Origin of the sequence: Novosphingobium barchaimii LL02, assembly GCF_001046635.1 — a bacterium.
In the GTDB taxonomy this organism is placed as follows: Bacteria; Pseudomonadota; Alphaproteobacteria; order Sphingomonadales; family Sphingomonadaceae; genus Novosphingobium; species Novosphingobium barchaimii.
On record NZ_KQ130452.1, the window covers coordinates 1,258,327 to 1,356,352 of the forward strand.

Here is a 98,026-nt window from a genome sequence, read left to right on the forward strand (position 1 = left end):
GCACGATCTCGTTCGGCAGGATCTGGAAGTGGCCACGCCCACCTTCCCGGGGCAGCAAACGTGCTAGGCGACTGCCAGGCGCCATAGACAGACGACAGCCGCTGTGAATGTACACTCCCTCATCACGGGCCGCGACCAGTGTGATGCAGAGCAATTCTGGCTCAGTGACAGTAAAATCGAACTCCAGGCAGATGATGTCCGCGTCGGCCTCCTTCGCCATCAAGGCGATGTTGGTGGCAGTGGTCGCCGTCAGCGGGTCGGCGGCGACGATAGAGAGACGGCTGTCGATCTTCTTGTTTCCAAGCAGCAGCTTGCTGACGGCCTCGACGTGACGGCGAGCGATATCGATGGCGGTAGCGGCGGTGTTCATTCTGGTCTTCCTTCAGTTTCATCCCCACCATGGGGATCGACTTTTCACCTCCCTTCCATTCCAACCGGCAGCGGCCCCGCCGCAGCCGCGTGATTCACAAAAAACCCGGACATGGTCGAAGCCATGCCCGGGGTTGATGGTGTCCACTGTAGGGCACATGATGCTTACGCGGGATCGCTCGCGATGTGTCGTCGCCACATGGCCTCAATGACCGCCTGCCCCTGATCGCAGGTCAATTCGTCATCATAGACACCGAACCGGAGACCGAGGCGGGTCGTCCTCGGAACCACCAGCAGGTGGCAATGCGGCGGGTGTGGCGCGCCCACGGCACCCGGCGAATGGAGAATCAGAACCGTGGCAAGGCCACGCTCCCGCGCAATCTGACGGGCAAAATCGCGGCATCGCTCCCACCCTTCGTGCAGCCGGTCGTCATCTTGGAAAGGCAGAGTAAGATAGACCAGCAACGCCTTCTCATGCGCGAGAGCATGTTCATCCATGCCAGTCAGGATCGACTCCGCATCGGCAAGGCCATCATCGGTACCCGACGGAAGGACAACATCAATGCGCTCTGCGGTGGTGCGCCAAGGCGAGGACAGCGGATCACCATCGGGCACGATCGGCTGCATCTTGCGGCGACCAAACTCGGCGGCGCTATTCAGCCGATCGCCATAGTTTCGCCTGAGAACCCCGAAGACCAGGCCAGTCTGGCTGCTGCCCTGAGGATTGGTGTAAAGCCAGGTCAGGGGATCGCCGGGATCGGTCACGATTGCTTTCGCGGTGACCGGAACCAATGCCTGCTTTGCCACGATGCGTCCGGGCTTTGCGCGAGCAGCCATCAGCAAGACCTCCCGCGGGCGACGATCCGTACAATTTCCGACGCGGCGCGGCTGGTACCATCGCATCGCTGGTCCCAGTCTGAAAACGGCGCAGTAGTTGTGAGCCTCAGTCCGTCTGTTCGAATTTCGATGAATGGCCCATGGAGCGGCGGCACGAGCCACAGGCTTTGATCGACGTGACGCATGAACGCCAAGTTAGGGATTATCATCGGGCTCGCGGCCTGGGCGAATGCCACGTCGACAGAGACGGCAGATAAGGTTTCGGGAAAGAGTCCCGTACGGACCAACATGATGTCCCGGCCAGTCCTTCGACTTGCCTGGCCGATGGCGGGCAAAAAAAGCGGCCCATCGCATGGAGTAGCAGCCATGATGAGGTTTGCAGACGGGACGTCAAACGCGCCAGCGGGCAGACCGTCGCCGGCATGGACTTCGCCAATATCGCCAATCGCGTGGGCCGGAAGCGCGAGCACGCGCACAGATGGATCGAACGTCGAACCGCTGGGGTAGTAGGTGAGCATCGAGGTAAAGCCTTCTTGGCAGGAGGATCACCGGACGAGCAGGGTCCGGATCAGGCTGCCGACCTTCCATTTCTTCACGGCCGACAGCTTCAAAGGCTCGTGCGATTTCTTACGGTGAGCGCCCTTGCGTTCACCATCTTCGCGAGGAGGGGCGATCGAGGCCGTCAGGCCAACGATCATCAGTCCCTGCGAGCTCGCGCCGGAGGCGCGATTTATCCGGGCTTGCCCGGCCCGCCTTTTTTTTCGTCACCTTGGGGGTGTGAAAAAAAGAATAGCGGGTTATCTTTTTCTCCGTACCTTCGAAAAAGAGTTTTACCCGTGTCTCTCTACTCCATGGCCCGCATTAGCCGCCAAACGCTTCTTGAGCTTGAAATAGCGGAAAGGCACGCTCGGCGCGGCGATGAACGGTCGCAAGCACGACGCGTACGTGAGGCACCTCCCTTGACGTGGTTACCGACTGGGGTGAGCGAGGATCCGCTGGCGTACCGTGTGTTGTATGCCTCCCATGTCGATGGCGCGTTCATTCCAGCCGGCAAAGGCAAGGCGCTACACCTTTTGGTCAAATTCCCTGAAAGTGTGCCAGTGGAAACCACAGCCGACGCCGAAGCCGCTCTGAAGCTTGCGGTCGACTTCGCTCAGCGTCTTTTCGGCGGGGACGCCGTGTTTGCCGCGCGCATGGACCGCGATGAGAAATCACTGACCAACGCCGATCTGTTTTTGGCGCCGCGCTATATCAAGAAGACCAAGCACACGGAGAAAATGGCGATCAGCCTGTCCAGACATTTGAAGCTGATGGCAAAAGAGCAACTCGGTCCGATTAAGGAAGACAAGGATATCCTCCGACAGCAAGGGCGCGCCTTGCAGGATGCGTTCGCGCAATTCTTGCGCGAGCGGGGGTTTCAGGCAATCCGTGGCCAGGCAAAGGCTGCCCCGGAACCGGATTGGAGTTCACCAGAAGCTTATGCTGCTGCCACAGATCGCAAGATCGCGGCAGCGGATCGGGAAATTGCCGCGCAGGATCGAGCGGAAATCGAGGGCCGCCTTGCCGACCAAGAGCATGGTCTGGCCGATAAAGCCGCTGGCCTTGTTAAAGGGCTCGAAAATGCCCGTCAGATCGGTGGCGACATGATCGCCGATAGTATCGCCGAAGCTGCTCGGATCGGTGATGCGGCCCGAGAAGAGGCTGATATGATCCGAAAACAGGCGGAGGCAGAAAAAGAGCAGCTGGTGGATGCTGCCAGAAAACAGAGTGAGCAATTAGCCCAAGCGATGCGCGACCAGGCCCAAGCTGACGCCGATGCAATGGCACTGAAAGCGGATCGCGCGCGCGAGGAAGCAAAGGCAGCATCGCTCGCGGTCAGACTGGCGAATGATGAGATAGAAGAAGCACAACGCAAACGCGATAAAGCCATTGCCGAAGAACGCGCGGCACAAGCTGCTACCGCAGCAGCGCGGTCTGATGCGGAAATCGCGTCGCGCCAGCTTGCTCTCGTTGACCGGGCACTGGACGACAACACCTTGGAACTGCGGCCAGACGATGGTGAGCGCGGCATCTGGATGAATGAAGCGGCCATGAACAGGGGCGAACGTGAAGCTTATCGAGCGCGATGGGCTTCTTGGGTGCGCGCCGCCGCTCGATCGGCCGCCATGGCTTTGGCGAAGACCCGCGAGATGGTCGCGGCGGCAAAAACCAAAGCGGAGCGTATGGTCGCTGCCATGAAAGCGAAGCTGGCAGAAGATAGCACAAAACTGGCAGCAGAGCGGACAGCACTAAGCGCCAAGCAGGTCCAGATGGCGCTCGATCAGAAGGCGATGAAAAAGCAGCAGGCGCTGGTGACGTCATACCTTCAGGTTTGGGAAGCCATTCCGCCAGATCGGCGATCGCCGGAAGTCAACGCCGCGGTAAAACGTACCAGCGGCCTGAAGCAGCAGGCAATGAGTCTGTCGCCTGAAACCGCCGCCCAGTCCAAGGGGCGCTCTTCGGACCTCGACGCTCCGATGCAGCCCACAAGGTATCGTGATCACGATGGGCGACCCTAAGAACCGATCACGACCGAGGCTGTGTAAAAACGTCATCCTGTGGTAGAGTTTGTCTGTAATTCGGGAGGCTTCTCAATGGGCCGTTTCGTAGAAGAACAGAACCGCAGGCAAGACTTTTTGCTGCCGGCATCATTGGATGATTATGTAGCTGGCGATAACCCGGTGCGAGTTGTCGAGGCGTTTATTGACGAACTGGATCTGGTGGCAGTTGGGTTTGCCAGCGCGACCCCGGCACATACAGGGCGCCCAGCGTACCACCCTTCTACTATGCTCAAGATCTACCTTTGAAGCATCCGATTCACGATCCTGAGACCAATAAGAAAGTTCTCGCAGATCACGTCTATCTCATTGCTGGAGGCACGATAACGCAACCATCACGACACTTTATAATCGAAGAACTAGATCGGGAAAGCCGTCGGCACATCATTTTTATGGACCGCGCTGAAGTACTCGACCAGTTCGCCACCACCACGATACCGATGCCGGAAGAGGCACTTCCCAAGCCCACTGGTTTCGGCGACTGGGCTGATGGAATAGACGTGCCATTTTGAATTGCTACCCTGTTTGGCATCTATGGAAGGGGTAGTCGCGAAGGCCGCTTTGCCACTTGGACCTTCGAAAGTGGACAGGCAGCAAGCGACCCTTCCCGGCCGTTCAGCTGCCAATTTCTACTCCCTAGGAGCGGAACTGCCGCTTTCCCTTTCCGTGCCGTCAGGAAACCGTGATTGACGAAGGGCAACAATCCCATGGCTTTGGCAAACAGCCCTCAGGTGACATCATTCGTTGCCGGAGATATGTCGGGTTGATAAGATCGGCGGGGGCTGCGTTGGACATATCTTACGAGAGGATCAGCGGGGCGTTGGGATCGCTATTGCTGGTTTGGGCCTCGGTCGAGAAGGCTGTGCGCCACGAAGTCGTTCGCGGCCATGGGCACCTTCCGCCAAGGGCGCATGGCATTGCTGCGGCATTCCGAACCTGGGAAAGCTCGGTCATCCAATCTCAACCGGCAAATTCATTGGGGCCGCTACTCGCCACGGCGTTACGCAGCCAACTGCAAATGCCGCTCAATGTTCGGAATGGCCTGTGCCACGGTCTGGTTGGCATTTCGGCGGCAAATGAAAATATGCAAGCCACGTTGCGGTGGGAAATGAATGACGAGAGGCATGCGATTTCTTGGGATGATCTGCAGGAGCAGTTGAGGTGGCTTTCAAGACTACCCCAGGCTGTCTCGGTTATCTCGAATCCGTCGCTGGAGAGGCCAGGAAACAGAGCCACAAACACTGCGGAAAACCGGGCGTGGTGGCGTTCGGAGTTCTCACTCGATATTTCCGAACCATGAGGGTGCTGCCATAAATACATGGTGGGAAGAGGCGACCCTTTGCGGACTCTCAGCAGCCAATTTTTGATCCCCAGCTGCTGACGGTCTGCTATTCCGGCAGGTGTCGATCGAATTGCGTCGTTCGCCGGACGGGCTTTGAATGGCGACTTCCAATCAACCCAGCTGTTGTCCCAGCGTAAAGCCGTTTGGCAGCGATGCGCCCCACCCCAAACCTTCATAACTAGCCAGCCTGATCTTGAAACCTGCCACTGGCCATAAACGATGCATCAGGGCGAAGCACATTCTTCACTGTTGCAATAGGAAATGCAAACCCACAATAGCGCAATGCGCCTGATGGTACTGTTCGAAGCTGAAAGGCCAACGCGATGGGGGGATGCATGAAGAAGTCGGTAAGAGTAGCGCTAAACAAGTTTCCGGCCGTACCCACCTCACTCGAAGATCCAAAGAAACCGGGAAGTCCTGTGGAGGCAATCACGGTCGATCTAGCCGATTTGTACCACCATTATTATCTGCAAAGTTATGACAAAGCGCCGCCGAACCCAGACCCCGCTCAGTTTGAGCACGTTCGATATCTGGAGTCATGTACCGCTTTTCGGTTTCAGCCCAACGGCCTCGGCGCTAACAAGACGAAGAAGCAAAACAACTCAAACGAGTTGGGGGAGGCCTTTTGTCGCTGGTTCCTAGCTGAGCACCTTGACATCAGGTACGTCGCCCGGATCGATGATGTGCGTAATCACGGCGCGCTTACTTGGGCGCAAGGGGTATCAGTCGAATGCAATCCCTGCACCGAAGGAGATGCGCCCGACTACTTTTGCGTGGAGCCAACAGGCCAAGTGACGCTTGCGGAGGCGAAAGGCACGATCGAGGCGGTCGGTTTCGGGACGAAGAAATTCGCAACTTGGCGCAAGCAGTTCAACGTAACCGCTGATCCTGTCCCACGCATTGGTGGTGGCGGGATTTATATCAGGCTGCTGGCGTCATGCGCGCGAAGGCGCACTGGTCATTGATCAGCGAGATGATTTGCGGGACCATGCGCCACGTATCGACTAGTGCCAGATTGGCGCTCGGATCACCCAGTTGTTCGATCCATGACGGGCCACCTGTAATGGTGCTGTGGCCAAGCAGTGCCGCGAGCGGGTAGCCGAACTGCGGGTCGGCGATGAAGGGCTTCCACGCCTCCATGTCGAGATGCATGGCTGTGAAGAACCCGTTGGCGAAGTCCTCGAGCAGTACCTCGCCTTCCTCGGTGCGCATGTAGATCGGCGCGTACGCCTCGGGCTTCTCGGCAAGCTCGATGCAGATGCGGTTATACCGCTTGAGGATCGTTCGGCGCGCAGGCGCCGAGCGCGCGTTGAGAGCGTGCTCGCGCAGGATGCTCTTAATCCATACGTCGGGGTCAATGACGCTGGGGCCTGCGGCGACTGCGGCCAGGAAGCCGTCGATCGATGAGACGCCAGCTACGGGGGGATCAAGCTCGTCGAGCCATATCTCGAGCTGTTCGAGCGAGAGGGTCCGGCCCTGCGATGTGCGAGGTTTGAAGTTCATGCCGCCAGCGCTTTTACCGGTTCTGCCGCCGGCCGCCAGTTCCATGGGAGCAAGATGTCCAGTTCGTTGATCTTCACAGCGCCCGTGACGATACGCTCCAGCACGTCATTCAGCCAGGTGTAGGGATCCAGGCCCCCCAGGCGAGCCGTCTGGAGAAGCGATGCCATGACGGCCCAGGTCTGAGCTCCTTCCTCGCTACCAGCGAAGAGGCTGGACTTGCGGCCCTGGGCCACATTTCTCATGCCGCGCTCGACGGTGTTGGTATCGACCTCGATCCGGCCGTCTTCCAGGAACAGGGTTAGCCCCTTCCAGTGGTTGAGCGTGTAGCGCATCGCCTTGGCCAGGTCGGACTTGGGCGACAGACCTGGAAGCATGATGTCGATCTGCGCCTTGATCTTCGCCATGACGTCGGCGGTTTCGGCGAGACGAGCCTGGAGGCGCTGTGCGGCGGTGCCTTTGCGCACACGCGCCTCGATCGCGTAGACCTCACCGATCAGGGTAAGGATCGCCGCTGCCACCGGCGATGGCGATTTGCGGAAGGCATCGACGAACTTGCGCCGGGCGTGGGCAAGACAGAAGGCGAGTGTGATCTTGCCTCGGCCCGGACCACCGCGCACAAGCGCCTTGTAGGCACCATAGCCGTCGACCTGGATAACGCCCTGGTAGCGGGCGAGTTGTTCGAACGCCTCGGCATGCCGCCGTCCGCGAGCATGGATATACACCACTGCCGGATGGGCCGGGCCTGACCACGGTCCGTCATCACAAGCGTGCGCCCAGAACTGTGTCGTGCGGGTTCGTCTTCGCCCTTTCTCGAGGACCGGCATGCGGGTCTCATCGCAGAAGATCCGGGACTGGCTGTGGATGTAGGCAAGCAGGCGATCATAGAGCGCCTTCACCCACCATGCGATCTTACGCATCCAGCGGCTCGGTAACGCCCGATCGAGGATGACGCCCTGGCCTGCGAGCATCTGCAACTGCCGATTGAGCGGGATCGACCAGGCGTAGCGCGCCGTCGCCATCCAGGCCAGCGTCGAGGTAGTGACCATCGAGCCTGGGATCGCGCGGCGCGGCGCCGGCGCTTGAACGACGCCCTCCCGGCATTCCCGGCAGGCGTAACGAGGGCGCACTGTGCGGATGACGCGAACGATGGCCGGCACCCAGTCGAGTGCCTCACTGGCATCTTCGCCGATCCTGTGGAGCTTGCCGGCGCAGCAGGGGCAATCCAGCGTGTCGGGATCAATCACGCGCTCCACGCGCTCGATATGGGCCGGCAGTGCCATCAGGCCGCGCTTGCGGCGTGGGCGACCGACGGCAGGCTTGTCTTCGGCGTCGCCATCGTCGTTGGCTGCGGTAGCCGGCGTGGTTACGAGGTCGCCGAGATCAAGGAGACCTTGATCACCCAGGATGACGCTGGCGCGTTCTGAACGGCTGCCGAAGGCCTGGTGGGCCATGCCTTTGAGCAGTGCGCGCAGTTGGGCGTTTTCTGCCTGCAGTTCACGCACCAGAGCCGCCATTTGCTCCATATCTTCAGGGAGATCGTCGGCTTGGGCGGGCATGCCTGACTATACCACACCGACTCCTCGTCGCCACAGAAAACCGCAGATATCAGCCAAAAATCAGGGGTCTGCGCACCTCGGGTGCGGGCAGTTTCTTCCAATCCAGACCCGACAGCAATGCCGTGCATTGCGGTCCGCTCAGGACCATCGTGCCGCCTTGCACGGCAGGCCAGTAAAACCTTCCTCGGTCGAGCCATTTCGTCGCCATAACCGCGCCTGACCCGTCATGACGGAGCAACTTCACCTTATCCGCGCCCTTGTTGCGGAACACGAAGACATCGCCCGCGCAGGCATCATGCCCCAGCACGTGCGTCACCAGCCCCATCAATCGGTTAATCCCGGCTCTGAAGTCGACCGGCTGTGTCGCCACGAAGATCCGTACGCTTCCGTCGATCGGGATCATTCCCGGATCGCCGCCAGTACCGCGCGCAGGTGGTCCATCTCGACCGCGCCCATGATCCGAACCGTCACGTCTCGTACCACCAACTCCAAGCCGCCAGGTTCGAGTTGCTTCTCCTGAGCCAGCGTGACGGGTACGAACCGCAATTCCTCGACGGCTCCTGCTGCTCGCGCTTGCCGACGCCAATAGTGCAAAAGGCCAAGGCCGACGCCGTTATCGCGGGCGACCTGCGCCACAGTCATTCCTGGCACAAAGCTCTCAGCCAGAATGCGGTCGCGTACGTCATCCGGCCAACGCTCGTAGCGCCGACGTCCGGGCGGCAAACTGACGGTCAAACGCGCAGTTGTACTGTGCGACGCACACGTCAAACCGCCGTTTGACCCTGCATCAATTTCATCCGACATTGCCCGATCTCCTCCTCGTCTCGGGCGAGCCTAACCATCAGCAAGCTCTCGGAATACGTGGGGCGGGTGCAGCGGTTACAGTTCAACCGGGTACGTGTCCTTGATCGGTCCGGAAATGCGATGAGCGTTAAAGGCTATATCATCGCGATGCGATGGGCAGTCCACACACATAGCCCCACCATCTTCACGACCCTTTCGGCAGAGGATCCGCAGACCCCCGGCGAGCGTCCATTTTTTGATGAAAGCGGCGGGTTCGCGGCTGCTGTCCGCTCCCTACATTACGCACCTAGCCTTGCGAAAATCCGCCAGCCTATTCTCTCCGCCGCGCTCGCGACAGGTACGACGGTCGCTGAAGACTTGAGCTTCCAGATCATTATATGGGAATGTCTGCTGCCAACGCTGCAGGGATTGCGGTTTGTCGGAGGCTATTTTCCGACTGATCCCGAGGGCGTTCTGCCCTTCAAGTTCGAATACGGCAAGGTGGTTGCCGTGCCGAACGATCCTTTCAGGCTCGATCAAGGTTCAGGCACTTTCATCGGCATCGAGGAGAAGACCTTTCGAAGCCTTGTCGGTGCCGCGCGAAATGGGCCTATGACGATCAACGATCTCCCGCGCATCGAACGCCGGAGCACTGGATTTAGTGGTGCAAGCTACCTCCCGGACGGCCATGTTCTGGGCCCGATAGAATTGTTCCGCCCGCTCGCCGCCGATCTAATCTAATCGCGGCCGAGCCTTGAAATTCCGGTCAGGACATCACTGAACCGGCGTCAGCCAGTCTTTTCGCCTTGCCGCTTCCCAAGGATATGTGCTCCCGCCATTCGTATTTTAGGAGTGCGTTTCAGGCTTTACTTAGGCGTTGACCCATGGTGACGTCATTCCCGATGGGACTGAGCAAAATGAGTGTGACAGAAGAAGCAAAATGGCCGCAGTTCGGCCTTGAACGGCACATCAAATACGGTACGAGCTTTATCCATCTGAACATCAATCTTGGCAGTGCCGATGCATGCACGCAATATTTCAGCACTTGGATTGGCAGATATAGAAAGCTGATATGCGGCTGGGACCAACACGAGACAACAGCTTGGTCGGTGCGGCTACGGCAATCCCTCAAGTCGGCATTTGTCTCAACTCATTTTGCGCTCGCCGCCGAGGAAGCGAGCAAGGCCGGATCGCGCGTTACGTTTTATTACCTTTCCTATTACGCCGTACTACATGCGGTTTGGGGTGTGCTCTACCTACACCCCGATGAGAAAACGTCAGCCATCGCGAAACCGACGCACAGCAAGCTACCCAACGTTTTCCACTCTGCGTTCTGTGGACCGAAAGGCATAATCCGGTATCAGATCAAAGATACGATGGAAGACCTCCGTCTCCGGCGGGAGTACTATTCCTACCGCATGCCGCTCAATTCGCCGTTTGACGACGACCGCGACGCCAAGGGATACACGTCGAGCGTCGGCGGCATCGTCAAGCAGTGCATCCAACTTTCCAACCTCCACTCGCACCTAATCGTGGAAGCAGCCGATCGAGAGGGCGTCGGTCCCTTAGAAATACAGTCCGAGGGGCGCCAAGCTTTCACGGATGTCTTCAGGGCTATAAACAGCCAGCGCCATCCCACGCGGGACGGTTGGTTTCTGGAACCCGCCGACGAGCGGGCGCTAAGCGAGTTCCTGACGCAGGGGGTGGATCTGCAAGGGCACTCCGTCATGTTAGACCACATGTTCGACGAGTACATGACCTACATGCGTGGCGCAGAGGCAGAGGCAAAGGCAGATGTAGCGAAGACGGAGCAGGTGAGATCGCTTATTTTCCACGCAATGTACTGACTCACCGGTCGCATCTTTGCACGCCCCGCGGCACAGGTGACCGGATGATGGTCGCCAGTAATTGCTCGGCTCGCAACCGGCATCTCGGCAAGCGGCTAGGGCTCCTCGTTCTGCGGGCGATTACGCGGAAGCTCGAACGTCGGCTGCTAACGGTGTGTTTGTCCCAAGCCTCGCCCATCGCAGTCAACCCATGCACAAACCCGCTTGCGCGGGAGGGGCGCGCGTGGCGTCGTCGCGCGTGTTATAAATAGGCCTTTAGCGAGGTGAGGCTGCCAGTTCCTTCAACGGAGAGGAACTTGCCATGAATGTCTCGATAAATACTGCCTCGATCAACCCGCTGCGTCAGCGCATGCAGCACGACATGATGATGAGGGTGTTCGGAACGCTGGCCCCTGCCGGTCCGCCCGACTATGATACGACCCTGGCTATCGCCTTTCGTTGAACGGCGTGTCTTGTACGCCGAACTACAGCAGGTTTGGATATCGCAGATGCAACTATACGAGGATTTAATTGATCGGAATTTGTACCATCGATCGGTAGAAACCCTGTGCCCTATAATCGTTAAGGGTGAAAAGTCTTATCAGAATTGGACTGAGATCGATGCCGTCATCAATGTCATCGTTCCGATTCTAACATTACTTGACTTTGGTCAATATGTACTGGTTGGAAAGAAGGCGAAATTCTCCCAGCCATCGCCGACATCCCATCGTCCTGATTTTGAAGTCCGGAGCTTTTTCGAGACACTCGCGATCCTGGAGACCAAGCCTTATGGGACGGTGCTGGCGGGACGAAACTCATCGACCGGCTATGTTACCCCGCTTGATCAGATACTGACCTACCTCGATCATTACTTGCCGGTGTTCGGGATACTGACAAATGGCCGGCACTGGTGCCTGCTAAAAAAGCTCGGCCGTGGTTTTGGAGAAAACTCTGCTGCAGGCGCGGACTACATCGGCGTGAGTTTCGATCTTGTGGGGTTTTTCGGCTCTATAATAGATCATAATAACGTCGAAGCCTTTCTCGGAATGTGCCACGCCCAACGGCTATTCCGCCGGGACTGGCCGGATGATCGATCGACCGACTATCGTTTGCAATCTGTCGTACGGAAGGGCGGCCACTCGACCCTTCTTCTGAAGGATTTCTCGGCCGGTAGAGTCTGGACGACTTCGTAACTCTCACTGCAACGCCGGCGAAGCGATATCCCCATCAACGGCACGCTTGTACGACAATTGAGTAGGCCTTCATCCAACGGATGGTTACAGCCACTGTTCAAAAACTTCGTGGCTTCAGAGAGGAACAGGGGTGAGCACGGGTTACTTCACGGACCGCGAATATGGCGTGCGGCCAGCAGTATCGGAAGCGGTTGACGAGCGCGTCTGGGGTGCCCTCCACGCGCTGATCGACATGCGCATTGGAAGCGGCGCTTTTGGTTTTCGATTCACCGACCAATGTCCTGACGGAAACGGGCCCTGCGGTTGCGATCGGCAGGCCTTCGCGCAATTCCTGCAAGCCGAAGTCCCTTGGATCGACTGGCCACTGCGACGGAGCGAACTACCCGAAACGCCGGTCGTGCTCGACCTGCTGGAGTTTTGTGCCAAGGCGGTCGGCGAACCTATCCTCGGCAGTTACCATTCCTATCATGGCCACTATCACATGACATGGGACCGAGCCGCCGGCCTCGCCTCGTTCATCGCGGACGTGAATCTCCTATTCCAGCGCAACGGCATCGCTTTCAAGCTCGATCCCGACGGACGCGCGCAGCGGATACTTCCGCAGCCTGTCGCACAGGCGCTTGGCTGGCAAATGTTCGATACCGGCGAAGCGGAGCTCGATCGCCTGCTGGAATATGCTCGCTCCCGCTTCCTATCGCCGAAGCTCGATGATCGCCGAGACGCGACCGAAAAGCTGTGGGATGCCTTCGAGCGTATGAAGACCGTCGAGCCCGGGGCAGATAAGCGCGCCCAGGCCGATGCTCTGCTGGATCGCGCCGCCGCTCCCGGCACGAGAATGCGTGACGCGCTCGCGGAGGAGGCGAAGACGCTCACTTCTATCGGCAACACCCTGCGCATTCGCCATTCGGAGGTGACGCAGGAAATGATCGACTGCTCGGAGCAGTTGGATTGGCTCTTCGTGCGCATGTTCGGCTTCGTACGGCTGCTTTTGCTGGCGTCAGGGAGGAGTGCCCATCCGCCCGCCGGGGCAGGGAGCAATTAGCGCATGAGCATCGATGTCTCGAAGGCCGATATTGGCATGGCGGTCGGAACCGTCACCGCCATCGCCGGTGTCCTTGCGCACCTGAAGTTCGACAGTTCGGTCACGACGGTGCTAACCGCGAGCGGTGTCATCGCAACCGCATTAGCGAGCTACTTCAAGTCGCGCAGTGCGGCCAGGAGCGCGCAGGAGTCCGAAACGAGCGCGAGGAACAGCGCGCGCGACGTGGCCAACATCGCGGCTGCAACCGCGGCCGACAACACTGCCAAAACCGTGCTGGTGCAAACGGTCACCGCGGAGCGAGCGAAATGGCGGGCCGAGATGCGCGATCAGGTCGAGCGGCTCGCGGCACAGCTGCGGGCCGATCAGCGGGGCGGACCCAGCGCCGACTGGGAGCAGGTCGACCGGCTGCGGACCGGGATCCGGCTGCGCCTCAATCCGGCCGGTCGCACACCGCCGCCTGCCGGTGGTGACGCGCATGATCCGGATCGCGCGGTCCACCACGTGCTCGACGCCCTCGCGACTGCGGGCGAGTCAGGAACGACGCCTCATGCCGCGCTGGCGGATCAGCTCGAGGAGCATATGGCAGTCCTCCTCAAGGGCGAGTGGGACAAATCGAAGCTTGAAGCTGTATCAGGCAAGCTTGGCGTCCCGTGATGTGATGCCGTCAAGCTTGCCATGTTTGGATTTACTGTGGTGCTCAACGCGCGGGCACATGCGATCCGGCAAAAGGAAGGCCATCGAGACGTGGAAAAGACAGAAGACACCTCCTATCGCGCATGCTCCGCGCCGATGGCCTACTACATTGATGAAAGTGGCAATACGGGCGACCTGACCCGGGCCAAGACCGAGAGCTATGGCCAGGAGCAGCGCATGTTCACGCTTGCCGCAGTGGGCTGCGACCTCGAACAACCGTTCAAGACCAAGTTCGAGGCTCTGAAGGCGGCCCATCGTTTCCAGTCCGTCGAGGTGAAGTCCAAACAGGCCTATGAACGGCCACAATTCGTTTCCGACCTTCTCGACCTGCTCGAGGAGGCCGGTTGCCCGATCTTCATCGAGGCGGTGGACAAGCACTATTTCGTCGTCACGAACATCATCGAGCGGATCGTCGTGCCCTATGTCGGACCATGCGACGTTCAACCGGACACGCTTTGGATGAAGGGGGTGATGACGGATCATATGGCGCTTTACGGGCCGCCCGAGATAGCCAAGGCCTTCATCGCCTGCTGCCAGAGCCGAGATTACGTCGAAGTCCGCGATTTCTATAAGCAGGTCATCCGCTGGGCCCAGACAACCCGGCTTCCCACCGAAGGAGTAGCCGAGGCCTTCGTCCTCTTCACCCGCGACAGCCTCAAGGATTTTCGCAAACTCCCGAAGGCAAAGGCGGTAGAACGCGCGCTGCCTGTTCCGGACATCTCACCCAAGGGTAAGACCCTCTGGGTCCTGCCGAACCTGTCATCCTTCACCCACATCTATGCCCGGATCAACCGCTTCCTCGATAAGCAGGTGTCGGGTGTGACGCTGTTTCATGACGAGCAGCTTCAATTCGGGGACATCCTGCTTCAAAACAAGATGGTGATGGAGGCGTTTACCAACGAGGACGTGATACCGTCGCTTAAAACCGCAGATTTCAGGTTCTCGGAATCCGCGAAATTGGAGTTCCTGCGTTCACACGAGTCCATCGGCATCCAGATCGCTGATGTTCTTGCGGGTTTCGTTGCGCGATACATCCAGGATGCAGTCTGGGGCGAGATGACCATGGATCGTGAGAGGATGACGATTTTTAGCCGCCTTGTAGCCTCTGGCGAACGCGAGCGAGGAACCGGACTGAACATCGTGGCTCCAGACGGTCTAGTCCACCTTCTTGGCATAATACCGCGAGCAAATTATTTATAACCATCTAACTCAAATAGAATATCTGTCTTGCCAGCGAAGAGAGCATTGGCCCCAGAAGGAAGCGGAAATGGTAGAGATTGGCGATCTGGAACGGGAAAAGCAACTCCGAAAGGCACCCGCAGATCTACCAGCCAGCCTCAGCAATGTCGTGGAATACCGGAAATCTGGGCTCAGCCTGAACCACGTCGTCGGGTGCCCACTCGATTGCGGCTACTGCGTGCGCCACCTGTTCGACAACTTCGAGATGAAGCGCCCCCACCTTGTAATGAGCGATGAACAGGCCGTGGCCGCGTTGATTGCGAATTGGGCATTTGTCCCCCACGTCACCCCCGTCCAGATCTTCAATCGGGCAACCGATCCGTTTCTGCCTCTCGTGAAGCAGCATATGCTACACTCCCTTGAACTGCTTGATGGACATGGGCTCCGAAACCACGTTCTGGTCATTACCCGCTGGAAGGTCGCGCCAGAGGATGTCGAGCGCCTCGAGCGCCTGCGGCATCTCAAGGTCACGGTCTTGGTGACATGGTCTGGCATCACGGACCCCCGTCTCGAACCGGTTGACAGCGTGATCGCGGAAAGGTCGCTCGAAGTGCTGGCGCAGCACGCCCGCCGGACAAAGAGGATTCTCTACTGGCGTCCAATCATAGCTGGCGTGAACGACACCGACGAGTGCATCGACAGCGCCAGTGCACTCTCGCACTTCGCGGACGCCACCGTCTTCACCGGCCTGTTCCATCGCGACCAGATCCGCGAACACTTCCGCTCGGCAGGCGTCGAGGATCTCTATCAGGACGTGCCGAGGCGCAAGATTCTCCCGCGCGAGGTCGAGCAGCGCATCCTGAACCGCTATTGCGGCACGCCGATTTTCCGCAAGACCTCTTGTGGTATCGCCTACGCCTACGGCGAAGCCGATTACAACGGTCATTACGGCATTCGGGAGATATGCGACATCTGCCCGTCGAACCAGATCGAGCTCTGCGCAGCGGGGCATAGTACGCCGTCGCCGAACCGGCTGTCATCGCTCGCCCAGAGAGTCGGTTTGGATCCTGCGGGTATTGAAATCGCTGCAGAAAAGGTGATTGTTGAGGACAGCTGCGAACAGCAGCGCTACTTCATTCAGCATTCACTGGGCTTCCAGGTGCATGATCGTGCTGAGCCGCATCTGCCGGAACGCCACGGCCGCGCCGAGGAGGGCTGGAATTGAGCGAGATAATGTGGGCCATCGACGTCGAGGGCAGCGGAAAGTCGCCCCCCGAGATCGTGGAACTGGCAATCGCCGAGATGGACGGGCTGTCTCTGACCGGGCGCAGTAAGCATTGGCGGTTCAGGCCGAAGAACGGAATCTCCCCGATAGCGGCTCGCATTCACGGGATTTGGGATGAGGACGTGGTCGACGCGCCCGATCTCGAGGATGTGGTCGATGACGTGCTGCTATGGCTCGAGGACAAGGCCATCGTTGGCCATAACGTCAAGGTAGAGTTGGACATCCTCAGCCCGGCGCTTGAAGGGTGGGAGCCCGCAGCGGCCTATGACACGTTGAAGATCGCGCGGCGCCTCCTTTCCGCCGAGGACAAGCATGGGCTGGGGTACCTCGGATCCAAGCTGGACCTGAGCCCTCGGGCTGAGAAGATTACCGGCGGGAAGGCGCACTCGGCTCCCTTCGATGCGGTGTTGTCAGCTCTCCTTCTGGACCACATGCTGCGTGATCGCACAGAGGAAGACCAACGCGCGATCCTGGCAGATGCGGACATTCTCGGCGGCGCACAAGGCTTGCTCCTGTGAGGCGATCACCATTCCGGATTGCGGTCGCAGGAACCCACTCCACCGGCAAGACCACCTTCCTCACAAGGCTGAAGGCGGTGTTCGAACAGCGCGGGCTTGCGGTGGCCTACGTCCACGATAGCGCGGTCAACGCCCAGGATCGAGGCTTCCCAATCCTTGCGCACCATACCTTCGAAAGCACGGCCTGGCTGATGGCGAGGGCCATCGAGCTGGAAACCGAGGCAACCCTCTCGGCAGACGTCGTCCTCGTGGACCGTCCCGTCGCTGATGCTCTGGGATACCTTCAGGCGGCGCTCCTGCACACCTCCAGGTCGATCCCGCCCGCCCGCATACAGGCGTTGGAGCGGATATGCGAGGCCTGGGCGCCCGAATATGACCTCGCCTTTGTGACGGTCCTTGATCCATCCGTCGAGCTCGGTGAAGGCCGGGACGGGGACGCGCTTTTCCGGGCGAGGGCCGCCGAGGCGGTCACCCGCGTAGTCGACAGGGTCATGCCCGACCGCCACCTTCTTCGCCATGGCGGCGCGGATGCAGCTCTGACGTTCGCCATTGCCGCTTTCGACGACCAAGACCGCGGCGCCTGAAGTTGGCCCTCGATCAGAATGATCCCGTAAGGATCGCCGAAGACCGGGCGATTACCCTGGCAGGAGAGCGCCGCATCGGGCTGGGCTGCATGGCACTGACCGGGATTTATGGCGCCGTTAGCCGTGAGCAAGCCGTCGCGACGCTCGCCGCAGCCCTAGATAATGGCGTGACGCTTTTCGACACGGCCCCGCTGTATGGCAATGGCGCAAACGAAACGTTGCTGGGCGATGTGCTGTGCGACCTCCCCAATGCAGCCATTGTCACCAAGTTTGGTCTCTATGCCGATGCTGGGGGCAAGCTATACCGCGACAGTCGGCCCGAAACGATCAAAAAGTCCGTCGAGGCCTCGCTCACGCGCTTGAGGCGTGATCGCATCGACTTGCTGCTCCAGCACCGCGCCGATCCCGAAACGTCGGACGACGACGTTCAGGCCTGCATCGAGGATCTGATCTCCGCGGGCAAAGTGGGCGAGTTCGGGATCGCCGGCGTTTCTGCCGATCAAATTACACGGCGTCCGACGACACGCGCCTTCGGCGCTGTTCAGAACGAGCTTTCCCTGGTGACCGGCCAGAAGATTGAGGAAGTCGCTGCCGCTATGGCGCGGGGAGCTTGTTTCATGGCCTTCTCCCCACTGGGGCGGGGCGTTTTGACAGGCTCAAAGTCGGGACAGCCAGATGATCTCAGGACATCAATGGCTGCTTTCGCTCAGTGCTCCACGAGCGAACGCCCCCATGATGGTGGTTCTGGTGCCGATATGGGAGCAGAGGTGGAGGCTTCCGTGCGCCGGTCGCTGGCTTGGGTTCTTGCTCAGGGGGCCAATGTCGTTGCGATTCCTGGCTGTCGATCCCCGGGCCACGTCTCCGTGATTTTTGATGATGGCGATCGCTTTGCCAGCTCTTGCGGCCCTATGATCCGAGGCAAGATCGCCCGGAACGCTTCGGACTGAAGGTACTGGCATGCTTTGGACGGTAGTGGCTTCGATCGTGGTCTGGCTCTGCAGAACTAGCGATGCTGCTACATCGTCGGGGACCTTTGCCTTAGGAAGCGTCAGGCGTCGACCTCTTCTGAAAGTAGGCTTTCGGCTCGGGTGGAGGTCTCAATCGGCTCGCAATGTCAGGCCGCGCGTCGGCCAAGGAGAGAGAACAACGTCGGGCTTTCCACCAATTCGATTCGATCGTCCCAACCCATCTGCATCGCGGAACGGCGAACGGCGCCGTCCGGGGTGATGATCCGAATATCCTTGGCTTCCCGCAACGTGGCGAGGGATGCGTCGACGATGCTGCTGATGACGGGCGTGTCGTTGCAATTGGCGAGGAACAGCTGCTTCTTGGTCAGCGGGGCCTCCCCGGCAGCCACGCGCGCATGCAGCATCTTCGCAAGCTGATCGACGACCGCCGCCTCGGACCGCGTGCGGGCATTGTCGTTAAACCCGAACTCCAGCATGTCCTCTCGCACGTCCACGCCCGGCATGAACCCGAGCGAATTGAAGCCGGCACGCCCGAAATGCTCGAACGTGTTCTCATGCTGCCAGTGAATCTTGCCCATCTCCTCTCGGGCCTGGTGGTGACGTGAAAGGTGAAGCAGCCAATAATCGCGGTTCGATCCGCCCTCGGGATGGATGAAGAACGGGGTGTAGTAGGTTGCGCCCGTATTCTGCTGAATGTGCTCGTACAGCGTGTTCTGGATCAGCCGCTTCCAGCCGCGCTGCTCCTTCATCTGCAGCATGTCTTGTACGTCTTCGCGGCGCAGGTCGATTGCGCTCAGCCCCGGCGTATCGATCATCTTGTCGGTTAGCAGGTTGACCAGATGGTCCACCATGAACGTCAGGACGACTTCTGGATTTTGGAGCGACGCCATTATCTGGCGTATGGTGGCGAAGGTGACCGCGCTCCAGCCGTACTGGTCCAAGAAAAACAGGGACCGATGGGCGCGCCCCTTGGCCTGGATCCTTCGGATGATCTCGTCGCTGACGTCCTCGAACTTGGACGTGTAGATATGGATGTCCTTGCCGATCCGAGATTCATATCCGCGCTGGCGCAGGACCTCCCGCAGGAAGTCCACGTGCTTGGGGTTGGCATCGACGAAGACGAATTCGGCGTCGATCTCGAGGCCGCGGGCCCGGGCGGCGTCCAGTTCGGCCTGGGCTCTTTCCACGGAAGCGAGCATGCGCAGCGGCGATCCATCGACCTCGTTGGCGCCCATGGCGTACATCCCGCCCCCGCAGAATCCATCGACGAGGGTCAGCTTGAGCTTGCGGGTCAGATGACTCTTCGTCAGCGTCCGAATGTACGCGGTGATATACGCGTCGAAAATCTGATGTTTCGCGAAGCTATGCAGCCCCAATTCTGGCAATGGTTCGCCGATGTTCCAGTCGTAATGCCGCTTCTTCGCCATGCGCCACCCCTGTCGGCACTTGTGCCCGACGAGCAATATGTCTGGCATTGCAGGCGCTTGTCTAGCATTCTGTCGTTGACATCGACTGTAGCAATGGTCGAACGGCCACGCTTCTTTCGTTGCAACGCGACTCCGCCTGTGGCAGATTCACGTTTCGTTCCTGGGGGCGCATGAAATGGCTGACGGCAGTGCAATCGAATGGACGGATGCGACGTGGAACCCGGTGACGGGCTGCACGAAGATCACGGCCGGTTGCGACAACTGCTATGCAGAACGCTTTTCGGAACGCTGGCGCGGCATCCCTGGCCACCCTTTCGAGCATGGTTTCGATCTGACTCTGCGACCTGAGCGCCTCGCTCAGCCACTAGCATGGAAGCGACCACGGATGATCTTCGTGAACTCCATGTCGGACCTGTTCCACAAGAAGGTTCCCGGCACGTTCATCGATCAGGTCTTCGACACGATGGAGCAGGCCGACTGGCATGTCTTCCAGGTGCTGACCAAGCGCAGTTCGCTCATGCGCGACTATCTCAACCGCCGCTATCGCGACCGGACGCCGCCCGCCCACATCTGGCTGGGCGTGTCTGTCGAGGACGCGAACTCCAGCGCGCGCATCGAGCACCTGCGCCAGGCACCCGCCGGCGTACGGTTCCTATCGGTCGAGCCGCTTATCGGCGCCGTAGGACAAGTCGATCTGACCGGCATCCACTGGGTGATCGCGGGCGGCGAAAGCGGACCTGGCGCCCGTCCCATGGCGATCGAATGGGCACGGGAGATTCGTGATCAGTGCGCCGCGCAGAACGTCGCCTTCTTCTTCAAGCAGTGGGGTGGCATCAGACCGAAGTCCGGTGGCCGCGAGCTGGATGGACGGGAATGGAACGAGCTTCCGGCCTCCCTGCCATCAAGAGCAGCGGCCTGAGCGTGGCGCTGGCGCCAGAGCATTACACCGGGCGGGAGCAGGCGCTGGTCAAACACCATTTCCTGAAGCACTACCTTGAACGCCTGATCCACAAGATCGCCAGCAAGTATGGCGAGGTAGTCTACGTCGATGGATTTTCCGGCCCATGGAAGAACCAGTCGGAGCAGTTCGAGGATACATCGTTCGGCATTGCCCTGCAGGCTTTGACTGACGCCAAGCGCTCATGGGCAGGAATAGCCCACAACCCGCGCCAGGTTAAGATGACCGCCCACCTGGTGGAGAAAAGCCCCCACGCCTATGCCCGGCTCGCTGAATTGCAGGCGATGTTCCCAGAAGTGGAAATCCACACCCACAAGGGTGACTTCACCGAGATTGCGCCGGCTATTGCCCGATGCATCCCGAGCCAGGCATTTTCCTTCATTTTGATCGACCCCAAGGGCTTTTCGCTCGATTTGCAGGCGCTGAAGCCCCTAATCGGAAGGCCACGATGCGAAGTCGTCTTTAATTTCATGTTCGACTTCGTGAACCGGTTCGCGCTTTTCGAAGACGACAAGGTGGCGCCAGTCCTCGACAAGCTGATCCCTACCGAGGATTGGCGCAATCAATTGCGCGCCTTGGAACAGAATCCTGCCGCTACCCCGGAAATGCGCAAACGTGCGATCGTGGAGGCATTCGAATGCGCAGTATCCAAGGTCGCAGGATACAAATATGTTGCCGACGTCGATGTGAAACGGCCGGATCGCGATCGCACCCTCTACTTTCTTGTCTATGGAACGCGGCAGCCGCCGGGCATCGAGGTATTCCGGGACTGCCAGATCAAGTCGCTGGGAGTACAGGCCGACATCATCGGCCGAAAGAAAGTCGAGAAGCTGGCTGAAAAGTCGAGCCAGCTCGAACTGCTCGGATCCATGCAGGAAATGGCACCGGACCCTAACGCAGTGTTTCTCATCGACGAGATGGAGAAGGCGCGACACCTACTGTTGGACATTGTCCCCACATCCGGCACCGGTAGGGCATGGGGTGACATATGGACCCATGTGCTGGCGAACCACGTCATCCGCCTGACCGAGCTGAATAGGATCGCCAACGATTTGCGAAAGAGCGGTCACCTTCTCTTTCCTTCATGGCCACCAAGCCCAAAAAGGGTGCCGAAAGACGAATTTCCTGTGCTTCTCGGGACGGTAACTCCATCGGTAAGCGAGCCGGTGCCTTGAAACGGAAGAAGCGTCCTCCAGAGCAAAAGCCCCTGAGCCAGGCGGAAATCGAGCGACGGCGCAAGATCAATGCCGCGTTCCGTCATGCAGAGCAGACAGTTTCGCAGACGGGCGTCTACGAACCGGTCGTCTATCGTCCTTCGCCTCCTCCAGCTGCGGTTAAGTCGCGGTCCCCACGCAACGGCGGCAACGCGACGACCGCCCCATCGCTAAACAACTCCGCGCTGGAAGACGCCCTTCGCGAGGTATTCCGTCTGCCAACCGCCACGCCTAGTTCCGCGATCGCGCGGCAACCAGCGAAGGCGCCGAAGACCCCGCCGAAGCAGAAAGGCAAGATGCCCGCCATAGCCAAGGAAGCGGGGACGACACCCCCATCCGCACGACGGACCGATCTGCCAGCTGGTTCGAAGGTCGATACAACCGACAAGCCCCAGATCGTCATCTCACGCCACAAAAAGCGCAGGACTCTAGGCCCGGAGGATTTCTACACTTCTGCGAAATTAAAGAAGGCTAAGCGCAGCGCGGAGGCAAATCGACAACAAGCCACCGATCAAGCCCCCGCAAAACCGAAGAAGAAATTGAAGGCCGAAAAAGCCGTAGCGAGAGATGCTGCCCGAAAACAGTCCGCACTGCAGGCTTTGCTGGCCAAAGCCGAACGGCAGAAAGCCGCAAAGGACTCTGCCAGGAAAGGCAAGCAGTCGAACGACGCCAGCCGAATTGCGTTCAATGCCCGCCTTCGTGAACAGCGGGACGCAGAGGCAAAAGTTGCCGCAGCGCCGTCGCCATTCGAAAAACTGCAGCGCGACTGGAACGCCGCATTCACGATCCTGCTCCGATATGAAGATGAGAATCCCAACGCTCGGAATGTGGTCGAAGCCAAACAACGTCTGAACCTGATCGAAGCCGAATGGGATCGGCGCCGCAGCCTGAAACCTGGTGAGCCAGACTACTTCCCGTGGCCATCGACCGAAATCGGCGCGGCAGCAGCGGTGACCAAGTCGAGTGTGATCAACCTTTACGAAAGGGGCATGCTGGGGTGCCTCGGGTATCAGGTAGGCGCCAGCAGCCCCCTAACGGCAGTGCAGCGCGCGCGCCTGCTCGGACAAGTATTCGTGATGCGGCTGCCACCCTTGAACGATCTGGAATACATGGCATCTTGGGGCCAGCCGGTCACCGGACCACGCCTTCATAAAATCGCTGAATGCCTTGCGGCCTTCGTGAAAAATGCAAAACGCCGGAGCGGTGTTTCTTTCCATACAGCGATCGCCCATTGGGAGGCTGACCTAGTCCACATGCGCCGCCACTACTACGATGGCCGCTTCGATTTCACCTGGCCACGAGCTTAAAGAATAGTTCGAGAATGGCTAGAGATCTGCAGCTAAAAGTGTCGGTACAGTTGGCCATGCGGACGGCTCGTTTGGTCATTACGTCCGGAATCAGCGCTCCGGCGCTCAGGACCCGACAGTCAGGTTAGTCCCAACGTCGGACCGTCCTGCTGGCTCATGCCGAAATGAACGAAAGGCAATTTAGGCGGAGACGCCGCCCAAAAGGAGCCTGTCCGGATCGTCCCAGTAGTAGAAATAGTGTTGTCATGTTCCGCGCGGCTCGGATGGCTGGAAAGCGATAAAACCGGGTTGTCGATTGTGCCAACACGCTGTACCAAGTGGCTGTGCAGCCGCGGGCTGTATGCCAGTATTTTCAAAGCCTTGTAGGGCGTGAAAATTTGACTGGGGCTCCTGCCGCCCCAGCCAGGGATCTGGCTCTGTTGCCACAGAAAACCCACAAGTTATGCACAGGGTTATCCGACCAAGCATTAATCTGACTGGCTGCGCAGATATGCGATCAGATCGGCCCGGTCGAGCGGATCGGGAACGCCTGCGAACTGCATGTTCGTGCCCGGAACCACTTTTCGGGGATCGGCAAGCCAGGCGTCCAACCTGCGCGCATCCCATATACCGCCCGCGCCGCGTAGGGCCGCCGTGTAGCCATAGCGTCGGCTATTTTGACCAGGGATTTGGCCGAACACACCGTAAAGGTTCGGGCCGCCCCGATCCGATGCGCCGGGGGTGATCGTGTGACAGGCTGCGCAAGTGCGAAACTTGCGGGCGCCGGCATTGGCGTCAGCCACCTTCAGCAGCGCCTCCACGCTTCGATCCGGTCCGGCGGCGAGCAGGCGTTCGTCATGCCTGTCGTCCGAGCAGGCCCACAAGGCGAGCGGCAGCCACAGGCAAGCATAAACCGAAATCCGCAAGACAGGCCTCCTCCAGGAAGGTGTTCTCATAATAAGGCTGGAAGCGGCTGCCTATCGGGCGGTATGTCCTATCCGGCCGAAGCCCTTTCAGGGGCTCGGGCCAGATCGGTCGTCAGAACAGCACGAGCAGTCCGCGCGAGGGGTCCACAAGGCCCTCCCAGATCATCTTGCCCGCGACATAGAGAATCACCAGCAGGCCGACGTAGGCAAGCCAGCGGTAACGCTCGATCACGCGCGCCAGGACGTTGGCGGCGAGACCCATCAGGGCGACGGACAGGACCAGACCGATGGCAAGGATGCCGGGATGATCGCGCGCGGCGCCGGCCACCGCCAGCACGTTGTCAAGGCTCATGCTGACATCGGCCACGGCCACGGCCCAGGCGGCAGCGGCAAAGCTGCGCGGGGCCGACTTGGTGATGGCGTCGGTATCGCCTTCACCATCATTTGCATCCTGAAGTTCGCGCCACATCTTCCATGCGACCCAGATAAGCAGCAAGCCGCCCGCGAAGACGAGGCCGACGAGCTGAAGCAACTGGCTTACCACCAACGCGAAGATCACGCGCAATACCAGCGCGGCCAGCACGCCGATCAGGATGACCTTGCGGCGCATTTGCGCGGGCAGGCCCGCTGCGAGAGCGCCCACGACGATAGCGTTATCCGCTGCCAGCATGATGTCGATCAGCACCACCTGCCCGAACGCAGCCAATGCGGCGGGGGAGCCAATGTTAGAGAAATCGGCAACGATGTGCTGCCACAGGTCGTTCATGCGGGGTCTTCCTTGTTGGTCCATGCGGCGCGGAGCGCGGCGACGAGAAAGTCGGAGTAGCGCCAGCCTGAGGCGGCAGCGGCGAGGGTGGACAGGCTGTCCTCGTCGGCGCGGCCCGGCCGGCCGGCGCCGGTCAGGTTGGGCTTGGCGTTGACGTCGAACAGAACGAACTGGCCGTCCGCATCGGCGCGGCAGTCGATGCGCATAGTGGCGCGGATTTCGAGCAGCGCGGCGGCGGCCTCGCAGGCTGCCGTTACGGCGGCGATGGCGGGCGCGGCCCACTCGGCGGCTGTCATCGCCGCGCTGTTGTGGCTGACGGGAACGTCGCCATTGTAGGGCGCAACGTCGTCCACCTGATCGAAGCGGTGCACCGGCGGCAGCGCGAAGGGCGCGGTTTCGCCGGGCCGCGCGGCGGCGGGCATGACGGTGATGGTAATTTCCGCACCGGGCAGGAACTGCTCCAGCATGATTGCGGGGCCGAAGCGGCGGCTGGCGGCCAGCGCGGCGACCTGGCTCGCCAGCTGGTCGAAATCGCGGGCCACGCCCACGCCCTGACTGCCGCGTCCGCGCAGGGGCTTGACCACCAGCGGCAGGCTGGACGCAAACGCTGCGATTTCGGCATCAAGGTCTACCGCATCCCCATCGATCAGCCACGAACGCGCCACCGGCAGGCCCGCTGCAAGAAGTTTGGCATTGGTCGCCGCCTTGTTGTCGATGGCCTGCATCGCCTGCGGGTCGGGGCCGACGATCCATGCCTGACGGCTGGCGGCCTCAATGGGGTGGCCGGCGAAGACAACGGTATTGGCCCAGAGCACCGTGGCCCCGGCCGCCAGCGCGGCGGCGATGCCCTCTGCCGTGTCGGGCCATACCCAATCAAAGACCTGCGTGGGATCGGGATTAGCCACCGGTGTCGCTAGCGTGCAGCCGGCGGAGCGTAGCGCGACGCCGATGTCGGCGCCGCTGTCGGAATAGCCGCCGGGCTTGGCTTCCTTGCGGGCGCCGTCGATCACCGGGGGCTCTATCGCCTGATAGAGGATGGCGATGGTCTGGAGCAAAGGATCAGGCAGGGTCATCGGCTGGGGCTCCCATGATGCGAAAGGCGAGCGGCGCGGCAACGATGACCAGCATCACGCGAACGAGGTGGTGAACGATCACAAAGCCCGCCTCGAGCGAGAGGCTGAGCGCGACCATGCTCATTTCCGCCACCCCGCCCGGCGAATAGGCCAGCGCGACGAGCGCGGGGTTTAGCCCCGTAGCCCAGCCAATGGCGAAGGCCCAGCAGAACGTCACCGCCAGCAGGATCGCGGTGGAGCCTGCCGCCAGCACCAGCGTGCGCATCAACGTGGCGAGGTCGAGGCCGACGAAGCGGCAACCGATCGTGGCGCCCAGCCCCACCTGCGCGGCGGCGATGGCCCAGGGCGGAATGTGAAAATCGCTCAGGCCCGAAAGGTGGACCACGGCGCTGACGAACAGCGGGCCCATCAGGTGCCATGCGGGGAAACGCAGCGCTCGGCCCACCAGTGCGCCCGCCACGGCGCAGCCCAGCGCCCACGGGAGCAGCGACCAGCCGGCCGCGCCCGCAACCTGCGGTGCGGCCAGGACCGGGGCGTGGACCTCTGCCTCGAAGGCGCGGATCAGGAACGGCAGGATGAATACGACGAGGAAGATGCGCGCGCCGTGGATCAGGCCCACCATGCGCTCGTCCGCGCCGCGTTCGGAGCCGAGAACCACCATTTCGGCGATGCCTCCCGGCACGCCCGAGAAATAGGCGGTCGGCGCATCGAACCCGGCGACGCGGCGAAAATAGAGGATACAGGCGAACGCCGCGATGCCCAGGAACACCGGCAGCAGCGCGATCGGCACGATCCACTCGGCCGCCTGGGTGAACAGGCCGGGATGGAACGCGCTGCCCAGCACGACGCCGATCACCGCCGCCATCGGCCTGCGGGTGGCGGCAGACGCCTCGATCGGCAGGCGCGCGATGCTGCCCGCCGCGCAGGCGAACATCGAGCCGAGTACCCACGGCAGCGGCGCCCCGATGAACCAGAACAGCGCCCCGCCAGCCGCGCCCAGAGCGAGCGCGGCGAGGAAGCGGGCAATCATACCGGTCGGGAACGCCGCCATTTTCATCCCACGAACGGGAATGCCAGTACCAGCATGCCCACCACGGTCATGACCAGGCAGCACAGCGCCGCCGGAACCAGCGCGAAGCGCTGGTGGTCGGCAAGGTCAACGCCCGCGAGGCTGACGAGCAGGTAGGTCGACGGCACCAGCGGGCTGAGCAAGTGGACAGGCTGGCCCATCAGCGAAGCGCGGGCGATCGCCATCGGCTCGACGCCGTAGTGGGCGCCCGCCTCGGCCAGGATCGGCAGCATGCCGAAGTAGAACGCATCGTTGGAGATGAAGAACGTACCCGGCAGGCTAAGCAGTGCGGTGATCGGGGCCATGTAGGGGCCGAGGAACGGCGGGATCACGCCGACCACTTCCTTGCTCATCGCTTCCACCATGCCCGTGCCCGACAGGATGCCGGTGAAGATACCCGCTGCGAAGATCAGGCCGACCACCGCCAGCACGTTGCCGGCGTGGGCGGCGATGCGCTCCTTCTGCGACTTGGTATCAGGATAGTTGGCGATCATGGCGATGGCGAAAGCCAGCATCATCAGGATCGGCAGCGGCAGCACGCCCCACACCAGCAGCACCAGCAGCGCGATGACCAGCACGGCGTTGAACCAGATCAGCTTCGGGCGGCGCGCCTCGGGCCACTGCGACACCGCGAGGTCGGCAGCGTCGAGAACGGCGGGAAGTTCCACCTTGCCGATGCGGCGGCGTTCCTTGCGACCGAAGTGGATCGCCAGCAGGATCAAAAACGCAAGGCCCGCGATCATGCCGGGGATCAGCGGCACGAACAGCGTGGCCGGATCGAGCTTGAGGGCGCTGGCAGCGCGGGCGGTGGGGCCGCCCCACGGCGTCAGATTCATCACGCCGCTGGTCACCATCAGCAGGCAGACCAGATGCAGCCGGTTCATGTCGAACCGCTTGTAGAGCGGCAGCATCGCCGCCATCGTGATGATGTAGGTTGTCGAACCGTCACCATCGAGGCTGACCAGCGCGCACAGCACGACCGAGCCGATGAGGATACGCATCGGATCGCCGTGGACCAGCCGGATCAGCTTGCCAACTAGCGGGTCGAACAGGCCGGTGTCGGTCATCGTGCTGAAGAACAGGATGGCGAACAGCAGCATGACGCCCGTAGGGGCCAGCTTCTTCAGGCCGTCGATCATCATGTCGCCAAGGCCCGCGTGAAAGCCGGCGAGCAGCGCGAAAAGCGTGGGCACGACGATCAGCGCAACCAGCGGTGTCATCCGCTTGGTCATGATAAGCGTCATGAATGTGGCCACCATCAGGAAGCCGATCAGAGCAAGGCTCATGATTGTCCTTTACGTATCTGTAAGAGGGATCAGAACGTCACGCCGACACGCGCGGAAAGCGTCTCGCCGTCGTCCTTGCCGGTGTAGACACCGGCGGTATTGTTGGTGTTCCAGTGGATCGCGTTGACCTGGAAGCGCGTGAAGCTGTTGAGATACCAGTTCACGCCCAGCGTCGCCGCCCAGCCATCCGCCGGGGTGACGATGTCGTCGAAGGCAAGGTTTTCGTAGCGCGCCGTGATCTCGATGGCGCCTGGGCCACCCTCGAAGATCGACTGCTTGACCTTGGGCTGGCCGAAGCTGCCAAGGCGCGGGTTGTAGGGCGGAAGGTCGCCGGTGATGAACCAGCCGCCGCTCACGCTCCAGGCCTTGGTCACGAAGTCGGGGCGGCCATTGTCGAGCCGCGCATGGCGCTCACCCGCCTCGCCCATGACCCAGACCGGTCCGGAATAGCCGCCCAGTTCGACGCCGTAGCCGGTGGTGCCGGTGCCGCCGATAAGGTTGCCGGTCGACAGGCGCAGTGCGCCGTTGAAGCGGCCGCCGATCACGGTGTTGCGCGTCAGGGTGTTCTTGCCGGGGTGCAGCATTTCGTCGAAGCCCCAGATGCCGACATGCAGCACCTGACGGTCAGACTTGATCGGATTCCAGTGTGCGCGGCCGAGCACGGTACGGTTGTCGGACGATGACTGGTCGCCATCAATGCGGTCGCCGGTCAGGGTGAGCGAGGCGTGGCCGGTCTTCCAGAACAGGCGCGGCATGATGCCGAGGCCATAGAAGGCGCGCTGCGGGATGATCGCGGTGGCGACCACGGTGCGTTCGAGGAACGGCGTCGAATCCGAGCCGGTCGAGCCTTCGAAGCTGCGGTCGTTGAACAGGTGGCCGATGCGCACATCGTAATCGAGGCCCGGCGAGATACGATTGCGCCAGCCCATGAAGGCGGTGACGACGTCCACTTCGTTCTCCGAGAAATCGCTCTCGAACTGGTAGAAGAAGTGCGTGCCCACGGTGCCTTCGAGGCCCATCCGCAGGGCGCGCATGCCGGTGGTGGTGATGTTGCGGCCATCCGACTTCGAACCGAACGAGGTGCTGACGTCGGTAATGATGCGCCCGCGCGGCTTGAAGGTGAACATGCCGTCGGCAGAGTGGAATACGGGCAGGCCCTGCCCCCATTCTGTGCTGCCGCCCGCCGCCGCAACCGCTGCGGCGCGGATACGCTCGACGTTGCGCTCAGCTGGACCGGGGGGGAGGAGCTGTGCGGCGTAAGGCTGCGTCACGATCGGCTCGGGCAGCGTGGCAGGCTCGGCGGCTGCCAGTACCGGCGCAGGCAGCTGCGGGGTTGCCGCGGCCACCGTGCGCTCGGCCTCAAGGCGGTCCACACGTTGGCGCAGCGAGGCGATCTCAGCAGCCTGCGCGCGCACGAGATCGGCAAGATCGTCACGGCTGGGGGCCTGTGCAAGAGCCGGGGTGGCGGCGATCAGTGCGGCAAATGCAGCGCCGGCCTTCAGGTATCCTGTCATGGCTTATTTTTTCCGGAGGCAAGGATCGTATTCCATTCGCGCAGGAAGCGCTCGCGGGTCAGGCGATCAAGGTTGACGAGAAGCTGGGGGCCGACGCGAACCGTGCGCGCCTGTCCAGCAGGGAGGCGGCGCGCCTGAATATCGCTGCGCACCGGCCAGAGACTATGCCGGGCGAGTTGCCCCTGCCCGGCGCGGGAAAGCAGAAAGTCGAGGAACAGGCGTGCGGCCGCCGGATGGCGCGCCTCGCGCGAGATGAAGGCGATGCGCGATGTCACCAGCGTGTAATCGCGCGGAAAAACGACGCCGAGATCGGGGTGCCAGCGCGCCTGCTCCAGCGCGTAAGACCCGATCACGTTGTAGGCGATCGCGAGCTTGCCCGAAGCGACGCCGGCCAGCATCGGCCCGGTATTGGTCGCCAGGACCGGCCCGGTATCGGCGATCGCCTTCATCAGGCTGCGGGTGTCGCGCGTAGTCTGGAAGTCCTGCGAAAGATAAAGATAGCCGGTGTTCGAGCGGGCCGGATCGAATGTCGCCACTTTGCCGGTAAAGTCGGCGCGGCGCGTGCGCAGCAGGTTTTCGAGATCCTGATGGCTGCGCGGCACTTGTGCGGGCGGCACCAGCTTGCGGTTGTAGACGATGCCGATCGGCTCGGCAGTGACGCCGTAACCCATGTTCTTCCACACCGCCGTCTCGGGCAACGCGGGCTTTTCGGGACTGGCGTATTGCTGCGCGTAGCCGTCGTTGATGAGCTTGATCTGCTGGTCCATCGCCGAGGACCAGACGATGTCCGCCGAATACTGACGGCGGCGCGTCTCGCTCACGAAGCGGCGGTACATTTCGGTGGAGCCAAGGTCAGCATAAAACACCTTGATGCCCGGGTAGGCGCGCTTGAACGCCTCGACCACCGGCACCAGCTCGGCGCGGTCGGCATTGGCGTAGATACGCACGCGCCCTTCGGTGCGGGCATCGGCGATGGTGGTGTCATAGGAGCGCGGATAGCCTGCCGGACGCTGGACGGCGGTGCTGGGCTTGGGCGCGGAGTTCGCGCCAGCCGGCTTCTGCGCAGCCGCAGGCACCGCTAGAAGCGCCGCTATTGCCAGAAGGGGTGTAAGAATGCGCAATGCCAGTTCCTCTCGCTTTCCGCCTCGAATGTCGGATAAGCACTGCCGATGTCTTACGCCCGCAAGCTGTCATTCACCTTTCACGGTGTACCCAGGTACGAATCCCGCTCATGCGCATTCTGATCGTCGAGGATGATGCCGCGCTTGCGCGGGCCATCATTGCGCTGCTGCGCGTGGCGGGCCATGCCGTCGATCACGTGTGCTGCGGGGAGGATGCCCTGTCGGTCCTCGGCAGCGAGCCTTATTCGCTGGTCATCCTTGACGTCGGCCTGCCTGATATCGACGGCTTCGAGGTTCTCGCCCGCATACGTGCCCGGGGCGATCAGGCGCAGGTCCTGATGCTGACCGCCCGCGACGGCCTGGACGACCGCGTGCGCGGGCTTGACCTTGGAGCCGACGATTACTTGCGCAAACCTTTCGAGGTGGAGGAACTGGAAGCCCGCGTGCGTGCGCTGGGCCGCAGGCGCGGCGGCGATGCCGCGCCCGAAGTGCGGATCGGCACGATGACCATCAACCGCTCCACCGGGCGGGTGGAAGTGGACGGGCGCCTTGTCGAACTGCGCCGCCGCGAATGGTCGGTGCTGGAAGCGCTGTCGGCGCGCGCCGGCCAGATCGTCTCCCGCGAGACGTTGCAAGCCGAAGTGTTCGGCTTCGACGATCCGGTCGGCTCCAACGCGCTGGAAGTGAACGTGACGCGCCTGCGCAGCAAGCTGGCCCCGGACGGCCCGGCGATCCGCACGGTGCGCGGGGTCGGGTACATGCTCGACCGCACCTAGGCGATGAGTGAAACCGCGAAACTACGGCGCGCGGTCTCTCTGCGCCACCGGCTCCTGGCGGCAATGATGGGTCCGCTGGTGATCCCGGCGCTGGCGCTGGGCCTGATCGGCTGGGTGCTGATCGCCGACGTCGTTCGCCGCACCAACGACCGTGTGCTGGGCGGCGCGCTCGGCGCGATCGCGGAGACGGTGCAAGTGGAAAACGGCGAAGTCACGCTGGACCTGCCGCCCGCCGCCTTCGGGATGCTGGAAAACAGCGAGCGCGATAACGTCTACTATCGCATCGCTGTCGCCGGGCGCGTGGTGACCGGGTATGCCGACCTGCCCGCACCCACTATCCGGGGCCTGCCCTCGGACCAGCCCCGCTTCCGCTTTGCGACATATCGCGGCCAGTCGATCCGCATCGCCGAAATCCGGCGCGACCTGCCGCGAATCGCCGGCCCGGTAGTCGTGCAGGTGGCTGAAACCCTCGAAAACCGCCGCGCGCTTGAACGGGGGCTGATGACTGCACTGCTGATCGGTGAATTCGTACTGATGGGCATCGTCCTGCTGCTGATTCGCCCGGCGCTGCAATGGAGCCTGCGCCCGCTGGCCGAACTGCGCACCGTGATCGAGGCGCGCGACACCCGCGCCGCGCCCGACCTGTCGCCGCTCCAGACCGGGCCCCTGCCCGCCGAACTGCAGCCGCTGTCGCGCTCGTTCGACCGCCTGCTGGCACGGCTCGACTATGCCACGACGGGGATGCGGCGCTTCACCGCCGATGCCTCGCACCAGATGCGCACGCCGCTTTCGGTGCTCAAGGTACAGGTTGCGCTGGCCCGGCGCGGCTCGCACGAAGCGCTGCGCGAGATCGAGGAAGCAACTGACCGCCTGGAACGCCTGCTGACCCAGCTCCTCGCCCTTGCCCGCGCCGATGAGGCGGGCAAGCAGCCTCCCTTCGAACGTATCGACCTGCGTGAAGTAAGCCAGGCGGTCATCTCCCGTCGCATCCGGCAGGCCATCGATGCCGACGTGGAACTGCGCCTGGATTGCGAAGGCGACGGACCGTTCTGCATCGACGGGCACCGCACACTGGTGTTCGAAATGCTCTCCAACCTCGTCGACAACGCCATCCGCTACAACCGGCGCGGCGGCGAGGCGACGATTGGCCTTGAGATGCGGGAAGACCATGCCTGGCTGTCCGTCAGCGACACCGGCCCCGGTATCCCGGCCGCCTCGCGCGATCATGCACTGGACCGTTTCGCCCGCCTGCAGGGCGAACAGGGACCGGCGGGCAGCGGGCTGGGCCTGGCAATCGTCAAGGCGGTAGTCGAACGGCTGGGCGCCCGGCTGGAACTGCACGATGCTGCGCCGGGCCTGCGTGTAACGGTCACGTTTATGGCATCCGAGGGCTGATCCCCCCCGCCCGAGCGATGCTTGCAGCAGGCTGGCATCCCGTTTTCGACATACGCCGGGGGACTGCGCTAGCCACACTTGCATATGATTCGAATGGCTCAGGGAAAGCAGCAGCAATGAAGATCGACGACAGCCTGGCCGCGATCGTCACCGGCGGCGCTTCGGGGCTTGGCCGCGCCAGCGCGCAGGCGCTGGCCGATGCCGGGATCAAGGTTGCAATCTTCGATATCAGCGAGGATGCGGGCGAGGCCTTCGCCGCGCAAATCGGCGGCGTGTTCTGCAACGTCAACATCATGGACGAGGACAGCGTCGAAGCGGGCTTCGCCAAAGCCCGCGCCGCCCACGGACAGGAACGCATCATCGTCCATTGTGCGCTCGTCGCGGGCGGCGGCAAGACCGTCTCGTTCGACAAGAAGTCCGGCGCCTACAAACGCACCGCCACCGAACAGATTGCCAAATCGGCGGAAGGCATCTTCACCGCCTCGTACCGCGTCGCTTCGATCGCGGCGCTGGGCATGGCGAACGCCGACCCGCTGAACGAGGACGGGGAGCGCGGAACGATCATCCTGACGTCCTCCGCCGCCGCGCAGGACGGGCAGGTCGGGCAGGTCGCCTATGGCGGCGGCAAGGGCGCGGTGAACGCCATGGTCCTGCCCATGGCGCGCGACCTGATGGACCTGGGCATCCGGGTCAACGCGATCATGCCGGGCACCTTTGCCACCCCGCCGATGCTGCGCGTGAAGGAACATGCGCCCGAGGTTTACGAGAACCTCGGCAAGGCCGTGCCCTTCCCCCGCCGCCTCGGCCACCCTGAGGAATTCGGCTCCTTGGTGCTGGAACTGGTGCGTAACATCTATTTCAACGGCCAGTGCATTCGCCTCGACGGCGCGATCAGGATGCCGCCGAAGTAAAGCCTTCTGCTTCGCCCAGCCGCGAGGTGCTTGACAGCACCTTGCGGCTGGGCCCAATCGGCCCGATGCGACGCGCGGGCACAAATGCATTAAAAGCCTTGTTCGTCCGCCAGCGGCGGCGCCTGCGTGAAAGTGAAATGGCTTTCATCGTGCTCGCCTTGCTTGCAGGACTGGCGGCAGGGTGGATGACCAACCTGCAGGCGTGGCTGGCTCACAGCATGCAGGAAGTGTTCTACGGCGTGACCGTGAACCGCCTCAGCGCGCTGGGCGAGATCAAGCATCCTTGGCGCCTGCTGGCCTTGCCGTCGGGCGGCCTTGCCCTGGTGGCGATGAGCTACATGCTGCGCCGCCGCCGCCGCGCGCCGATCGACGTCGTGGAAGCCAATGCCCTGCACAGCGGGCAGATACCCTTTGTCGACAACCTTGTCATTTCTGCCCAGACCCTGATCTCGAATGGCGTCGGCGCTTCTGTCGGGCTGGAGGCGGCCTATGCGCAAATGGGCGGCGGCGTCGCCTCAGTACTGGGACAGTGGTTCAAACTGCGCCGAGCCGACATGCGCACCCTGGTGGGCGCAGGCGCCGGCGCTGCGGTTGGCGCAGCCTTCGGCGCGCCGTTGGCAGGCGCCTTCTATGCCTTCGAGATCGTCATCGGCAGCTACACGCCCGCTGCCGTCGCCCCAGTGGTTGCGGCCGCACTGGGCGCCGCCTTCATCACCCGCGCCCTCGGCGTGGAGCCGTATCTCATCGCTTCCAGCGCAGACCGCGTGCTGACCACCGGCGACTATTTCGTCTACGTGGTCCTCGGCCTTGCCTGCGCGCTGGTGGGGATCGCCCTGATGCGGCTGGTGACCTTTGCGGAAATGCAGGTCCAGAAAGTCGGCCGGATTTCCCGCTGGAAGCCGGTGATCGGCGGGCTGCTGCTGATGCCGCTGGCGATGGTGACCCCGCAGACGCTTTCCGCCGGCCACGGTGCGATGCACCTCAATCTGGCGATGCAGCCGGCGTTGCAGTTCCTGCTGGTGGTGCTGGTGGTGAAGATCGCGGCTTCGGTGATTTCGCTTAGCTTCGGATTTCGCGGCGGACTGTTCTTCGCCTCGCTTTTCCTGGGATCGCTGGTCGGACTGATCTTCGCGGCGCTGGTCGCAATGCTGCCGTTGAACATCAATCTGGACGTGAACGACGCCGCGCTGGTCGGCATGGCGGCGCTGGCGGTATCCGTCGTGGGCGGGCCGATGACGCTGGCAATCCTGATGCTGGAGACCACGCACGATTTCGCCCTGATGGGCGTGGTGCTGACCGCATCGCTGGTATCGAGCGCGCTGACGCGCGAAACCTTCGGTTATTCTTTCTCCACCTGGCGTCTCCATGTGCGCGGCTCAATCGTGCGCAGCCCGCGCGATATCGGCTGGATGCTCAGTCTCACGGCCGGGCGAATCATGCGCACGGACTGGGTCAGCGTGCCCGCCGACCTTTCCATCGCCGACTTTCGTGCGCGCGTGGCGCTGGGCTCCACGAGCAAGGCTGTCCTGCTGGACGGAGACGAGCACTACGTTGGCATCGTGACGACCGCATCCGCATACAATCCGGAAACCGTGCCGGAAACGCAGGTCGGCATATTGGCGACGCTGGCGGACAACACGCTGTCACCTGCCACCGACATCCGCGCCATGCTGAAAGCCTTCGACCTTGCGGCGGCGGACGAACTGGCGGTGGTCGACGGCGTAGGCAACGTGGTCGGCGTGGTGACCGAACGCCACGCACGCCGCCGGTACTTCGAGGAAATCGAAGCGTCGCAGCGGGCCCTTTTCGGCGAAACCTGATCCTTGGGTCTCGCCGAAAAGCCTCTTCAGTCCTTCGCCACCGGCAGCCAGACGGCGCTTGCCGCATCGCCGCCCCAGTGGATCGTCTCAGTTGCCTTCACGTAGTCCGAAGGCTTGGCCTCCATGATCGAAGGCACCCAGCTCTGCGGGTTGCGATCGTAAAGCGGGAACAGGCTGGACTGCACCTGCACCATGATCCGGTGCCCCGGGAGGAACACGTGATCGACATTGGGCAGCGACCACTTGAAGCCATAGGTCTTACCCGGCTCCAGCGCCTTGGGGGCCGAAAATCCGTCGACGTAGCGGCCGCGGAATATCTCGATGCCGATGGCCAACTGATAGCCCGCCATCGCCGGATTGGCGGTGTTTTCCTGCGGATAGACGTCGATCAGCTTGACCACGAAATCACTGTCGCGCCCGCTGGTCGCCGCGCGCAGATCCACCTTGGGCGCGCCCTTGATGTGGAGCGGCTTGTCCAGCACGCCGGTGGAATAACTGAGCACGTCGGTTCGCCCGTCGACGAACCGCTGGTCGTGGACCAGCCAGGTCTTCCACTCGTCTCCCGACATGGTGATCGGACGCGGCAGCATCGGCACCGGCTTGGCGGGGTCGGAGACGTAGCTGTCGCTGCCGGCCTGCGATTTAGCCCATGACAGCCCCGCATTCGCGGCAAGGTACAGCGGGGTGTAATCGCCCGCAGGCCACTGCGGAGACACTTCCCAGCGGTTCTCGCCGGTGGCGTATGTCAGCACCGGCGGCGTTTCGCAGGCAGGCGCGTTGGTCTTCAGGTGGCAGTCGAAGAACGGCTTCATGTAGCGCGTACGAAACTGCAGACCGGTATCGCCTTCCCATTTCAGCGCGCCGAGTTCGCGCGCCTCGTAGTTGACCTGCGAATGACGCCAGGGCCCGATCACCAGGCTGACCATGTCGCTGGGCGTGCCGTTCGCCTTCAGCGCCTGGTAGACCGCCGGCGCGCCGTAGCTGTCCTCCTGATCCCACTGCCCGACTACGAGCATGGTCGGCACGGTCAGCTTGCGCGCGCCCAGCAGCTTGTCGACCGCCTGCCCCTGCCACCACGCATCATAGCTGGGATGTTCGAGAACCTTGCGCGTCACCGGAAGGTCTGTGAGGCCGTATGCCTTGGCATAGTCCATCGCCGAGCCTGCCTGAAGGTAAGCGGTGTAATCGTCGCCGGTCCCGCGCGGCACCGCACCGCCGCCCTTCTTGACCGTCTGGCCCAGATCGTAGTCGAAACCGAAAGTGCGGAAGGCACCGTTGTGGAACCAGTCGTCGCCCATCCAGCCGTCGACCATCGGGCTCTGCGGGACGGCCGCCTTCAGCGCCGGATGCGGATCGATGAGCGCCATCAGCGACGTGAAGCCAAGGTAGGACGAGCCGGTGATGCCGACCCTGCCATTGCTCTCCTTCACGTTCTTCACCAGCCAGTCGATGGTGTCGTAGGCGTCGGTGGCGTGATCGACTTTGGTCTTGTTTAGCGGCCCGCGCAGGGGCCGGTTCATCACATAGTCGCCTTCCGAACCGTCCAGACCGCGCACGTCCTGGTAGACGCGGATATAGCCGTCGTTGACGAATTCGGCGTCGGAGACGGGAAGGATTTCCTCGATCTTCTGGCTACGATTGCGACTGGTGGACTTGTCCGCGTTATAAGGCGTACGGCTGAGCAGGATCGGCCCTTCGGTTGTGCCCTTGCGGAAGACGATGACGGTATAGAGCTTGGTCCCGTCACGCATAGGCACCATGACCACACGGCGCACGTAATCGGCCTGGGGGCGCACCCAGTCGTACGACTTCACCTGTTCGTTCATCATGGTGTCAGTGGGCGCCTGCCCCTGCGCGGCGGCGAGGGGGGCGGCGATGGCGGATGCGAGCGAGGTCAGTGCCAGGCCCGCGGCTATCCCGGTCAGTTTGATCATGGGCCATGGGTGCCGCGCCGGGCAGGCGCGGTCAAGGGGTGAGGCGTTCACGACGCAGGGCGAACCGCTCCGCGCCCGTTAGCGCTCAGATTTCCAGCTGGCTACCCAGTTCCACCACGCGGTTCGTAGGCAGGCGGAAGAACTCCATCGCGCTGGCCGCATTACGCATCATCCAAGCGAACAGCTTTTCGCGCCAGATCATCATGCCAGGTTTCTCCGAAGGCACCAGCGTCTGGCGCGAGAGGAAGAAACTCGTCTTCATCATCTCGAACGGGCCGCCACACATCGGTGCGTGGGCAAGCGCTGCGGGAATGTCGGTTTCCTCCATGAAACCGTAGCGCAGCGTCATGCGGTAGAAGCCCTGCCCCAGTTCGACCACCGTGAAGCGCTCCGGCGGCTCTACGTAAGGCACGTCCTGAACCTCTACCGTGAGCACCACCACGCGTTCATGCAGCACCTTGTTGTGCTTGATGTTGTGCAGCAGCGCCGAAGGCACGCCCATGTTGCTGGATGCCATGAAGATCGCCGTGCCGGGCACGCGCGTGGCGCTGCCGTGGGCGCTTTTCGCGAAGACGTTGAGGGGCAGCGCCGCCTCGGTCATCCGGTCGCGCATGAGGCGGCGGCCCTTGTTCCAGGTCGTCAGCAGGGTGAAGGCGATGCCGCCGATCATCAGCGGGAACCAGCCGCCGTCCGGCACCTTGGTGGCGTTGGCGGCGAAGTAGGCACCGTCGACCACAAAGAAGGTCACGATCACCGGGATCGCCAGCCACAGCTTCCACTTCCACAGCACGATCAGCAGCACCGCCATCAGGCAGGTGTCGATGAGCATCGCGCCGGTCACCGCGATGCCATAGGCCGAGGCGAGGTTGGACGAGTTCTGGAACACCAGCACCAGCACGATCACGCCGGTCATCAGCGCCCAGTTGACGAAGGGGATGTAGATCTGCCCCACTTCGTGTTCGCTGGTGTGGCGGGTGGAAAGGCGCGGGATAAAGCCCAGTTGCATCGCCTGATGGGTGATCGAGAACGCACCGGAGATCACCGCCTGGCTGGCAATGAAGGCGGCGCAGCTTGCCAGGATCACCAGCGGCAGGCGCAGCGATTCGGGCGCAAGGTTGAAGAACGGGTTCTCCATGGCGACAGCCGCCTGCGCGTCGTCGAGCCGCAGGATCATCGCCGCCTGGCCGAAGTAGTTGATGAGCAGGCACGGCATCACGAAGCCGAACCACGACAGGCGCATGGGCCCGCGTCCGAAGTGCCCCATGTCCGAATAAAGCGCCTCGGCACCGGTCACCGCCAGCACGACCGAGCCCAGGGCGAGAAAGCCCAGCACCTTGTCGGTCAGGAAGAACTGGATCGCGAACCACGGGTTCAGCGCTTTCAGCACTTCGGGCATCTGCACCAGGTGATAGAAGCCCAGCACCGCGAGAACGATGAAGTAGACCACCATCACCGGTGCGAACAGTGCGCCGACCTTGGCCGTGCCGCTTTTCTGGATGACGAACAGCCCCACCAGCAGCACCAGCGCGATCGGCAGGACGAACGGCGCCAGATCAGACTGGACGACCGTGAGGCCCTCGACCGCCGAGAGCACCGAGACTGCCGGGGTGATCATCGAGTCGCCGTAGAACAGCGATGTCGCGAAGACGCCCAGCAAAACCACGAGGTAGCCGTAGCTGGACTTCTTTATCGAACCGGAAATCAGCGCGACGAGCGCAAGGCTGCCGCCCTGCCCCTTGTTGTCGGCGCGCATCAGCACACTGACGTACTGGACCGAGACGACCAGCGTCATCGACCAGAAGATGAGGCTGACGACACCCAGAATATGCAGTTCATCGATCGCCAGCGGGTGCGGGCCGACGAAAGTCTCACGAAAAGCGTAGATCGGGCTGGTGCCGATGTCGCCGAAGACGACACCCACCGCGCCCAGCGCCAGCTTCGTGATATTGCCGGATCCGTGGCCGGAACCATGACCCGATATCGGAGACTCGAACGCCGCCGGAGCTATCGCCGCCGGGACATTGGACGTGTCCGCACTTCCATCACTCATTCCAGCGTCCTGTCATGGACTCGCAGCGACGCATTCACCGCTGCGGCAAGGATGTGGCCGTTAGCAGCATGGATGGGGGCAGGCAACGATACTTACAAGCTGTCCCCGGCGTGGACATGTACCGTTCAGGCAAGCGGCTACTGTCCCTGAACGGGGGCCGGCGAAGCTGACGATTCGGGCGCGGACGATGAGTGCCCAGAAGGTGCCGCCTCGCCCTTCTGCGCCGCGATCAACGCATCCAGCCGCTGGAGCTGCTGTGCGAGCGGCGCGCTCCATTGAGCGTCGGCGGGCGCCCGTTCCAGCACTCCTGCCCAAAGCGCGCGTGCCTCGGCAAGGCGGCCTTCCTGCGCGAAGGCAAGGCCAAGGAAGAACGGCGGCCCCGGCGCATCGGGATCCGCCCTGGCGGCACGGCGATAGGCATAGAGCGCCGCCGGGGTCAGCGAGTTGTCGGCATGGGCAACGATGGCGTTGGCCATGGCCAGCCATGCCTCGGAACTCTTGGGGTCTTCCTCCACCGCGATGCGCAGCACTTCGGCGGCATCGGCATAGCGCCCGTTGCGCGCGAAGGCATCGGCGGTGACCACCCAGCGATTGAGAGTGGGAATACCGCTGTTGGTGACCTTCGAGCGCGCCTCGACCAGCGCGGCCGCATTGCCCGATATCTGCTCACTGGCAATCTTGGGCGCGCCCGCCTCTCCGGGCGAGCCTTGCGTGACGTAGCCGGCGATCCCCAGCAAAACCGCCGAGCCGACCGCCTCGCGCCCGCCGCGAGGCACCTTGAGAACGAACAGCAGCAGCACGACTACGACAACTGCGAGGCCGATGACGAAAACCCAGGTCACTTCGCGTCTCCCGTCTTGCCGGTAAAGCGGCGGCGCAGCAGCAGGAACGCGATCAGCATGAGGAACACAGGCACCGCAAACAGCGGCCAGGTCAGGCCGGTCAGTTGCGGGGCATAGCTGACATAATCACCGTAGCGCTCGATCAGCCAGGCGCGAATCGCCTCGGGGTCTTCGCCGGCCGCGATCCGTTCCCGCACGAGGCTGCGCATGGAACCGGCGATCGGCGCATCCGAATCGGCTATCGACTGGCCCTGACACTGCAGGCAGCGCAGGCTTTCCATCAGGTCCTGCGCCTTGGTTTCCTTGGCCGGATCGTCAAGCTGTCGATAGGCATAAGGCGCGGTGGATTGCTCCTCCTGCGCCATGGCGGGGGCCGTCAACGCGAGGCCCAGTGCCACAAGGGACAGAAGCAGGCGCTTCACTGCTGCGCTTCCCGCAGCTTGCCCAGCAACAGGCCCAGATGCTCGGGCCGGATTTCACCGATGTGCTGGTAGACGATCTTGCCCTTGCCATCGACAACGTAAGTTTCCGGCACTCCCGAGGAGCCTAGCGCAAGCTGTACCTTGCCGTCGTCGTCCGCACCGATGCGCTGGAACGGGTCGCCGTTTTCTTCGAGGAAGCCTTGCAGATTCTCGGTCGTATCGCGCACCGATATACCCTCGATCGGGACGCCGGCCTTGGCCAGTTCGCCCAGCTGCGGCGCCTCGACGCGGCACGGCACGCACCAGCTGGCGAAAACATTGACGAGGTGCGGCTTGCCATTGGCAAGGATCTTGCTGTCCAGACCGGGGCGGCCCGGCAGCGCGGGCGGCAGGTCGAAGCGGGGCATGCCCTTGCCCACCAGCGCGCTGGCGACATTGCGGTCGGCAGGTCGGTAGAGCCCGATCATGACCAGCACGAAGAAACCGAGGAACAGAACCAGCGGCAGCCAGATTGCCCAGCGCGGGGCCCGTGGTGGGGTATCGCTCATCGACCCTGCCTTTCGCGGCGGTAGGCGATCTTGCTGCGCGCAATGGTTCGGCGCAGGTCGGCAAGGACATGACCCGCCAGCGCCAGCGCGCCGCCCAGCGCGATAAGCAGTCCGCCCAGCCAGATCAGCGGCACGAACGGCTTCCACCACAGCCGCAGTTGCCAGCGGCCCTGATCGCTTCCGGCAGCGCTTTTGGCTTCGTCCTTGTCATCGACCGCTGGTGCCTCGCCGCCGAGCACGGCATAGAGCTGGCCGTTCCAGCGCGTCAGCAGCGCCGATTCGCTGGTCTGCTGCGGCGGCGCCCAGAAACTGCGCGACTGCGGCAGCATCCGGGTAACCTTGCCGTCCGCGCCGTAACGCACCAGCAGGCGCGCTTCGAGAGCGGTCCAGTTCGGCCCGGCGACAGGCTCGACCGTGTCGAGCTTCACGCCCCAAGGTCCAACCTGCGTAACTTCGCCGATCTTCACGGCGACAAGCTTTTCAACCGAAAACGCGCTTTCGCTGCTCATCCCGAACAGCGCGACAGCGATACCGAAATGGGCGGTCACCATGCCCCAGATCGGCAGCGGCGTGCGGCGCAGGTTCCGGCCCTTGAGCGGCAGCAGGCTGGCCCACGCAAGGCCGAGCGCCAGCGCAAGGCCAAGGAAGGGCAGCAACGCCACCCCGCCGATGACCAGCAGCCCGATCGCCGCCGCAGCCACCAGCATGGCGGGGATCACCAGATTTTTGCCCACGCGCGCGAACCTGTCGCGCCGCCAGCGCAGCAGTGGGCCAACCGCCAGCACAACCAGCATCGGGACAGCAAACAATGCGCCCATCGGATTGAAATACGGGGGGCCCACCGAAACCTTGGCGCCGAACGTTTCGGCTACCAGCGGGTACAGCGTGCCGAACAGCACGATCCCCAGGATCGCCGAAAGCATGACGTTGTTGAAGACCAGCGCGCCTTCGCGGCTGACCAGGGCAAAGCGCTCCCCCTCGGTCACGCTTGATGCGCGCAGGCCGAACAGGATCAGCGCACCGCCGATGTAAATCGCCAGCAGCGCGAGGATGAAGGTGCCGCGCTGCGGGTCCACCGCAAAGGCGTGAACGCTCGTCAGAATGCCCGAACGGACGAGGAAAGTGCCGATCATCGACATAGAGAAGGCGACGACGCCCAGCATCACCGTCCAGGCTCGCAAGGCATTGCGCGATGCCAGCACGCTGCAAGAATGGAGCAGCGCGGTCGCCGCCAGCCACGGCATGAGCGAGGCGTTCTCGACCGGGTCCCAGAACCACCAGCCGCCCCAGCCCAGTTCGTAGTAGGCCCAGTAGGAGCCTGCCGCGATGCCGACGGTCAGGAATATCCACGCCCCCAGCACCCAGGGCCGCATGGCGCGCGCAAACGCCGGACCGACTTCGCTTGTGATCAGCGCGCCGATCGCAAAGCTGAAGGCGATCGAAAGCCCGACATAGCCGAGGTAGAGCGTGGGCGGATGGAACGCGAGGCCAAGGTCCTGCAGCAGCGGGTTGAGACCGTTCCCCTCGGCCGGGACCGGCGAAAGACGCTCAAACGGATTCGAGGCGAATAGCAGAAAGGCATAGAAGCCTAGGCTGACAAAAGACTGCCCCGCCAACGTCGCCAGCATGGTGCGTTCGGGCAGGCGGCGCTCGACCAGAGCCACGAACCCGCCCGCCACGCCCATGACCGTCACCCACAGGAGCATCGAGCCCTCGTGGTTACCCCAGGTACCCGCGATCTTGTAGACCAGCGGCTTCATCGAATGGGAATTGAGCGCGACCAGCTTCACCGAAAGGTCGCTTACCGAGAAAACGTAGATCAGACAGGCGAAAGCCAGCAGCGCCAGCAGGCCCTGGACCATGGCGACGGGCCGCACCGCCCCGCCTAGCGCCGCACCGCGTGCCGTCAGCGCAAGGCTGCCCGCGACCAGTTGCAAGCCGGCCAACGCAGCCGCGAGCCACAGAGCGGCAAGGCCGATTTCGGCCATCATTGCGTTTCGGCCACCACTTGTTTCGCCTGTTCCTTGGTCATGTCCTGCATCTCGCGTGGGACATAGTTCTCATCGTGCTTGGCCAGCAGGTTGTCGGCGACGAAGGTGCCGTTGGCCCCCAGCCGTCCCTCGGCGACCACGCCGGAGCCCTCGACGAAGAGCGAGGGGACGATGCCTCTGAACGTCACCGGCACGCGCGCCTTGCCGTCCTGGACGACGAAATCGACAGTCACGCCGTCCGCCGCGGTCTTGAGAGAGCCCTTCTCGACCATGCCGCCCAAACGCACGGCCCGGTCCGGCTCGGGCGGCCTGGCGACGATATCGCTGGGCACGTAGAAATAGCTCGCCTGATTACGCAGCGCCCAAGCCGCCAGAAGCGCAGCGCCGATCAGCACGACCAGCGCGACCGCAAGCAGCACAAGACGCTGGTGTTTGGCCTTGATCGAACCGGCCATGGTCAGCGCTTTCTCGATTCGTCGCGGCGCTTTTCCGCAGCGCGCATCGTCAGCAGCGACCAGCCGACCATCCCCAGCGTCGCGCCCACGCCGATGGCATAGGAGGCAACCACGAAGGTCCAGGGGTCCATCGCTTCGCGCACGGTCAGAATTCCACTTCGCTAAAGGCCTTGCGGCGCAGGCGCGCCTCGGCCTGCTGATTTGCCAGAATCGCCCGCATCCGCGCCAGCACGACGCCAGCAAAAATCAGCGTAAACCCCAGCGTCGCTGTCAGCAGCGGCCACAGAAAATCGCCCGACATGGCCGACTTGCCCATGGTGATGCTCGGCGCCTGGTGCTGGCTGTTCCACCAGATCACCGAATAATGAATGATTGGCACGTTCACCGCGCCCACAAGGCCGAAGATCGCAGGCGCGTGGTTCTCACTGCCGTCGGACGATTCGCTCGCCTGAGACAGTGCCATCCAGCCGAAATAGAGGAACAGCAGCACCAGCATCGAGGTCAGCCGCCCGTCCCAAACCCACCATGTTCCCCATGCGGGACGCCCCCAGAGCGAGCCGGTAAGCAGACACACGGCGGTGAACACGGCGCCTGGCACGGCGCAGGCCCGTGCCGCGATGGCGGCAAGCGGATGACGCCAAACCAGTTCGGTAAAGCTGGCCCCGGCTATACCCATCCAGCCTGCCATGCCCAGCCATGCGGAAGGCACATGCAGGTACAGGATGCGCACCGTCTCGCCCTGCAGCCGCTCGGCCGGGGCGAAAAACACGCCCCACGCCAGCGCCAGCGCCGCAACGACAAGACCCAGCCCCAAGCACAGCGGCATGAGCCAACGCGCTATGCGCAGAAAACGAGCGGGATTGGCAAAGCCGTGCATGACAGTCGCGCTTCTATCGTGAGTGAGCCGGGGAGCAAGGGACTCACGTTAAAGCCCGCAGCTTTTCCCACGCCAATAGAGCGTTAATACCATTAAGGCATCATGTAGTGGAAAAATGGGGCGACCGATGGGGTTCGAACCCACGACCTCCGGTACCACAAACCGGCGCTCTAACCAACTGAGCTACGATCGCCACAGGCACTGTCCGGGCCATCGCCGAACATCACCACCCGCGTCCGAATTGCAGTCTCGCTGCATCCGGTGCGGGAGCGCGCCTTTGCACAAGGATCGCACTCTTGCAAAGTAAAAATTCGGATCGGGGCCCCGACCAGCGATTTTCCTGTGCCCAAGTGGCGGCTAATGCCGAGCTATGGACGTCCTTTGCGAATCATCGGCAGCGCAACTGCTCAACCACCCCGGCGTGCAGCGCTTCCCCTCTTCGCGGCTCGACCTGTTCATCCTGCGCGATTTCCTGACGCGCGAGCAGTGCGTGCGACTGATCGAGCTGATCGAGGCCAGCCACCGCCCCTCGACGATCGCCGACTATAATGGCGACGATGCGTTTCGCACCAGTTCCACCTGCGATCTCTCATCGCAAATACCGGAAGTGGCGCAGCTCGCTGCCGCGCTCTCGCGCCTGTCGGGGATAGATCCGATCCATGCCGAACCGCTGCAGGGCCAGCGTTACGAGGTAGGGCAGGAATTCAAGGCGCATACCGACTATTTCGAACCGGGCAGCAGCGACTACGAGAAATATTGTGCGGTGCCCGGTCAACGGACTTGGACCTTCATGATCTACCTGAACGACGTGGAGGCCGGCGGGGCGACACGGTTCCGGGTCATAGACAAGATGATCCAGCCGGAAACGGGCAAGTTGATCGGCTGGAACAACCGCAGGGCCGACGGCAGCCCCAATGCGGCAACGCTCCATCATGCGATGAAGGTGCGCAAAGGCTTCAAGTACGTAATTACCCAGTGGTATCGGGAACGGCGCTGGGGGTGAAGCGGCGGCAAGCCCCCCAGCGCCGATCCGACGGATTACTGCGCCTTGCTGATTACGCCGCAAGCGATTCGCCCGCCCGCGTTGCCGGCGGGCTGGCTGGTGTAGTCGTCGACCCCGGCGTGGATCACCAGCGCAGTGCCGTCCGCATCGAACAACGACTTGGGGCCCGGGGACAGCGTGACGCCGGTATTGAGGATCTGCGTCTTGAGCATGCCATCAGGGCCGACGTGCTGGTTGGGCATGTCACCGCCATGAGGCCCCTTCATGACCATGTAACCATGCTGATGATCACCGCCCGCGAAGTGTCCCCCCGAGGTGTTGAACTTCTCGGCCGTGTCGCACAGGCCCTTCTGATGGAAGTGGAAGCCATGGTTGCCTTCGGGCAGGCCCTTGAGGTCAGTGCTGACGAGAACACCGGCAGGCGTCTCCTGGAGCATGACCATGCCAAGCGATTTGCCATCGAGGCCAATCACGTCGGCATGGACCATTTTGTCGGCAGGCGCTGGCGCTGCAGCAGCGGCCGGCGCAGCGGCGGAAGCGACAGCGGCGTGAGCATGCTCGGCCGCTGCGTTACACGTACCGGCCATGGACAGCATGACGAGGCTGGCGGCGGATGCGGCAAGAAAGCGCGAGGTTCGGGTCATCGGTATCTCCGGTTCCGGGCCGGTGTCGGCCCATTTGGCTCAAGAGCGCTGCGGCGGACGTGGATCATCGCGGCGATCTTCAAAAAGGGACACGAACAGAGCCCTTCCCCATTTTGTGTACAGCAAGCGTAAAGTGCCGCACGCGAAAGGCAATCGCGCCGCCGCAGGGAAAGTTCCTGAGCGCCGGTAGGAAACAAAAAAGGCGGCCCCGGGGGACCGCCTTCTTCGTGTCTGATGGTTTGCGCGCGACCCGAAGGCCGCCGCGCCTCACTTCTTGTTGAGCGAGAGACCGCCGAAACGCTTGTTGAACTGGGCAACGCGGCCGCCATCCTGCAGCTGCGCCTTGCCGCCGGTCCATGCCGGGTGCGAGGACGGATCGATGTCGAGAACCAGCGTGTCGCCTTCCTTGCCCCAGGTGGAGCGGGTCTGGAAGGTGGTACCATCGGTCATCTGGACCGTGATCATGTGGTAGTCGGGATGCGTATCGGCCTTCATGGTACAAATCTTTCGCATATGGCCGGTTCCGACCGGCCTGCCTCGGAAAGCGGGCCCCTTACAGGCAAGGGTGCCCAAAGGCAAGGGCGGAGTCCTGATCCGGGCGGCGCCCGCGACCGAAACCGCCCCTGCCCATCAAGCGTCGGCGATCATCGCCGTAAAGTTGACGTCGCAGGTCACCTTGTCGTCGATCGAGGCCTTGCCCCAGAACTTGCAGACCCGCGAGCGCTTCTGGACGAAGCCCGCCCGCAGGGTAAGCAGATGACCCGGAGTGACAGGAGCGCGGAATTTCGCTTCCTCGATCGCCATGAAGTAGACCAGCTTGCCGGTTCCGGCGAGGCCCAGGCTCTCGATGGCGAGAATGCCTGCTGCCTGCGCCAGCGCCTCGATCTGGAGAACGCCGGGCATGATCGGACGGCCGGGGAAGTGCCCCTGGAAGAAGTCCTCGTTGAAACTGACCGCCTTGACCGCATGGATCCCCTCCTCCTCGGAGATGGAAACCACACGGTCGACGAGCAGCATCGGGTAGCGGTGCGGAAGCGCCGCCAGGATCTTCGCGGTATCGTAGACCGTCTCGGTAGTATCGCTCATGCCCGGATTCCGCTCTTATCAGCGGCCGGTGGGTGCGGTGGCGGGTGCGGACGGAGCCTGCTGACCAGCGGCCTGTGCGCGCTGTTCACGAACTTGGCGCGGTTCCCAACCAGCGGGCGGAACCAGCTGCGCGGAAGGCAGCGCGGTGTTCAGCTCGTTCAGGATGTCCTGGTTGAGATTGTAGGCACCGCCGTTGACCGCCAGGATCGCGTCGGGCGAGATCAGGATCGAGACGTTCTTCTTCGTCATCGCCGCCTTGACCGCGTCGTTTAGCTTGTCTTCGATCTGCTCGTTCACGTAGGCCTGCGAGAGACCGACCGGCTGCAGGATGCGCTGCAGTTCGGCCTTGCCGCCCTCCTGCATCTGCTGGATCGCGCCGGCCTGCTGCTCAAGCGATGCCTGGGCGACCTTGCCGCCCTGGCGGTCGGCGTTGAACTTGTCGACCAGCGGCTTGATCTGGGCGTTGAGCGCGGTGTTGCGCGTCTGGGCCTGGTCGAACTGGGCCTTGTAGGTGGTCTGGCGCGCGGTTTCGGCGGCCTTGTAGGCGTTCGAGTTGGCGATCACGGCATCGAAGCTGGCGACGCCAAGACCCTGGACGATCGTGCCGCCGGTGCTTGATGCGGCTGCCGGAGCAGCCTTGGCGGCAAGTGCGGGCTGCGCAGCGACGGCGGTGAGAGCGAGGCCAGCGGCCAGGGCAACGGACTTGGTCATGGTGCTCATCAGAATTGTGTTCCCACGTTGAAAGTAAAGGTCTTGGAACGATCGCCATCCTCCTTGAGGAGTGCGCGCGAGAAATCGATGCGGAATGGGCCGAAAGGCGAGTTCCAGTTCACGCCAATGCCAATAGCGACACGCGGCTTCCAGGTATCGCCGACGAACTCCTCGATGAAGTTGTACTGGAAAGTCCCGGTAGCCACGTTGGCCTGGTTGGTCGTGCTGTTGACGGCGGAAGTCGTGGTCGTCGTCGAACCATCGGCATTAGTCTGCGTGTAGAGCGGAGTACAGCCCGTCTCGCACTGCGTCAGCTTGGGTTCCTTGACGCCCCACACCGCGCCGATGTCTGCGAAGATCGAGGGGCGCAGGCCCATCTCACGCGCGCCGGAACCCAGCGGGATCTCCATTTCGGCGCGGCCCATGTAGTAATAATTGCCGCCCAGCGCATCGTCCTGCCAGTCGCTGCGCTTGGTGGAGACCACGCCGTCAGTGATGTACTTGCGCAAAACGCGCGGACCAACGCCGCGGATACCGAAACCGCGAATCTGCGGCTCGCCGAGGTAGAAACGATCGGTCAGGCGCACGTCATCGCCGGCCAGGCCCTTGATCACACCGCCCTCAGCCGAGAGCGAGAAGATGAAGCCCTTGCCCAGGTTGAAGAACTTCGAGGCGTTGCCGCGCAGGCGCGCATACTTCACATCCCCGCCAAGGCCCGCGAAATCGACGTTGACGGAGGCAGTGAACCCGCGCGTCGGACGCTGACGGTTGTCGAGCGTGTCGTAGATCAACGAAAGGCCGACGATCGAGGACAGGCGCTTGCCGATTGCGTCGCACAGATAACGGCCCGCGACCAGCGGATCGCAGGAGCCGTCGGCAGTGAAGTACTCGCTGCCCAGACCGACGTCGTCGTAGTTGAGCGTGTAACGGCCCACGGCGGTCAGGTATTCGGTCAGAGGTACGCCGGCACGGACCTGGAAACCGGTGGTGGACTGCTCGTAGGTCGTATTGCGATCCGAGTTCTGGAAGTTGAAGCTGTTGTAATCGCGGCGATAAATGTCGACGCCCAGCGAGATGTTCTTGTCGAACAGATATGGCTCGACGAAGCTAGCCTCGACGCTCTTCGAATAGCGCGAAAGACTGCCCGACAGGCCGACTGTCTGGCCCCGGCCACGGAAGTTGCGCTGACGGATCGATGCCTGGAAGATAAAGCTTTCAAGGCTGGAAAAACCGGCCGAAAGCTGAAGTTCGCCGGTAGGCTTCTCCTCGACATTGGCTTCGAGGATAATGCGATCCTCGGCGGCCCCGGGCTTCTGCTCGACCTCAAACTTCTCCTGGAAGTAGCCGAGCGACTTGATGCGGTTGGTCGAACGCTTGACCTGCAGAGAGTTGAACGCGTCGCCTTCGGCAAGGCGGAACTCGCGGCGGATCACCTTGTCCTGGGTCAGCGTGTTGCCGTTGATGTCGATACGCTCGACATAGACACGCGGCGCTTCCTGGATCACAAAGGTCAACCCCATGGTGAGGTTTTCCTTGTCGCGGTCGTACTGCGGACGCACGTCGGCGAAAGCGTAGCCGAAAGCACCGGCGGTTTCGTTCAGGCCCTCGATCGTGTCTTCGACCTGCTTGGCGTTGTACCAGTCGCCCTTATGCATGACGAGGTTCTTGGCCATCTTTTCGCCGTCGAAGTCGCGCAGTTGGCTCTCGACCTTGACGTCGCCGAACTTGTAGCGCTGACCTTCTTCCACCACGTAAGTGATGATGAAGTCCTTCTTGTCCGGCGTAAGTTCGGCCACAGCCGAAACCACACGGAAATCGGCATAACCCTGCGTCAGGTAAAACTGGCGCAGCTTCTGCTGGTCAAAGGCCATGCGGTCGGGGTCATAGCTGGTGCCCGAACTGAACAGGCGAGTGAAACGCGCCTGCTTCGTCACCATCTCGCCGCGAAGTTCGCCGTCGGAGAAGTGTTCGTTGCCAATGATGTTGATTTGGCGAACCTTGGACTTGTCGCCCTCGGTGATCTCGAAGACGATGTCGACGCGGTTCTGGTCGAGCGAGACCATCTTCGGCTCAACCGTCGCGGCGTAGCGCCCCTGGCGCTTGTACAGCTCGATGATGCGCGCAACGTCGGCGCGAATTTTCGAACGCGTGAAGATTTGGCGCGGCGAAACCTTGATCTCGGGCAGGATCTTGTCGTCCTTGATGCGCTTGTTGCCCTCAAGGATGATGCGGTTGACGACCGGGTTTTCCTGAACCTGGATAACAACGACGCCGCCGTCGTTATTGATCTGGACATCCTTGAACAGCTCGGTCGAATAAAGGTCCTTGAGCGCGGCGTCAGCAGTAGCCTTGGTGTAAGGCTGGCCTACGCGCATCTTGATGTAGGACAGCACCGTCTGCGGCTCGAGACGTTCCGATCCCTTGACCTGGATGGTCACGATCGGAACCGCACCGGCATCAGGATCGGCCACAGGGGCTACCGTGGCAGCCTTCGGTGCAGCTGCCTTCGGCGCAGCGGTCTTCGAAGCCGAAGCCTTTGGCGCTACCTGGGCCAAGGCGTCGGCGGGGACACCCGCGAGGATCGTGGTCCCCATCAGCACCGCCGCGAGCTGCGAGGCACGGCCTCCGTCAGTCCAGCGAACCATTTCCCGTCCGATCATTCTACGCAAATTCCCGTATTCGCTTTCGCGAGAAAAACTGATCACTCCCGGCCAAACCGGGCAACGGGCGCGCACCAAACCCGCAGGTAATCGCAGCCATCTGCCCGATGGAGCGCATCCGATCAAGCAGACAAAACCCGGCAACAATGTGATCGCTAGTGAAAACCTCCAGGCTATCCCCCGAAAATCGGGAGCTGAGCCAGATCGCTGACCGTGACGAAGACCATGAGCGCGAGCACCAATGCCACGCCCGTACGGATCGCCCATTCCTGACTGCGCGCACCCAGCGGCCTGCGACGGACCAGTTCGGCCGCGTAGAAAGCCAGGTGCCCGCCGTCGAGGCCAGGAATTGGCAGGAGGTTGATGAATGCCAAGTTAATCGAAATCAGCGCCGCGAAGCTCACAAAGGCTTCCCAGCCAAGGCTGAACTGCTGGCCCGAATATTGGGCGATCTTGACCGGCCCGCCCAGTTCGCGCACCGATCGATCGCCGGTGAAGATTTGCGCGATACCGGTGGCCATCGTCCCCATGACCTTGAAGCTCTGGTTGACACCAAGACCCACCGCACGCAGCGGATCGACCTGTTCAAGCCGGCCGGCGCGCACGCCGATCTGGCCGACTTTCTCGACCTTGCCCTGCTCGTCGGTGATGGTGCCCGCCGTGATCGCGACCGGGATGGAGAGGACCTGACCGCCACGGCGCACGGTGACCTGAACGGTCTGCCCGGCGTTGGGGCGGATCAGACGCGGGATGTCGCCAAAACCGGCGACAGGAGTGCCGTTTACGGCAAGGATACGGTCGCCCAGCTCGATACCGGCTTTTTCCGCTGGTGATTCGCCGTAGAAACCGCCGACCAGTGCCGGCATCAGTTCGACGCCGAGATTGCCGACCCGGGCCTTGTTACCGAACTTGTCGCTCAGTTCCAGCGAGGCCAGCGTGACCGGCACGACAATCGTACGGCCTTCCCGTGTCACCGCGACGGAGATCGTCTTGCCGGGGAAGTAGGCTGTGTGATCACCGATCTCGGTGGCGCTGTCGATCTTTTCGCCATCTATGGCGACGATGCGGTCGCCCAGGCGCAGGCCGGCCTTCTCGGCGGGAGAATTTTGCGAGAAGCCGCTAACCTCGGCGTCGGCGACAACGCGGCCATAGACCGCGTAGAACCCGGCGAAGATCGCCACGCACAGGATCAGGTTGGTCATCGGCCCGGCGAGCACGATCAGCGCGCGCTGCCACAACGGCTTGGCGTGGAAGGTCTGCGCGCGTTCCTGCGGGGTGAGACCGTCGTCGCGTGCGCTTGGCGCGCTCGACGGGTTCATGTCGCCCGCGAACTGGACATAGCCGCCCAGCGGCAACGCCGAAAGCTTCCAGCGAGTACCGCGCCTGTCGGTCCATCCAGCCAGTTCCTTGCCGAAGCCGATCGAAAACGCATCAGCCTTCACGCCGAACAGGCGGCCTACCAGATAATGTCCCAACTCATGGATCAGGACCAGCGGGCCCAGCACCAGGAGAAAGGCGAAGATCGTTGTCAGAAGTCCTGGTGATCCGGTCAAGCGATCAATCTTTCATCATGGGCTGTTCAAGAGCATGCGCGCCCTCGCCCTTGCCTCAGTGTCTACGTCGAGGACATCGGAGAGGCAACCTGGCGCAGGTGGTGCGTAGGAACCAAGTACGTCTTCCACTTGTGCCGCAATACGGGTGAACGAAATGTGACCGGCCAGGAATGCGGCAACCGCGATCTCGTTGGCTGCGTTCAGCACAGCCGGAACCGCCCCGCCCGCCAGTGCCGCTTCGCGCGCCAGACGGGTGGCGGGAAAACGCTCTTCGTCGGGCTTGCGGAAGGTCAGCTCGCCGATTTCCGCAAGGTCGAGCGGGGCGCAGGGCGTGTCCATGCGACGCGGCCATGCCAGCGCAGAAGCGATCGGCACGCGCATGTCGGACGGACCGAGCTGCGCCAGCGTGGAGCCATCGCGGTATTCCACCATCGAATGGACCACCGATTGCGGATGGACGATGATCCGCAGCTTATCCAACCCAACCGGGAACAGGTGGTGTGCCTCGATCAGTTCGAGGCCCTTGTTGAACATCGTCGCCGAATCGACGCTGATCTTGGCGCCCATGTCCCAGTTGGGATGGCGTACCGCCTCAGCCGGCGTAGCGGCCATGAGGCGCTCCCACGACCAGTCGCGGAACGGCCCGCCGCTGGCGGTCAGAGTGATCCAGCGCACGTCGGCGGCATCGCCTCCGGACAGGCACTGGAAGATCGCGTTGTGTTCCGAATCGACCGGCAGCAGCGTAGCGCCGTGGTGGGCGACTGCGGCCATCATCACGTCGCCCGCGGAAACGAGCGCTTCCTTGTTGGCGAGTGCGATCACGCCGCCCTGCTCAATCGCCGCCATCGTCGGCGCGAGGCCCGCGCAGCCGACGATGGCCGCAACGGTCATCTCGGCGCCGCGAGCAGCGGCCTCGATCAAAGCGGCAGGGCCGCCTGCAGCCTCGATGCCTGAACCAGCGAGCGCTTCTTGCAGGGCCGGCAGGTGCTCTTCGTCGGCGACTACCGCGATTTGGGCGCCGAATTCATGCGCCAGGCGTGCGAGTTCGGCGGCGTTGGAATGCGCCGTCAACGCGACCACTCGCCAATCGCTGCGATTGCGGCGGACGAGATCAAGTGTCGAGGCGCCGATCGAACCGGTGGCGCCTAGAACGGAAAGAGTACGCATGGACCTCATCGCGGCTGGAACAGGATCATCAGCCCTAGCACGAACAGCACCGCCAGCAAGCCGTCAGCGCGGTCGAAGAAGCCGCCGTGTCCGGGGATCAGGTTGCCCGAATCCTTCAGGCCAGCGCGGCGCTTCATCCAGCTTTCGAAGAAATCGCCGGCCTGCGCGCAGACGGCAACAAGGATGCCGGTCATCAGGCATGTCGCGAACAGCGGCGCGGCGCCAGCGTTCGCATACCAGCACGGATGCGTCCCGAAGCATGAAACCGCATCGGCAGCAGCACCTCGCGGTGTGAGCCAGATCGCGCCTTCCTGCCAGAGCCGCGCTGCCGTGAAAAGCGCCAGCGTGGCGCCGATGGCGCCGCCCATAAGGCCCGACCAGGTCTTGGAGGGACTGATCGCCGGCGCAATCTTGGGTCCGCGCAACGTGCGGCCCGTGAAATAAGCGCCCACGTCCACGGCTATGACCGCCGAGAGCAGCGTCATGACCGGCGCCAAGGTAAAGGCATCGTTGTGCAGGAACAGCAGCATGGCCGCGCCGATGCCGACATAGAGCATGCCCGCGAAGTTCCAGGCGGCACGCCCGCCCGGCCCCGGAACTGCGCGGCGCGCCATCCGGATCCACTCATAGAGCACACCGACGGAGATCGCGCAGACGAAGGCGATCCACACCGCCCCGCCCAGCCACAGCGCCGTACCGGCGACCACAACCATAACGATCCCCGATGCCGTCCTGATTCCTAGATCGGACCTGCGCCTGGGAGGTTCAGCGTCCGCCATAGCGCCGCTCCCGGGTAGAGAAAGCTTCCAGCGCGTCGCGCAAATGCTCGGCGGTGAAGTCCGGCCAGAGCACATCAGTGAACAGCATCTCGGTGTAAGCCGCCTGCCACAGCAGGAAATTCGACAGCCGTACTTCGCCCGAGGTGCGGATCAACAGATCAAGCGGCGGCAGGTCGGCGGTATCGAGGTGCGCCGCGATGCTCTCGGGCGTGATCGGGCCCTCTGCTGCCGCCTTGGCGGCGGCGCGAGCGATCTCGTCCTGCGAGCCGTAGTTCAGCGCGACGACCAGCGTGGTTCCGGTGTTACCGGCGGTGCGCGCCATTGCGCCTTCCACCAGCTCAACAACATCGGCCTGGAAGCCTTTGTAATCGCCAATAATTTTCAGTCGGACCCCGGCTTTCGCGAATTCGTCGAGGTCGGAGAGGATGAAGCGCTTCATCAGCCCCATGAGGTCGGAAACCTCTTCCTCGGGCCGACGCCAGTTCTCGGTCGAGAAGGCATAAAGGGTCAGCGCCTCAAGTCCCATCTCGCGCGCGCCCCGCACGACACGGCGCACCGCCTCCACGCCGCGCTGGTGGCCCAGCGCGCGCGGAAGGTGGCGCTTCTTCGCCCAGCGCCCGTTGCCATCCATAATAATGGCGACATGACGGGCCTGTACGGGTTCCTCCTTGGCCATCAAGCCTCCCTCACCCCGAGGCAATCAAACCTCACTTGCCGAGGATTTCCTTTTCCTTGCCCGCGAACACTTCGTCGAGCGACTTGATCATGTCGTCGGTCAGCTTCTGGACTTCGGTTTCGCCGCGCTTGCGGTCGTCTTCCGAGATTTCCTTCTTCTTCTCATCGGCCTTCAGGTTCTCGATACCATCTCGGCGCACGTTACGCACGGCGATACGGGCTTTTTCGGCATAAGAACCGGCCAGCTTGGCGAGTTCCTTGCGGCGCTCCTCGGTCAGATCCGGGATCGGCAGGCGCAAGGTGTTGCCGTCATTGATCGGGTTGAGGCCCAGGCCAGCTGAGCGGATCGCCTTCTCGACGGGTCCGATATTCGACTTGTCCCAGACCTGCACCGAAAGCATGCGCGGCTCAGGCGCGGAGATCGTCGCCACCGAGGTGATCGGCATCGAACTGCCGTAGACGGTCACCGTGATCGGCTCCAGCAGCGCGGTATTGGCGCGGCCGGTGCGAAGGCCCGAGAGGTCGTGCTTGAGCGAGTCGATCGCGCCCTTCATGCGGCGTTCGAGATCGGCCTTATCGTACTTGGCCATAATTCAGGCTCCCTTCTGGACGAGCGTCTTGGTTCCGCCCCCGGCGAGGACAGAGGCAAGGTTGCCTTCCTCCCGGATCGAAAACACGACGATCGGAATCGAGTTGTCGCGGCACAGCGCCACGGCGGAGGCGTCCATAACCTTCAGGTTGTCGGCAAGGACGGTATCGTAGTCGACGCTGTCGTAACGCTTGGCGTCAGAATTGGTCTTGGGATCGCTGTCGTAAATGCCGTCGACGCTGGTGCCCTTGAGCAGTGCATCGCAGCGCATCTCGGCGGCACGCAGCGCTGCTCCTGAATCGGTGGTGAAATACGGCGCGCCGACACCGGCGGCAAAGATCACCACGCGGCCCTTTTCAAGGTGACGCTCAGCTCGGCGGCGGATCACCGGCTCACACACCTGGTCCATCTGCACGGCGGACTGCACGCGCGTTTCCACGCCGATCTGCTCCAGCGCGTTCTGCATCGCCAGCGCGTTCATAACGGTGGCCAGCATGCCCATGTAGTCGGCCTGCGCCCGGTCCATGCCGCGCGCGGCGCCCGCCATGCCGCGAAAGATATTGCCGCCGCCGATGACCAGGCAGATCTCCAGGCCGGTTTCCTTGGCTGCCTTCACTTCCTTTGCCAGCTCTGCAACGAAATCGGGATCGATGCCGAACTGCTGGCTCCCCATAAGCACCTCGCCCGAGAGTTTGAGCAGGACGCGTTTGTAGGGGGAGGATGACATGCCGCTAGGTCTCCTGGGGGGAATGGGTGGCACGGGCTTTAGGAGCGCCAGCGCCTGTTGCCAAGGGGAAGAGCGCGCCTAAAGGCCCTTGCACCTCACCGCGTGCCAGTGGGAGGGGATATTTGAGAGAACAAGGAAGACCTGGGGCCATCGCCCCAGGCCTCGTTTGCATCTACGCTGCGGGTGCAGATCCGCCGGGCACTCACGCCGAGAAAGGCTTGCCGCCGCAGCCCTTTATACTACCTGAACCCCCGGCATACGGCTGAAAGGGGCCTGCGCCGCAAGCGCAACCCACCCGCGCACCTTCGATGAGCGCCTCCGATAGCTTCATGCACAACGACGGCATTAACGCGGGTGCAGGGGGCTATGCTCCCTTGCTTCTTCCCTTGCCCCCTGCCCTCAAGCCGCCTCCGCCAGGGGCCCTCCGATCGAGCAGGCAGCATCCACGCCGAGCACATGCGCAACCCGCCCCATGGCCATCCACGCAGCCGTACAGTGCGTCAGGTCGACGATCTCGGCATCGGACATGACACTCTTGAGCTTGCTCCAGAATGCCTCATCCTCCCCAAGCCCGCGCGGATCCTGGCCCATGGCCTGAGAAAACTGCACCGCAAGCCGCTCGCGTTCGCTGAGCGTGCTCAGGTCGCCGTTGAGCACCGCTTGGTACATGGCCTCGTCGGGCGCCTCCGATTGGTCGACCACCCCGCCCTCGACGCCAAGGAGGCGCAAGTCGCGCTGGGCGCGCCAGTTCATGCATACCGTGCAGCCGTTGATGACGGCGGTAGCGATGCGGCAGGCCTCGAACAGGCGCAGCGGCAGTTTGGAATAGCGGTAGGGAGCCATGGCGAAAGCGCCGCTGGCACGGATGATCTCCGGCGAATATTGCACCGAAAGATCGGGAATTGCGTTCTGGGGCTGGGGATCGAGTTCGATGCGCATGAGAACCTCTTCCGATTATGACCGGACGGCGGGCCCGGCCTGCTTCATGCCGGCGTCATTTGGCGCACCGGCCGCGTTGCAAGCTACGCCGCCCCATATTGAAGTCAATCATGTTTGTTTTTAACCAGGCCGACTCGCATGATCTCCGAGCCGAAAAACGAAACGGGCCGGGAAGCTTTCGCTCCCCGGCCCGCATGTCCGTTCCCGAAGGAAGGCGGAAAAATCAGCCTGCGACGGCAGCAGCCACTTCGGCCGCGAAGTCGGTGACTTCCTTTTCGATGCCTTCGCCCAGCTGGAAGCGCACGTAGTCCTTGAGGACGATCTTCGTGCCTGCGTCCTTGCCAGCCTGGTCGACGACCTGCTGAATTGGGGTCTTGTTGTCGAGAACGAAGACCTGCGAAAGCAGAGCGTTTTCCTTGGCGTACTTGGCGATCGCGCCGTCGACCATCTTGGCCTGGACCGCTTCGGGCTTGCCCGATTCGGCAGCCTTTTCGGCGGCGATCTTGCGCTCGCGCTCGATCAGTTCAGCGTCGAGATCATCAGCGTTGAGGGCCAGCGGGAAGGCAGCGGCAATGTGCATCGCGATCTGCTTGCCCAGAGCTTCGAGCACGTCGGTTGCAGCTTCCGATTCGAGAGCGACGAGAACGCCGATCTTGCCGAGGTTCGGTGCAGCGGCGTTGTGCATGTAAGGAACCACGAGGCCCTGCGACACTTCGACGGTCTTCAGGCGGCGAACCTGCTGGTTCTCACCGATGGTCGCGACGTTGTTGGTCAGCTTGTCCGACACGGTGCCGCCATCGGGGTAGGCAGCGGCCTTGAGAGCTTCGACGTCATTGCCGGTCACGCCCAGAGCGACTTCGGTGGTCTTGCGCACGAAGTCCTGGAACTGGTCGTTCTTGGCGACGAAGTCGGTCTCGGAGTTCACTTCGACAGCAACGCCCTTGGTGCCGGTGACGGCAACGCCGACAAGGCCTTCAGCGGCCGTGCGGCTGGACTTCTTGGCGGCAGCGGCCAGGCCGCGAGCGCGCAGCGCGTCGACGGCGGCTTCGAGGTCGCCATTGGTCTCGTCGAGAGCCTTCTTGCAGTCCATCATGCCGGCGCCAGTGCGCTCGCGCAGGTTCTTCACGTCGGCGGCGGTATAAGCCATCGCTCAAATCCTCTTTGCTGGGGTGGAGGCCCGTGGCGGGCCTCTGAATTACCAGAGCTGCAACCACAGCCCGGAACATGGAAGCGCGCCAGGCCCATTGGACCCGGCGCGCGACAATTCCATGACGAAAGTGTCGTCGGCCGGGGGCCTATCAGGCCGCGGTGGTCTCGGCGACGGCTTCTTCGACCGGTGCGTCGAGCGCGCCGATGTCGATGCCGCTTTCGATCACGGCTTCACGGCCGCCCTTGGTCGCTGCCTTGGCGATCGCTTCGCAATACAGGCGAACGGCACGGCTGGCGTCGTCGTTACCCGGGATCGGGAACGAGATGCCCTGCGGGTTCACGTTGGTGTCGAGCACGGCGATGACCGGGATGCCAAGGACGTTGGCTTCCTTGATGGCCAGCTCTTCCTTGTTGGCGTCGATCACGAACATCACGTCCGGAATGCCGCCCATGTCGCGGATACCGCCGAGCGATGCTTCGAGCTTGTCGCGCTCGCGCGTCAGCTGGAGGACTTCCTTCTTGGTCAGACCGGCGGTGTCGCCAGCAAGCTGCTCTTCAAGAGCCTTGAAGCGCTTGATCGAACCCGAAATGGTCTTCCAGTTGGTGAGCATGCCGCCCAGCCAGCGGTGATTGACGAAGTGCTGACCGCAGGCGCGTGCGGCCTGAGCGATCGGCTCCTGCGCCTGGCGCTTGGTGCCGACGAACAGAACCTTGCCGCCAGCCTGAACGGTCGACTGCACGAAGTCGAGCGCGCGCGCGAACAGCGGCACGGTCTGCGACAGGTCGATGATGTGGATACCGTTGCGCGCGCCGAAGATGTACGGCTTCATGCGCGGGTTCCAGCGGTGGGTCTGGTGACCGAAGTGCGCGCCAGCTTCGATGAGCTGCGACATGGTAACGACGGGAGCCGCCATAGATATTTCCTTTTCCGGTTGAACCTCTGGAAGACTGGAACCGTGCGGAGATATCCGCTGCGGCACCGGTATGAACGCCTTCCATGTGGATTGCCTGTGTGAGTCGAACCGGACGATCCGGCAAGAATCTCGCAAGCGGGGCCGCCCTTACCCCCACTCCCTACCAAAATCCACCCCCAATTCACCGCAAAGCATTGTCGTCCTGCCGTCAAAAAAGGCGATTCCCGCGCAAATCAAGGGTTTGGCGAGGAACCAACCTCTCCCAGGAGTTTTCTCAAGGCATTCCTGGTGATAAGTTGGTTAACATATCCTAATATCAGGGGCGGCGAATTTTCGCTGTAAAATCAAATGACCAGTCGGGGGTGACGACTAAAGCAAGAAGGTAGCTCGTTATGAGTATCGCTACACCTGCCCTGTTCACGATCGCGGCGCTCGCGGCGCTCCTCTCGATCTGGAAAAGCGCTGTCGCCGCGCTTCCTGTGATCCGGGCTCTACGCGCACAACTCGCCGAAACCTCCCAGCCCCCCCTCGTCCACGTCGCAACGCTGGACACCCGCAGTTTGGTCATTGAGGAAGCAGCGGCACCTAGCGCACGTCTGCGCCGTCACATGCGCCCCAAGCCGGTCACGCACCGCCTTCACCAATTCCCGCACCGGGCGCACGCCGCGTAAAGCGTCATGGAGGACAAGCACCATCCTGCGGTGGGCTTAGCTAACTACGAGGGAAATGCCGATCGCCGCCTTCTTACGCGAAACGGCATTCTACGATTTCGGGTTGACAGGAGTGGAACAAAAGGGGAACTAAGCACTCACAGAACATTGATAGAACAGATTCGCGTTTTCCACAAGCTGTCCACAGCCCGATCGGGCGCCGGGCGACGGTTTCAAAGGAATGGCCATGACTGCATTTGCCACCTGCCTCTTCGCCCTCGCCGCGATTGCATCGTTGTATACGCTGCTGGCGACCCTGCGCCGCTTCGCACCGGCTGCAATGGCGCTGCGGTCACAGCTTGAAGCCTGCCCCGCTACAATGATGATCGAATGGAAAATGATCGAGCGCGTGGCAGTGCCCGCGCTTGCTTCGCTCAGGAAGCGTCCGTCGCGCCGTACGGCAGATCGTCCTGGACTGGACTGGCCGACAATGGAGATTGCCGCCTGACCTTGGCGTACGTCACCAGGCCGACCGGTATCAGCAGCAGATAGACAATGGTGATCGCCGCAAGTGTGAACCACGTCTCCGTCAGCAACGAAGCGACGGTTAGCCCGACCAGCGCAAGAACGCCAAGTCGCAATGATCCCGGCGGACGCATTCGCGACCAGCCCAGGGTCGGAATACTGGAGATCATCAGAAAAGCGTTCAGCACCATCCACAAGCTGACTGCGATGGGATTGGCGAATTCGGTACGGCCGCTGGCGATCCACAGATACATCGGCAAGAAAGCCAGACCGGCGCCCACCGGCGCGGGAACACCGGTCAGGAAGCCGACAGCCTTGTGCGGCTGTTCAAGCATGTCGAGCCGGGAGTTGAAACGAGCCAGACGCAGCACGCAGCAAATCGCAAAGGCGAGCGCGGCGATCCAGCCTAAGCTGGGCATCGCTTTCAATGTCCAAAGGTAGACGATCAACGCCGGCGCGACACCGAAGGAGATGGAATCGGCAAGGCTGTCGAGTTCGGCACCAAAACGTGTCTGCGCCTTAAGCAACCGCGCCGCGCGCCCGTCGATACCGTCGAGCACACCGGCGAGGATGATCGCCAGGATCGACTTGTCGAAATTTCCGTCGATAGCAAAACGAATGCCGGTAAGGCCCGAGCACAAGGCAGCGACGGTGATCGCATTGGGCACGATCGCGCGCACCGACAGCCCCGGCGCAAGCCGGCGGCGTACGCCGCCACCTGCGATGGAACCTTCTTCCTCCAAGCCCGGGTCCGGGATCACTGGGCGATGCCCTCGATCACCGACGAGCTTGCGAGCTGCGCGAGCACGGTTTCACCGGCAATGATCTTCTGGCCCATCAGCACCTTCGGTTCGGTGCCCGCGGGGAGATAGACGTCGACGCGGCTGCCAAAACGGATCAGGCCGATGCGCTGACCGCAGGCGATAATATCACCGGGCTTGACGAAAGGCACGATGCGGCGAGCGACAAGGCCGGCGATCTGCGTGAAGCAGATCCGCAGGCCGTCGCTACGCTCGACCAGGATGTGCTGACGCTCGTTCTCTTCGCTCGCCTTGTCGAGATCCGCGTTCACGAACTTGCCGGGGATGTAGATCACCCGCTTCACCGTGCCGGCAATCGGCGTGCGGTTAATGTGAACGTCGAACACCGACATGAAGATCGAGATGCGCGTAACCGGCTCGGACGCCATCGGCGCCGAGCCAGTGCCGTCGTCGACGGTAAGCTCACGCGGCGGCGCAACTTTGCCTATCAGCGTGACCAGGCCGTCAGCCGGCGCGATAATCGCACGCTCGTCCTGCGGCGTGACGCGCACGGGGTCGCGGAAAAAGGCAAGCACGCATAGCGTCAGCACTGCCAGCGGCCAGCCGACCCAGGGGCCGAGCAGGATCCAGCCGATCAGCGCGATGACGCCGGCTATGGCGCCGAACTTGCGGCCTTCGGGGTGAATGGAGGGCCACTGCCACGACGCTTCGCCGCGACCCTGATTATCGAGAATATCTCCGGGCATCGCTCTCACCTAGACAGTGCACACAAGTACCGCAATGCCGCAGGCCTCACGCCGTTCCCTGACAGAAACCACGGCTGCGGATAAATGCGAGTGTAGTGCTGCTTTTTTTGGGGCGCCCTTGAGCGGGGCTGCTGCCGTCCCGACTGAACGGCTAGGCAAAAATGGTGGTGGACAGGGCTGGATTCGAACCAGCGTACGCTTGCACGGGCAGATTTACAGTCTGCTGCCTTTAACCACTCGGCCACCTGTCCACACCAGTTGCTGGCTGCTGGAAATCACCGCAAAAGCGGGAAAATCCGGCGTTGGTCGAAGCTCCGAAAGGGGCCTCGTTGCCGAGAGGCCGGCCCTATGTAGAACCGAGCCTTGCCTGTCAATGCCCTCCCTGTCAGAGGGGGCAAGAAATTTGCATTATTCGGTTTTTCGAAAGGACTATGAATGAACAAGCGTGGCAGCGGACGGGGTGATCCCGAACGCGAAGCCCGCCCGGCAAAGGCCCTGCGTGGCCGGGCCGGCCGGATGAAGAACGGCCGCGGCAGCGGCAAGGCTAGTTCCGGGGCTGTGCGCCTGTGGGGCCGCCATGCCGTCGAGGCAGCGCTCAAGAACCCCGACCGGGTCCATCGCAAGCTGTGGGCTACTCGTGAAGGCGTCGAATCGCTCGACGGCGAACTTCCCGCCGATTTCGCGGTCGAGTGGGCCCAGGCCGCCGATCTCGCCCGCTTGGTGGCACGCGATGCGCCGCATCAGGGTCTGGTCCTCGAATGCGATCCGCTGGACGACATCTTTCTCGGCGACGTTCTGGAGGGCGACCCAACCCGTCCCGTCATCGTGCTCGACCAGGTGACCGACCCGCACAACGTGGGTGCTATCATGCGCTCGGCGGCAGCGTTCAATGCCTGCGCTATCGTCACGCAGGATCGGCACGCTCCGGTCGAATCGGGCACGCTGGCGAAGTCCGCCTCGGGCGCGCTGGAAGTGCTTCCCTGGGTACGCGTGGTAAACCTTGCCCGCGCGCTGGAGGAGATCGCCGAGGCCGGTTACTGGCGGATCGGGCTCGACGGCGCAGCGGAATCGACTTTGGGCGAGGCGCTGCCGGCCGGCCCCGTAGCGCTGGTGCTCGGCGCCGAAGGCGACGGCATGCGTCGCAACATCACCCAGCATTGCGACGCGATCGCCAAGTTACCGATCAGCGATGCCATGGAGAGCCTTAACGTCAGCAACGCGGCAGCTATCGCGCTTTATGCAGCGGCAACTCGCGTCACCGAATAGGTTGCGAAGCGTCCGCCCCTGGCCGGGGCGGACGCCGAAGCGGGCAATGGAGGGGAAAACATGAACGACACCAAACATCGGTTGCCGATCCGCCGCACCGTGGCAGTGGCCGCGCTGGCGATGCTGGCTGCAGCCTGCATCTTCGCGCCGGGCAAGTTCAATTCGCAGCTAGACCTAAAGAAGGATCATAGTTTCGCCTTCCGCTATACCGGTGAAATCCTGATGGTCCCGCTGATGAAGAACGAGAAGGATGCGGCATTCGAGCCCTCCTCCTGCCACGACGAGGAAAGCCTCGAGGAACGCACCTGCAGCGACGATGAACTGGCCCAGCAGAAAACCGACTGGGGAGAAAATCGCGCGGAAAAGAAAAAGAGCGACGCGCAGGCCGCCAAGATGCTGCTGGGCGGTATAGACCCCAGCGACCCCGAATCGGGAAAGGAACTCGCCGAAAAGCTGCGCCGTCAAGCAGGCTGGAAAAAGGTCGAGTATCTCGGCGACGGAAAGTTCGACGTCGACTTCGCCATATCCGGCAAGATCGACCATGACTTCATCTTCCCCACCTTTGAAGGCTTCCCGATGAGCAACGCGTTCATCCAGGTCTTCGCCCGCCAAGATGGCACCGTGCGCATCGATGCACCGGGATTTGGCCCTCAAAGCGGCAGCGGCGCGATGGCAGGCATGATGGCCGGGATGGCTCAGGATGGCGCCTCCGGCAATGACGGTCCAACCAGCATGGCTGACGGCACCTTTGCAGTGTTCACCAACGGCGAGGTCCTCGCCAACAACACCGACGAAGGGGCCTCTTCGGCTCCCGGCGGCAAGTTGCTGTCGTGGAAGGTCAATCCGCGCACTGCAGCCGCCCCGACCGCACTCGTAAAGCTTTCTCACTAAATCCGGGACGAGACCGTTCCGGGATTCGCCTCGGAACGGTCTCGCAGCGCGATACAACCGCGTTGGATGTATTTGGCCGACCGCTGCCCGTCGACTGCGCTCCAAGCCCAAGTCAGCCACGCCCGCGAATCCCATGGATCACCTAGGCGGGGTCATAGGGGCGACTGCGAGCCTTCGCAGGGCGGGGGTGCCCAAGTGTCCAGCAGCCGGTTCCTCAGTAGCGGCAACCAGCGAGCGAGCGGCTTCTTGGATCCTGCGTAACCGCACATGACAACGCCGCGCTGGCCCTAGAGGGCTGGCGCGGCGTGATCCGATCAACCTGTAAGGCGCTACAGGCCGCCTGCCAACTTAGTTGACGGAGTCCTTCAGGCCCTTGCCAGCCTTGAACTTCGGCTGAGACGATGCCTTGATTTCCATCGGTTCGCCAGTGCGCGGGTTGCGGCCAGTAGAGGCTTTGCGCTTGGCAACCGAGAACGTGCCGAAACCGACAAGGCGAACTTCGTCGCCTTTCTTCAGCGAACCCGTGATGGCCTCGAAAACGCCTTCGACTGCCTTGGTGGCGTCGCTGCGGGTCAGCCCGCTCGAATCGGCAACTGCGCTGATGAGATCGTTCTTGTTCATTATGGGAACCCCCTTAGCTTTCAAGTGGAGCGAATAGTGATGCGATTTGAAAATCGCCTCTGGCGCGGCGACGGAATGGAGCGGGTTTTCAACGAGGTGGCAAGGCCTAAACACGTTCAAAACTCGCGGTTTATCGCGTTTTTCCGCCATTTCCCAGAGGCTAGCCGTTGTGCAATGCAGCATCGCGTTCCGACTCGCATAGCCGCCATTTCGCGGTGCATGGCAACGGCAACCGGCAGGGAACGCCTTGACGTCCCTACTCTGTAACGGGTGGCGTGAAACGCCAGCGACGTGACACCGCCCGAGCCCGATTGGCACTTGCAAACCAAATGCGGGAAGCGGGCACAAAAAAAGGCGGCCCGAATGCGAACCGCCTCTTTGAGCAGCCCGATCCGAAGACCGAGCCTTGCACCTTGGCTTATGCCTTGGTGTCGTTGATCCGGCGTTCGGCGATACGCGCGCGTTTGCCGGTACGACCACGCAGGTAGTACAGCTTTGCACGACGCACCACGCCGCGGCGAACCACGGTGATCGAATCGATGTTCGGCGAGTAAAGCGGGAATACGCGCTCCACGCCTTCACCGAAGCTCATCTTGCGAACGGTGAAGTTCGAACCCATGCCACGGTTCGAGCGCGCGATGCACACGCCCTCGTATGCCTGGACGCGGGTACGGACGCCTTCGACGACCTTCACGCCGACGCGGACGGTGTCGCCCGGACGGAATGCGGGGATGTCCTTGGCGGCCTTGGCGATTTCTTCGGCTTCGATCTGCTGAATCAGGTTCATGAACCCAAATCCTTTTTCAATGCTGCGCGCCAGAGGCAGACTAGACCCGAGCGTCCCTGTGACGCTCCCATAGATCAGGCCTGCGTAACCGTGTGTCTTCGTCCGCCCTTTGTTTCCGCCAGGCAGCGATTTTCGCGTGATCCCCCGATCGCAGCACTTCGGGGATCGCGCGCCCTTCCCACATAGGGGGCCGGGTATAGTGCGGGTACTCGAGAAGACCGTCCTCGAACGACTCCTCTGCCCCGCTGGAAGCCGCGCCCATTACTCCGGGAAGCAGGCGAATGCAAGCATCCAGAACCATCAGTGCAGCGCATTCTCCGCCCGACAGGACGATGTCGCCCACCGAGACTTCCTCGACGTTGCGACCAGCGAAGATACGCTCGTCAAAACCCTCGAACCGCCCGCACAGCAGCGTGACCCCGGGGCCTTCTGCAAGTGCGCGGATGCGGACCTGGGAGATCGGCTTGCCGCGTGGCGTCATAGCGAGAACCGGGGCGTCCGGGGCCAGTTCACGGGCATGGTCGATGGCAGCTGCCAGCACGTCCACCTTCAGCACCATTCCGGCGCCGCCGCCCGCAGGCGTATCATCGACCGTCCGGTGCTTGTCAGCCGCGAAATCGCGGATGTGGACGGGGTTGAGCGACCACTTGCCCTCGGCCATCGCCCTGCCCGCTAGGCTTACGCCCAGCGGCCCGGGAAACATCTCGGGATAAAGGGTCAGGACGGTGGCCGCGAAGGTCATGGCTGCGCGAAAGCCGCAGTGATGACCAGCCTGTCCGCGTCCCACTCGGGCACGGCAGCGGGGGTCATCGGCACCATGAAGCGGCGCTTCTTGCCGTCCTCGCCGGCCGAACACTCGATCTCAATGACGTCGCCGGCACCGAAATTGTCGACCGCGATGCAGATGCCGAGCGCTTCGCCCTCGTCGGAAACGGCGGGCAGGCCCAGCAGGTCGGCGTAGTAGTACTCGCCCTCCTCCAGCGCCGGCATCGTGGAGCGGGGCACGGTGAGCGCGGTTCCGCGCATCTTTTCCGCCGCCGTGCGATCGGTGACTTCGGCGAAGCGGGCGATCGCGCCGCCCTTGCCGTCGTCCTTGAGCTTGGAAACGGTGAGACTGGAATCGTTGAAGGCGCGGTAGCGCTTGAGCGCAGCCACGCCTTCTCCGAACAGCTTGAGGCGGACCTCGCCCGTCACGCCGTGCGCGCCGGTAACGGCGGCGAGCGTGACGGGGCGATCCATTCCTTTGGCCTTCTTGCCGTCAACCAAGACTTAGGCCTCGGTCGATGCCTCGGTGGCCTCGGGAGCAGCTCCCTCAGCGGGAGCTTCTTCGGCCGGGGCGGCGGCAGCAGCGGCGGCGGCGGCGGCAGCTTCGGCAGCAGCTTCTTCAGCTTCGCGAACCTTGGTGGCACGATCTTCAGCGCGCTCCTTGGCCTTCTTGCCCGGCTCTGCCTTGGTCGGGTTCACCGAAGCTGCGCGCTCCTTGATGCCGGCCTTGTCGAGCATGCGAGCAACGCGGTCGGTCGGCTGGGCGCCAACGCCGAGCCAGTAACGCACGCGGTCTTCGACCAGACGAACGCGGTTCTCGTCTTCCTTGGGGAGGACCGGGTTGTAGGTGCCGACCTGCTCAAGATAGGCGCCGTCGCGCGGAGCGCGCGAGTTGGCGACGACGATCTTGTAGTAAGGGCGCTTCTTGGCACCACCGCGCGAGAGACGGATCGAAACGGACATATGCTGTTACCTTCCTGATAAACTTGAAAAATGCGTGTGTGATTATTTCTTGAGAAACTTGCTGAGATCGGGACCGCCGAGACTGGGCATTCCGCTCATCCCGCCGCCAAGGCCCTGCCCGCCCAGCCCCGGCATGGCAGCATCAAGGCCGCCCTTGCCGAACATCGCGGCCAGCCCTTTGAGGCCGCCCATCTTCTTGATCTGCTTCATGGCCTTGGACATCTCCATGTGCATTTTCAGCAACTTGTTGACGTCCTGGACCTGGGTGCCCGAACCCTTGGCGACACGGATCTTGCGCTTGGCATTGAGCAGCGCGGGATTGACGCGTTCCTTGGGGGTCATCGAACCGATGATAGCATCCATGCGCAGCAGCACGCGGTCGTCCATGCCCGACGCCTGCATTGCCGCCTTGGCCTTCTTCATGCCGGGCATCATGCCCGCCAGCATGCCGAGGCCGCCCATGGATTGCATCTGCTTGAGCTGCATGCGCAGGTCGTTCATGTCGAACTTGCCTTGGTCCATGCGCTTGGCAAGCGCTTCGGCGTCCTCGACCTTGACCGCTTCAGCCGCCTTCTCGACCATGGAGACGATGTCGCCCATGCCCAGGATGCGGTTGGCGACACGGCTGGGGTGGAAGACCTCGAGGGCCTCCATCTTCTCGCCGGTGCCTGCGAACTTGATCGGCTTGCCAGTGACCGCACGCATCGACAGCGCCGCGCCGCCGCGCGCATCGCCGTCCATGCGGGTCAGCACGACGCCGGTGAGATCGACCTGTCCGGCGAAGGACTGGGCGACGTTCACGGCGTCCTGCCCGGTAAGCGAATCGACAACGAGCAGTGTTTCACGCGGAGTCGAGATGGCGGCAACCGCCTTCATCTCGTCCATGAGCTGCTGGTCGACGTGGAGACGGCCGGCGGTATCGAGCAGCAGGACGTCCACCGCCTGGAGGCGCGCAGCCTGCATGGCGCGCGTGGCGATTTCCGTCGGCTGCTGGCCCGAGATGATCGGCAAGGTGGCGACGCCAACCTGCGTGCCCAGCACTTGAAGCTGTTCCTGCGCCGCCGGACGATTGACGTCCAGCGAGGCCATCATGACCTTCTTGCCCTGCTTCTCCTTGAGAAGCTTGGCGATCTTGGCGGTGCTGGTGGTCTTGCCCGAGCCTTGAAGGCCGACCATCATGATGACGATCGGCGGTACGGCTTCAAGGTCGAGGCCGGGGACGTCTTCGCCGCCCAGCATGTCGATCAGCGCGTCGTTGACGATCTTGACGACCTGCTGGCCCGGCGTGACCGAGCGGAGGACGTTCTGGCCAACGGCCTTTTCAGTAACCTGATCGATGAAGCGTCGAACCACCGGGAGCGCGACGTCTGCCTCGAGAAGCGCGATGCGCACTTCGCGCATGGCATCGAGGACATCCTGCTCCTTGAGCGCCCCGCGCCCACGCAGCTTGTCGAAGACGCCGCCAAGGCGATCGGACAGACTGTCGAACATGGGCCGTTCACTCCAATCAGGGCCGGGCCGATCAAACCCGCCGCGAAACGCAAAAAACGCCGGTGGGCGAAACCTCGCTGACCGGCGTGCATGACTTTATGCGAAAAACGCCGGCGGACGAAACCTCGTCAACCAGCGTGTCGCAAACATGCGATACTGCAATGTCAAACCGGTCCGAAAAACCGGCTTGTTTGAAATGGTGGAGCCTAGCGGGATCGAACCGCTGACCTCCTGCATGCCATGCAGGCGCTCTCCCAGCTGAGCTAAGGCCCCAATCATTTCAGCAGGTTGACCCTGGGAGGATCGACCCGTTCCCTTGTTTTCAGGCGCTCCGTAGAGGCCGTTCCGCTTGGGAGGCCGCCATCTAGTGGCGGTCTGAAAACTTGGCAAGAGGAAAATTAAAGGGGTGTCAGATTTTTCTGACACCCCTGCGACATCAGTTGTCGATGTCCTTGTCGTCGTCACCGGCGCCGATGCCGAGATCGTCGTCACCGCCGAGATCCACATCGTTGTCGGGCGAATCCTCGTCCTCGTCGATGTCCAGATCCTCTTCGGCCAGATCGGAGTCTTCGGTCTCGACGACCTCCTTCTTCTGGATCTGCTCATAGGGGATGGGCTGCTTCGACTTCAGCACCGGCTCGGGGTGCCATGCGTTGCCGCATTCGATGCAGGTGACCGGGTCGTCCTTGCCCAGGTCATAAAAGCGGGTGCCGCATTTCGGGCAGCCATGCTTGGCGCCCCATTCAGCCTTGGCCATGGAAAATCCTCGTCTGGCCCGTCCCAAATGGCGCGGGCGTATAAATCTGCGTCTTGATGGGAAGGCGCGCACACAAAAGCAAGCGTGGCAAAATCCTGCGAACTGCCCTCATCAGGGCGCGCGCCTTGCCATAGGCGGCACGCGCTGTCAAAAGCCGGGCCGATTTTCACCCCCTCCCACCCCGGAAAGACCCTTGTTGTGAGCCACGCCGACCCCGCCTCGATGCGCCCTCGTCGTTTCCTGCCCGCCGGGCCTCTCAAGGGACGCATCCGGGTGCCGGGCGACAAGTCGATCAGCCACCGCTCGATCATGCTGGGCGCGCTTGCCGTGGGGGAGACGCGCGTGACCGGGCTGCTCGAAGGCGAAGACGTGCTGGCCACCGCCGCCGCGATGCGAGCGATGGGCGCGTCGGTGGAGCGGCTCGAATCCGGCGAATGGGTCATAAACGGGGTGGGCGTAGGCGCGCTTCTCCAGCCCGGGGCGCCGCTCGACATGGGCAATTCGGGCACCTCGACCCGCCTGCTGATGGGTCTCATCGCCAGCCACCCGATCACCGCGACCTTCACCGGTGACGCCTCCCTGTCGAAACGCCCGATGGGGCGGGTTATCGATCCGCTATCCGACATGGGCGCCATTTTCGAGGCATCGGAAGGTGGCCGCCTTCCCCTCATTCTCAAGGGCGCAAGCCCCGCCGTACCGATCACATACCGACTGCCGGTCGCCTCGGCGCAAGTGAAGAGCGCGATCCTGCTTGCCGGCCTCAACACCCCGGGCATCACCACCGTCATCGAGCCAGTTCCAACCCGCGATCACTCGGAGCGTATGCTGCGCGGCTTCGGCGCCGAACTGACCGTCGAAACCGACGCGGAGGGCGCCCGCGTCATCTCGATCAGGGGCGAAGCCGAATTGAAGCCGCAGACCATCGAGGTTCCCGGCGACCCGTCCTCGGCCGCCTTCTTCATCGTCGCCGCGCTCGTCGTGCCCGGCAGTGAAGTGCTGATCGAGAACGTCGGCCTCAACCCCACCCGCGCCGGGATCGTCGAAGTGCTGCGCCTGATGGGCGGCTCCATCGAGGAAGTGAACCCGCGCGAAGTTGGCGGCGAACCGGTTGCGGACCTCCTTGTGCGCCACTCAGCCCTCAAGGGCATCGATGTTGATCCCGCCATCGTGCCCAGCATGGTCGACGAGTTTCCCGCCCTGTTCGTCGCCGCCTCGCTGGCGGAAGGCGTCACCACCACCACCGGCCTCGACGAACTGCGCGTCAAGGAATCGGACCGTATCTCGGTGATGGCCGCCGCCCTCACCGCCGCCGGCGCAGCAGTGCGCGAAACCGAGGACGGCCTTGTCATCACCGGGACCGGGGGCCAGCCCCTGCCCGGCAGCCAAGGCGCGATCGCCACTCACCTTGACCACCGCATCGCCATGTCGATGGCGATCGCGGGCATCGCGAGCCGCAGCGGCGTCGAGGTCGACGACACCCGCCCCATCGCCACCAGTTTCCCGGTCTTCGAGGCCATGCTGGACGAGTTGGCGGCATGATTATCGCCGTCGACGGCCCCACCGCTTCAGGCAAAGGCACCATCGCGCGCGCGCTTGCCGCCCACTTCGGCGTGCCCCACCTCGACACCGGCCTGCTGTACCGCGCGGTGGGCCGCCAGTGTGTGCTGGACGGCGGCAACCTGGAAGACCCGGCAGCGGCCCTCGCCGCCTGCGCCTTCCCCGAAAGTCTGCTGCTCGATCCCGAACTGCGCTCCGAGGAAACCGGCGGGCTTGCGAGCCGCGTCTCGGTGCATCCGGCCGTTCGCCGCGCCCTCTACGACCGCCAGCGCGCCTTCGCGACGCGGGCGGGCGGCGCCGTGCTCGACGGGCGCGACATTGCCTCCGTCATCGCGCCCGATGCCACCGCCAAGCTGTTCGTCACCGCCAGTACCCAGGCCCGCGCCCGCCGCCGCTTCGCCGAAATGCAAAGCCACGGCCGCGACATCACATTGGAAGCAATCACCGCCGACCTCGCCGCCCGCGACGAACGCGACCGTTCACGCAAGGACGCGCCGCTGGTGGTGGCGCCGGGCGCCGTGGTTCTGGACACTTCCGACCTCGACCGGGATCAGGCCGTGGCCGAAGCGATTCGCATCGCCGAAATCGCGCTCGCCTCGGCGCAGGGCTGAACGCGATGTGCCGGCCAGCGATGTGGCAATCCACCGTGCGCCGCTATATACAGCGTAATTTCAGAGAATTCAGGTAGAGCCATGGCCCGCAAGCACCCCAAACACGGTCCTTACGAAGACGTAGCAGACGAAGAAGAGGCTCCCGTAGAGGTCGTGCCCTGCTGGCTCTGCAGTCGGCCCACCGGCAAGACCATCGTCTGGCACCATCCCGTGCCTAAAAGCCGGGGCGGGCGCGATACCGTGCCCATGCATCCCATCTGCCAACAGGCGATCATCACCAACTTCACGAACTCCGAACTGCAGCGCCACGGGATGAATGTGGAAGGGCTGCTCGACAACCCGAACGTGCGCAAGTTCGTAGACTGGGTGGCAAGGAAGGACCCCGATTTTACCGCGCCCCTCACCAAGAAGCAGCGCTGACACCGGCAAATCCTCGGGGGCGATACCGGCTGTGCTGGAGCTATTTCTAGACGCGTTTTCTAGACGCAGCTCATGAGCGCCCTGCCTGTCATGGCAGCGTTCGACGAAGCCCCGCCACAAAGCTGCGTGCAGCCGCCCCAAATCCTCCCCGTACCCGCCATTTCCCTTGCATTTCCGCGCCCTCAGGCCTAAGCGCCGCCGGTCCCGAAGGTTCGCGAGAATCGCCAGGACGCCGCGACCGGCATCCGGCCATCGCGGCAGTACGGCCCCTTTGGCCCCTGGCCCGCATGGTGCGGGCCATGGAGAAAAGACCGGCGGATTCAACCGCCAGGCCGGAAAATCGAACGAAGGAAATGGGTTACATGGCCTCTGTTGCCAATCCGACTCGCGACGATTTCGCGAAAATGCTCGATGACCAGTTCGGCGGCGCTGCCGACGACGGCTTCGAAGGACGTGTCGTCAAGGGCACCATCACCGCTATCGAGAACGACAAGGCGGTCATCGATGTGGGCCTCAAGAGCGAAGGCCGCGTTTCGCTGCGCGAATTCGCTCGCGGTGAAGAAGATCACGGCCTGAAGGTCGGCGACGAAGTCGAAGTGTACGTCGACCGCGTCGAGAACGCCGACGGCGAAGCGATGCTGTCGCGCGACCGCGCACGCCGCGAAGCCGCCTGGGACAAGCTCGAAAACGAATTCGGTGAAGGCAAGCGCGTCGAAGGCGTGATCTTCGGCCGGGTCAAGGGCGGCTTCACCGTCGATCTCGACGGCGCCGTTGCATTCCTTCCCGGCTCGCAGGTCGACATCCGCCCCGTACGCGACGTCACCCCGCTCATGGATGTGCCGCAGCCCTTCCAGATCCTCAAGATGGACCGTCGCCGTGGCAACATCGTCGTGTCGCGCCGCGCCGTCCTCGAAGAAACCCGCGCAGAACAGCGCAGCGAACTGATCGACAAGCTGACCGAAGGTCAGGTCATCGACGGCGTCGTCAAGAACATCACCGACTACGGTGCGTTCGTTGATCTCGGCGGCATCGACGGCCTGCTCCATGTCACCGACATGAGCTACAAGCGCGTCAACCACCCGAGCGAAGTCATCGCCATCGGCGATACCGTGAAGGTGCAGATCATCCGCATCAACTCGGAAACCCAGCGCATCAGCCTCGGCATGAAGCAGCTGGAAAGCGATCCCTGGGAAGGCGCAGCCGTCAAGTACCCGGTCGGCGCGAAGCTGGCGGGCACTGTCACCAACATCACCGAATACGGCGCCTTCGTGGAGCTGGAAGCCGGGATCGAGGGCCTGGTCCACGTTTCGGAAATGTCCTGGACCAAGAAGAACGTCCACCCGGGCAAGATCGTTTCGACCTCGCAGGAAGTCGAAGTCATGGTTCTCGAGGTCGATTCCGACAAGCGCCGGATCAGCCTCGGCCTCAAGCAGGCTCAGCAGAACCCCTGGGAAGCCTTCGCCGAGAAGCACCCCGTCGGTTCGCAGGTTGAGGGCGAAGTCAAGAACGCCACTGAATTCGGCCTGTTCATCGGTCTCGACGGCGACGTCGACGGCATGGTCCACATGTCCGACATCGCCTGGGGCATCTCGGGTGAAGACGCGCTGGCTCTGCACCGCAAGGGTGAAGAGGTTTCGGCCGTGGTTCTCGACGTCGACGTCGAGAAGGAGCGCATCAGCCTCGGCATGAAGCAGCTCGAGCGCGGTGCTCCGGCAGCTGGCGGTGTTGCTGCATCGGGCGCCGAAGGCGGCCTGCGCCGTGGTCAGGTCACCACCGTGACCATCCTCGAAGTCCGCGACGGCGGCCTGGAAGTCCAGGCTGGCGACGATGGCGCCACTGGCTTCATCAAGCGTTCGGACCTCGGCCGCGACCGCGACGAGCAGCGCCCCGACCGCTTCCAGGTCGGCCAGAAGCTCGACGCCATGGTTACCGGTTTCGACCGTTCCAAGAAGCCGAACTTCTCGGTCAAGGCCCGCCAGCTGGCCGAAGAGAAGGAAGCAGTGGAGCAGTACGGTTCGTCCGACTCGGGCGCATCGCTCGGCGACATCCTGGGCGAAGCGCTCAAGAACCGCTGATAGCTTCGACCCGCAGCCCAGGTTGCAGGTCAAACAAAAGCAAGGCCCGTCCGGAGCAATCCGGGCGGGCTTTTGCTTATTCTCAGTCCTGGGAAGAATGGAACATCCCCGCTCCCACCGCTTTGTCTGATCCAGAAGCAGTGACGAGACGGAGGCTTCCATGCACGCCACCCCCTTCCTGATGTTCCAGGGCGACGCACAGGATGCGCTCATGCTGTGGAAGCGCGCCTTTCCCGATCACCTTGAGGTGACAGCGCTCGATCATCACGGGGCCGGCGAATTCGAAGGCAAGATCGCCCGCGCGCACTTCACCCTCGGCGGAACGCAATGGCATGTCCTCGATAGCGACATACCCCACGGTTTCACCTTCACCCCCTCGACCTCGATCTTCATCGACTGCGACGACGAGGCACAGCTTCGTCACGCCGCAAAGGTGCTGGGCGCCGACGGCAAGGTCATGATGCCGCTGGACGCCTACGAATTCAGCGCAATGTTTACATGGCTCAGCGACGTCCACGGCGTGAGCTGGCAGCTCAACCTGCCCTTCCCCGCCGACGCATGAATGCTTACATCTCTTCCGCGCAAGGAGAGGTCACAATGCTTGAAGTCCACCAGTTTCCCTGCCTGTCCGACAACTACGGTTACCTGCTCCACGACAGCGAAAGCGGAGAGACCGTGTGTATCGACACGCCGGATGCCGACGAATACCTGCGCCAGGCAGCGCACAAGGGCTGGCAGATCACCCAGATCTGGAACACCCACTGGCACCCGGACCATGCCGGCGGCAACATCGCCATCAAGGCAGCGACGGGGTGCCGCGTAACTGCCCCGGTCGGCGATGCCGCCAAAATCGAGGCGGTCGATCGCGCCGTGGGCCAGGGCGATGTCGTTTCTATCGGTGACCGCCAGGCTTTCGTGATCGATGTCGGCGGCCATACCAATGGCCACATCGCGTACCATTTGCCCGGCGCGTCGATCGCGTTCGTAGGCGATTCGCTGTTCGCGCTAGGCTGCGGACGCATGTTCGAGGGCACACCCGGTCAGTTCTGGGCCTCGCTCCAGCGGCTGAAGGCCCTGCCCGCCGTGACGATGGTCTACTGCGCGCACGAATACACTGCTTCTAACGCCCGTTTCGCGCTCCACGCCGACCCGGACAACGCCGAATTGCAGGCCTATGCGCAGGAAATAACCCGCCGCCGCGAAAAGGGACTGCCCACTGTCCCCGCCAAACTCGAACGGGAACTGGCGACCAACCCTTTTCTGCGCGCCGACGATCAGGCGATGCAGGCACGCTGGGGCGGCGGCGATGCGGTGGAGACGTTTGCCGCGCTCAGGAGCGCGAAGGATAATTTCTAGGCACGGACGCCTCCCCGTTTCGCGCAGCGAAGTGGAGAGGCGCCGCCAAAGAAATCAGTGATTCGGGAAAATCCCGACACCGCCTGCGCTGCCACGCGCCCGCCTCCTCATCATCAAGCTACGGGGGGCAACCTGCGCGTCAGGTATCCGGAAATGACAGTGTCAGGTTGAGACGCTTCATAACCTCCTCCAGCGGTTCGATGACAGTGACGGAGCGTCCCTCGCCGAAGCGAACGCGGGTTCCAACATCGACTTGCGAAACGAAAGTGACCTGTGCTGCATTGATCGCGGTAGGGGTACGGTCGGCACCGGTAAACTTCACGAACATGATGAGCCTCTCCTTCTTTTCTGGAAGTGAAGCCTATCGCCTGTCTGCGCGGCGTCAAACTCCGAGTTTTCATCCTACCTTTAACCGCACCTGCCCGGACGCAAAAAAGCCCCCGTCCCGAGGGACGGAGGCCTGTTTTACCTGCCCTTTCGGGCCGAAATCAGATTCCGGCGATGGCCTGGTCGACCAGCACCTTGTCCGCGTCTGCCGAATGGTTGGCGGCAATCAAAACCTTAGCGGCCGCAGCAGCGGCAGCGGCTGCTTGGTTGCGCAAGCCGGTGACCGCAGCAAATTCGGCGGCGCCGATCTTATCCTGCGCCATCTTTTCGCGGCGGGCCACCACTTCGACAGTGTCCTTCTCGGCCTTGGCGATGATCGCCTCGGCTTCGTGACGGGCATGGTCGAGCATAGCCGCGGCGTCCTTTTCGGCGCCGGCGATCTTGTCCGCGTATTCCTTGCGCAGGCTTTCGGCCTCGGCGCGCAGGGTCTTCGCTTCTGCAAGCTGCGCCTTGATCTCGGCGATCTTGGAGTCGAGCCCGCCGGTGATCATCTTGGGCGCACCCTTCCAGACCAGGATAGCGAGCAGGACGATCATCGAGGCGCTGACAACCGCAACCGGAGGCGCGAAGCCCAGGAACAGCGGTTCGGCGTGATGCTCAGCCGCGGCGGTATGCGCGGTCTGCGCACCCGTCAGCTCGGCACCCTCGTGAGCGAGGCCATGTTCGACGGCAACGTTGGCGTCAGGCACGGAGGTTTCAGCCATGGACCAGGTTCTCCTTCACCGCGCCGCGCACGGCGGCGTCGTCAAGCGAGAGGCCGGCAACGCGGCTGACGATCTCACGGGTGGCGTCGGCGGCGACGGTCTCGATCTCGTCGGCGGCCGAACGGCGCGCCTCGGCGATACGGGTTTCGGCCCCGGCGATGGTGGCGTCGATGCCGGCCTGGGCGACAGCGAGACGCTGCGCGGTGGCGGCAGCAGCCTTACCGCGCGCATCCGCGATCAGCCCCTGCGCCTGGGCGCGGTTGGCATTCTCACGAGCGCGCCATGCGGCTTCTTCCGCGTCCGCCTGCGCACGCGCGGCTTCGGCAGCCTTGAGGTCGTCGGCGATCTGCTTGTCGCGGCTCGCGACGGTGTCCATCACCTTCGGAACCATACCGCGTCCGACGACGAAGAAGGTGATACCGAAGAAGATCAGCAGCCAGAAGATCTGGCTGGAGTAGAACTCGCCTAGCTGTGCGATCTGAGGCATTGGTCAGCCTTGTCTCGAGGTTGCCGTGAAAAATCTTGAACCGTAGAAAGTCCCGGCCGCCTCAACCAAAGGGTATGAGGCAGCCGGAGCCAATCCGGTCAGGCGCTGGATCAGGCGAAGATCAGCAGCGCGGCAATGACGAACGAAAGCAGGCCAAGAAGCTCAGCACCGGCGAAACCGATGAAGAGACGACCCTGCTGGGCGTCAGCGGCGCCCGGATTGCGCAGTGCGCCTTCGAGGAACTTCGCGAAGACGTTGCCCACGCCGATAGAAGCGAGGCCGGCACCGATAGCGGCGAAGCCAGCGCCGAGCATCTTTGCAGCTTCTGCGTCCATTTCAAAAACTCCCTTTGGTAAACCCGAGTGTGGTAGAAAAAATCAGTGAAGGTTCTCTGCGTCGTTCAGATAGACGCACGTGAGAAGAGCGAAAACATAGGCCTGGATACCGGCGACCAGCAGCTCGAGAGCGCAGATGCCGACCATCAGGACGAAACTGGGGACCCCGGCGATCACGAACATGATCGGACCGTTGTTACCGCCGCTGATGACGAAGCTAGAAAGCACCTCGAGCAGGACGTGGCCGGCCATCATCGCAACGAAAAGTCGCAGGCCGAGGCTGAACGGGCGCACCAGAAACGAGATCAGCTCGACCACGAAGATGATCGGGATCATGCCGATGGGGGTGCCGTGCGGCACGAACAGCGAGAAGAAGTGGAAGCCGTGCTTCGAGAAGCCGACGATGAGCACGATACCGAAGGACAGCACCGCCAGGACACCGGTAGCCGAGAAGTGGCTGGTGAAGGTGAATGCGTGCACGCCGACGACGCCGAGCGGCATCAGGCCAAGGAAGTTGGCGAACAGGATGAACATGAACAGCGAGAAGATGTACGGAACGTACTTCTTGCCGTTCTTGCCGACGTTGGCTGCCAGCATGCCGTCAATGAAACCGGTGAAGGTTTCGACAGCCATCTGCCAGCGGCCAGGCACGACGGCGCGCTTCATGCCGCCGGCAACGAAGACGATCAACGCCAGCGTCGCGATGGCCATCCACAGCGCGCTATTGGTGAAAGCGACGTTGTAACCGGCAATGTTCCAGTCCGCGCCCGCCAGCTTCTCGAGCTGGAACTGGTGCATCGGGTCGAGCTTCGCTTCGGCTGCCACGCGAGTTTCCCTGTCGCCAATGAACGACAGCGCCCCTTCCATCCCCCCAAATGGGTCAGTCCGGGCGCCGGTTCGTAATCCGGATTATGTTCCTGAAGGCAATACCGATTCCAACGAACAGCATCACCATCAGACCCCAAGGGGACGTACCAGCGAAATGGTCGATCAACCACCCCAGGAACAGTCCGCCCGCAAGACCCCCCAGCAGTTCCGAAAGGACGCGGTTTCCAAGGCGATAGCTCGCATCGGTTTCCGCACCGGCCTTCGGTCGGTTGCGTTCCTCTTCCCGCTCGCGAAGGGCTTTCAGCCTTTCGTCAAGCGAATCGATGCGCGCATCCTCCCCCACAGGGTCTCGGACAGGTGGCTCGTCGGTCATGTCAGGCTCCTCATTATGACAACAGGAACGCAAGACGCAAACGACGGCTGCCCGCCAAGAGCGCCGCCCCCTTAGGGTGGGGCTTTTCCCGAGTCAACCGCGGGCGGGCCGCAGCATCGCCCGTTGTTGACAGCTCTCACGCTCTAGAAACGCGCGGGGCCAACAATACAGCGCCCCGTCCCTGCCAATACCGCATCCGCGATACACGGCGAAATGCCAAGAAAAAGGCCGGAAAGGCGCGAAGGCTTCCGACCTTTTCTTGATTCGCCACCGCCAGCGAAAAACGCTTTCGCGGCCTGGCCTGATACTTTTGTCCATCCTCGATACGGGACAGGTTCAGGGGCAGCGCGGATCGAGTTCCGGTGCGCCGCTGCCGCGCGTTTTCCACCCGCCATCGAGCCCCTGATACTTCTCACCGACCTTGGTGTCGCGGATCAGCTTGCAGCCGGTGGTGAAAGCATATTCCTGAATAGTGCTCTTGCCCGCAGCGGCGCCCGTGTAGACCGCGCGGCGCTGGTTGTTGAGGTCACGCACCATCGCGGCAATATCGGCGCCCTGGCTGCCCACCACGCCCAGATAGCCGTCGTTCTGCTCGCCCACCTGCCCGGCTGCGCGCGCAGCGGTGTAGGCCGGGCTGCGGCCGTCGGCATGGGCCGCAGAAATACCGGAAACCATGAGAACCGCGGCGACAACAGCGCCGGAAAAACGCATCCTCGTCATCAGAATATACCCTTGTTCTCATCCACGGTCTTGGCCGCGTCAGCGGCAAGACGGTAGACCACTTCCTGCCTGATGTTGATGTTCAGTTCGATGACGATCGGCTTGTCGGGTGCTGCAACCTGTATGCACCCGCCGAGCCCGAACGCCCCTGAAACCGCCACCATCATCGCGGCAATCCCTGCAGCGCGAACGGCGCGCCTTCCGGACCCTGTGCCTGCCAGCTGCTCGATATCATGCCCGTCATTCATCGCCGGGTTTCTTGCAGCCGGAACGCTTCCGGTCAATTCACACGACGTCATGGCTTTTTCTCGCTGACTGGAGGCTGAATGGCGGTGGATGGAAGTGCTGGGGGGATGACAGTGGCGTCAGGCGCCGATTCGCGGCGCTTGCCTTCTGCATCGAGCAAACCCAGCATTCGGGGGTCGGCCACAAAAGCGGGATCGTAAAGCGAGCGCATCGAGCCGAACAGGCTGAAGAACGGCGCCTTGAGGTTTACTATGAAACGGATTGGCAGCTTAGCGATCTGCTTGGTGATGAAGTTCCGGCTGGCGTTCTGCCCTTGGCTGAGGCCGTCGAAGCTGATCCGCGTCACGATTTCGCCCGAGAGCGAACCGGCCAGCCCAATTTCCATGTCCTTGTAGTTCACTGACCTTAGCGCCGCGAAGGCGAAATTGCCCATCGCCGAGAGGTCCTTGTAGGTCAGCGCGCCGTTATACGAGACATTGCCGCCCGGCATGCGCGACCGCAGGAACCCGTTCTCGATCCGGCCGCCGTTCTCATCGAAAATCAACGGCATCTCGCCGTCGAATGTGCCGGTGGCGCTGATATTTTCGAGTTCGAGATGCTGCACGAACGTCGCTGCGTTGAGGCCGGTGACACGCAGGGTGTAATAGCGCGTTTCAGCCGCACCGATCTGCATGTGCGCGGGGTCGAGGTTAAGAGTGCCTTCCATGAAGGGCCACTGCGCGCCGTTGATCTGCAGGTAGTAGCCCGGCTTCACTTCGTAGGACAGGGTGCCGTCGGTTACCTCGATGCCCGGATTGACCGAAGCGATATGTACCTTCTGGGCGGGCGCCGTGACCATGCCGAGCAGGTCGGTGAATACCACTTCGCCCGACAGTCCCCGCACCGGACCCAGCGCCGCCGCGAAATCGACGCCTTCGGTGGCGAAACGGCCGTGACTTGTCACCGCCCTGGTGTTCCAGTCGATCCGGCCGGTGCCATGGACCTGCCCCTTTAGCCCCGATACGACGCCCAGCAGCATGCCGGACAGCGTATCGGCCTGGAGACGCTCGTCGAAGGTGATGCCGTTCACCGCAAGGTCGGCGTGGCCGGCAGCGCTCGACAGGTCGTGGGCGATGGTCGCCCGCACGATCTCGCGGTCGGTGGTCGGCTCGCGCAGCAGCGCCTGCGCGGTAATGCGGTTGCCTTCCAGCCGCAGCGTCGCGTCGCGCGCCACCAACGGCTGGAACCTGGCTACCGGCTGGCGGTCGACCAGCGTGAAGCGCCCGCCATCGATCTGGAGCACGCCGCCGGCATAGCGCCATGTGCCAGCCGCCTGTTTCATGTCGAGCGGGACAGCGGCAAGAGCGATGTCGGCTTCGTCGAAGGTGCCCGCGACATCCTTGCCCAGCCGCGCGTCGAGACGGCTGATGGTGAAGTGGGAGGCGGTTTGCTCCGGTCCGAGCGCGACCCTGATCGCGCCCGCCTTGAGGACGCCGCCGTCCTTCAGATCGCCTGCAGCGCCCATTGCGAATCCGATCGGTCCGCTGGCGATGCGAATCGGCGTTTCGCCCAGCCGCCCGGACAAATCGAGCGAGGTGACCCCCGCCGCGATAGTCAGGTTTTCGGGAGCGCCCTGCACGATCGCCCCGCCGCGAGACGGGCACAGCGTAAGCCGCCGCTTGTCAATGGTCAGGCTGGCGAAGCTGAGGGCGTCGAAAGAAACATTGCTGCACGCCCGCCAGACCGCCAGATTGCCGTCGGCGCCCCAGCGTCCGTCGAGCGGCAGCAACATGTTACGGGTACTGCCCCCCGGCAAGGCGCCGCTCAGCAGCACCTGTCCGGTGAAACCGAGCGCGCCGTCGCGGTCCTGCACCAGCGAAAGGCGCGGCACGCCGATTACAGCCGAGCCGGCGCGATAATCGGGCATCGCCACCTGCATCGTCAGGCGGCCATTGTCCGCCGTCTCCATGCGGCCCCAGACTTGCGGCAGCCGCTGCCCCCCGGTGGCGAAATTACCAGTGACGTGGGGCGCGCCTTTGCCGAACAGCGCCTGCAGGCGCGACAGGGCAAGCAGCGAGGCCCCGCTCCCGCCGCGCAGCGAACCGCGCGTGACAACAAGGCTGAGGCCTTCTTGTGAATTGCGCACGATGAGGTTGGCATCCAGCGTACTGCCGCGCATCTCGCGGGCCAGCGCGCCGCGCACTTGCGCCGCGATCGGTTCGCCCAGCGTACCGGCGGCGGAATTCTGCGCGGAAAGTATCGCGCGGTCGAGCGTATCGCCAAGCGCGACGCCCCGGCCGGTCAGGTCACCTTCGACATCGAAGCGCGCGATGCCGCCCGTGGAGCGCGCCCGCCCATCGAACACGAGGGTTGCAAGGCGGGCTTGCGGCGTTTCCAGTCCCTGCGCGGTTATCCGGTAAGTCGCGTTAAGAGACTTTTTGCGGTAGGTGACGCGGCCTTTACCCGAAAGACCGGCGATCTTCTGCGCACCGTAGCGGCCCCGGCCGGCCGTAATGCCGAGGCTGCCCTCGCCCCCGTCCAGCGCCTCGTCCAGCGTCAGGTCGAGTTGCACACCCGCTTTCGCCAGTTGCAGCGCGCGGGCGGGACAGGCCAATCCGTCCATCCGCACCGGCCCGACGAATCGCGGTTTCGCGGCCGAGGTGGTGAGCTTGCCGTAAAGCGTGGTGCGCCCGGCCTTGCAGCCGTCCACCTCGATACCCGGCGACAGCGCGGCGATTTCGCCCGCGAAGCCGCCGCGCAGCGCGCCCTCACCCGCAAGCTTCACGCCGATGCGGCCATGGTCGCTGTCCAGCAACGCGCGCCCATCCACCAGGCCCAGATCGAGATCGGGCATCGTGAAAGGACCGGCTTTGCCCGAGAACAGTACCTTGTCCAAGCTGCCGAAGCTGACTTTGCCGCCCCGGTACGAACCGAAAAGCCGCGGCTTGATGACGGTGATTCGTCCGATACCCGGCAGTCCCCACGACAGCCGCGTGGCGATGCGCAGTTCCTTAACCGTAAGGTCGGGCCGCTTTGGATCGCCGATGGAAAGGTTGCGTATCACCTGCTCGGCAGGGCCGATGCTGACGATCTCATAGCGCGCGGGCAGCCCGAGCGAATCGAGCTGGCTTTCGATGAGGTTGTCCGCGATCTCGTTGCGGGCCAGCCAAGCAGCGCCCAGCGTCAGCAGCAGCAGCCCCTCGACGACGAGGATCGGCCCGCGCCATTTGCGCAGCCAGCGCACCGGGCCCATCAGCCTGGGATCCAGGCGCACACCACTGCTCGCGCCGCCAGGCGTATCCCCGGTGTCGGCGTCATGGTTTTCGGGGGAATGGTCCTGCTCTTGCGACATCCGCTCCATCACTTGCGCTGGACGCGCAGGAAAGGCAATTGTTTGTACGCATTATGCCCGAACAACCCCCACTCTTCGATGACGCCGTCAGCGCTTTGACCGATGCAGGCCCCTCTGCACCTTCCGGCACCGGAAACGATTCGAGCGGTCATCGCGGGAGGCTGCGCAAGCGGCTGCTGGAAGGCGGGGCAGAAGCTTTGGGCGATCACGAGGTCATTGAACTCTTGTTGATGCAGGCCGTTCCCCGCCGCGACATGAAGCCGCTGGCACGCACGCTACTGCAGCGGTTCGGCTCGCTCGCGGGTGTGTTGCAGACCGACCCGCGCACGCTGGCCGCCCATCCTGGCATGGGTGAGGCGACCGCGGCGGCGCTGCGCATCGTCACCGTGGCCGCCACCCGAATGGCGCGCCAGAAAGTGCGCGAGGCCCCGGTGATCGGATCGTGGCAGGCCCTGATCGACTATCTTACGATCGACATGGCCCACCTTACAGTTGAACGGGTGCGCGTACTTTATCTCAATACCCGCAACATGCTGATCCTCGACGATCTCGTGGGCGAAGGCTCCATCGACGAAGCGGCGATCCATCCGCGCGAGGTCATCCGCCGCGCGCTGGACCTGGGCGCGGCGGCGCTGATCCTGGTCCACAACCACCCTTCAGGCTCGCCCCAACCCAGCCGCGCCGACATCGAGATCACCAACCGCATCGCCGAAGCCGGGCGATTGCTGGGCGTTAGCGTGCACGACCATGTCGTGATCGGGCGCGAGGGCTACGTAAGCCTCAAGGCCAAGGGGCTGATCTGAGATGTGCGTCGCCGCTATCGCCTGGGATAGCCACCCCGAATGGCTGCTCGTCGCCATCGGCAACCGCGACGAATTCCACACTCGTCCCGCCGCACCGCTGGCGCGCTGGCAGGATGGCTCCGGGATCATCGCCGGCACCGATCTCACCGCCTGCGGGACGTGGCTGGGTGTGACCGAGGCCAAAGGCGGCAGAAGCGCACGGTTCGCCCTGATCACCAATTACCGCGTACCGGAAGGTGCGCAGCCTGGCCGCCCGTCGCGCGGCAAGTTGGTCACCGATCTTCTGGCGGGAACCCCGCCCATCGCACTTGGCGAGGAGATGGCGCGGATGAATCCGTTCAACCTTATTTTTGTCGACGGCGGCCGCGCCTCGTTCCTGACCAACCACCCCAAGGTAGAGATGCGCGCGCTTTCTGCCGGCATTCACGGACTGTCGAACGGCGGCTTCGACGTACCCTGGCCTAAGACGATGCGGGTCGGTCAGGCGATCACCGACTGGTTCGCTGCGGGCGAGAAGGATTTTGGGCCACTGCTGGCCGCCCTGCGCGACGAGAAGCCGGCACCGCACCCTGAGCGCCCCGAACTCGGCCCGGAACCCCGGTTCGCGCCGGTCTTCATCCGAAACGAAACGTACGGCACGCGGTGCAGCACGGTGATCGCGGTAGACCGGCAGGGACAGGGCATAATCATCGAACGCAGCTTCGACGCGCTCGGCAGGCACCGCGGCGAAGTGCGAATCGGGTTCGCATGGCCCCCGATCTAGCCTAAGCCGCGATCAGTTGGTTGCGTCCGCCGCGCTTGGCGGCATAGAGCGCCATGTCGGCACGGTTGAGCAGGTCGATGCCGCCCTGCCCCTGCGTGCGGTGGACCAGGCCGCAACTGATGCGCGCTTCGGCCTCGCCCCCCAGGGGCAGGGCGACCGGCGCCGCCGCGACGCTCTCCACAAGCCGGCGGCAGATATCCTGCGCGACTTCAGGGTCGGCAGTGCCCAGCATCACCACGAATTCATCCCCGCCTAGCCGCGCCACAAGATCGGTAGCGCGCAAGGTCGCGGCGATCCGGCGGCCGATTTCAGCCAGCGCGGCATCCCCAGCAACATGACCGAGTTCGTCGTTCAGCGACTTGAAACGATCCACATCGATCAGCGCAATGCTCAGGCCATCGGCCGGAGGGTCGGCAAGCGCCGCCTCGAACCGCCGCAGGAAGCCTGCCCGGTTGGAAAGGCCAGTCAGTTCGTCCGTCTCGGCCAGACGGCAGAGTTCGCCTTCGCGGGCCTTGCGCGCGGTTACGTCGACCAGTGTCGCCGCCGAGCCGGTCATGATGCCCTGCTCGTCACGCTCTGCGCGGAAGGTCGCCTCGATCCAGATGCCGCCGGGACGCTCCACCTCTATGATAATCGGGCGGTCGCTGGTCCCGGCGCGCAAGTGTGCGCCGAACAGCGCCTCGCCCAGCGGCGGATCGAGTTCGCCGATGTGGGCACCCAGCAGCCGGTCGGCGTTCTTGCCGACAAGCGTCGCGACATCGCCCACCACGCGGGTGCAAGCACCTTCGACCGAAAAACGCAGGAGAACGATGGCGGAGCGATCTGCCAGCAAAACGAGCGAGCGTTCGCTTTCGCTGAGCCGCTCGATCAGGTCTCGCCGCGCTGCAAGCGCAGCGGCGACCGGCATCATCAGCATTAGCACGGTGGCGAGGTAGAATTGCAGAAAGGCCAGCTTCACCGCCATGTCGCCCGCAGAAAGGCTCACCGGACCATGGCCGTAACATGTCGCCACGCCGCCCGTTACCGCAACCAGCATGACCCCCATGCTGGTGCCTTCCCAGCCAAGCCGGAAGGCGACAAGCATCAGCGGCACCATCGGCAGGAACAGCAGCGGATATCGGTTCTGGGCGAATACGGAGACGCTCACCGCCAGCACGGCGACCAGCAGCAACAGCATCTGCGCCCGCTCTGCCCGTGAGGCGGCGCGGATGCTGGCGCGGTAGTCCCCGTGGAACAGACCGAAGAAAAACGGCGTGAAGATCATTAGCCCCAGTGCGTCGGCGCTGAACTTGGTGGCCAGCGAAACGCCGATCGAGAGATGGAACGCGAAGGATGCGATCACCGCACCCAGCAGCGCCCCGACGCCCGGTGCAACGATCCCGGCGCAGATCACGAAGCGGCCTACCGAGGCGTGATGATGAAGCAGACGTCCACCTGAGTCGATAGTGCCGCGCAGCAACCATGAGGCAAGCGCGATTTCGACGACGTTGGCCACCGCGAAACCGACGGGCGCTGACAGCGTGCCGCGCGTGAAGGCTCCGGCAGCGGCGACGGCAATGAATGCGGCGACAAGATAGCGCCCCCATTCGCGGCGCGGGCGCGCCAGCAACTGCGCCAGGATCACCCCGTTCGCAGGCCATACCGAGGCGAGGTTGCCCTCAAAGCTAAGGTATTCGATCATCGCGACAGATAAAACGAAGCATAGAACAGCGCTTGCCAAAGGAGCGACGATAGGCCTGATGCTTGGCATTTATGGCGGTTGCCCTGGGCGGCCTGCGCACGGGTTTGTGGCGGCTCTTCGTGCAAACGTTTGCGCGAGATTCGTTAAAATTCCGTCCTTTCACCCCTGTCATCGACCCATTTCTAGTTAACCAAGGCATGCGCATATCTGCGCAGAATACGCGCTCCCGCCCTCGTCTCTTGCCTTTCGCGGCCGCCCGCCTTAGCGGCGGGCGCGTCAGCCACAGGAGTCGAACATGGTCCCCCGCTATTCCCGCCCCGCGATGTCCGCGATCTGGGAGCCCGAAGCGCGCTACCGCATCTGGTTCGAGATCGAAGCACACGCCGCCGTGAAGATGGGTGAAATGGGAACCGTGCCGCCAAGCGCCGGCAAGGCCCTGTGGGACTGGTGGGCAACGAACCCCAGGATCGACGTCGCCGCGATCGATGCGATCGAAGCCGTCACCAAGCACGACGTCATCGCCTTCCTCGACTGGGTTGCCCAGCAGGTCGGCCCGGAAGCGCGCTTCATGCACCAGGGCATGACCAGCTCCGACGTGCTGGACACGACGCTCAACGTGCAGTTGGTTAAGGCCGCCGACATCCTCATCGCCGACCTCGACGCGCTGCTCGCGGCGATCGAGCGCCGCGCGCAGGAGCACAAATACACCCCCACCATCGGCCGCAGCCACGGCATTCACGCCGAACCGGTGACCTTCGGCCTCAAGCTGGCGCAGGCCCATGCCGAATTCAGCCGCAACCGCGCGCGCCTGGTTCTGGCGCGCGAAGACGTCGCCACTTGTGCCATCTCGGGCGCGGTAGGCACTTTCGCCAACGTCGACCCGGTGGTGGAAGAATACGTCGCCGAAAAGATGGGCCTGGGCATCGAGCCGGTCTCCACGCAGGTCATCCCGCGTGACCGCCATGCGATGTTCTTCGCCGTGCTGGGCGTGATCGCCAGCTCGATCGAGCGCCTTGCCGTCGAAGTGCGCCACCTCCAGCGCACCGAAGTCCTGGAAGCCGAGGAATACTTCTCTCCCGGCCAGAAGGGCTCGTCGGCCATGCCGCACAAGCGCAACCCGATCCTGACCGAAAACCTGACTGGCCTCGCCCGTCTCGTCCGTTCGGCCGTCGTGCCGGCGATGGAGAACGTGGCGCTCTGGCACGAGCGTGACATCTCGCACTCGTCGGTGGAGCGTTTCATCGGTCCTGATGCAACGATCACCCTCGACTTCGCGCTGGGCCGCCTGACGGGTGTGATCGACAAGCTGCTTATCTACCCTGCGCGCATGCAGAAGAACCTCGACCGCATGGGCGGCCTCGTCCACTCGCAGCGCGTGCTGCTGGCGCTGACCCAGGCCGGCCTGAGCCGCGACGAGAGCTACCGCCTCGTCCAGCGCAACGCGATGAAGGTGTGGGAATCGGACGGCGAACTCTCGCTGCTCGAACTGCTCAAGGCCGACGCCGACGTGACCGCCGCGCTGTCGGTCGAAGTGATCGAAGACAAGTTCAACCTCGACTACCACTTCAAGCACGTCGACACGATTTTCGCGCGCGTGTTCGGCTAAGCATTCCGATCGCGGGGAGCACCCATGCTCCCCGCCCCCTTCCCTTGCGGAATTTTCCCGCCTAGCATCGGGCGTTTCCGGGAGGGAAAGCAGGAGATAGAATGCAGATCATCCGCACCATCACGTGGATCCTCGTCACCGCGGTCCTGGTCGCGTTCATCGCCATGAACTGGAACCGGGCGCCGGTGAACTTCTGGCCGCTCGACAACGGCAACTACATCCATTTCGATTGGCCGGTCGGCCTTGTGGCCCTGCTTTTCTTCGGCTTGGGCATGCTGCCGGTATGGGCATACCTGCGCGCCGTGCGCTGGCGCCTGAACCGCCGCATCGCCGCGCTGGAAAACTCGCTGCGCGCCACGTCGGCACCATCTATGGCGCCGCCTGAGGCCGCCCCTGCAACTTTACTCGAAACTCCGACGGATCTCACGAAGTCATGAACCACAATCCCGTCTACCTCGCCCTCGACCTTCCGCGCCTCGACGCCGCTGAAGCGCTGGCACGAAAAGTCGCGGGCCATATCGGCGGGATCAAGCTGGGGTTGGAATTCTTCTGCGCCCACGGGCACCACGGCGTCCACGAACTGCACAAGCTGGGGCTGCCGATCTTTCTCGACCTCAAGCTGCACGACATCCCCAATACCGTCGCGGGCGCGATGCAGGCGATCCACGTGCTGCAGCCCTCGATTGTCACCATCCACGCTGCCGGTGGCCGCGCCATGATGGAAGACGCCAAGGCCGCCGCCGGTGAAAACTGCAAAGTAGTCGCCGTCACCGTCCTCACCAGCCTCGACGGGGACGACCTCGCCGCCATCGGCGTGAAAGACGAACCCCACGCACAAGCACTGCGTCTTGCGGACCTCGCCCACTCGGCAGGGCTCGACGGTATCGTCTGCTCGGGCCACGAAGTCGGCGCCGTGCACAAACAGTGGAAGGACGGCTATTTCGTCGTCCCCGGCCTGCGTCCGGCAGACGGCAGGGTCGGCGACCAGAAGCGCACCGTTACGCCGCGCGAAGCCCGCGATGCCGGGGCCAGTGTGCTGGTGATCGGGCGGCCGATTACCCGTGCGGAAGATCCGCTGGCTGCGGCCAGGGCGATCGAGGGCACTCTTTAAGGTTTGAGCGGGAAGATCTGGGGCCATCGCCCCAGACCCCAGGAGTGTCGCGGTTTCGCCTCGGCTGGGGCGGCGGTTTGTTGTGATGGTGCCCCCGCGGCGAAGCCGCTATCCGTTGAAACCTCGCGCATGTCGCAAAGGATGGATGGAAAGCCGGCGGCGCTCCCTTTCAATGAGCGCAGGGCCTCTGTTGCACGCACAACGCCGGCATTAACAGGGGTGCAGGGGCGCTATGCTCCCCTGCCCTTAATCTTCGACTCGACTTACCTTAACAAAGCCTCGCCCTGCCGTTCAGCACGTCGCAACCTGCCCGGCTCCAGATCGTTGCTCCAAGATGCCAACCTATGGAGTGCGACCCATAATGAAATCCCTCAGCCTGCTTGCGGCAAGTGCCCTTGGCGCTGCGATTATCCCTGCCGCTCCCGCTCTCGCCCAGCAGGCCGTTCCCGCGATCGAGACCGGGCACACGTTGTTGACGGTGACCGCGCAGGGTTCCTCCACCCGCGTTCCTGACCTTGCCAGCTATACCGCAGGCGTCACCACTCAGGGCGCAACTGCCAGCGCTGCGCTCTCGGCCAATTCGGCACAGATGACGCAAGTGATCGCTGCGCTGAAGCGTGCAGGTATCGCCGACCGCGATGTCCAGACCAGCAACCTCAGCGTCAACCCGGTCTATGCTCAGCCCAAGCGCCTGCCAGACGGTAATTTCGAGGATGGTCCGCAGAAGATCGTCGGCTATCAGGCCACCAACAACGTCTCGGTTCGGCAGCGCAAGCTGGCCGACATGGGCAAGGTGATCGACGCGCTCGTGGCGGCTGGCGCGAATCAGGTCAACGGCCCGAACTTTGCGATCGACAAGCCTGAGGCCGCGCAGGACGAAGCGCGCGTAGAGGCGATGAAGACCGCCCGCGCCCGCGCCGACCTCTATGCCAGGGCATCTGGCCTGCGCGTCGCGCGGATCGTGTCGATCAGCGAGAGCGGCGGCTTCTCGCCGCAGCCGGTAATGTATATGCGCAAGGAAGCGATGGACGTCTCCGCCGCTCCACCCGTCGCGGCGGGCGAGCTTGAGATGAACGTCAACGTCACGGTTCAGTTCGAACTGGCGCCTTAAAAAGCGGCGGCAGTTCCAAGCCCTACCCCGCCGTCCTCTCGCAAGCGAGGATGGTGCTGACCTTCAAAACGGCGCCACCGTCTGGTCAGCGCCGCCCCTGCAAGACGGGGCGGCGGGGGACAGGACTTCTTAATTCATCATCATATCCTGCGACTGAATATTGTAGCCGACCAGCGTCAGCTTATCCGCGTCGCCCTTGCGAAAGACGAACTGTTCGGTGCCAGTGCCATGCTCGAACGTTGTCTCGGTATTGACGGTAACGAAGCTGCCCCCGGTGGTTGCATTGGCATTCCAGCCGACCTGTTGACTCGACTTCACCTTACCCAGCTTTCGGTGGACGGCATCGAGCAGCTTGCCGAACTGATCGCGGCTGGTGGCCTTGCGCAAGTCCGGGTCCGCGCCGGCCCAGACCGCCTGCCAGTTGCCCGCATCCAGCGATTGGTGGAAGCGCCCGACTTCGACCTCAGCCTCCTTGATCGAAGCCTGCACGTTGCAGCCGGCCAGCATGGCGGCAACCGTCAACGGCAGGATAAAGCGCGCCAGCCTGTTCATTCGTGTCACTCCTCGATCGATGAGGCCTCAATCTAACAGGCATTGCAGCCTTGTCACGGAACGCTAGATAGCACCTTCGCGCGCCGCTGCCCGGCGCGATACGAGGCGAGCATCTCAATGCCCAGCGCGGGAATCAAGATCTGCGGTATCAACACTCCCGATGCGCTGGAGGCAGCCATCAAGAGCCGCGCCGCGCATATCGGGCTGGTGTTCTTCCCTCGCAGCCCGCGCGCCGTGACCCCGGCCGAGGCAGCCCAGCTTTCCGCGCGGGCCGAGGGCCGGATCAGCCGCGTCGGCCTGTTCGTCGATGCAAGCGATACCGCGATCGGCGATGCGATGGGCGCCGCCCGCCTCGACGCGCTGCAGCTCCACGGCGAGGAAACGCCCGAGCGCGCCGCCCAGCTTCGCGCCCGTTTCGGGGTATCTGTATGGAAGGCCCTGCCCGTCGCCACCGCCCGCGACGTTGAACGCGCCGCCGCCTATGCCGATGCGGTGGATCTCATTCTGTTCGACGCCAAGACGCCCAAGGGCGCGTTGCCGGGCGGCATGGGCCTCAGCTTCGACTGGAGCCTCATCGCGCACTGGAAGGGCCCGGTCGCCTGGGGCCTCGCGGGAGGGTTGGACGCTGCGAATGTGGCGGAGGCGATCCGCATGACCGGCACCCCGCTGGTCGACACCTCATCAGGCGTGGAAAGCGCGCCGGGCGTCAAGGATGAGAGCCGCATCGCCGCATTCTGCCGGGCTGTGCGCGAGGCTGGCTAAGGCCTCTTCGTCACCGCCAAGCAAGAAAGGGCGGCCCGTCTTGCGGACCGCCCTTCCTGGCTTACACTGCTTACGCAGCGATCAGAACTTGACGCCGACGCCCACCAGGCCGCGGTCCGCGTCGGGGGTGTTGTCGCCGATCAGCAGGTGCTGGTACTCGGCCTTCAGGTAGTAGCGCGAGCCGACATCCTGCTGGACGCCGCCGCCAACGCCGACTGCGCTGTTGCCGTAGCGGGTGTTCTTCGATTCCCAGTCAGCCAGGGCATAAGCCTTGGTGCCCGGAAGCACCTTGACGCCGATACGGCCGCCAGCGCCCCACGAAACGCGGGTGTTATCGGTCAGCACCTTGTCGGCCGAACCCTGGACACCCACAAAAAGCTTGTCGCCGAGATCGTAGTCGTAACCGGCGGCGATACCTGCGGTTGCGTCGCTGTCGCTACCGTTCCAGATCACGCCGGTACGCGCTTCGACGCGTGCTTCGTTAGCCAGAGCAGGAGTGGCGGCAGCAATCGAGGCAACCGCAGCGAGCGAAACAAGTGCAATACGCATATTATAAACTCCAGTATTCAAAATCCCGCCCCTCAGCGGGAGACCAGCCCCTGGTCCCGGCGACCTTGCGCGAAAATGAACGAAAATTTCCGCTGGGCGGTCAAAACGACACAAAACTGCAGCATTGGGACACTATGATGCTTTTGGCGCAATCCAGTTGCATTGTTTGCAATTGAAAAAGGGTTCAGCGGTTTCCATCGCCCGTATAGCAGGGCTGCTGATGCAAAGGCGTCTGGACAAGCGCCGGGGCCTCTGCCAAGCGCCAGTACCATGACAGCCCAACCGCCCGTGAACAGCTTGCGCTCCCTTCCTGACGAGACCGGCCATTTCGGCCAGTTCGGGGGACGGTATGTCGCCGAAACGCTGATGCCGCTCATCCTCGACCTCGAGAAGGAATACCGCCGGGCGCAAGGCGACCCGGCATTCCAGGCCGAATTCGACGATCTGCTCAAGAATTTCGTGGGACGGCCCAGCCCACTCTATCCCGCGCCGCGCATAACCGAGCATTTTCGTGCCCTGGCGCCTGAGGGCAAGGGTCCGAAGATCTACTTCAAGCGCGAAGACCTGAACCACACCGGCGCGCACAAGATCAACAACTGCGTCGGCCAGATCCTGCTGGCCATGCGCATGGGCAAGACTCGCATCATCGCCGAGACCGGCGCTGGCCAGCACGGCGTCGCAACGGCCACGGTCGCGGCGCGCTTCGGCCTGCCTTGTGTGATCTTCATGGGCGCCAAGGACGTGGAACGCCAGAAGCCCAACGTCTTCCGGATGAAGCTGCTCGGCGCCGAGGTCCACCCCGTCACCAGCGGCGCTGAAACGCTGAAGGACGCCATGAACGAGGCGCTGCGCGACTGGGTCGCCAACGTCCATGACACGTTCTACATCATCGGCACCGCTGCCGGTCCGCACCCCTATCCTGAACTCGTCCGCGATTTTCAGAGCGTGATCGGCAACGAGACCAAGGCGCAGATGATGGAGGCCGAAGGCCGCCTGCCCGACATGGTCCTGGCCTGCGTGGGCGGCGGATCGAACGCGATCGGCATGTTCCACCCCTTCCTTGACGACCCCGAAGTCGCCATGGTCGGCATCGAGGCGGCCGGCCACGGCATCGAGACCGGCGAGCACGCCGCCAGCCTCGCCGGCGGCAAGCCCGGCATCCTGCACGGCAACAAGACCTACCTGCTGCAGGACGAGGACGGCCAGATCACCGAGGCCCACTCGATCAGCGCCGGGCTCGACTATCCCGGCCTTGGCCCGGAGCATTCCTGGCTGCACGAAAGCGGCCGCGTGCGCTACGTGCCGATCACCGACGACCAGGCTCTGGAAGCGTTCCAGCTGTGCTGCGCCCTCGAAGGCATCATTCCCGCCCTCGAAAGCGCCCACGCGCTGGCTGCCCTGCCCCAACTCACCGCCGAGATGGACGAAGACAAGATCCTCGTCGTCAACGTATCGGGCCGCGGCGACAAGGACATCTTCACTGTCGCCGAGGCGCTGGGGTTCGAGCTTTGAAAAAGGGCGGGTGGCAGCGGTCGCTGATCGATGCCGCCCTGCTCTGGATGGCGGTGTTCCCGGCGATCCGGGTGCTTGCCGACCTTGTGAAGGCACGTTCGTTCGATCTTTCCGGGGCCGGTTACTTCTGGGCCTTCGCCTTCCGGGGTGACTGGAGCCACATCGCCGTCAGCCTTGGCTACCTCGCAGTTTTCATCGGCCTCACCGCCGCCTTGCTTCGCTTTTCCGGAAAGACGCTGTTTTCCTGATGACACGCTTCGAAACCGCTTTCGCCAAGGGTCCGGCCCTCGTCTGCTTCATCACCGGGGGCGACGGCGACACCGCCTCCAACCTCGACGCGCTGGTCGCGGGCGGCGCCGATGTGATCGAACTGGGCATGCCTTTCACCGATCCCATGGCAGACGGTATGGCGATCCAGGAAGCGAACTTGCGCTCCTTCGCGGCCGGCACGAAAACCGCGGATATCTTCGCCCTCGCCACCGGCTTTCGCGCGCGCCACCCGAACGTCCCGCTGGTGCTGATGGGCTATGCCAACCCGATGACGATTCGCGGCTCCGAATGGTTCGCGGACGAATGCGCCAAGGCCGGCGTCGACGGCGTCATCTGCGTCGACATTCCCCCTGAAGAAGACGCCGAACTCGGCCCGGCCCTGCGCGCCAAGGGCGTGTCGCTGATCCGCCTCGCCACGCCGACCACCGACACCGCACGCCTTCCCGCCGTGCTGGAAGGGTCTTCGGGCTTCCTCTACTACGTCTCCGTCGCGGGCATTACCGGCCAGCAGCAGGCCGCGCAAAGCTCGATCGACGAAGCGGTCGCCCGCCTCAAGGCCGCCAGCACGATCCCCGTCGCGGTCGGCTTTGGCGTGCGCACGCCTGAACAGGCCGCTGCCATTGCCAAAGTCGCGGACGGCGTGGTCGTTGGCTCGGCGCTGGTCGATCTCGTCAAGCAGCACGGCAGAGACGCCCCCGGCCCGCTCCAGGCACTGACCTCGGCGCTGGCGCAGGCGGTACACTCGGCGCGCTGAGCGTGAAGGACTTCGCGGTGTCGGACGCGCCCGCCGTTCAGGCCCAGCTCCACCGCCTCGCCGCGTTGTCCCTGCCGCAAGGACGGCTTGGGCTGGACACGGTCCGCACCCTGCTGGCGCGGCTGGGCGACCCCCACCTTGCCATTGCTCCGGCATTTCATGTCGCGGGCACCAACGGCAAGGGCTCGACCTGCGCCTATCTGCGCGCGATCCTCGAAGCGCAGGGTTACCGCGTCCATGCGATCACCAGTCCGCATCTGGTCCGCTACAACGAACGCATCCGCATCGCCGGTGAACTGGTGGGCGACGACGAGCTGGCGGCATTGCTGGCCGAAGTCCTGGACGTGGCGGACGGGCTGGATGTCAGCTTCTTCGAAACAACCATCGCCGCGAGCTTCCTCGCATTTGCGCGGCATCCGGCGGATGTCTGCGTGATCGAGGTGGGCCTTGGCGGCCGGTTCGATGCCACCAATGTCCTGCCGGCCCCGCTCGCCTGCGGAATTGCAACGCTGGGCATCGATCACGAACGCTTCCTCCTCGCCCCGGACCACGGCGTACCCGCCGAGCCGCTGGCGCGAATCGCCTTTGAAAAGGCCGGCATCCGTCGCCCCCATGTGCCGCTGGTAACGCAGGGCTATCCAGCCGACGTGGTGGCCGTTCTGCAATCCCTGGCGGCGTCGGAGGAAGTGCCCCTTTACCTGCGCGGCGAGGCCTGGAACGCGCAGGCCACCAGCGACGCGCTATGGTTCGAGGACAGCGCCGGTTCGCTGACCCTGCCTCTGCCGCATATCTCCGGCGCGCATCAGGCCGACAACGCCGCGCTGGCCGTCGCCATGTTGCGGCGCCAGCAGGTGCTCACGATCGACCCCGCAAGCATGGCAGCCGGCATCCGCGCCGCGCGCTGGCCTGCGCGAATGCAGCTTCTGAGCGATGGTCCCCTCACCCGGCTTGTGCCCGGCACGGCGGTGTGGCTCGACGGCGGCCATAACCGCGATGCGGGCCTCGCGCTGGCGAAGTTCCTCGAAGAACAGGAAATCGCAGTTCATCTTGTCCTCGGCATGATCGCGGGCAAGGACCCAGGCGCCCTGCTCGATCCTTTGCACCGGCTGGTCGAAAGCGTGACGCTGGTGCCGGTGCCTGGCCACGACTGCCTGCCGCCCGAGGCATTCGCGCAGTGGGCACCTGACGCGACGGGCGCGCCTGATGTGGCGACGGCGCTGCGGGAGTTGGAGCAGCGTAATCCGCGCGCGGTGCTGATCGCGGGATCGCTCTACCTTGCCGGTGCAGTGCTGCGCGGCAACGGGGAAATGCCGGACTGACAGGCGCAGCTGCGCCGGGCACAGGTTTTGCTACATACACGCCGTCATCCTGAACTTGTTTCAGGATCTATCCTGCAAGATCACACCGCCGCTTGATCGGAGAAATGGATCCTGAAACAAGTTCAGGATGACGATGCGCAAGGCCCGCCGCGCCGATACTCCGAAGAGTTGGCCTCATGGCGTCGCGGTCAAGCGAAGGCGTCTTCCTCCGCCTCAACCTCACCCGCAGAACCCATGGCCTGATCGACCAGCCCGGTCCGGCTCATCCACCAGAACAGCACCATGCCCGGAACCGAGGCCGCCGTAGTCAGCAGGTAGAAGTTCACATACCCCAGCGCCTCGATCAGCGCGCCCGCCGTGGTGCCGGTCAGCAGCCGCCCCACCACGCTCGCCGCCGCCGAGATCAGCGCATATTGCGAGGCCGTGTAGCGCAAATCGCACAGCGCCGAGAAATACGCGATCACCACCACGCCGCCATAGCCGCTGGCGATGTTCTCGAACCCTATTGCCCCGGCCATACCCCAGTTGCTGTGCCCCGCTGCCGCAAGCGCGGCGAAGCTGAGGTTGGACACGCCCATCAGCACCAGCGAGATCATCACTGAACGCTTCAGTCCCAACCGCGCGTAAGCAACGCCGCCAATGAACACGCCGATCATGTAGGCCCAAAAGCCCAGCCCGATATCGTAGATGGCGATCTCGTCGTTGCTGAAGCCTAAGTCGTCGAACAGCAGTCGGAAGGTCAGGTTCGCCAGCGTGTCGCCGATCTTGTGGACGAGGATGAACAGCAGCACGAGGAAAGCGCCGTTGCGCCGGAAGAACTCCCCGAATGGCCCGACTATGGAGGCCCAGACTTCGCCGACGCCCTTTTTCTCGACCACCACCTTGCGGCGTTCCGGTTCGCCCAGGAACAGCGCGGCCAGCATGGCGGGAAGCGCGAACATGGCGCAGGCCATGTAGCCCACACTCCACCCGTAGCGCGCCGAAAGCACCAGCGCCAATGCCCCCGCCCCCGCCGAACCGATGCGCCAGCCGTACTGGCTCATGCCCGATCCGGTGCCGAGCTGATACGGCTTGAGCGTCTCGATCCGGTAAGCGTCGATGACGATGTCGAAGCTGGCACCCGCCACGCCCACCAGCACGGCGGCGATCACGGTGGCCTGCAAGGCATCGCGCGGATCGACCAGCGCCAGGTTAATGACGGCGGCCATCACCGCCACGCCGCAGACCAGCATCCACGAAACGCGCTGGCCAAGCCTGCCGATCACCGGCAGGCGCACGCCGTCGATGATCCAGGCCCAGAACACCTTCAGGTTGTAGACAAGGAAGGCCAGTGTGAACGCGGTGACGACTTTTTTGTCGATTCCGTCCTGCGCCAGGCGCGTGGTCAGCGTGGCGCCGATCATCGCATAAGGGAAGCCCGAGGACAGCCCGAGCATGAACGCAGCCAGCGATTCCCGTTCGAAATAAGGCTTCACCGAGCCCCAGACGCTGCGACGCTCAACACTGCTATCGGCGTCCACGCCTGTCTCCTTGATGTCACTTAGGTGCCGTTAAGGCGTAGTTACGGTCAACTTAGCGCCGCCCCGCGCGAAGGGAAGGCTGGATGAAGCGGCGATCAACAGGTATGGGCGCACGAATGTCCAAACCACCCAGCAAGTCCGGCGGCCCAGGTCGCGGCCGCAATTCCGGCGGCTCATCCCGCGATGGTTCCTCTTTTGGGGGCTCGTCTTTCGGAGGCTCCTCGTCCGGGGGAGATCGCGGAAGATCGCCCCGCAGCGGCGGCGGCTCCGACGGCGGCGGATCACGCTATAACGGCGGTTCGCGCGGCGATGGCCCGCGTGGCGGCGGCGGTAGCGGCGGCTCCCAGGGTGGTGGCTCGCGCTACAACGGCGGCTCGCGCGGCGATTCTCCGCGCGGTGACGCACCTCGTGGCGGCGGTCGCGGCACGTATTCGCGCGAAGGCGCGCCCCGTGAAGGTGGCCGTGAAGGTGGGCGCGACAGCAGCTATCGCAGCGTTGGCCGCGATGAAGCAGCACGCGGCGGCGGCC

At 63.2% G+C, this 98,026-nt stretch carries 104 protein-coding genes, 3 tRNA genes and 2 pseudogenes (1 of these 109 cut by a window edge); 45 read left to right on the top strand and 64 right to left on the bottom strand.

Annotated features, from left to right (window positions below; genetic code table 11):
* From V474_RS06150 to V474_RS26090, 4 genes are all read right to left on the bottom strand, one after another.
* Window positions 1-370, bottom strand: the 5' portion of a protein-coding gene (locus V474_RS06150; protein ID WP_059150571.1) for a hypothetical protein. 128 nt of this gene lie to the left of the window's left edge; 370 of the gene's 498 nt are visible here — the first part of the coding sequence; its start codon is at window positions 368-370; its stop codon lies off the left edge, out of view.
* Window positions 371-534: 164 nt separating this feature from the next.
* Window positions 535-1,206 (bottom strand): hypothetical protein, encoded by a 672-nt coding sequence (locus V474_RS06155; RefSeq protein ID WP_059150572.1) that lies wholly within the window; start codon window positions 1,204-1,206, stop codon window positions 535-537.
* Window positions 1,206-1,724, bottom strand: coding sequence for a hypothetical protein (locus V474_RS06160; protein ID WP_059150573.1), 519 nt, complete (start codon window positions 1,722-1,724; stop codon window positions 1,206-1,208). The genes V474_RS06155 and V474_RS06160 overlap by 1 nt, the downstream gene beginning before the upstream one ends.
* Before the next feature lie 27 nt (window positions 1,725-1,751).
* A complete protein-coding gene (locus V474_RS26090) occupies window positions 1,752-1,904 on the bottom strand; it encodes a hypothetical protein (RefSeq protein ID WP_169795010.1) in 153 nt (50 codons plus the stop codon).
* Between the two features lie 282 nt (window positions 1,905-2,186).
* Between V474_RS26090 and V474_RS06165 the strand changes: the two genes are divergently transcribed.
* From V474_RS06165 to V474_RS06170, 5 genes and pseudogenes are all read left to right on the top strand, one after another.
* Window positions 2,187-3,764, top strand: coding sequence for a coiled-coil domain-containing protein (locus tag V474_RS06165; RefSeq protein WP_059150574.1), 1,578 nt, complete (start codon window positions 2,187-2,189; stop codon window positions 3,762-3,764).
* A 75-nt stretch (window positions 3,765-3,839) separates the two neighbouring features.
* Window positions 3,840-4,049, top strand: a pseudogene (locus V474_RS25475) (transposase); the annotation flags it as partial.
* On the top strand, window positions 4,049-4,315 hold the full coding sequence (locus V474_RS25480; RefSeq protein WP_148649284.1) for a hypothetical protein: 267 nt from the start codon (window positions 4,049-4,051) through the stop codon (window positions 4,313-4,315). The pseudogene V474_RS25475 and the gene V474_RS25480, both read left to right, overlap by 1 nt.
* Before the next feature lie 170 nt (window positions 4,316-4,485).
* A complete protein-coding gene (locus V474_RS25485; RefSeq protein ID WP_148649285.1) occupies window positions 4,486-5,103 on the top strand; it encodes a hypothetical protein in 618 nt (205 codons plus the stop codon).
* Window positions 5,104-5,480: 377 nt separating this feature from the next.
* Window positions 5,481-6,110 (top strand): hypothetical protein, encoded by a 630-nt coding sequence (locus V474_RS06170; protein WP_148649286.1) that lies wholly within the window; start codon window positions 5,481-5,483, stop codon window positions 6,108-6,110.
* Here the strand turns inward: V474_RS06170 and V474_RS06175 are convergent.
* The 4 genes from V474_RS06175 to V474_RS24810 are packed head-to-tail and all read right to left on the bottom strand — an operon-like array spanning window position 6,067 to window position 9,008.
* The gene (locus V474_RS06175; RefSeq protein WP_059150816.1) at window positions 6,067-6,648 is read right to left on the bottom strand and encodes a UPF0149 family protein; all 582 of its coding nucleotides are present in this window, start codon (window positions 6,646-6,648) and stop codon (window positions 6,067-6,069) included. The two genes, V474_RS06170 and V474_RS06175, sit on opposite strands and share 44 nt — an antisense overlap.
* Window positions 6,645-8,204 carry an IS66 family transposase gene (tnpC, locus tag V474_RS06180; protein ID WP_059150576.1) on the bottom strand — a complete coding sequence of 520 codons (1,560 nt, stop codon included), beginning with the start codon at window positions 8,202-8,204 and terminating at the stop codon, window positions 6,645-6,647. Before tnpC ends, V474_RS06175 begins: the two co-directional genes overlap by 4 nt.
* A 49-nt stretch (window positions 8,205-8,253) precedes the next feature.
* Complete coding sequence (gene tnpB / locus V474_RS06185) at window positions 8,254-8,607, bottom strand: IS66 family insertion sequence element accessory protein TnpB (RefSeq protein WP_043980823.1); 354 nt, start codon at window positions 8,605-8,607, stop codon at window positions 8,254-8,256.
* The gene (locus tag V474_RS24810) at window positions 8,604-9,008 is read right to left on the bottom strand and encodes a transposase (RefSeq protein WP_082058011.1); all 405 of its coding nucleotides are present in this window, start codon (window positions 9,006-9,008) and stop codon (window positions 8,604-8,606) included. Before V474_RS24810 ends, tnpB begins: the two co-directional genes overlap by 4 nt.
* Before the next feature lie 120 nt (window positions 9,009-9,128).
* Here V474_RS24810 and V474_RS06195 point away from each other — a divergent pair, with 120 nt between their 5' ends.
* The 11 genes from V474_RS06195 to V474_RS06240 all read left to right on the top strand — a co-directional run bounded on the left by V474_RS06195 (window position 9,129) and on the right by V474_RS06240 (window position 18,254).
* The gene (locus tag V474_RS06195; RefSeq protein ID WP_059150577.1) at window positions 9,129-9,728 is read left to right on the top strand and encodes a hypothetical protein; all 600 of its coding nucleotides are present in this window, start codon (window positions 9,129-9,131) and stop codon (window positions 9,726-9,728) included.
* A gap of 143 nt (window positions 9,729-9,871) precedes the next feature.
* Window positions 9,872-10,834, top strand: a complete 963-nt coding sequence (locus V474_RS06200) for a hypothetical protein (protein ID WP_059150578.1) — start codon at window positions 9,872-9,874, stop codon at window positions 10,832-10,834.
* 301 nt (window positions 10,835-11,135) lie between these two features.
* Window positions 11,136-11,276 (top strand): hypothetical protein, encoded by a 141-nt coding sequence (locus V474_RS26095; RefSeq protein ID WP_169795011.1) that lies wholly within the window; start codon window positions 11,136-11,138, stop codon window positions 11,274-11,276.
* A gap of 46 nt (window positions 11,277-11,322) precedes the next feature.
* A complete protein-coding gene (locus tag V474_RS06205; RefSeq protein ID WP_059150579.1) occupies window positions 11,323-12,006 on the top strand; it encodes a hypothetical protein in 684 nt (227 codons plus the stop codon).
* Window positions 12,007-12,136: 130 nt separating this feature from the next.
* Window positions 12,137-13,048 (top strand): hypothetical protein, encoded by a 912-nt coding sequence (locus tag V474_RS06210; protein WP_082699602.1) that lies wholly within the window; start codon window positions 12,137-12,139, stop codon window positions 13,046-13,048.
* Window positions 13,049-13,051: 3 nt separating this feature from the next.
* Complete coding sequence (locus tag V474_RS06215) at window positions 13,052-13,702, top strand: hypothetical protein (RefSeq protein WP_059150580.1); 651 nt, start codon at window positions 13,052-13,054, stop codon at window positions 13,700-13,702.
* 21 nt (window positions 13,703-13,723) lie between these two features.
* A complete protein-coding gene (locus V474_RS06220; RefSeq protein ID WP_148649287.1) occupies window positions 13,724-14,941 on the top strand; it encodes a DUF3800 domain-containing protein in 1,218 nt (405 codons plus the stop codon).
* Between the two features lie 67 nt (window positions 14,942-15,008).
* The gene (locus V474_RS06225) at window positions 15,009-16,145 is read left to right on the top strand and encodes a radical SAM protein (RefSeq protein WP_059150581.1); all 1,137 of its coding nucleotides are present in this window, start codon (window positions 15,009-15,011) and stop codon (window positions 16,143-16,145) included.
* Window positions 16,142-16,723 (top strand): 3'-5' exonuclease, encoded by a 582-nt coding sequence (locus V474_RS06230; protein ID WP_059150582.1) that lies wholly within the window; start codon window positions 16,142-16,144, stop codon window positions 16,721-16,723. Before V474_RS06225 ends, V474_RS06230 begins: the two co-directional genes overlap by 4 nt.
* On the top strand, window positions 16,720-17,307 hold the full coding sequence (locus tag V474_RS06235; protein WP_059150583.1) for an AAA family ATPase: 588 nt from the start codon (window positions 16,720-16,722) through the stop codon (window positions 17,305-17,307). The genes V474_RS06230 and V474_RS06235 overlap by 4 nt, the downstream gene beginning before the upstream one ends.
* 2 nt (window positions 17,308-17,309) lie before the next feature.
* Complete coding sequence (locus V474_RS06240; protein WP_059150584.1) at window positions 17,310-18,254, top strand: aldo/keto reductase; 945 nt, start codon at window positions 17,310-17,312, stop codon at window positions 18,252-18,254.
* A 167-nt stretch (window positions 18,255-18,421) separates the two neighbouring features.
* Here the strand turns inward: V474_RS06240 and V474_RS06245 are convergent, their stop codons facing one another.
* Window positions 18,422-19,702, bottom strand: coding sequence for a three-Cys-motif partner protein TcmP (locus V474_RS06245; RefSeq protein WP_082699603.1), 1,281 nt, complete (start codon window positions 19,700-19,702; stop codon window positions 18,422-18,424).
* A 175-nt stretch (window positions 19,703-19,877) separates the two neighbouring features.
* Here V474_RS06245 and V474_RS06250 point away from each other — a divergent pair, with 175 nt between their 5' ends.
* From V474_RS06250 to V474_RS25490, 3 genes are read left to right on the top strand one after another with little or no spacing between them, the layout of a single operon-like run.
* Window positions 19,878-20,621, top strand: coding sequence for a DUF5131 family protein (locus tag V474_RS06250; RefSeq protein WP_059150585.1), 744 nt, complete (start codon window positions 19,878-19,880; stop codon window positions 20,619-20,621).
* Window positions 20,576-21,835: a three-Cys-motif partner protein TcmP gene (gene tcmP, locus V474_RS06255; RefSeq protein ID WP_059150586.1), complete on the top strand. Its 1,260-nt coding sequence runs from the start codon at window positions 20,576-20,578 to the stop codon at window positions 21,833-21,835. Before V474_RS06250 ends, tcmP begins: the two co-directional genes overlap by 46 nt.
* Window positions 21,745-23,181 carry a hypothetical protein gene (locus tag V474_RS25490; protein WP_148649288.1) on the top strand — a complete coding sequence of 479 codons (1,437 nt, stop codon included), beginning with the start codon at window positions 21,745-21,747 and terminating at the stop codon, window positions 23,179-23,181. Before tcmP ends, V474_RS25490 begins: the two co-directional genes overlap by 91 nt.
* A gap of 467 nt (window positions 23,182-23,648) precedes the next feature.
* Here the strand turns inward: V474_RS25490 and V474_RS06265 are convergent, their stop codons facing one another.
* From V474_RS06265 to V474_RS06295, 7 genes are all read right to left on the bottom strand, one after another.
* Window positions 23,649-24,116: a c-type cytochrome gene (locus V474_RS06265; protein ID WP_059150588.1), complete on the bottom strand. Its 468-nt coding sequence runs from the start codon at window positions 24,114-24,116 to the stop codon at window positions 23,649-23,651.
* A gap of 82 nt (window positions 24,117-24,198) precedes the next feature.
* Window positions 24,199-24,852 carry a YjbE family putative metal transport protein gene (locus V474_RS06270; protein ID WP_059150589.1) on the bottom strand — a complete coding sequence of 218 codons (654 nt, stop codon included), beginning with the start codon at window positions 24,850-24,852 and terminating at the stop codon, window positions 24,199-24,201.
* Window positions 24,849-25,925 (bottom strand): D-alanine--D-alanine ligase family protein, encoded by a 1,077-nt coding sequence (locus tag V474_RS06275; RefSeq protein ID WP_059150590.1) that lies wholly within the window; start codon window positions 25,923-25,925, stop codon window positions 24,849-24,851. Before V474_RS06275 ends, V474_RS06270 begins: the two co-directional genes overlap by 4 nt.
* Window positions 25,912-26,976, bottom strand: coding sequence for an AbrB family transcriptional regulator (locus tag V474_RS06280; protein ID WP_201785992.1), 1,065 nt, complete (start codon window positions 26,974-26,976; stop codon window positions 25,912-25,914). The genes V474_RS06275 and V474_RS06280 overlap by 14 nt, the downstream gene beginning before the upstream one ends.
* 2 nt (window positions 26,977-26,978) lie before the next feature.
* Window positions 26,979-28,280, bottom strand: a complete 1,302-nt coding sequence (locus V474_RS06285) for a CitMHS family transporter (RefSeq protein WP_059150591.1) — start codon at window positions 28,278-28,280, stop codon at window positions 26,979-26,981.
* A gap of 29 nt (window positions 28,281-28,309) precedes the next feature.
* Window positions 28,310-29,794 carry an OprO/OprP family phosphate-selective porin gene (locus V474_RS06290; RefSeq protein ID WP_059150592.1) on the bottom strand — a complete coding sequence of 495 codons (1,485 nt, stop codon included), beginning with the start codon at window positions 29,792-29,794 and terminating at the stop codon, window positions 28,310-28,312.
* Entirely contained in the window at window positions 29,791-30,915 is a 1,125-nt protein-coding gene (locus V474_RS06295) for an ABC transporter substrate-binding protein (protein ID WP_082699604.1), read from the bottom strand. Before V474_RS06295 ends, V474_RS06290 begins: the two co-directional genes overlap by 4 nt.
* 110 nt (window positions 30,916-31,025) lie before the next feature.
* Between V474_RS06295 and V474_RS06300 the strand changes: the two genes are divergently transcribed.
* From V474_RS06300 to V474_RS06315, 4 genes are all read left to right on the top strand, one after another.
* Window positions 31,026-31,691: a response regulator gene (locus tag V474_RS06300; RefSeq protein ID WP_059150594.1), complete on the top strand. Its 666-nt coding sequence runs from the start codon at window positions 31,026-31,028 to the stop codon at window positions 31,689-31,691.
* A 3-nt stretch (window positions 31,692-31,694) separates the two neighbouring features.
* Window positions 31,695-33,086: a sensor histidine kinase gene (locus V474_RS06305; RefSeq protein ID WP_059150595.1), complete on the top strand. Its 1,392-nt coding sequence runs from the start codon at window positions 31,695-31,697 to the stop codon at window positions 33,084-33,086.
* Window positions 33,087-33,202: 116 nt separating this feature from the next.
* Window positions 33,203-33,997, top strand: a complete 795-nt coding sequence (locus tag V474_RS06310) for an SDR family oxidoreductase (protein ID WP_059150596.1) — start codon at window positions 33,203-33,205, stop codon at window positions 33,995-33,997.
* A gap of 65 nt (window positions 33,998-34,062) precedes the next feature.
* On the top strand, window positions 34,063-35,817 hold the full coding sequence (locus V474_RS06315) for a chloride channel protein (protein WP_059150821.1): 1,755 nt from the start codon (window positions 34,063-34,065) through the stop codon (window positions 35,815-35,817).
* A 26-nt stretch (window positions 35,818-35,843) separates the two neighbouring features.
* Here the strand turns inward: V474_RS06315 and V474_RS06320 are convergent, their stop codons facing one another.
* The 10 genes from V474_RS06320 to V474_RS06360 form a co-directional block, all read right to left on the bottom strand.
* Window positions 35,844-37,751, bottom strand: coding sequence for a CocE/NonD family hydrolase (locus V474_RS06320; RefSeq protein ID WP_059150597.1), 1,908 nt, complete (start codon window positions 37,749-37,751; stop codon window positions 35,844-35,846).
* An 85-nt stretch (window positions 37,752-37,836) separates the two neighbouring features.
* Complete coding sequence (locus tag V474_RS06325; protein ID WP_043977585.1) at window positions 37,837-39,801, bottom strand: potassium transporter Kup; 1,965 nt, start codon at window positions 39,799-39,801, stop codon at window positions 37,837-37,839.
* Between the two features lie 137 nt (window positions 39,802-39,938).
* On the bottom strand, window positions 39,939-40,643 hold the full coding sequence (locus tag V474_RS06330; RefSeq protein ID WP_059150598.1) for a tetratricopeptide repeat protein: 705 nt from the start codon (window positions 40,641-40,643) through the stop codon (window positions 39,939-39,941).
* Window positions 40,640-41,008, bottom strand: coding sequence for a cytochrome c-type biogenesis protein (locus V474_RS06335; protein ID WP_236710783.1), 369 nt, complete (start codon window positions 41,006-41,008; stop codon window positions 40,640-40,642). The genes V474_RS06330 and V474_RS06335 overlap by 4 nt, the downstream gene beginning before the upstream one ends.
* Before the next feature lie 53 nt (window positions 41,009-41,061).
* A complete protein-coding gene (locus V474_RS06340) occupies window positions 41,062-41,613 on the bottom strand; it encodes a DsbE family thiol:disulfide interchange protein (protein WP_059150600.1) in 552 nt (183 codons plus the stop codon).
* A complete protein-coding gene (locus V474_RS06345; RefSeq protein ID WP_059150601.1) occupies window positions 41,610-43,604 on the bottom strand; it encodes a heme lyase CcmF/NrfE family subunit in 1,995 nt (664 codons plus the stop codon). Before V474_RS06345 ends, V474_RS06340 begins: the two co-directional genes overlap by 4 nt.
* Window positions 43,601-44,059, bottom strand: a complete 459-nt coding sequence (gene ccmE, locus V474_RS06350) for a cytochrome c maturation protein CcmE (RefSeq protein WP_059150602.1) — start codon at window positions 44,057-44,059, stop codon at window positions 43,601-43,603. Before ccmE ends, V474_RS06345 begins: the two co-directional genes overlap by 4 nt.
* Window positions 44,060-44,061: 2 nt before the next feature.
* Window positions 44,062-44,202, bottom strand: a complete 141-nt coding sequence (locus tag V474_RS26100) for a hypothetical protein (protein ID WP_169795012.1) — start codon at window positions 44,200-44,202, stop codon at window positions 44,062-44,064.
* A gap of 2 nt (window positions 44,203-44,204) precedes the next feature.
* Window positions 44,205-44,936, bottom strand: coding sequence for a heme ABC transporter permease CcmC (gene ccmC, locus V474_RS06355; RefSeq protein ID WP_059150603.1), 732 nt, complete (start codon window positions 44,934-44,936; stop codon window positions 44,205-44,207).
* Window positions 44,937-45,052: 116 nt separating this feature from the next.
* Window positions 45,053-45,129 (bottom strand) — tRNA-His (locus V474_RS06360).
* A gap of 177 nt (window positions 45,130-45,306) precedes the next feature.
* Here V474_RS06360 and V474_RS06365 point away from each other — a divergent pair.
* Window positions 45,307-45,939, top strand: a complete 633-nt coding sequence (locus tag V474_RS06365; RefSeq protein ID WP_059150604.1) for a prolyl hydroxylase family protein — start codon at window positions 45,307-45,309, stop codon at window positions 45,937-45,939.
* Between the two features lie 35 nt (window positions 45,940-45,974).
* Here the strand turns inward: V474_RS06365 and V474_RS06370 are convergent, their stop codons facing one another.
* The 14 genes from V474_RS06370 to rpsB form a co-directional block, all read right to left on the bottom strand.
* A complete protein-coding gene (locus V474_RS06370) occupies window positions 45,975-46,583 on the bottom strand; it encodes a superoxide dismutase family protein (RefSeq protein WP_082699605.1) in 609 nt (202 codons plus the stop codon).
* 267 nt (window positions 46,584-46,850) lie between these two features.
* Complete coding sequence (rpmE, locus tag V474_RS06375) at window positions 46,851-47,078, bottom strand: 50S ribosomal protein L31 (RefSeq protein ID WP_043977573.1); 228 nt, start codon at window positions 47,076-47,078, stop codon at window positions 46,851-46,853.
* Between the two features lie 135 nt (window positions 47,079-47,213).
* Complete coding sequence (fabZ, locus tag V474_RS06380; protein ID WP_059150605.1) at window positions 47,214-47,669, bottom strand: 3-hydroxyacyl-ACP dehydratase FabZ; 456 nt, start codon at window positions 47,667-47,669, stop codon at window positions 47,214-47,216.
* Window positions 47,670-47,687: 18 nt separating this feature from the next.
* Window positions 47,688-48,389 carry an OmpH family outer membrane protein gene (locus V474_RS06385; protein WP_059150606.1) on the bottom strand — a complete coding sequence of 234 codons (702 nt, stop codon included), beginning with the start codon at window positions 48,387-48,389 and terminating at the stop codon, window positions 47,688-47,690.
* A complete protein-coding gene (bamA, locus tag V474_RS06390; RefSeq protein ID WP_059150607.1) occupies window positions 48,389-51,040 on the bottom strand; it encodes an outer membrane protein assembly factor BamA in 2,652 nt (883 codons plus the stop codon). The genes V474_RS06385 and bamA overlap by 1 nt, the downstream gene beginning before the upstream one ends.
* Window positions 51,041-51,213: 173 nt before the next feature.
* A complete protein-coding gene (gene rseP, locus V474_RS06395) occupies window positions 51,214-52,593 on the bottom strand; it encodes an RIP metalloprotease RseP (RefSeq protein ID WP_059150608.1) in 1,380 nt (459 codons plus the stop codon).
* 15 nt (window positions 52,594-52,608) lie between these two features.
* A complete protein-coding gene (locus tag V474_RS06400; protein ID WP_059150609.1) occupies window positions 52,609-53,760 on the bottom strand; it encodes a 1-deoxy-D-xylulose-5-phosphate reductoisomerase in 1,152 nt (383 codons plus the stop codon).
* A 5-nt stretch (window positions 53,761-53,765) separates the two neighbouring features.
* A complete protein-coding gene (locus V474_RS06405; RefSeq protein WP_059150610.1) occupies window positions 53,766-54,539 on the bottom strand; it encodes a phosphatidate cytidylyltransferase in 774 nt (257 codons plus the stop codon).
* Window positions 54,526-55,215, bottom strand: a complete 690-nt coding sequence (gene uppS, locus V474_RS06410; RefSeq protein ID WP_059150611.1) for a polyprenyl diphosphate synthase — start codon at window positions 55,213-55,215, stop codon at window positions 54,526-54,528. The genes V474_RS06405 and uppS overlap by 14 nt, the downstream gene beginning before the upstream one ends.
* A gap of 31 nt (window positions 55,216-55,246) precedes the next feature.
* Window positions 55,247-55,804: a ribosome recycling factor gene (gene frr, locus V474_RS06415; protein ID WP_059150612.1), complete on the bottom strand. Its 558-nt coding sequence runs from the start codon at window positions 55,802-55,804 to the stop codon at window positions 55,247-55,249.
* A 3-nt stretch (window positions 55,805-55,807) separates the two neighbouring features.
* The gene (pyrH, locus tag V474_RS06420; RefSeq protein ID WP_059150613.1) at window positions 55,808-56,530 is read right to left on the bottom strand and encodes a UMP kinase; all 723 of its coding nucleotides are present in this window, start codon (window positions 56,528-56,530) and stop codon (window positions 55,808-55,810) included.
* Between the two features lie 399 nt (window positions 56,531-56,929).
* On the bottom strand, window positions 56,930-57,469 hold the full coding sequence (locus V474_RS06425; protein ID WP_059150614.1) for a carboxymuconolactone decarboxylase family protein: 540 nt from the start codon (window positions 57,467-57,469) through the stop codon (window positions 56,930-56,932).
* Window positions 57,470-57,692: 223 nt separating this feature from the next.
* Window positions 57,693-58,616 carry a translation elongation factor Ts gene (gene tsf / locus V474_RS06430; protein WP_059150615.1) on the bottom strand — a complete coding sequence of 308 codons (924 nt, stop codon included), beginning with the start codon at window positions 58,614-58,616 and terminating at the stop codon, window positions 57,693-57,695.
* Window positions 58,617-58,767: 151 nt separating this feature from the next.
* Window positions 58,768-59,532 carry a 30S ribosomal protein S2 gene (rpsB, locus tag V474_RS06435; RefSeq protein WP_059150616.1) on the bottom strand — a complete coding sequence of 255 codons (765 nt, stop codon included), beginning with the start codon at window positions 59,530-59,532 and terminating at the stop codon, window positions 58,768-58,770.
* 392 nt (window positions 59,533-59,924) lie between these two features.
* On the opposite strand from rpsB, the gene V474_RS06440 reads away from it, so the two are divergent.
* Complete coding sequence (locus tag V474_RS06440) at window positions 59,925-60,203, top strand: hypothetical protein (RefSeq protein WP_059150617.1); 279 nt, start codon at window positions 59,925-59,927, stop codon at window positions 60,201-60,203.
* Between the two features lie 413 nt (window positions 60,204-60,616).
* On the opposite strand, the gene pssA is transcribed toward V474_RS06440, so the two are convergent.
* The 3 genes from pssA to V474_RS06455 all read right to left on the bottom strand — a co-directional run bounded on the left by pssA (window position 60,617) and on the right by V474_RS06455 (window position 62,465).
* Window positions 60,617-61,450 carry a CDP-diacylglycerol--serine O-phosphatidyltransferase gene (gene pssA, locus V474_RS06445; RefSeq protein ID WP_148649289.1) on the bottom strand — a complete coding sequence of 278 codons (834 nt, stop codon included), beginning with the start codon at window positions 61,448-61,450 and terminating at the stop codon, window positions 60,617-60,619.
* Between the two features lie 14 nt (window positions 61,451-61,464).
* Window positions 61,465-62,214, bottom strand: a complete 750-nt coding sequence (locus V474_RS06450) for a phosphatidylserine decarboxylase (RefSeq protein ID WP_059150619.1) — start codon at window positions 62,212-62,214, stop codon at window positions 61,465-61,467.
* Window positions 62,215-62,379: 165 nt separating this feature from the next.
* A tRNA-Tyr gene (locus V474_RS06455) sits at window positions 62,380-62,465 on the bottom strand.
* 184 nt (window positions 62,466-62,649) lie between these two features.
* Here V474_RS06455 and V474_RS06460 point away from each other — a divergent pair.
* The gene (locus V474_RS06460) at window positions 62,650-63,480 is read left to right on the top strand and encodes a TrmH family RNA methyltransferase (protein ID WP_059150620.1); all 831 of its coding nucleotides are present in this window, start codon (window positions 62,650-62,652) and stop codon (window positions 63,478-63,480) included.
* 60 nt (window positions 63,481-63,540) lie between these two features.
* The gene (locus tag V474_RS06465) at window positions 63,541-64,371 is read left to right on the top strand and encodes a hypothetical protein (protein ID WP_059150621.1); all 831 of its coding nucleotides are present in this window, start codon (window positions 63,541-63,543) and stop codon (window positions 64,369-64,371) included.
* Between the two features lie 348 nt (window positions 64,372-64,719).
* Here V474_RS06465 and V474_RS06470 read toward each other — a convergent pair whose 3' ends face one another.
* From V474_RS06470 to V474_RS06505, 8 genes are all read right to left on the bottom strand, one after another.
* On the bottom strand, window positions 64,720-64,992 hold the full coding sequence (locus tag V474_RS06470) for an HU family DNA-binding protein (protein ID WP_059150622.1): 273 nt from the start codon (window positions 64,990-64,992) through the stop codon (window positions 64,720-64,722).
* A gap of 418 nt (window positions 64,993-65,410) precedes the next feature.
* Window positions 65,411-65,779, bottom strand: a complete 369-nt coding sequence (rplS, locus tag V474_RS06475) for a 50S ribosomal protein L19 (RefSeq protein WP_043977538.1) — start codon at window positions 65,777-65,779, stop codon at window positions 65,411-65,413.
* A gap of 40 nt (window positions 65,780-65,819) precedes the next feature.
* The gene (gene trmD / locus V474_RS06480; RefSeq protein ID WP_059150623.1) at window positions 65,820-66,521 is read right to left on the bottom strand and encodes a tRNA (guanosine(37)-N1)-methyltransferase TrmD; all 702 of its coding nucleotides are present in this window, start codon (window positions 66,519-66,521) and stop codon (window positions 65,820-65,822) included.
* Entirely contained in the window at window positions 66,518-67,018 is a 501-nt protein-coding gene (rimM, locus tag V474_RS06485) for a ribosome maturation factor RimM (protein ID WP_059150823.1), read from the bottom strand. The genes trmD and rimM overlap by 4 nt, the downstream gene beginning before the upstream one ends.
* A gap of 30 nt (window positions 67,019-67,048) precedes the next feature.
* Window positions 67,049-67,507 carry a 30S ribosomal protein S16 gene (gene rpsP / locus V474_RS06490; protein WP_059150624.1) on the bottom strand — a complete coding sequence of 153 codons (459 nt, stop codon included), beginning with the start codon at window positions 67,505-67,507 and terminating at the stop codon, window positions 67,049-67,051.
* A 42-nt stretch (window positions 67,508-67,549) separates the two neighbouring features.
* Window positions 67,550-68,998, bottom strand: coding sequence for a signal recognition particle protein (gene ffh, locus V474_RS06495; RefSeq protein WP_059150625.1), 1,449 nt, complete (start codon window positions 68,996-68,998; stop codon window positions 67,550-67,552).
* A gap of 197 nt (window positions 68,999-69,195) precedes the next feature.
* Window positions 69,196-69,271 (bottom strand) — tRNA-Ala (locus tag V474_RS06500).
* A 163-nt stretch (window positions 69,272-69,434) separates the two neighbouring features.
* Window positions 69,435-69,755 (bottom strand): TIGR02300 family protein, encoded by a 321-nt coding sequence (locus V474_RS06505; RefSeq protein WP_059150626.1) that lies wholly within the window; start codon window positions 69,753-69,755, stop codon window positions 69,435-69,437.
* 222 nt (window positions 69,756-69,977) lie between these two features.
* Here V474_RS06505 and aroA point away from each other — a divergent pair, with 222 nt between their 5' ends.
* The 6 genes from aroA (at window position 69,978) to gloB (ending at window position 75,774) form a co-directional block, all read left to right on the top strand.
* Entirely contained in the window at window positions 69,978-71,294 is a 1,317-nt protein-coding gene (aroA, locus tag V474_RS06510; protein ID WP_059150824.1) for a 3-phosphoshikimate 1-carboxyvinyltransferase, read from the top strand.
* Window positions 71,291-71,923 (top strand): (d)CMP kinase, encoded by a 633-nt coding sequence (locus V474_RS06515; protein ID WP_059150627.1) that lies wholly within the window; start codon window positions 71,291-71,293, stop codon window positions 71,921-71,923. The genes aroA and V474_RS06515 overlap by 4 nt, the downstream gene beginning before the upstream one ends.
* Before the next feature lie 81 nt (window positions 71,924-72,004).
* On the top strand, window positions 72,005-72,343 hold the full coding sequence (locus V474_RS06520) for a hypothetical protein (RefSeq protein ID WP_059150628.1): 339 nt from the start codon (window positions 72,005-72,007) through the stop codon (window positions 72,341-72,343).
* A gap of 353 nt (window positions 72,344-72,696) precedes the next feature.
* Window positions 72,697-74,418, top strand: a complete 1,722-nt coding sequence (gene rpsA, locus V474_RS06525) for a 30S ribosomal protein S1 (protein ID WP_082699606.1) — start codon at window positions 72,697-72,699, stop codon at window positions 74,416-74,418.
* A gap of 160 nt (window positions 74,419-74,578) precedes the next feature.
* Entirely contained in the window at window positions 74,579-74,980 is a 402-nt protein-coding gene (locus tag V474_RS06530; protein ID WP_059150630.1) for a VOC family protein, read from the top strand.
* 35 nt (window positions 74,981-75,015) lie between these two features.
* On the top strand, window positions 75,016-75,774 hold the full coding sequence (gene gloB, locus V474_RS06535) for a hydroxyacylglutathione hydrolase (RefSeq protein ID WP_059150631.1): 759 nt from the start codon (window positions 75,016-75,018) through the stop codon (window positions 75,772-75,774).
* Window positions 75,775-75,913: 139 nt separating this feature from the next.
* Here the strand turns inward: gloB and V474_RS06540 are convergent, their stop codons facing one another.
* The 9 genes from V474_RS06540 to V474_RS06580 form a co-directional block, all read right to left on the bottom strand.
* Window positions 75,914-76,102: a hypothetical protein gene (locus tag V474_RS06540; RefSeq protein WP_043977518.1), complete on the bottom strand. Its 189-nt coding sequence runs from the start codon at window positions 76,100-76,102 to the stop codon at window positions 75,914-75,916.
* Between the two features lie 160 nt (window positions 76,103-76,262).
* Entirely contained in the window at window positions 76,263-76,865 is a 603-nt protein-coding gene (locus tag V474_RS06545) for a F0F1 ATP synthase subunit B family protein (protein WP_082699607.1), read from the bottom strand.
* Window positions 76,858-77,352: a F0F1 ATP synthase subunit B family protein gene (locus V474_RS06550; protein ID WP_059150632.1), complete on the bottom strand. Its 495-nt coding sequence runs from the start codon at window positions 77,350-77,352 to the stop codon at window positions 76,858-76,860. Before V474_RS06550 ends, V474_RS06545 begins: the two co-directional genes overlap by 8 nt.
* A gap of 110 nt (window positions 77,353-77,462) precedes the next feature.
* Window positions 77,463-77,687 carry a F0F1 ATP synthase subunit C gene (locus V474_RS06555; protein ID WP_007678253.1) on the bottom strand — a complete coding sequence of 75 codons (225 nt, stop codon included), beginning with the start codon at window positions 77,685-77,687 and terminating at the stop codon, window positions 77,463-77,465.
* A 42-nt stretch (window positions 77,688-77,729) separates the two neighbouring features.
* The gene (locus V474_RS06560) at window positions 77,730-78,512 is read right to left on the bottom strand and encodes a F0F1 ATP synthase subunit A (RefSeq protein ID WP_059150826.1); all 783 of its coding nucleotides are present in this window, start codon (window positions 78,510-78,512) and stop codon (window positions 77,730-77,732) included.
* A gap of 55 nt (window positions 78,513-78,567) precedes the next feature.
* The gene (locus tag V474_RS06565) at window positions 78,568-78,888 is read right to left on the bottom strand and encodes an AtpZ/AtpI family protein (RefSeq protein WP_059150633.1); all 321 of its coding nucleotides are present in this window, start codon (window positions 78,886-78,888) and stop codon (window positions 78,568-78,570) included.
* A gap of 336 nt (window positions 78,889-79,224) precedes the next feature.
* On the bottom strand, window positions 79,225-79,608 hold the full coding sequence (locus V474_RS06570; protein WP_059150634.1) for a YdbL family protein: 384 nt from the start codon (window positions 79,606-79,608) through the stop codon (window positions 79,225-79,227).
* Window positions 79,608-79,856 carry a YnbE family lipoprotein gene (locus V474_RS06575; RefSeq protein ID WP_059150635.1) on the bottom strand — a complete coding sequence of 83 codons (249 nt, stop codon included), beginning with the start codon at window positions 79,854-79,856 and terminating at the stop codon, window positions 79,608-79,610. The genes V474_RS06570 and V474_RS06575 overlap by 1 nt, the downstream gene beginning before the upstream one ends.
* Window positions 79,857-79,903: 47 nt before the next feature.
* Entirely contained in the window at window positions 79,904-83,185 is a 3,282-nt protein-coding gene (locus V474_RS06580; RefSeq protein ID WP_059150636.1) for an intermembrane phospholipid transport protein YdbH family protein, read from the bottom strand.
* Window positions 83,186-83,238: 53 nt separating this feature from the next.
* Between V474_RS06580 and radC the strand changes: the two genes are divergently transcribed.
* Together radC and V474_RS06590 are read left to right on the top strand one after the other, a co-directional pair.
* Window positions 83,239-83,988, top strand: coding sequence for a RadC family protein (radC, locus tag V474_RS06585; protein WP_059150637.1), 750 nt, complete (start codon window positions 83,239-83,241; stop codon window positions 83,986-83,988).
* A 1-nt stretch (window position 83,989) separates the two neighbouring features.
* A complete protein-coding gene (locus V474_RS06590) occupies window positions 83,990-84,751 on the top strand; it encodes an NRDE family protein (protein WP_059150638.1) in 762 nt (253 codons plus the stop codon).
* 1 nt (window position 84,752) lies between these two features.
* Here the strand turns inward: V474_RS06590 and V474_RS06595 are convergent, their stop codons facing one another.
* Window positions 84,753-86,501 (bottom strand): sensor domain-containing diguanylate cyclase, encoded by a 1,749-nt coding sequence (locus V474_RS06595; protein WP_082699609.1) that lies wholly within the window; start codon window positions 86,499-86,501, stop codon window positions 84,753-84,755.
* Window positions 86,502-86,727: 226 nt separating this feature from the next.
* Between V474_RS06595 and purB the strand changes: the two genes are divergently transcribed.
* The 4 genes from purB (at window position 86,728) to V474_RS06615 (ending at window position 90,260) form a co-directional block, all read left to right on the top strand.
* A complete protein-coding gene (gene purB / locus V474_RS06600; protein ID WP_059150640.1) occupies window positions 86,728-88,038 on the top strand; it encodes an adenylosuccinate lyase in 1,311 nt (436 codons plus the stop codon).
* A 101-nt stretch (window positions 88,039-88,139) separates the two neighbouring features.
* Complete coding sequence (locus V474_RS06605; protein WP_059150641.1) at window positions 88,140-88,475, top strand: LapA family protein; 336 nt, start codon at window positions 88,140-88,142, stop codon at window positions 88,473-88,475.
* Window positions 88,472-89,149 carry an orotidine-5'-phosphate decarboxylase gene (pyrF, locus tag V474_RS06610; protein ID WP_059150642.1) on the top strand — a complete coding sequence of 226 codons (678 nt, stop codon included), beginning with the start codon at window positions 88,472-88,474 and terminating at the stop codon, window positions 89,147-89,149. Before V474_RS06605 ends, pyrF begins: the two co-directional genes overlap by 4 nt.
* A 361-nt stretch (window positions 89,150-89,510) precedes the next feature.
* The gene (locus V474_RS06615) at window positions 89,511-90,260 is read left to right on the top strand and encodes an SIMPL domain-containing protein (protein WP_059150643.1); all 750 of its coding nucleotides are present in this window, start codon (window positions 89,511-89,513) and stop codon (window positions 90,258-90,260) included.
* A 129-nt stretch (window positions 90,261-90,389) separates the two neighbouring features.
* Here V474_RS06615 and V474_RS06620 read toward each other — a convergent pair whose 3' ends face one another.
* Entirely contained in the window at window positions 90,390-90,812 is a 423-nt protein-coding gene (locus tag V474_RS06620) for a DUF4019 domain-containing protein (protein ID WP_059150644.1), read from the bottom strand.
* A 117-nt stretch (window positions 90,813-90,929) separates the two neighbouring features.
* Between V474_RS06620 and V474_RS06625 the strand changes: the two genes are divergently transcribed.
* Entirely contained in the window at window positions 90,930-91,574 is a 645-nt protein-coding gene (locus tag V474_RS06625; protein ID WP_059150645.1) for a phosphoribosylanthranilate isomerase, read from the top strand.
* 81 nt (window positions 91,575-91,655) lie between these two features.
* Here V474_RS06625 and V474_RS06630 read toward each other — a convergent pair whose 3' ends face one another.
* Window positions 91,656-92,123, bottom strand: coding sequence for an outer membrane protein (locus V474_RS06630; protein WP_059150646.1), 468 nt, complete (start codon window positions 92,121-92,123; stop codon window positions 91,656-91,658).
* A gap of 270 nt (window positions 92,124-92,393) precedes the next feature.
* Between V474_RS06630 and trpB the strand changes: the two genes are divergently transcribed.
* The 4 genes from trpB to V474_RS06650 are packed head-to-tail and all read left to right on the top strand — an operon-like array spanning window position 92,394 to window position 95,978.
* On the top strand, window positions 92,394-93,635 hold the full coding sequence (gene trpB, locus V474_RS06635; protein ID WP_059150647.1) for a tryptophan synthase subunit beta: 1,242 nt from the start codon (window positions 92,394-92,396) through the stop codon (window positions 93,633-93,635).
* Window positions 93,632-93,883 carry a hypothetical protein gene (locus V474_RS06640; RefSeq protein ID WP_059150648.1) on the top strand — a complete coding sequence of 84 codons (252 nt, stop codon included), beginning with the start codon at window positions 93,632-93,634 and terminating at the stop codon, window positions 93,881-93,883. The genes trpB and V474_RS06640 overlap by 4 nt, the downstream gene beginning before the upstream one ends.
* Window positions 93,883-94,659, top strand: coding sequence for a tryptophan synthase subunit alpha (gene trpA / locus V474_RS06645; RefSeq protein ID WP_059150649.1), 777 nt, complete (start codon window positions 93,883-93,885; stop codon window positions 94,657-94,659). The genes V474_RS06640 and trpA overlap by 1 nt, the downstream gene beginning before the upstream one ends.
* Window positions 94,660-94,661: 2 nt before the next feature.
* Window positions 94,662-95,978 (top strand): bifunctional folylpolyglutamate synthase/dihydrofolate synthase, encoded by a 1,317-nt coding sequence (locus V474_RS06650; protein WP_059150650.1) that lies wholly within the window; start codon window positions 94,662-94,664, stop codon window positions 95,976-95,978.
* A 188-nt stretch (window positions 95,979-96,166) separates the two neighbouring features.
* On the opposite strand, the gene V474_RS06655 is transcribed toward V474_RS06650, so the two are convergent.
* Window positions 96,167-97,498 carry an AmpG family muropeptide MFS transporter gene (locus tag V474_RS06655; RefSeq protein ID WP_082699610.1) on the bottom strand — a complete coding sequence of 444 codons (1,332 nt, stop codon included), beginning with the start codon at window positions 97,496-97,498 and terminating at the stop codon, window positions 96,167-96,169.
* Window positions 97,499-97,614: 116 nt separating this feature from the next.
* On the opposite strand from V474_RS06655, the pseudogene V474_RS26105 reads away from it, so the two are divergent.
* A pseudogene (locus tag V474_RS26105) lies at window positions 97,615-98,026 on the top strand (pseudouridine synthase); the annotation flags it as partial.

What these genes read in the sequence shown, in the direction of transcription:
- V474_RS06155 (WP_059150572.1), bottom strand. Translation starts at nt 1,206, where the DNA reads ATGGCTGCTCGCGCAAAGCCCGGACGCATCGTGGCAAAGCAGGCATTG.
- V474_RS06160 (WP_059150573.1), bottom strand. Translation starts at nt 1,724, where the DNA reads ATGCTCACCTACTACCCCAGCGGTTCGACGTTCGATCCATCTGTGCGC.
- V474_RS26090 (WP_169795010.1), bottom strand. Translation starts at nt 1,904, where the DNA reads ATGATCGTTGGCCTGACGGCCTCGATCGCCCCTCCTCGCGAAGATGGT.
- V474_RS06170 (WP_148649286.1), top strand. Translation starts at nt 5,481, where the DNA reads ATGAAGAAGTCGGTAAGAGTAGCGCTAAACAAGTTTCCGGCCGTACCC.
- V474_RS06175 (WP_059150816.1), bottom strand. Translation starts at nt 6,648, where the DNA reads ATGAACTTCAAACCTCGCACATCGCAGGGCCGGACCCTCTCGCTCGAA.
- tnpC (WP_059150576.1), bottom strand. Translation starts at nt 8,204, where the DNA reads ATGCCCGCCCAAGCCGACGATCTCCCTGAAGATATGGAGCAAATGGCG.
- tnpB (WP_043980823.1), bottom strand. Translation starts at nt 8,607, where the DNA reads ATGATCCCGATCGACGGAAGCGTACGGATCTTCGTGGCGACACAGCCG.
- V474_RS24810 (WP_082058011.1), bottom strand. Translation starts at nt 9,008, where the DNA reads ATGTCGGATGAAATTGATGCAGGGTCAAACGGCGGTTTGACGTGTGCG.
- V474_RS06195 (WP_059150577.1), top strand. Translation starts at nt 9,129, where the DNA reads ATGAGCGTTAAAGGCTATATCATCGCGATGCGATGGGCAGTCCACACA.
- V474_RS06200 (WP_059150578.1), top strand. Translation starts at nt 9,872, where the DNA reads ATGGTGACGTCATTCCCGATGGGACTGAGCAAAATGAGTGTGACAGAA.
- V474_RS26095 (WP_169795011.1), top strand. Translation starts at nt 11,136, where the DNA reads ATGAATGTCTCGATAAATACTGCCTCGATCAACCCGCTGCGTCAGCGC.
- V474_RS06205 (WP_059150579.1), top strand. Translation starts at nt 11,323, where the DNA reads ATGCAACTATACGAGGATTTAATTGATCGGAATTTGTACCATCGATCG.
- V474_RS06215 (WP_059150580.1), top strand. Translation starts at nt 13,052, where the DNA reads ATGAGCATCGATGTCTCGAAGGCCGATATTGGCATGGCGGTCGGAACC.
- V474_RS06220 (WP_148649287.1), top strand. Translation starts at nt 13,724, where the DNA reads ATGTTTGGATTTACTGTGGTGCTCAACGCGCGGGCACATGCGATCCGG.
- V474_RS06225 (WP_059150581.1), top strand. Translation starts at nt 15,009, where the DNA reads ATGGTAGAGATTGGCGATCTGGAACGGGAAAAGCAACTCCGAAAGGCA.
- V474_RS06245 (WP_082699603.1), bottom strand. Translation starts at nt 19,702, where the DNA reads ATGGCGAAGAAGCGGCATTACGACTGGAACATCGGCGAACCATTGCCA.
- V474_RS06250 (WP_059150585.1), top strand. Translation starts at nt 19,878, where the DNA reads ATGGCTGACGGCAGTGCAATCGAATGGACGGATGCGACGTGGAACCCG.
- tcmP (WP_059150586.1), top strand. Translation starts at nt 20,576, where the DNA reads ATGGAACGAGCTTCCGGCCTCCCTGCCATCAAGAGCAGCGGCCTGAGC.
- V474_RS25490 (WP_148649288.1), top strand. Translation starts at nt 21,745, where the DNA reads ATGGCCACCAAGCCCAAAAAGGGTGCCGAAAGACGAATTTCCTGTGCT.
- V474_RS06265 (WP_059150588.1), bottom strand. Translation starts at nt 24,116, where the DNA reads ATGAGAACACCTTCCTGGAGGAGGCCTGTCTTGCGGATTTCGGTTTAT.
- V474_RS06270 (WP_059150589.1), bottom strand. Translation starts at nt 24,852, where the DNA reads ATGAACGACCTGTGGCAGCACATCGTTGCCGATTTCTCTAACATTGGC.
- V474_RS06275 (WP_059150590.1), bottom strand. Translation starts at nt 25,925, where the DNA reads ATGACCCTGCCTGATCCTTTGCTCCAGACCATCGCCATCCTCTATCAG.
- V474_RS06280 (WP_201785992.1), bottom strand. Translation starts at nt 26,976, where the DNA reads ATGGCGGCGTTCCCGACCGGTATGATTGCCCGCTTCCTCGCCGCGCTC.
- V474_RS06285 (WP_059150591.1), bottom strand. Translation starts at nt 28,280, where the DNA reads ATGAGCCTTGCTCTGATCGGCTTCCTGATGGTGGCCACATTCATGACG.
- V474_RS06290 (WP_059150592.1), bottom strand. Translation starts at nt 29,794, where the DNA reads ATGACAGGATACCTGAAGGCCGGCGCTGCATTTGCCGCACTGATCGCC.
- V474_RS06300 (WP_059150594.1), top strand. Translation starts at nt 31,026, where the DNA reads ATGCGCATTCTGATCGTCGAGGATGATGCCGCGCTTGCGCGGGCCATC.
- V474_RS06305 (WP_059150595.1), top strand. Translation starts at nt 31,695, where the DNA reads ATGAGTGAAACCGCGAAACTACGGCGCGCGGTCTCTCTGCGCCACCGG.
- V474_RS06310 (WP_059150596.1), top strand. Translation starts at nt 33,203, where the DNA reads ATGAAGATCGACGACAGCCTGGCCGCGATCGTCACCGGCGGCGCTTCG.
- V474_RS06315 (WP_059150821.1), top strand. Translation starts at nt 34,063, where the DNA reads ATGCGACGCGCGGGCACAAATGCATTAAAAGCCTTGTTCGTCCGCCAG.
- V474_RS06320 (WP_059150597.1), bottom strand. Translation starts at nt 37,751, where the DNA reads ATGATCAAACTGACCGGGATAGCCGCGGGCCTGGCACTGACCTCGCTC.
- V474_RS06325 (WP_043977585.1), bottom strand. Translation starts at nt 39,801, where the DNA reads ATGAGTGATGGAAGTGCGGACACGTCCAATGTCCCGGCGGCGATAGCT.
- V474_RS06335 (WP_236710783.1), bottom strand. Translation starts at nt 41,008, where the DNA reads ATGGCGCAGGAGGAGCAATCCACCGCGCCTTATGCCTATCGACAGCTT.
- V474_RS06340 (WP_059150600.1), bottom strand. Translation starts at nt 41,613, where the DNA reads ATGAGCGATACCCCACCACGGGCCCCGCGCTGGGCAATCTGGCTGCCG.
- V474_RS06345 (WP_059150601.1), bottom strand. Translation starts at nt 43,604, where the DNA reads ATGATGGCCGAAATCGGCCTTGCCGCTCTGTGGCTCGCGGCTGCGTTG.
- ccmE (WP_059150602.1), bottom strand. Translation starts at nt 44,059, where the DNA reads ATGGCCGGTTCGATCAAGGCCAAACACCAGCGTCTTGTGCTGCTTGCG.
- ccmC (WP_059150603.1), bottom strand. Translation starts at nt 44,936, where the DNA reads ATGCACGGCTTTGCCAATCCCGCTCGTTTTCTGCGCATAGCGCGTTGG.
- V474_RS06365 (WP_059150604.1), top strand. Translation starts at nt 45,307, where the DNA reads ATGGACGTCCTTTGCGAATCATCGGCAGCGCAACTGCTCAACCACCCC.
- V474_RS06370 (WP_082699605.1), bottom strand. Translation starts at nt 46,583, where the DNA reads ATGACCCGAACCTCGCGCTTTCTTGCCGCATCCGCCGCCAGCCTCGTC.
- rpmE (WP_043977573.1), bottom strand. Translation starts at nt 47,078, where the DNA reads ATGAAGGCCGATACGCATCCCGACTACCACATGATCACGGTCCAGATG.
- fabZ (WP_059150605.1), bottom strand. Translation starts at nt 47,669, where the DNA reads ATGAGCGATACTACCGAGACGGTCTACGATACCGCGAAGATCCTGGCG.
- V474_RS06385 (WP_059150606.1), bottom strand. Translation starts at nt 48,389, where the DNA reads ATGAGCACCATGACCAAGTCCGTTGCCCTGGCCGCTGGCCTCGCTCTC.
- bamA (WP_059150607.1), bottom strand. Translation starts at nt 51,040, where the DNA reads ATGATCGGACGGGAAATGGTTCGCTGGACTGACGGAGGCCGTGCCTCG.
- V474_RS06400 (WP_059150609.1), bottom strand. Translation starts at nt 53,760, where the DNA reads ATGCGTACTCTTTCCGTTCTAGGCGCCACCGGTTCGATCGGCGCCTCG.
- V474_RS06405 (WP_059150610.1), bottom strand. Translation starts at nt 54,539, where the DNA reads ATGGCGGACGCTGAACCTCCCAGGCGCAGGTCCGATCTAGGAATCAGG.
- uppS (WP_059150611.1), bottom strand. Translation starts at nt 55,215, where the DNA reads ATGGCCAAGGAGGAACCCGTACAGGCCCGTCATGTCGCCATTATTATG.
- frr (WP_059150612.1), bottom strand. Translation starts at nt 55,804, where the DNA reads ATGGCCAAGTACGATAAGGCCGATCTCGAACGCCGCATGAAGGGCGCG.
- pyrH (WP_059150613.1), bottom strand. Translation starts at nt 56,530, where the DNA reads ATGTCATCCTCCCCCTACAAACGCGTCCTGCTCAAACTCTCGGGCGAG.
- V474_RS06425 (WP_059150614.1), bottom strand. Translation starts at nt 57,469, where the DNA reads ATGCGCATCGAACTCGATCCCCAGCCCCAGAACGCAATTCCCGATCTT.
- tsf (WP_059150615.1), bottom strand. Translation starts at nt 58,616, where the DNA reads ATGGCTTATACCGCCGCCGACGTGAAGAACCTGCGCGAGCGCACTGGC.
- rpsB (WP_059150616.1), bottom strand. Translation starts at nt 59,532, where the DNA reads ATGGCGGCTCCCGTCGTTACCATGTCGCAGCTCATCGAAGCTGGCGCG.
- V474_RS06440 (WP_059150617.1), top strand. Translation starts at nt 59,925, where the DNA reads ATGAGTATCGCTACACCTGCCCTGTTCACGATCGCGGCGCTCGCGGCG.
- V474_RS06450 (WP_059150619.1), bottom strand. Translation starts at nt 62,214, where the DNA reads ATGCCCGGAGATATTCTCGATAATCAGGGTCGCGGCGAAGCGTCGTGG.
- V474_RS06460 (WP_059150620.1), top strand. Translation starts at nt 62,650, where the DNA reads ATGAACAAGCGTGGCAGCGGACGGGGTGATCCCGAACGCGAAGCCCGC.
- V474_RS06465 (WP_059150621.1), top strand. Translation starts at nt 63,541, where the DNA reads ATGAACGACACCAAACATCGGTTGCCGATCCGCCGCACCGTGGCAGTG.
- V474_RS06470 (WP_059150622.1), bottom strand. Translation starts at nt 64,992, where the DNA reads ATGAACAAGAACGATCTCATCAGCGCAGTTGCCGATTCGAGCGGGCTG.
- rplS (WP_043977538.1), bottom strand. Translation starts at nt 65,779, where the DNA reads ATGAACCTGATTCAGCAGATCGAAGCCGAAGAAATCGCCAAGGCCGCC.
- trmD (WP_059150623.1), bottom strand. Translation starts at nt 66,521, where the DNA reads ATGACCTTCGCGGCCACCGTCCTGACCCTTTATCCCGAGATGTTTCCC.
- rimM (WP_059150823.1), bottom strand. Translation starts at nt 67,018, where the DNA reads ATGGATCGCCCCGTCACGCTCGCCGCCGTTACCGGCGCGCACGGCGTG.
- rpsP (WP_059150624.1), bottom strand. Translation starts at nt 67,507, where the DNA reads ATGTCCGTTTCGATCCGTCTCTCGCGCGGTGGTGCCAAGAAGCGCCCT.
- ffh (WP_059150625.1), bottom strand. Translation starts at nt 68,998, where the DNA reads ATGTTCGACAGTCTGTCCGATCGCCTTGGCGGCGTCTTCGACAAGCTG.
- V474_RS06505 (WP_059150626.1), bottom strand. Translation starts at nt 69,755, where the DNA reads ATGGCCAAGGCTGAATGGGGCGCCAAGCATGGCTGCCCGAAATGCGGC.
- aroA (WP_059150824.1), top strand. Translation starts at nt 69,978, where the DNA reads ATGCGCCCTCGTCGTTTCCTGCCCGCCGGGCCTCTCAAGGGACGCATC.
- V474_RS06515 (WP_059150627.1), top strand. Translation starts at nt 71,291, where the DNA reads ATGATTATCGCCGTCGACGGCCCCACCGCTTCAGGCAAAGGCACCATC.
- V474_RS06520 (WP_059150628.1), top strand. Translation starts at nt 72,005, where the DNA reads ATGGCCCGCAAGCACCCCAAACACGGTCCTTACGAAGACGTAGCAGAC.
- rpsA (WP_082699606.1), top strand. Translation starts at nt 72,697, where the DNA reads ATGGGTTACATGGCCTCTGTTGCCAATCCGACTCGCGACGATTTCGCG.
- V474_RS06530 (WP_059150630.1), top strand. Translation starts at nt 74,579, where the DNA reads ATGCACGCCACCCCCTTCCTGATGTTCCAGGGCGACGCACAGGATGCG.
- gloB (WP_059150631.1), top strand. Translation starts at nt 75,016, where the DNA reads ATGCTTGAAGTCCACCAGTTTCCCTGCCTGTCCGACAACTACGGTTAC.
- V474_RS06540 (WP_043977518.1), bottom strand. Translation starts at nt 76,102, where the DNA reads ATGTTCGTGAAGTTTACCGGTGCCGACCGTACCCCTACCGCGATCAAT.
- V474_RS06545 (WP_082699607.1), bottom strand. Translation starts at nt 76,865, where the DNA reads ATGGCTGAAACCTCCGTGCCTGACGCCAACGTTGCCGTCGAACATGGC.
- V474_RS06550 (WP_059150632.1), bottom strand. Translation starts at nt 77,352, where the DNA reads ATGCCTCAGATCGCACAGCTAGGCGAGTTCTACTCCAGCCAGATCTTC.
- V474_RS06555 (WP_007678253.1), bottom strand. Translation starts at nt 77,687, where the DNA reads ATGGACGCAGAAGCTGCAAAGATGCTCGGCGCTGGCTTCGCCGCTATC.
- V474_RS06565 (WP_059150633.1), bottom strand. Translation starts at nt 78,888, where the DNA reads ATGACCGACGAGCCACCTGTCCGAGACCCTGTGGGGGAGGATGCGCGC.
- V474_RS06570 (WP_059150634.1), bottom strand. Translation starts at nt 79,608, where the DNA reads ATGACGAGGATGCGTTTTTCCGGCGCTGTTGTCGCCGCGGTTCTCATG.
- V474_RS06575 (WP_059150635.1), bottom strand. Translation starts at nt 79,856, where the DNA reads ATGAATGACGGGCATGATATCGAGCAGCTGGCAGGCACAGGGTCCGGA.
- V474_RS06580 (WP_059150636.1), bottom strand. Translation starts at nt 83,185, where the DNA reads ATGTCGCAAGAGCAGGACCATTCCCCCGAAAACCATGACGCCGACACC.
- radC (WP_059150637.1), top strand. Translation starts at nt 83,239, where the DNA reads ATGCCCGAACAACCCCCACTCTTCGATGACGCCGTCAGCGCTTTGACC.
- V474_RS06590 (WP_059150638.1), top strand. Translation starts at nt 83,990, where the DNA reads ATGTGCGTCGCCGCTATCGCCTGGGATAGCCACCCCGAATGGCTGCTC.
- V474_RS06595 (WP_082699609.1), bottom strand. Translation starts at nt 86,501, where the DNA reads ATGCCAAGCATCAGGCCTATCGTCGCTCCTTTGGCAAGCGCTGTTCTA.
- purB (WP_059150640.1), top strand. Translation starts at nt 86,728, where the DNA reads ATGGTCCCCCGCTATTCCCGCCCCGCGATGTCCGCGATCTGGGAGCCC.
- V474_RS06605 (WP_059150641.1), top strand. Translation starts at nt 88,140, where the DNA reads ATGCAGATCATCCGCACCATCACGTGGATCCTCGTCACCGCGGTCCTG.
- pyrF (WP_059150642.1), top strand. Translation starts at nt 88,472, where the DNA reads ATGAACCACAATCCCGTCTACCTCGCCCTCGACCTTCCGCGCCTCGAC.
- V474_RS06615 (WP_059150643.1), top strand. Translation starts at nt 89,511, where the DNA reads ATGAAATCCCTCAGCCTGCTTGCGGCAAGTGCCCTTGGCGCTGCGATT.
- V474_RS06620 (WP_059150644.1), bottom strand. Translation starts at nt 90,812, where the DNA reads ATGAACAGGCTGGCGCGCTTTATCCTGCCGTTGACGGTTGCCGCCATG.
- V474_RS06625 (WP_059150645.1), top strand. Translation starts at nt 90,930, where the DNA reads ATGCCCAGCGCGGGAATCAAGATCTGCGGTATCAACACTCCCGATGCG.
- V474_RS06630 (WP_059150646.1), bottom strand. Translation starts at nt 92,123, where the DNA reads ATGCGTATTGCACTTGTTTCGCTCGCTGCGGTTGCCTCGATTGCTGCC.
- trpB (WP_059150647.1), top strand. Translation starts at nt 92,394, where the DNA reads ATGACAGCCCAACCGCCCGTGAACAGCTTGCGCTCCCTTCCTGACGAG.
- trpA (WP_059150649.1), top strand. Translation starts at nt 93,883, where the DNA reads ATGACACGCTTCGAAACCGCTTTCGCCAAGGGTCCGGCCCTCGTCTGC.